A 113,459-nucleotide genomic window follows, 5' to 3' on the forward strand; every position below is an offset into this window, starting at 1 on the left:
ACCTTTACTGCAGCTTCAGAGTGGCATTAGGAAGGAACTGTGTAGCATAGGTGGGAGGCTTTGAAGCGACGGCGCCAGCTGTCGTGGAGCCATAGGTGAAATACCACCCTGTTGTTTTCTGATGTCTAACCCAGATCCATGAAACTGGATCGGGGACCCTCTGTGGCGGGTAGTTTGACTGGGGCGGTCGCCTCCTAAAGAGTAACGGAGGCGCGCGATGGTGGGCTCAGGCCGGTTGGAAACCGGCTGCAAGAGTGCAATGGCATAAGCCCGCCTGACTGCGAGACTGACAAGTCGAGCAGAGACGAAAGTCGGTCATAGTGATCCGGTGGTCCCTCGTGGAAGGGCCATCGCTCAACGGATAAAAGGTACGCCGGGGATAACAGGCTGATAACCCCCAAGAGCTCATATCGACGGGGTTGTTTGGCACCTCGATGTCGGCTCATCACATCCTGGGGCTGGAGCAGGTCCCAAGGGTTTGGCTGTTCGCCAATTAAAGTGGTACGTGAGCTGGGTTCAGAACGTCGCGAGACAGTTTGGTCCCTATCTGCCGTGGGCGTCGAAATTTGAGAGGAGTTGACCCTAGTACGAGAGGACCGGGTTGAACGTACCTCTGGTGTACCTGTCGTCGTGCCAACGGCGCAGCAGGGTAGCTATGTACGGACGGGATAACCGCTGAAAGCATCTAAGCGGGAAGCCTCCCTCGAGATAAGATTTCTCAGAGCGGTCGAAGACCACGACCTTGATAGATCGGATGTGGAAGCGCGGTGACGCGTGAAGCTAACCGATACTAATCGCTCTATTCGCGCCTGAAGAGTCCACACCCCCAACATCAGCGCTGCTGATGCCCCCAACGGGGACAAGGGTGGGATGAATGATCCCAACCAGTGCACGCATCGATTTTAACCCATCTGTCCCTGACCCATGCGCACCGGCTCCATTGCCTGGTGACCATAGCGTCGGTGTCCCACCCGATCCCATCCCGAACTCGGCCGTGAAACCCGACTGCGCCAATGGTACTACTGCTCAAGCAGTGGAAGAGTAGGTCGTCGCCAGGCATTGAAGCCCGTGCGCATGACACGGACAGAAGAACCCATCCACATGTCTCCCCTCCCCCAAGGAGGGGCAAGCCGCTGCCGCCCCCACGCCGCAGCAACAATGTCGCGGGGTGGAGCAGCCCGGTAGCTCGTCAGGCTCATAACCTGAAGGTCACAGGTTCAAATCCTGTCCCCGCAACCACCGCCTTAGAACTACAAACGCCGCCCCTCGGGGCGGCGTTGTCGTTTGTGGCCCAGCCGAGCAGATCGGCTACCCTAGCGACGATCTCCGCTTCAGGGCCTCGCTCGCCCTCCGGGTAGATCGTCACACTCTCGATGAGTGTCGACAGGATCTCGGCCGCTTCACCGCGGACAGCCGCGTCGTCCAGCGTCTCGCGCAGGCGGGCTACCTTCTCCCTGAACAGGCGGCGCAGTTCCGGATGCGGGATAATGGTAGCCATAGGCCGGCTGGTTGCCTGGGCGCTCAGCCTCTGTTCGAGACGTGCTTTCTCCGCTTCCCGGTCGGCGAGGAGCCTCAGCAATGTCGGACTCGCAACCCCGGTGAGCATGTTGGCGGCGAGATTATCGATTTCGCGGGTCACCGTGGCCAGTCGCTCGGTGGATTGCTGATCCCGACTGGCTGCCGTGTTGCTCAGGCGCATCGTCTCGCGGCGAAACTCGTCGGCGAACAGCCGGGCATGCTCCTCGGTCAACAGCTGGTGCTGCAGGACCGTGAGCGTCGCTGTCTCCAGCGGCCCTTTGCGGACCGAGAGGGTGTTTGTGCAGGTTCCGCGCTCCTTCTGCCCGGCGCACCGGTAATAGTCCTTGCCCGAGATGGTATAGTTGGAGCCGCAGGTGCTGCACCGGATAAGACCCGACAGCAGGTGCTTCCTGCGGTGCTGCCGGGCGGGCGAGACCTGCGCCTGACTGCACTGCCGCCGTGCAATCTGCGCCTGCACCGCGCGCCACTGGTCGTCGGCGATGATGCGCAGATCCGGCACCGCGACCTCGACCCACTCGGAGGGGTCACGCAGCCGGTAGCGGCGCTCGCGCCTCTCGCTGTCGGGGTTGCGCCGCCACTGGCGTCTTCCCCAGACCAACCGGCCGACATAGAGCGGATTGTTGAGGATACCCGTCGCCTTTTTCGGGTCGCCGCGGATCGTCGAGGCGTTCCACTGGCCGCCACGCGGGCCGGGGATGCCATCGGCGTTGAGGCGGGTGGCGATCTGGATGGAAGAAGCGCCCGCGGCGAACTCGGCGAAGATGCGCCTGACGATGTCGGCCTGACCCGCGTCGATCTCGAGGAGCCCGCGGATGGGCTCGCCTCGTATGTCCAGCCGCACGACGCGCTTATAGCCATAGGCGCGTCCGCCTGCGAACCGCCCGGCCAGCACCGCCGCTTCCATGCCGCGCACCGTCTTGTCGACCAGGTGCTTCAGGAAGATTGCCCCCAGCAGCCCGGCGACGGCGAACTTGATCTCGTCGACATGGCCCTCCGACACCGTGTGGAGTGCTACCCGGTGGTACATCAGCTTCTTGCCGAGGAACGCGACGTCCTCGGCGTCGCGCGCCAGCCGGTCGAGTGCCTCGCACACGACGATGTCGACCATCCCGGTCTCGACATCGCGGAGCAACTGCTTCAGCCCCGGCCGGTCGCGGCGATAGCCCGACTGTTCTGGGTCGTGATAGGTCGCGATGACCGTACCGCCCAGATAGTCGACCAGCTTCATGCATGCCGCGGTCTGGTCACTGCTCGAGGTGGCGCTCTGCATTGCCGTCGAGTGACGGCCATAGAGCGCGATGCGAGGGGCAGGGCGCATCAGCATGGCTGACGATGCCTCCGCATCCTCACCTGTCCCGAGTCTTGCGGGTCGCTACCTGGTGGTGTTCGGCCGCGGCCTGTCGCGCGAGCAGCCGAACAAGCGCCGTCAGACCCTCGGCAGAGGCCGGGTTGGCGGCTTGTCGGGCATGCGCATGAAGGGGCTGGGCTGCGGGTGTCATCCATGCCGGAATGACGCCTGCTGGCCAGTGCGCACAGGGTAGCTAGAATTTGCTTCACAGCGACCACTCCGGCGGCAACAGCCGCAGCAGCGCGAGGCCGTGCGGTGGCATCGGCGCGGTCAGGCGGCGCTTGACCCGGCGCAGCAGAATGCGTCCGGCCTTGTTGTCCGGGTCGGTGCTCGTATCGCCGACGTGGCGGTCGCAGCCGCTGATAGCCTTCAGCGCATTGGCGGTACGGCGCACCTTCCCGCCGACGCCGGCGGGGAGGGGAGGCACGCGCGGGTAGGCCAGCGGGACGTGGCCGGCGTCGAGCGCCGCGAGTGCCTCGTTGGCCTGGCGGTCGAGGGCGACCAGGTTGATGGCGAGCACGGCTACCGCCTCGGGTACGGACAGGCCGAGCCGTGCGTCGGCGAAGCTCTCGCGACCGAGGCCATCGTCGCGCAGCATTGCCGGGGTGATGGCGGTCAGCGGTGCGAGTGCGGCGCGCATGGCGCGGCTGGCCGTGGCGATGGTGCTGGCCGCCCGTTCGGTAGCGCCGACCTGCTGGTAGATCCGCCGGGCCATTGGCAGCAGTCGTGGGTCATAGGCCAGACCTCCCGATGCCACCGCCTGCCCCAGGGTCTCCCGGACCGAGCTCCTGCCGGGCATGGACAGCAGCCGGTCGATGCTCCGGGCGGGTCTGGCGAGCCGGTCGACGAACAGCGCCCCGCGCTTCGCCCAAAGCGGATCGTCCACATCGAAGCGCGGCCCCATCGGCTCGGTCGCCAGCCGGCGCAGATACTCGGCCAGCATCCGGGCGCGGACGACCCCAGTGAGGATGATCTGGTCGTGCACGACGGCCCGGATGAGGCCTGCCAGCTCCGGCGTCGTACCCGCCACCCGGTAGAGGGCGAGCAGCTCCGCGCGCACCAGCAGCCGCCATCCTTGCGGGCAGGAGCCCCGCAGCGCATGCAGATTGGCGGCATGGCGGGCAAGATCCAGGCCGAGGTCCTTCTGCAGCTGCTCAGGCTCGGCGATGGTGCGGCCGCCGAGCAGCAGCCGGGTCACCCACCGCTCCAGGCTGCCACGCGGGCGATAAGGGCGCGGTACCGTCAGCGGTGCCAGGAGCGTGTCGAGCGCGACGCGGCGCAGGTCGGTCTGCAGACCATCCCATACCAGGCTGGGGGTGAGTTTCGGTGGGGGCGGCAGGATGGGCGGAGGAGCGGGTCTCGGCTCATCGGCATCGCCGGCCAGGACCGAGCGGATATAGCCGACCGCCAGCTCCTCGACCTGCGTTGGCGCAACGCCGGAGTGGAAGACGGCATGCGTTGCCAGGTGCGAAGCGCGCAGTTGGCGCGACCGGGGCGGCGTCGGCAGGACGATGTTCGGCATGGTGCGTACTCAGGTCAGCGGTACGGCTCCCGGCACCGTACAAACCGGACCTCTCGGTCCTTGCTGACCCGCACTCGCAGCGGCGGGGAACGGAAAGGCGGGGTTGCGTGCGCGCCCCGGCGACCTGCGTGCAACCGCTCCGAGCAGCGGCCGATTACCTGTACCCCGTCCGCGCATCTCAACACGAGGCGTTCTCTATATACCCTTCGAGGTGGGGCGCGTCTACCTTGCGATCAATGCCAAGGTTGCGCAGAGCTGGCGTATCACCGTCTTCGAGGTCACCCCGCAGAGCAGGCGGTCGCTCCTGGCTGCAAGAGCAGGCGGGCGTTTGCGGTGATCAGCGGCTGTTGGGTAACGCGCGACGAACTAGGAACCTCACCATGGTCTGACTGGCCAAAAACGTGATGGGTGTGACTAGCGCAAGATTAAGGAAGGCGCTCGCCAAGATTCTTTCAGTGGCGATGTCGTCTGCCTGGCCCACTGCAAGCCAGTAGCCAACTGCGCCGCAGATCAGAAGTGGTAAGGCGAGCGTTCCGGACGCCAACGACAAAGCATCGTTCTTGGTAATAGCGCGGATAACGGCGGTCATCACGCCGGCGGTCAGTACGACACCCGTAGCACTAGCAACGACTATCAGGAGAACGGTCAGCATCCTTTTGTTGTGCACGGGCGGCATGGTCGCCGCAAGTAGGCGTTAACCGCACATCGCCTTCTGCAGTCTCGCAAGCCAATCGAACGGCCACTTCTGGTGGGAGCACGAACCCGCTGCGCGGGAGGGGCGTGCGGGGCGCGGTTGAGGTGATGTAACGGGTGCCGTGCGGCAGTTGAGCGCTGCGGGAGGCAGGCAGAGCATTCAAGCTCCACGAAAGGAGCTCTGCCATGACCACCCTCATTCCAGTCGCCGTCAGCCCGTTACGCCAGCGTCTCATCGACGAGATGGACATACGCCGGTTCGGCCCCGAGACGCAGCGGAACTACATCCGAGACGTCGGGCGGTTCGCGACGTTTTTGAGGCGTCCGCCTGACACGGCAACGGCGGAGGACGTGCGGCGCTTCCAAATCGAGCAGTGTGAACTGGCCGTGCCGGCACCGACCATGAACGCCATCGTGTCGGCCCTGCGGTTCTTCTTCATCCAGACGCTCGACCGGCCGGATCTGGCGCGCAAGCTGGTCCGGATGCGGTACGAGCGCAAGCTGCCGGTGGTGCTGAGCCAGGACGAGGTGGCACGGCTGCTGGAGGCGACCACGTGCCTGAAGCATCAGGCGGCGCTGTCGGTCGCCTATGGTGCGGGTCTGCGCGCGGCTGAGGTCGCCGCCCTCAAGGTGCGCGACATCGACAGCGAGCGCATGCTGCTGCGGGTCGAGCGAGGCAAGGGCGGGCGATATCGCAACGCGATGCTCCCGGTCGGGCTGCTGGCGCTGCTGCGGGAATGGTGGCGGGTCGGCCGGCGGGAGGGCGTGCTGCACGTCGATGGCTGGCTGTTCCCCGGCCAGCACTACCTCAAGCCGCTCAGCACGCGGCAGATCTACCGGGTAGTGGTCGAGGCGGGGCAAGCGGCGGGCATCGGCAAGCGGGTCGGACCCCACACGCTGCGACACTGTTTCGCCACCCATCTGCTTGAGGACGGGATCGACGTCCGCATCATCCAGGCGCTGCTGGGGCATGCCAAGCTGGAGACCACCGCCTATTACACCCAGGTCGCCACCCGGGTGCTGCGCAACGTCACCAGCCCGTTCGACCGGCTCGCCACGGCCGCCAGAGAAGCGAGGACGTCCAGCGGTTGAGCGAGGATGCGCGCCTCCATCGAGGTCGCCGACATCTTCAGCGCTGCCGGTCCTGCATACCGGGCCGCCCATGCGGGACATCTGAGCCTCGACCAGCTCAAGGTCATGTCGGCGATAGAAACCTGCCGCACCGCCGTCATGGGCGGGCACGTTGAGGCCTGCACCGACTGCGGGCACTGGCGGGTCGCCTATAACAGTTGCCGCAACCGGCACTGCCCGCGGTGCCAGGGCGCGGCCGCGCGTACATGGCTGGCCGAGCGCGAGGCCGACCTCCTGCCGGTCGGCTACTTCCACGTCGTCTTCACGCTGCCCGCTGAGGTGGCCGACGTCGCGTTCCAGAACAAGGCGGCGGTGTACGGCTTGCTGTTCCAGACGGCGTGGGAGACGATGACGACCATCGCCGCCGACCCGAAGCATCTCGGCGCCCGCATCGGCATCACCGCGGTGCTGCACACATGGGGCTCGGCGATGACCCACCATCCGCACATTCACATGATCGTGCCGGGCGGCGGAATGTCGCCGGACGGCAAGCGCTGGGTGTCGTCGCGCCCGGCGTTCCTGCTGCCCGTGCGCGTCCTCGGCAAGCTGTTCCGCCGCCTGTTCCTGACGCGGCTGGTGGCGCTGCACGATGCCGGGCGGCTAGCCTTCTATGGCAGCCTCGGCCATCTCATCGACCGCCGCGCCCTCCTGCGGCACCTGGCCCCGGTCCGGAAGAAACGCTGGGTGGTCTATGCCAAACCGCCGTTTGCCGGATCCAGGACGGTGCTCGCCTATCTGTCGCGCTACACGCACCGCGTTGCCATCTCGAACAGCCGCCTCCTGCGCTTCGACCAGACCGGCGTCACCTTCCGTTATAAGGACTATCGCCGGGGTAACGCCGACCGCCAGCAGGTCATGACGCTGGCCGCCGACGAGTTCATCCGCCGCTTCCTGCTCCACGTCCTGCCGAAGGGCTTTCACCGCATCCGCCACTATGGCCTGCTCGCCGGCGCCACCCGCAAGGCGCATCTCGAACGCGCCCGCGAACTGCTCCGCGTCGCACCGCCCGCTGCGCCCGATGCATCTGTTGAACCGGACGACATCAGGCCGCCATGCCCATGCTGCGGCGGCCGCATGGTCGTCGTCGAAACCTTCGAGCGCCAGTGCCAGCCGCGCGCACCACCGGCTCGTGCACCACTATCCGGGATGCAGACGTCGTGACCCGGCACGGCCAGAGGGCAACATACCCCGCAGCGCCGGTGCGTGCGGAGACGATGTCGTTTGCGCTGACCGGCGCCAGAGGGGCAATCACAACAAGGAGAGCCGAGCTACCCGCGCTGGCGAACCCATCACGCCCACCTGAAACCGGCCAGTCCGCATTCAGGCTCGTGCCCGCATCCGCCGTGTTGCTGCGCACCCCAGCAAGCCGGAAACCGAAAACCCCATAGCGCACCGACTGCGGCCCGCGGGTTCGGGCTTCCAAGACTTTCGTACGCCTGCCGGCATGCGAAACTCTTCAGGATAGCTGCCTGTCCGCTTTTGAGCGTTGAGCGGTTGTTTACGACCGTTTGTTCATCCGAGACGATCAAACTTGCCGCTGTTTCGTTAGATGCGAGACGACACGTCCACCCAATGGCATGTGAACTCGCCTGGGCCGAGGATGCGACCGTCTGCAAAGATGAGCTGGTCTAGGGTTGAGCTGAGCAAGCCCGGCTGCGATGTTGCGGCATTAAAAGCGCGTCAGCGGAGAGGAAGATGCCCGATCCTGCCCAGGACCAAGGTCAACAACGCCCCGCGAGCGTGTTCATCCGCGAAGTACTGTACGAAAACCGTAGTCCAGCATGACTGTCCCCCACTTCGAGCGCGAGTTTGGCCGGTTCAGCGAGATCGTCTACCGACGGTTCAACGACGGGCCGTTCACCAGCTTCCGCAGCGGAGCGGCCAAGGGGTGGGAAGGCTACAAGCCGCTACTGCGGGAGAGCGCGCTCGCCACCCTCGGGCCGCAGTCGTGGACCGAAGCGGACGTGGGCACCGGGGCGATCCTGGAGCGCGCGATCCATGCCGTCGAGATCCCGGGCAACGACCAGACCCGCAACAACCTTGTCTCCTGGGAGGGACGCTACGGGCCCGGAAGCGCAGGGCACGCCACACTGCTGGCGGCTCGGAACGATCCCGCGCGGCGACGCGCCCTCGAGCGCTGGATGATGGACGCGTTCCGCGGGGAGCACGACCATGGCCAGCTGTTCGAGAGGCTGCGGGGCCTCGCGGGTGACGGCTACCCGCTCGCAGCGTACCTCTTTTTCCTGGTGGACGTCGACCGCTTCGCGCCGATCGCGCCGCGCACGTTTGACGAGGCGTTCCGCCGCCTCGGGATCGGCCTCGGGACCAGCGGACGCTGCTCGTGGGACAACTACGCCGCGTTCAACGACGCACTCGACGACGTGCGAGAGCGACTGGCGTCCAAGCCGGGACTCGCCGACGCGCGTCACATCGACGCGCACTCGTTCTGCTGGATGCTGGTGCGGATGGAGGACGAGCGGCCAGGCGGCGAGAAGGCGCCTGGGGCCGTACGATACGCGAGCGCGAAGCGGCGCTCGATCGTGGACATGGCGGTCAACGCCGCCTCGGCCGCGGCGCAGTCGGGCCGGCAGTCCACGACGACGCGCAAGGATAAGGAGATGCACCATCACCAGCGCGAGCTGGAGGCAATCATCGAGCGGCTCATCGCCGAGCAGGACGGCATCTGCGCACTCACCTCGCTGCCGCTCCAATGGCACGGCGAGTCCGAGGATCCGGCAATGCTGGCGTCGCTCGACAGGATCGACAGCGCCGGCCACTACTCGGACGGCAACCTCCAGGTCGTGTGCCGGTTCGCCAACATGTGGAAGGGTGCGGCACCCGACGGCGAGTTCCGGCGACTCCTCGATACGGTGCGTTCAACGGTCGGGTAGCTCGCGCCACCGCGTTCGCTACGCCCGGGCCGACGGGAGGATCCTACACTCGTGTCAGCGGCTCGATAAGGAGCCGTTCCGGAAAGCGTTCGCGCGAGCCGCGCGATTCGTGAGGTATGTCCGATAGCCGGCGAGCAGCGGCAGCGACGCCGCGTCCGCCTGCAACACTAAGCGGTCGATCTCATCGATGGCGGCGCCGATCGTCAGGGGACCCCCTTCTACGCGATCCAGCAGACGGTCCGCCAGAGCCCAGTCGGCGCGGGCGAGCTGATCCCCGGAGAGCGCCGCGCGGTTTTCGGAGTAGATGAGTCGCTCCGCCAGCGACCGGAGTCTTGGGTCCCGGAGCCGGGAGGCGATCCCCGCCCGCTCCGCCCACGTAGCGTCATGAAATTCCTCGCAGACGTAGAGGTCGTCGTCGTTCACGAAACCGCCCGAATAGAGACACGCCTCCGGGAGCGGGGACACCTCCGGAATCCCCCAACTTGCCGTGTAGATGGTGACCAGACGAGAACAGACGTCCGTGGCCGCCCGGTAGCGTCGTGCGCGGTCACGCAACCTCGCCTCATCGAGGCCCGGCATCAGGTCGTCAGCCTCCTCGAGCGGGGTGAGTGTCGGGGCGCCGTTGACCCTCACGCGTCTGACCGGTGTTCCCTTGCGGGCGACCTCGGCGTGAACCTGGCCATCTGACATCAGGCGCCAATCGTCAGGATCGCGCTCGAGGTCTATGCAGAAGCGACCGTTCCGGTCGCCCGGGATCTGCCCGATGCAGACCACCGCCCGGTGAAAAGCCTCCGCTCCGAAGAACTCGGTGAGGACGAAACCCTCCTGCTCGTCGACCATCTCCGCCACGGCGACCCTGTTCGAGAGACGGACAAACCGTTCCCACGCCGCGGGCGAGCGCTCCCTGACCAACCGGCACAGGTCCAGCGTGCCTGCGACGTCGGACATCGCGTCATGGGCGCCGCCCGTCCCAAGGCCGTTGGCCACCAGCAGCGACGCGAGCCTGAAGTCACGGCGACCATCCGGCTTCAGCGGAACGACAATGCATCCAGGCGAGAGCGCGCAGGCCGCCTGGACCAAGCCATAGGCATCGGCGCGTCCGCACCCGTTGCCGCTAGTCAGATACGGAGGGAATAATGTCTGGAACAGGGCGTTGCGCAGCATGTGCTCGTCGAAGCGAATCGAGTTGAAGCCCGCGAAGATCGCAGGCGACCACGCCAGCAGTCTGGCCCGCAGCTCCGATACCATCGCCGCGTGGGTCATCAGGGCACGGTCGACCAACCGTTCGATCGGCAGCCGGTTGGTGAGCATGGCGGCGGGATGCGGAACGACGTGGGGCTGCAGTCGCGACCTCAGCTCGAAACTATCGATCACCTTGAGCTCATGGTCGGCGTGAATCGCGGCGAAGTGCAGAATCTGGTCGAATGCCGGTGAGAGGCCGGTGGTCTCTGTGTCGAAGAAGACGTAGCCCACCCCGACGCCGCTACCAGGAGTAGCTGAGCCGGTTGCGCATCGCCGACGCGCTAACCCTGAACCTTCGGGCGAGCGCCTCGACGGCCTCGTCGTCGTCCAGGTCAAGCCCGGCGTCGCCCACCGCCTCGGCCAGGAACGTTTCAGGCATCAGGAGCTCGGAGGCGAACGCGTTGGCCTCCACCTCCAAGGGATCGATCCCCTCCGCCGAGACCTTGTCCCGGTGCAGCACGCGGAATCCGCGATCGACGTGCACGGCCTCGGTGATCTCGCGGACGTGCAAAACGTGGTGCGCGAACTCGTGCGCTACCGAGAACCGCTGGCGGTTGGGATGGTGCAGCGCGTTGACGCCGATGATCTTCAGGCCGTCCTTGATGTAGGCCATACCGGAAAGCTCGTCCCCGAGGGGCGCGAACTGGAGGGTGATACCTCTCGACTTGACGAGCCGCTCGACCGGGACAGGTGCCGACCGCACTCCCGCATCAGAGAGAAGCTGTAACGCGGCCTGCCTCGCCCCCGCCGTGTCGGGCTTTCTCACGAGCGGATTTCCGCGTCGTCCGTGCGGACGAAGCGCCCGATGAGCTCCAGGACGTCGGCGGCTTCACGATCCGAGATCGCCCCTCGCGTGACCCTCACCTCAACCTCCCTACGTTGCGCGGGAGGCCGGGCAGGCAGGAGGTCACCGACGTGACGGAAGCGAAGTGCCTGGGCGAGGTCGTAGACGTGATGCAGCAACACGTTCTGACGACCCTTCTCAATGCTCGCGATGGACGCCCGCGACAGACCAGTGAGGCCCGAAAGTTCGGCTTGGGTCATCTTCAACTCTTCGCGCCGCTTGGCCACGGCAGCGCCGAAGGCAGCGTTGATGGGATTTGGCTGAACCACGTTACCCGTTTGTTCCAGACACGCGCCTTTGTCAACGTCACACACACAATGTGATCATCAGTAACACTGTATTGTGACTATTGACATCATTCGTCGTCGTCGGCATATCGTGGCTGTGCCGAGAATCGACTCGGCGGAAAGGTCGAGGAGAAGGCCATGTCGAAGAGGATCCATGTCGTACCGCACGGAGATGGCTGGGCGACCAGGCGTGAGGGCGCGAGCCGCGTCGGCTCGACGCACCCCACGCAGTCGTGTGCCAACGACGCCGCCCGCAGCACCGCGATCCGCGAGCGCGGCGAGGTGATCATCCACCGCCCGGACGGCCGCATCCGGAACTCGAACTCTTACGGCAACGACCCCTTCCCGCCGAAGGGCTGATCAACCGCCGCGCGGCGCCCGCCGCCGCCCGGCCAACGGAGAACCGGAATGACCGACAAGGCCGAGGACAAGAAGGACAAGGGGCCGAAGCCGGTCACCATCGTCGTCAACGGGACCGAATACGACGTCCCTAAGGAAAGCATCTCCTACGAGGAGCTGCTGGAGCTGATCGGCGCGCCGACGCTGCCCGAGGGCCAGCGCTACTCGGTGCAGTACAGCAAGGGGCAGGGGAAGAAGCCGACCGGCACGCTCATCGAGGGCGAGACCGTGCAGGCGAAGAAGGGGATGGAGTTCGATGTCACACCGGCTAATCGCTCATAGCCCCGACCTGCGGGCGCTCCGCGACGACGGCCTCCATCTCGAGGTCCGCGGCGGACACCTGGTCGTGAGGGACGTGCCCTACGTCACCGCCAGCCGCCAGGTGCGCACCGACGGCGTGCTGATCTCGACGCTCGACACCCAGGTGGTCGACGGGGTCGAGGTTAGCGCTAGGCCGGTGCAGCACCAGGTCCATTGGATCGGCGAGCACCCCTGCCACGCGGACGGATCCAAGATCCGGAGCTTCGAGCACCCGGGCACCTCCCAGGACCTCGGGCAGGGTCTCGTCACCAACCACCTGTTCTCCGCCAAGGCCGACTACCGCGACTACGGGCACAAGATGCGCGCATACCTCGGCTGGATTGTGGGCGAGGCGCAGAAGCTCGATCCCAATGCGACGGCCGAGACCCACCCGGTCTACGCGACCGACGAGCACGACGACGACCCGTTCCACTACATCGACACCGCGTCGAGCCGGGTCGGGATCGGCGGAGACAACGACAAGCTCCAGGCGGAGCGGCTGGGCATCATCGGCCTCGGCGGCACCGGGTCCTACGTCCTCGACCTCGTGGTCAAGACGCACGTCGCGGAGATCCGGGCGTTCGACGCCGACGGCTTCGACACCCACAACGCCTTCCGCGCACCCGGCGCTTGGTCGCTGCAGGAGCTGCAGACCAAGCGTTCGAAGGTCCAGACGTACGCCGATCTTTACGGCAAGCTGCGGCGCCACGGCCTCTCCATGCACGAGACCAAGGTCACCTCGGCCAACCTCGAACTCCTCGAGGGTCTAACGTTCGTGTTCCTCTGTCTGGACGAGGGGCGAGAGAAGCGCGCGATCATCGACTGGCTGAAAGAACGCAGTATCCCGTTCACCGACGTCGGCATGGGGGTCACGCGCGGACCGCAGGGCCTGCAGGGGATCGTCCGGGTCGTCACGGGGGCGCCGGGCCACTACGCCGACGCGGAGCCGCACCTGTCGTGCGGCGACGCCGACGAAGCGGAGAACATCTACGCCACGAACATCCAGATCGCCGAACTCAACGCCCTGAACGCTGCCATGGCGGTCATTCGCTGGAAGCGGCTGCTCGGCTTCTACCGCGACGCCGGACGCGAGCATTACTCGGGATACCAGATCGCGACCGGTGAGATGGTGGTCGAGGCTGCGGAGGCGGCGTGACGCGGCGCCGCACCATCGCGCACCGGCGCGTCGAGTTCATCCCGAAGGAGCTGGAGGAGGGCGTCCTCTACGTGTCGGAACGCTTCCGCACGGCGTCGCACCTCTGCTGCTGCGGATGCGGCGGCCGCGTGGTGACGCCGCTCAACGCGGCCAAGTGGCGCCTGACCGACCATGGCGACAGCGTCACACTCTCCCCTTCCGTCGGGCTCGGCACCTTCGCCTGCCGCTCGCACTACTGGATCAAGCGCGGCGTCGTCGAATGGTGCCCGGACATGACGCCCGCCCAGACGCAGCGCGCGCGACGGCTCGACGAACGCGCTAGCCGGCTGCACGCCGGCGAGCGCATCACCGCGCTCGGTAGATGGTGGACACGGCTGCTGTCTTGGCTGGGGCTGACCGACAGGTAGCCGCGCGTTCAGGACGCTTAGACCGCGCCGGGAGATCGGCTACACCATCGCCAGACGTGCGCCGCACGGGGGAGGAACAGTGCCCGACTTCAAGTTCATCCATGCAGCGGACCTGCACCTCGACAGTCCGCTGCTGGGCCTGGCCGGCAAGTCGGCGGACTTCGCCTCACGTATCGAGGCGGCCTCTCGCGAGGCGTTCGACAACCTCGTCGAGCTTGCGATCGCGGAGGGCTGCCGCTTCGTGCTGCTGGCCGGAGACATATTCGACGGCGACCTGCGCAACTTCCAAACCGGCCTCTACTTCGTCGAGGGCATGCGGCGCCTCGGCGATGCCGGTATCGACGTCCTGATGATCCTCGGCAACCATGACTCGCAGAACCGGTTCGCCGACAAGCTGTCGATGACGCAGAACGTGCACGTGTTCCCCAAGGCGGCCGCCACCTCGCGGTCGCTGGACGACGTTGCGGTCACGGTACACGGGCGCAGCTACCCCCGCTGGGACCTTTCCGAGGACATAGCGCGCGACTACCCGCCAGCCACCGCCGGGACGCTGAACATCGGCGTGCTGCACACCGCCTGCGCCGGATCGGAAGGGGACCACGCGCGGTATGCGCCGTGCACGCCCGAGCAGCTCGCCAATCACGGGTACGACTATTGGGCGCTCGGCCACGTCCACGAGCGCGCGATCCTGTCCGAGCACCCCCACATCGTCTATCCAGGCAATCTCCAGGGCAGGCATGCGCGCGAGACCGGGCCCAAAGGGGCGATGCTGGTCGCGGTGGAGGACGGCCGCATCGCGACGGTCGAGCACCGCGCGCTCGACGTGGTGCGCTGGCACGCGGCCTCATTCGACGCCTGCGCGCACGACGACCAGACGGAGATGCTCACGGCGCTCCGCGACGACCTCGCGCAGGTGGCGGACACCGCCGACGGCCGCCCAGTCGCGCTGCGCCTCACGATCCGCGGGGCAACCCCGCTCCATCCCCACCTGACGCTGAACCGGGCCGCGCTGCGCGAGGACATCGAGACCCTCCTCGCCACTCTCTCCGGGGACCATTGGCTGGAGAAGCTAGTGCTCGCGACGACCCTGCCGCCGGCCGCGGACACCTTCGACCCCAGCATCGGGGGGCGGCTTGCGGCCGAGATCGACAGGCTGGTGGGCGAAGGGGTCGAGGGAACCCTGGAGGCGCGGCTCGCTGAGATCCGCGCCAAGCTGCCGGCCGGCGCGCACGCGGACGCCTTCATCGAGCAGATGCGCTCCGACATCCCGACCCGCGCCGCCGAGCTGGCGCGGTCGCTGGTCAGCGAGGTGGGCCATGCGGCTGACTGAGCTCAGGATCGACAACTACGGCGGATACGCCGCCCGCAGCCTCGCCATTCCCGAAGGAGCGGGGCTGTCGGTGATCTACGGACCCAACGAGGCCGGCAAGAGCACCTGCCTGGAGGCGATCAGCGACTTCCTCTTCTCGATTCCCCCAAACACCGCCCGGGGCAGCCTCTTCGGCTACGACGGAATGCGGATCAGCGCCTCAATGCGCATGGCGGACGACCGGCTGATCTCCCTGAAACGCCGCAAGGGCAGAGGCAGGACGCTCTCGGACGCCGACGGAACGGCTTTGGACGAGGCGGCGCTCGCGCCAGTCTTGGGTGCGATCACGCGCGACCGGTTCGGGACGCTGTTCGGCCTGAACCACGACACCCTGCGCGCGGGCGGCGAGCGGCTCCTGCAGGCCGACGGCGACATCGGCCGTCTCATCGTCGAGGCTGGCGGTGGGCTGCGCACCCTCCTCGCGCGACTCGACGCTATCGACGACGAGGCCGGTCGCCTCTTCGACGGCCGCCGCTCGTCGGCACGGGCGTTCTACCAGCACCTCGACGCGTTCGACGCGGCGGACCGGGCGGTCCGCGAGGGCCAGTTCACGCGCGAGACCTTTGAGCAATCCCGCAAGCAGGCCGATGTCGCAACGGCAAAGCTGAAGGGCCTGCGCGACGAGAGGCTGACGCTCGCGGCGCGCATCGCCCGCACCGACAGGACCATCCGCGTCGCACCGCGCCTGCGCGAACTTGACGAACAGACGAGCTCCCTCGACGCGTTCGCCGACGTCGCCGACCTGCCCCCCGACTTCGCCGCGCGGGTGCGTGCAGCAGCAACCGCGCTGACCGTTGCGGAAGGCGGGCTCCAGTCCGCCACCGACCGGCGCGACCGCCTGCAGGTGCGCATCGACGGGCTCGCTGTCTCGCCCGAGCTGTCCGCGGCGGAGACCAGGATCCGCGACGCGGCCGAGCTCTCGATCCATGTCTCGAAGGCCCGGGGGGATCGGCCGAACAGGCAGATCGAGATCGACCAGGGGGAGGGGCAGCTCGTCGCCCTGCGCAGGATGCTCGGCATCCCGACTGACGCCGACCTCGCCGGCATCCTTCCCGCGAGGGATGCGATCGACAACGTCCGGGCGCTGCTGACCGCAGCGAACGAACGCCGACCGGCCCACTCCGCCGCGCGCACGCGAGCGGCTGAACTTGCCGACACGATCGAGACGACGCAAGCGCGCCTCACGGAGCTCGAGGGTGGCGGCTTCCACAGAGCCCTGGAGACCACGTCCTCGCAGTTCAGCGGGGCCGCGGCGCAGCAGGCGGGCGTCGACGCGCGCCGCAGGAGCCTCGACGGCGATCTCCGCAGGATCGCGGAGGGCGCGACCGCCCTCGGGTTCGCCACGATGGACGCGCTGGAGGCGCTCGCCTGCCCCACGCCCAACCTCGTGCGCGCCGAACAGGCCGCCCGGGACGCGCTCGAGAACCAGCGCGTCGAACAGGAGAGGCTAAAGCGACAGGCCGCGCGCGACCTCGCGACAGGTCAGACCGACATCGAGGCGCTGGAAGCGTCGGGCACCGTCGCGAGCGACGAGGCCGTGCGCGAGGCGCGGGCGTCGCGGACCCTCCACTGGTCTCCCATCCGAGCCGCCTTCGTGGCGGGAACGGCGCCGGGGACCGAGCCGGACAGGATCCGGTCAGCGGAGGCCTACGAGGCGACGCTCGCCGGAGCCGACGGGCTGGCCGACCGCAGGGCCGACGAGGCGGAGCGTGCCGCCTCCCTCGTCCAGGCCCGACGACGGATCACGGAGGCGACGCGCACGCTGCACGCCGCCGAGGAGGAGCTGGCTACCCTGTCGCTCGCCCTGGAGAACAGGGTCGCCACGTTCCGTGAGGCCTTTCCCGACGCGGACGCGTGCCATCCTACACTTGCGGCGCTGCTCGCGTTCGCCGAGCGGCGTACACAGCTTATGGAGCAGACGGCGACGGCCCGATCGCAGGACGCCGCCCTGGCACGGGACGCCGCCCTGCTGGAGCCGACCGTCGAGCTAGCCGGCGCGGCGGAGCGCCGGCTCGGCATCGAGCCCGCGCCGGCGTTCGCGACAAGGATGCAGGCTCTTGTAGCGGCACACGGTCGGCACGAACTGCTCCACGCCGAGCACCAGCGAAACGTCGGCGAACTGAAGGCGCTGAGGTCGCACGCTGCGAACATCCAGACCGCACTCGACCGCATGGACGCCGAGGAGGCCGCGTTCGAGACCCAGTGGGCTCCCGCGCTCGTCCTCCTGGGGTCGACAGGTCCGGTCAGCCTAGTGCAGGCGGACGAGCTGCTCGGCGAGTGGGCGAGCGCCCGCGGCGTCCTGTCGGCGATCGCCCAGACACGCCAGCGCGTCCGCCGCATGGACGAGGACGAGGCCCGCCTCGCCGCCAACGTGGCGGCGCTTCTCAGCGAGCTCGGCATCGAGGCGGGCGTGGACTGCGTCGCGGGGGCGCAGCTGCTGAAGGCCAGGTGGGACGCCAACGCGACGCTCAGGACGCAACGCGACGGACTCCTTCCGGATGTCGAGGAAGCGAAGCTCGCGGTCGAGCAGGCTGCCGCGGCGGTCGAGCGCGCGGTCGCCGGTCGCACCGCCCTGGCCCATCTGGCGGCCTGTCCGGACACAGGAGATGAGCTTTCGGGCAAGGCCACACGCCACGATGAGCGCAACGCCCTGGTGGTCGAGATGGCCCGGGTCGGACGGAGCCTCGCCGACCTTGGCGGCGGCGTCAGCGTCGAGGCGCTGCGCGCGGAGTGGGGAGATGCCGACCTGGACGACCTGCGGGCCACGCTGACGGAGGACCGTTCCCGGGCAGCAGCGCTGGAGACCGAGGTCGAGGAGGCAGTGCTCGCGGAGAAGAAGGCCCGCGACACGCTCGCCGGCTTCGTCGCCGAGAGTGGAGTCGCCGGCGCGGTCGTGAGGCGAGAGGGCGCCGCCACCCAGATGCACCAGGCGCTGGAGCGATATCTAGAGCTGAAGATGGCGCGAGACCTCGTCACGGCGGCGATGGCGACGATCCGCGCCGAGCAGCAGGATCCCCTCATCCGGCGCGCCAGCGCACTCTTCGCGGGCTCGACGCGCGGCGAGTTCCTCGGCGTGGAAACAGATATCGACGATAGGGGCAACCCGGTTGTCGTTGGGCGTCGGGCCGGCGGCGGCACCGCGTCGGTCGGCACGATGAGCGACGGCACCCGGGACCAGCTCTTCCTGGCGTTCCGCCTGGCCAGTCTCGAGAACTACGGCGGTGCGACCGAACCGCTGCCCTTCATCGCAGACGACGTCCTCGTCCACTTCGATGACGACCGCAGCGCCGCGACCCTCGAGCTGCTCGCCGAGTTCGGCCGGCGCAACCAGGTGCTGCTGTTCACGCACCACCGGAGCGTGCGCGATCTCGCAGCGCCGCTGGCGGCGCGGGGTCTAGCGAACATCGTGTCGTTCGAGGCGGCAGGAACGGCGGTGGCTGAGGGCTAGGCCGCCTAGGCAGCGCCTTCCGCGCCGCTCAGATGTCCGCCTCTTCGTCGATCCGCCTGCGAAGCGAGGCGATGACGTTGTCGAGGCGGCGCAGAAGGTCGTCATAGGACATGATGTCCATCACGTTCGCGTACTTCCGCCTGACCACCTCGAGATCTACCGCCTGCTCGCCACCGACCCCACCCGTCGGATCCCGCCCGAGGATCACGATGGCCTTCGGGTTCGTGACCCGTATCGACATCCCGAGAGGCAGCTTCGCGGCGTACCGCTCCGTCAGCGCACGCTCGCCGTCCAGCCCCCACTTGGACAAGTGGAACAGGTACTTCTCCGCCTGCATGATCGTCCCGGAGAGCTCCCGGCTCGGAAAGCCGTTCTCGCGGTAATCGCCACCCGCCAGCAGGCCCCCGCGAGGCCGCTTGATCTCGATGACGTCTAGGTTCCCGGCGGCGTCCACCAGCGCAATGTCGATGAAGCGCCTGCGCGCTCGACCCGATGTGGAGTACACGTCGGCGATCTGCACGTTCTCGAGTATCGCGACGTACTTCGGGAAGATCAGCAGCAGGAACTTCATCAGGAGCTGCTGCCAGTCGCGCTCCACCCTGACCTCGGCGGCGGCGAGCCAGCCGCGCAGCGTGCCGCGGATCAACTCATACTTCGCGAGCTCCGCCTCGAGCAGCTCCTCGGTGTCGAACGAGCCGGTCGCGCCGATCGCCTTGTGGCGGTTCATGTACTCTTCGTAGTGCCGCCGGGCATCAGCCATGCCGTCAACGTACTGGCCGACCACGTCCGCGACGCGCGCTCGGGCGTAACGGTTCAACTCGGTCGTCGTCGGAAACTTGCTGAGCAGCCGCTCGAACTCGACGATCGGAATGGAGCCATCCTCGTCACCGCCGATCACGATCTCGCCACCGTTCGGCATGACCGCGGCGAGGCCGCGGAAGATGGACATGTCGCGGTGGGCGACGAAAAGCCGCCGCTCCAGCGGCAGAGCGTCCGCTACGCGCACGGCATGGTTGATCCCGAGGCGCCTACCCTCGATGAGGCGGAACCCGGCGCGCCGCGAGCCGAAGCGGAATCGGTAAACGAAGCCGTCGACGTTCTCGAAATCGTCATCGTTGGGCAGCTCGCCGAGGAGATCGGCCCTTTCGAAATGGAAGACCTTCGCGATCCTAACCCGACCCTCGGTCCGCAGCTTCGTCCAAACCCACCGAGCGTCCCAGCTCTCGGGCTCATATTCCAGGATCACGCCCCGCCCGGGGCGATCCTCGAACCTGATCGCCATCGCCTCAGGACCTCGTCAGCAGGCCGGACCGCTCGCCGAGGTCCCCGGCCGCTACCAGTCGGTCAATGCCAGACCCCAGCACCGCTGCCGGCTCTAGGATCACCGGCTTGGTCGACACCGCGCCGGCGCTCGTCGCCTGCTCGAGCAGATAATCGACTGTGCGTTGCTGCGTTGCCATACCCATAAGCTAACAGACGAGCGTCGCCGCAGGCAACGAATCGCCTCCCGTCTGCGTCGCCGACTGCAATGAACGAGTGTCCGGTTCTGGAATGCCGCTCAGCTGCGCTGAACGTCCGCTGTTGGGTCGAAAGCGCTGCTCCATGTCAAGACGCCTTTCGCGTAGTTAGGCCGTCTCCGACACTCGCGCATAGCGCATGGGCGGCATGCCGACATGTCGGGTGAAGGCTGTGCTGAACGTGCTGGCCGATCCATAGCCGACCTCGGCGGCGACGTGACCGATCGCGAGACCGCGCGTTCGCAACAGGCGCTTCGCCAACGCCATCCGCCAGGTGAGCAGATACTCGATTGGCGGAATACCGACGGTGCTGGTGAAGCGTGCGAAGAAGGCAGAGCGCGACATGGCCGCTTCGGCTGCCAAGTCCGTGACCGTCCACGGATGCGCGGGGCGCGCGTGCATAGCCCGCAACGCGGCAACCAGTCGTTCGTCGGACATGCCCCGGGCGAGGCTCGGCATCGCGGCGGGACTGGAGCTGCAGCGCAACGCCTCGATCAGGAGAACCTCGAGCAAGCGCTCCAGCACCAATTCACGCCCGGGCCTTGCCTTACGGGTCTCGTCCCCGACCAGGTCCATTAACGTGGCCAGCCTCGGCTCGCCACGTGCCACCACCATCGCCGGTAGCAACGACACGAGCAGAGCGGCGTCCGGCGAAGCGAAACTGCAAATTCCGACCTGCATGCGCAGGTTGATGGATTGATCGACCTGTCCGATGCGAAACCGGCCCTCGCCGATCTCGGTCGGGGTCATGACGGCGCCGGGGGGCGGTGGGTCCATGCTCTCGATGCCGTCTATGGCCCGATCGCCCGTAGCCGGCAGCAGCACGAAGTCGCCGGCCCGAATGACGATCGAGGCTTGTCCGGCGTTCACCACTCGGCATTCGCCTTCCAGTACCGCGAAATAGACAGGCTTGCCTTCGACGTCGCGGCGGATGCGCCAACGCCCGGCATATTCGACCAGTTTCGAGAAGCTGGCGGAGGGCCGCAGCAGGGTCACAACCTCGGCAAGCGGATCGATGGTCATATCAGGACGATCGCCAATGAAGTCAGGATTGCCGACCATAGGCAGTCTTGATCGCGGAAACCATCTTCGGCGCTCCCGTACTCGTCAATGGAGCAAGACATGCCCAACGTCCTCATCACCGGCTGTTCCTCGGGCTTCGGTCTCGAAACCGCGCAACTGTTCCTCGACCGCGGGTGGCGTGTCGTCGCGACGATGCGCACGCCTGACCCGGGCCTCCTGCCGTCGTCTGACCGGCTCACCATCCTGCCGCTCGACGTCACGGATCGCGATAGCATCGCCAGCGCGGTCGCGCAGGCGGGGCCCGTGGACGTGCTGGTCAACAATGCCGGTTTCGGCGCCGCGGTCCCGATCGAACTCATTGAGTTCGAGACTGCGCGCCAACTCTTCGAGACCAATACGCTCGGCACGCTGGCGATGATGCAGGCGTTCCTGCCGGCTTTTCGCGAGCGGCGATCCGGCGTCATCATCAACGTGACCTCGACCGTCACGCTGAAGCCGCTGCCGCTAGTCAGCACCTATCGCGCCAGCAAGGCCGCGGTGAATGCCCTCACCGAAAGCCTGGCGGTCGAGATGCAGCCGTTCGGCGTACGCGTCCACATTGTGCTGCCCGGCCGTTCCCCGACGACGCAATTCGGCGCAAATGCGATGCCGCACCTGCGCGGTCTCGACGATCCCGATTACAAGCCGCTGATTGAGGGCATGATCAAACAGTTCCAGGAGGACACGGGACCGATCACTCATGCTCAGGACGTTGCAGCTGCCGTGTTCGAGGCCGCGACCAACCCGTCCGCACCGCTCAAGATACCCGCCGGCGCAGATGCGATCGCCTGGATGGCGGACGCGGCCTGACGCGCGAATCCGGCGGCCAGCGGGTGCCCCACCCCGCCGGCCGCCGGGCCGCAGCCCGAAGGTCAGGCGGAAGCGAGCCGGACTGCCGTCTCGCGATAGTCGTGCAGGGGCCGGCCGAGCAGGCTCGCTAGGCGCTCGCGGTCGCCTGCCTCCGGGATCATCCCGTCGCTGACGTAGCGCTCGGCCATCAGCCGCATCTCATAAGCCATCCAGCGCGGCATGAACGTCGCCATGTTCTGTTCGAAACCGCTGGGATCGTCGCCGCCATAGGCGACGGGGCGCCGGAGGACGTCGGACCATATCGCTGCCACATCCTCGCCGGTCAGGGCCTCTGGACCAACCACGTTGATCGTCTCGATCGGAAGCTTGTCGGGCGCCCGGTCACGCCGGATCAATTCGATCGCCGCGACCTCGGCGATGTCGCGCGCATCGACCATGGCCACGCCCTTGCCACCGATCGGCATCGGATAGACACCGTGCTGAAGGATCACGTCCTTCACCATCGCCTCGTTGTCGATGAAATAGGTCGGGCGCAGAATGGTGGCGCCGAAGCCCATCGCCTCGAGCATCCGCTCGGCCCCCGATTTCACCGCAAAGTGAGGTACGTTGACGGCGCGGTCGGCATCGAACACCGACAGGTAGACGACGCGATCGACACCCGCCTCTCGGGCGACGTTCAGCGCGACGATCGCCTGGGTGAATTCGTCACCCGTCACCGCATTGAGCAGGAACAGCGTCCGTACGCCGACAAAGGCCGCGCGCAGGGCGTCGATATCGAGAAGATCACCTTTGGCGACCTCGACGCCGGTCGGAAAAGCCGCCTTGGCAGGGTCACGGGTGAGGACGCGGACAGAGGCGTCGCGAGCGACGAGCTGTTCGACGACATGGCGGCCGACACGTCCGGTGGCGCCGATTACGAGGATGGTCATGAGGCTTCTCCTTAGGTCTTGCTGACCCGAGCAAGATGCGTGATCCATGGTACGACAACTAGACGCGTAATCTGGACGCGCCGTCTCATGGGTGGAACGACATGGACCTACTCGCGCTTGCGGACTTCACGCTCGTCGCTCGCCATGGCGGCTTCGGCAAAGCCGCGCGCGCCGCACGCAGGCCGAAGGCGACGCTGTCGCGCCGCGTCTCGGAGCTGGAGGCCGCACTCGGCCTGCGCCTGTTCGAGCGCAGCCAGCGCGACCTCAAGCTGACCGAGGAGGGGCGGGCGCTGGCCGAAAGAGCCGGCGCTCTGCTCGCCGAGCTTGAGGAGACGACGATCGAGATCGCATCAGGCAGCGCGGCGGTGCGTGGACGCCTGCGGATCAGCGCGCCGCTACTCTTCTCCCAGACCGCGATGGGGCGGCTGGCGGCCGTATTCGCGCAGTGCCATCCCGATGTCCGGCTGGAGGTCACGACCGACGATCGTGCGGTTGATATGATCGAGGAAGGCTATGATCTGGTCATCCGCGTGAACCCGGCGGCGGACGATGCGCTGGTGGGAAGACCCTTTCTCCACGACCGACTGGTCGTTGTTGCTGCACCTGACATGGCTCCGCTTGCGAGCCGCATCTTTCCTGCCGTGGTGCGCGACCGCGACGTCGAGAGCAGCTGGACGATCGACACCGCCGATGGGCAACGCGCGATCGCGATCGATCCGGTGCTCCGCTTGTCTTCGCTGGTGATGATCCGGGATGCGGCGCGTCTTGGTGCCGGCGTCGCACGCCTGCCCCTCTCGCTGGTCAGCGGAGACGTCGCAAGAGGGCGGCTGATCGCGTGGGGTGATGTCCCGACCTCACCGATCGCGCTATGGGCGCTATACCCCTCGCGGCGCATGTTGAACGCTCGGGTGTCGGCGTTTTTGGATTACCTGCGGCAGTCCTTTCCGAACGGGACGGCCGAGGAACTCGCCGCCTATCTGGAGGATCGGTGCTGACCTTCGGCAACTCGACGACCATTGCGCGCTATATGAAAGGACGACGTCTTTCGGGCAGCACCTGCCTTGCCGCGAATGGCGGGATGTAGGTCAAGAGATCGACGAGGCCCGCGCTTCGTCGTACGCAATCACTGCCTCCGCCATCGCCTGCTCCTGATCCAGGGCCCACAAGCAGAGCGCTTCGAAGGGTTCGCGAAGCGAGTGACCTAGCGACGTAATCGTATAGACGACGCTGATCGGAGTGGTCGGGATCACCGTGCGCGTTATCAGTCCATGACGCTCGAGGCGCTTCAGGGCATCGGCGAGCGACTTGTGTGTGATGCCGTCTAGCCGTCGCTTGATCTCGTTGAACCGCGCCGGCTGAGGACACAGCACGGTCAGGATCATGATCGTCCATTTGTCGGCGATCTTTTCCAGCACGGGACGGATGCGAGGCACGTCCATCATCGCCTTGCACGACAGGGCGTGCAGGTCGGTATCGCTCGCCATATCTACGCTACTCCAGGTGCGTTCTTGATAGCAGATATGCTTCGTATATCTGGTTTGCCATCTCGAACGAAAGGGCTGACGATGGCAAGGATGGCAGGCAAGGTCGCGCTGGTGGTGGGTGGAGCGAAGGGAATCGGTCTCGCGACCGCCCGCGGGCTCGCGAAGGAAGGGGCTACGGTCCTTCTGACCGGACGTCGGTCACACGAGGTTGCAGCTGCGGCTGAGAGCATCGGTCCCTCGGCGCACGGCATCGAAGCCGATGCGGCCTCCCAAGGCGATCTTGAGCAGGTCGTGGCGGAGGCCAAGCGCCTGCATGGTCGCATCGACGCGCTGGTGCTCAACGCCGGATTGTCGGAACCGGCAACGATCGTCGAGGAGACCGGCGAGCATTTCGACCGGCACTTCGCCGTCAATGTGCGCGGCGCGCTGTTTGGGATCCAGGCGGCGCTGCCGGTGCTGAGCGACGGAGCGTCGGTGGTGCTGGTCGGCTCAATCGCCGACGTGATGGGCGTGACGCCCTTCAGTACGTATGGAGCGACCAAGGCGGCACTGCGCTCCTACGCGCGCAGCTGGGCGGCCGAGCTCGCGCCGCGTCGCATCCGCGTCAATGTCGTCGCGCCGGGACCGACCGATACGGACATGATGGCTGCGGTATCCGAGGAGATGCGGCACATGCTCATCGCGCCGATTCCGCTCGGCCGCATGGCGCGCGCCGACGAGGTTGCGGCAGCTGCCATCTTCCTGCTCAGTGCCGAAGCCAGCTTTATCACCGGCGCCGAACTCTGCGTCGATGGAGGTATGCGACAGGTGTAGGCAGATGAACGGGCGGCGCCTGACGCGTGGATCGGCTAGACCGCGCGATCAGCGTCGCCCGTCTTCAATGCCGCGAGATCGGCCGGTCCTGCGAAAACGCTGGTGGGAGCACGTCTCGCTCTCCTGAACGAATGACCGGATTTGGGGCGCGGGAATGAGGGCGCGAACGACCGCAATTGGGTCAACGACGACCCCTTGCCAGATCCTATCGGTGACAGTTCAATCAGCGCTTCTTCAGCAGATCTCGGAAGCGTCGTGGTTGCGAGCGTAGATATTGATTGGGAGCGGTGACCTGAGCGCCGAGCCCTGCCGCAGCGTGCCACGGCCAACGGGGATCGTACAGGATGGCGCGAGCCAGCGCGACGAGATCAGCGTCGCCGGTGCTGACGATCGCCTCGGCATGCTCAGGCTCGGTGATGAGACCGACAGCGACCACGGACATCGTCGTGGCCTGCTTCACCGCGCGTGCCAGCGGTACCTGGTAACCAGGGCCGACAGGGATCTGCTGACGCGGATCGAGGCCGCCGCTCGAAACGTGGATCGCTGCACAGCCGCGCTCTTCAAGGGCCTGCGCGAAGGCGATCGTCTGCTCGGCGTCCCAGCCGCCGTCGACCCAATCGGTGCCGGAGACGCGCATGGTTACGGGTCGGTCCGCCGGGAACGCCCGCCGCACGGCGTCGAACACGGCCAGCGGAAAGCGCATCCGGTTTTCCAAACTGCCGCCATATTCGTCGTCGCGACGATTCGAGAGCGGCGACAGGAATTGGTGGAGCAGGTAGCCGTGGGCGCCGTGGATCTGCACGGCATCGAGACCCAGACGCGCCGCTCGTCGTGCCGCCGCCGCAAACGCCTCGACCAGGCCGTCGAGTGCCGCGGCATCCAGCGCCATCGGGGCATGATCGCCGTCGGCGAAGGGCCATGGGGAAGGAGCTACGGTCTGCCAGCCGTTCTCGGCGTCAGGCGCGATCTGCTTGCCGCCAAGCCACGGCAGATCGGTCGATGCCTTACGCCCGGCGTGGCTGAGCTGGATTGCGATGGGCATGTCCGCATGAGCTCGCACGCCGGTCAGGACCCGTTCCATCGCCGCCTCGGACGCATCGTCGAACAGCCCCACGTCGCCGAAGGAGATCCGCCCTTCAGGGATCACAGCCGTTGCCTCGATCGTCAGAAGCCCGGCGCCTGACAGAGCCAGGTGACCGAGATGGATCAGGTGCCAATCGGTCATGCATCCGTCGACCGCCGAATATTGGCACATGGGTGCAATGACGATGCGGTTGGCGAGCGTCAGGCCACCGATGGAGAATGGCTGGAAAAGCTGGGGTCCGGACATCGGGTTCGTCCTGTTCAGTAATAGCGCGGCATCGGCCCCTGCTGAGGCGTCTGGTCGGGCAGATCGATGAATGCCTCATCGACGTAGCACCAGCCCCATTCCTCTGACGGATCGTACCCTTCGACGATCGGGTGCTGGGTCGCACGGAAATGGGTGGTGGCATGGCGATGCGGCGACTGGTCGCAGCAACCGACGTGCCCGCACGTGCGACATAGGCGAAGGTGCAGCCACTCGCTGCCGATCTTAAGGCACTCCTCACATCCGCGCGCGCTCGGCGTCACCTCGCGGATCGCGTCGGCGTGGCTGCAGGTCGTCATTCGTCCTCCTGTCTGCCGCACCATGATCATCGCCATGGCGCTGACGTCGTTTAGCTGCGGCCAAATTGCAGACCAAGCCGAAAGCTGTCGCCAATGATCCCTGCCTTCATCAAGCCGCACGCGCGCCGCCACGAACGAGCGGCGGGTTTGGGGACCGGCGGGGCATAGGCTGAATGACCGCAGCTGGTTCTGATTGTCAGTAGGGCGGATCGACCCTCGCGCGCTGCTCGCGCGCAGCCTCGCTCCACCATGCGAGATCGTCGGCAAATCTGGGGAACGCGCGCGCGAGCGCCGCGCCGCCGTCACCGGTCGGCTCTGCCGCTTCATTGAGCGCGTTGCCGATCCCGCCGACGGTCAGCGTGCTCGAGATAACCACCATACCCATCTCGCTCAGCGTGCCGTGCCAAGCAACGCTGGCATGGGCGCCGGCGAGGCGGCCGGCCGAGTAGCTGGCGATCGCGGCAGGGCGCCAGTACCATTCCTCGAGGAAATGGTCGGTGAGATTCTTCAGCCCCGGCTGCTGTCCCCAATTATACTCACCCGTGACAAAGACGAACGCGTCCGCAGTGCGGATCTTGCCCGCGAGTTCCTCCATCGCTGCAGGCGCCTCGCCGGCCGGATATTCCTTGTACATGCGGTCGAGCATCGGCAGCCCGATCGCCCTGGCGTCGATCAGTTCGGCGTTGGTGCCCCGCCCCCTCAGCGAGCGAACCAGGAAGTCGGCCAGCCGGATGCCCAGCCGGTCCGACCGGTAGGAACCGTAGAAGACGAGGATGCGGTCGGCCACAGGCGATCTCCCAAGAGGTTGGGCACGGCGGCAATCGTCCGCCGTGCCCCGTCGTAGCGCTTATCCGGCCACGAAGGCGAGCAGGTCGGCGTTGATGACATCGGCATGGGTGGTCGGCATCCCGTGCGGATAGCCCGGGTAGGATTTGAGCACCGCGCCCTTAACGATGTCCGCCGACACCTTGCCCGTCGTCGGGAACGGCACGACCTGATCGTCCTCACCGTGCATCACCAGCGTCGGCACAGCGATCGCCTTCAGATCCGCGGTAAAGTCGGTCTCGGAGAATGCCTTGATGCCGAGCGTGTGCGCCAGCACGCTGCCCTGCATGCCCTGACGCCACCAGTTGCGGCGCACGCCCTCCTTCACCTCGGCGCCCTCGCGGTTGTAGCCGAAGAAGGGCAAGGTGAAGTCGTAGTAGAATTGCGCCCGGTTGGTCGCGGTCTGCTCACGCACCATGTCGAACACGTCGATCGGCACGCCGTTGGGGTTGGTGTCGTTCCTGACCATGATGGGCGCGACTGCGCTGACCAGCACCGCCTTGGCGACGCGGCTGGGCTTGGCGCGGGCAACGTAGCGCGCCACCTCGCCGCCGCCGGTCGAGTGGCCGACATGGATCGCGTCCTTGTGATAGAGGTGATCGGTCAGCGCGATCACGTCGGCGACATAGGTATCCATGTCATGACCGTCCGCCGACTGGCTGGAGCGGCCGTGCCCGCGGCGGTCATGCGCCACGACGCGGTAGCCCTTCTGCAAAAAGTACATCATCTGCGCGTCCCAGTCGTCCGAGCTGAGCGGCCAGCCATGATGGAAGTGGATGACCTGCGCGGTGCGCGGCCCCCAGTCCTTGTAGAAGATCTCGGTCCCGTCGGCGGTGGTGATGAACGGCATGTTCTGTCTCCGTGGTTCGAGTGGTACGCGGGTACAAGCAGGGAAGGATGGTTAGGCAGCGTCGACGAGGACGATCTCGGCGTCCTCGATCGCCGTGACGCGCAGAACCGCCTCGTTGGTGATGGCGGCCCCGTCGCGGGCCTCTAGCCGGGTGCCGTTGACCTCGACGGTGCCGATCGCGGGCACGAGATAGCCGTGGCGGTCAGGCCCAAGCGGGTATTCCGCCGTCTCGCCGGCCTTCAGCGTCGCGGCGACGACGCGAGCGTCGGTGCGGATCGGGAGCGCATCGTCGTCATTGGCGAAGCCGCTCGCAAGCGTCACGAACCGGCCGGAGCGATCGCCCTTGGGGAAGGGCTTGGCACCCCAGGACGGCGCTTGCCCACGCGTCTTCGGCTCGATCCAGATCTGGAAGATGCGGGTGGTGCCGGGTTCGCGATTATACTCGGAATGGCGGACGCCCGATCCGGCGCTCATTACCTGCACGTCGCCCGCCTCGGTGCGGCCGGCGTTGCCGAGCGAGTCCTGGTGGGTGATCGCGCCTTCGCGGACATAGGTGATGATCTCCATGTCGTTGTGCGGATGCGGCGGGAAGCCGGTGCCGGCGGCAATCGTGTCGTCGTTCCAGACGCGCAGGTCGCCCCAACCCATGCGGGTCTGGTCATGATAGCCGGCGAACGAAAAATGGTGCTTGGCATCGAGCCAGCCATGGTTGGCGCCACCGAGGCTGGCGAAGGGGCGACGATCGATCATGTCGGGTCTCCTGGGGAGCGGCGTTGCTCCAATGACCCTAAATTGCAACGGCTCGCATCTTGACGAAACGGCAAGGTTGGCATCTCATCCTTTCCTGAAATGGTGAAGCGGCTTCCCGATCTCGAAGCTTGGGCGATCTTCGCCAAGGTCGCTGAACACGGCTCCTTCTCGCGCGCCGCGCGTGAGCTCGGCCTATCCGATCCCACCGTGTCCAAGGCGATCGCGCGGCTGGAAGCGCGGCTCGGCCTGACGCTGATCGCGCGCACGTCGCGCCGGATCGCGCTCACCGATGCCGGCCGCGCCACGCTCGCACGCGCCTCGCGCATCCTGCGCGAAGGCGAGGCGGTCGAGGAGGAGGCGGGCGAGCAGTCCAAGGTGCCGCGCGGACGCGTGCGGATCAGCGCGCCCTTGTCGTTCGGCATCGCCTATCTTGGCGCCACGCTGCCGACGTTCCTCGATGACTATCCGGAGATCACGGTCGACTTTGCGCTGAGCGACCGCAAGGTCGACTTGGTGGCGGAAGGGTTCGACCTCGCACTGCGGATCACGAGCCTAGACGACTCGTCGCTGCGGTCGCGCCGGCTGTGCACGGTGCGGCTGCTGCTGGTCGGATCGCCAGACTATTTCGCCCGGCATGGCGCGCCGACGCACCCCGCCGAGCTCGCCCGCCATTGCGCGCTGGCCTATACCGGCGGCGCGTCGCGCGGCATGTGGCGCTTCACGCACCCGACCTTTGGAGAGGAGACGGTGGAGCCGCCGGTGCGCGTCTGGACCGACAATGCCGACCTCCTGAATCCGGCGCTGATCGTCGGACAGGGCCTCGCCATCCAGCCCGAGTTCCTGGTCTGGCAGGAGTTGCGCGACGGCAGGCTGACGATCCCGATGCCGGACTGGACGGTGACGCCGCTCGGGCTCTACCTCGTTATGCCGCCAAGCCCCTTGAGGCCGCTGCGGGTGCAGATGCTGATCGACTATCTCGCGCGCGAACTGGCGAGCGCTCCGTGGGGAAGCGGCTGAGCGCCTTTCCCACAACGCGGCCGCCCGTTCAGATATGCACCTAGCCGCCATCTGCGAATAGCTCCACGCAGTTGACCAAGCTTGCCTGGTCGGACACGAGGAACCGCACCGCGCGCGCGATCTCCTCGGGCTGCCCGACGCGGCCGAGCAGGATTTGCGCGGGGACATAAGCGTCAGCGGCGGTTTGCCGGTTATCGCCCCGCTTAACGCCAGTGCGACTTCTCGTTCAGTCGAGATGAACGGATGTCCGAAGCTCGGGATCGCAAAAGCCGGATTGAACGGCATCTTGTGGGTCTTCTACGCCGGCGACTAAGCGCCATCGACCCCTCCATTGCGCGAAGGGGCCGATCGCTGTCGCTTAGGCAGCCGCGCCCCCATCAATGTTGAGGGTAGTGCCCGTGATGTAGCTCGCATCCGGCCCGGCGAGGAACGAGACCGCGCCCGCGATCTCCTCGACTTTGCCGTAGCGGCCGAGCGGGATGAAACCGATCATCTGCTGAGCGAACTCGCCGTTGGCGGGGTTCATGTCGGTATCGATCGGCCCTGGCTGCACGGTGTTGACCAAAATATTGCGCGAAGCGAGGTCTTTTGCCCAACCACGGGCCAGTGCCGCAACCGCCGCCTTGGTCGCGCTGTAGACCGCAGTCGCTGGGAAGGCGAGTTCGCCCGACACACTACCTATGAGGATGATCCGCCCGCCATCGCTCAGGTGAGGCAGCGCCGCGCGCGTGCCGACATGCAGGCCCTTCACGTTGACGCCGAATTGGCGATCGAAGGTCTCGTCGGTATCGTCGGCGACAGCGGAGAATTCGGCCACGCCGGCATTGTGGACCAGGATGTCGACCGCGCCCAGCGCCGCAGCGGCCTGTTCGACGCCCGCGCGTTGTGACGCTGGATCGGAAGCGTCCGCTTGAAACGCAAAGGCGGTGCCGCCTGCGCTCTCGATCGCCGACACAGTAGCGTCAGCAGCGGCCTTGTTGCCGGCATAGGTGATCGCAACGGCGGCACCATCAGCCGCCAGCCGCTTGGCTATCGCTGCGCCGATGCCGCGCGATCCACCGGTGACGAGCGCCTTCTTGCCCTTAAGTGACATAAGAGTTCTCCGAGATGTGGCCCGCGATCACGGCATCGTGCGCTGTCGGCAGATCGCGAGATGGGGCTTTCGCCTTACAGTTCAACATTCCCGAACTATTAAATTTACGTGAGTCGTCTTACATCTGGCGGATGCCCCGTTTCACCCATCCTAGGCTGGAGGACGTTCCGCTCGATTTAGCGCTCCATGCGCTGGCCGATCCCAATCGTCTGGGCATGGTGGCGCGCCTGGCCGCGACCGAGCGGCTCAGCTGCACCGACGCGGCACCCTGCGAGTCGATCCCCAAGAGCACGCTATCTAACCACCTCAAGGTGCTGCGCGCTGCGGGGTTAATCGAGACGACCCAGGCTGGGCGCGAAATGATAAATACGCTGCGCCGCTCCGATTTTGACCGGCGCTTTCCTGGCTTGCTTGACGTGGTGCTCGCCAATCAGCCTGCCTGACGCGTACCACAGCCTCATCGCGATGTTTGCCGTAAGTACTCGAATGTCGCGGTGTCGGTACCGCGGGGCAGGGCGGATGACCGACGAGCGAGGGCCGACCGGTCGGAGCCAAAGCCAACCCGCATCCTAAGATCCGAAACTGAACGGATGTCCGCTCTCGGGCAGCGCTCACGTTGTTCTGAATGACCGCATGTGTGAAGGAAATCGGGCGCCGGCAGGCGTACGATATCCTCCAAAGCATGAAGCCGCGGGCCACGGGCGTTGACCTATGGGGAAAGCGGTTTTCGGGTGGTTGGCCGGTCGGTGCGACGACGAGCAGGGTATCGTAGCGGGCTGCGACGCGGCACTTGGAAAGAACCTTGGCGATGGATGTCGGGCAAGACCGGCGATCTGGGCGAGCGTCGATGTAGTTGACGGTGTTGCCGGCGCGAGCGGCTTGAACGCCGGAAGCGCGGTAACCGCGTGGCGGGACTGGAACGGGCCATGCCGGGTCATGGCGTCGTGGTCCCGGTCGCGCTGGTGCCATGCGGCGGTGCGCGGGGTTGTCGCCAGCGTTCGAAGGTTTCGATGACGAGCATGTGGCCGCCGCAGCATGGGCATGGCGGACGGCTGTTATCCGCCTCGATCTGCGCGTCGGTGGTGGCGGGCGGCGCCACCCCGAGCAGCTGGCGGACATGGTCGAGACGGGCCTTGCGGGTGGCGCCGGCAAGCAGGCCGTAGTGACGGATGCGGTGGAAGCCCTTGGGCAGGACGTGGAGCAGGAAGCGACGGATGAACTCGCCGGCGGTGAGGGTCATGACCTGCTGCCGGTCGGCGCCGCCCCGGCGATAATCCTTGTAGCGGAACGTCACCCCCGCCTCGTCGAACCGGAGGAGGCGGCTGTTCGAGATGGCGACGCGGTGGGTGTAACGTGACAGGTAGGCCAGCACCGTCTCGGGGCCTGCGAACGGCGGCTTGGCGTAGACCACCCAGCGCTTCTTCCGGACCCGCGCCAGGTGGCGCAGGAAGGCACGGCGGTCGGCAAGGTGCGCCATGCTGCCGAAGAAGCCGAGCCGCCCGGCATCATGGAGTGCCATCAGCCGGGTCAGGAACAGCCGACGGAACAGCTTGCCGAGCACGCGCACCGGCAGCAGGAACGCGGGGCGTGACGACATCCAGCGTTGCCCGTCTGACGACAGTCCGCCGCCCGGCACGATCATGTGGATGTGCGGATGGTGGGTCATCGCCGAGCCCCAGGTGTGCAGGACCGCGGTGATGCCGATGCGGGCACCAAGATGCTTCGGGTCGGCGGCGATGGTGGTCATCGTCTCGGACGCCGCCTGGAACAGCAGGCCGTACGCCGCGGCCTTGTTCTGGAAGGCGATGTCGGCAACCTCGGCGGGCAGCGTGAACACGACGTGGAAGTAGCCCACCGGGAGCAGGTCGGCCTCGCGCTCGGCGAGCCAGGCGCGTGCCGCAGCGCCCTGGCACCGCGGGCAGTGCCGGTTGCGACAGCTGTTATAGGCGACCCGCCAGTGCCCGCAGTCGGTGCAGGCCTCGACGTGCCCGCCCATGATGGCGGTGCGGCAATGCTCGATTGCCGACATGACCTTCAACTGGTGCAGGCTCAGGTGTCCGGCATGGGCGGTCCGGTATGCAGGGCCTGCGGCGCGGAAGATGTCGGCGACCTCGATGGAGGTGCGCACGCCCGCTCAACCGGCAGGCGTCTTGCCCTCCATCAGCGCCATCAACCGGTCGAGCGGACCGGTGACCGCGCGGATCGTGCGTGTCGCCACCTTGGTGTAGAGCGCGGTGGTCTCCAGCTTGCTGTGCCCGAGCAGCACCTGGATCACGCGGATGTCGACGTCCTGTTCGAGCAGGTGCGTCGCGAAGCTGTGACGCAGCGTGTGCGGGCTGACGCGCTTGCGGATGCCGGCAGCGTCGGCGGCCTCGTGGACGGCACGGTGGAGCTGCCGGGTCGAGACGGGGTCGGTGTAGCTGCGACCGGGGAACAGCCAGCCATGGGGCAGCAGGACGCTGCGCCGCTTGCCCTCACGCCACCACAGCCGCAGCAGCTCGAGCAGCTGCGGCGACAGCATCGCGTTGCGGTCCTTGCGTCCCTTGCCCTCCTCGATGCGGATGAGCATGCGCTTGCTGTCGATGTCGTCGGCCTTGAGGTGTGCGACCTCCGACACCCGCAGACCGGCGCCATACGCCACGCCCAGCGCCGCCCGGTACTTGATGCCCGGTGCCGCCTCGAGCAGCTTGGCCACCTCGTCGACGCTGAGCACGTCGGGCAGCTTCCTGGGGCGAGGCGCCAGCACCAGCTTGCGTGACAGGTCCGGCCGGTCGAGCGTCACCGTGAACAGGAAGCGCAGCGCCGACACCGTGGTGCCGATGACGGACTCGCTGATGCCGTGCTCGCGCTGGCGGACCTGGAAGCGCCGGACGTCCTCGGCGGTCGCCGTATCGGGCGAACGGCCCAGGAACGCTGCGAAGGCACGGACGTGGCGGACATAGTCGTGCCGGGTTCGCGCACCCATCGAGCGCATCGCCATGTCGTCAAGCATCCGCTGGCGCAGCGGGGTAACGGGACGTTGGGTCGGTAGAGTTGCCATGACAGAGTTCCTCTCGTTGAAGGAACTCCATCGTCCGCCTCCGCTGCCGCGGGACCAAACCTCAGCGGATGCGCGCTACCTCACCGCTAACACCACTGCCGCGCAGCGGCTTCGTGCATTGGGTCAGGGGGGCGGTGCCGAGTCGCCGCTCAGGGCAGCGCGTTAAACTGGCGCTGGTGCCCTTTCACCAATTCGCGCAGCCCCGCGGGCTGTAGCACCTCTACCGACGTTCCCCATGCATAAAGGTGCCAGCACATCTCGAGGTGCCCGGAGGCGCGGAAGCGGATGAGCAGCGACCCGTTCGCCTCCTCCTCAACGGTCTGGCTGGGATGAAAGATGAAACGCCGTGCGTGCGGCGCCGCCGCGGGCGAAAAGCGCCATACCACGTCGCCGTGCTCGGCCGCACTCTCAAACGACCCGAAGCCCTTCTCGGCATGGCGGCGGATGTCGAAGCCCGCGTCGAGACTAAAGCTCTCGGGCAACACCTCGGCACGCTCAATCTCCTCCACGCGGAAGTGCTGAAGCGGTGCCGAGACCGGCTTGGCCGTATCCCGCGCGACGAGGTAGCGGCGGGTGCCAAGTAGTAGCCCGTGCGGCTTCACGGTGCGCTCCTTCGGCTTCGCCTGACCGCGCGCCCGATATGGGAAGCGCAGGAGGAAGGGCCCCTTCAATGCCTCGTAAAGCGCAGCGTCGACTTCCCCGTTCACCGCCGGACGCGGCCCCGGGCGGGCGGCGTGGCCCAGCGCTTCGGCGAGCGCCTCTTCGTCGACAGCCAGCTTTCTGCCGGCGGCGGGCGGCACAAGCGCACGCACCTTCTGTCGGAGCCCTCGCACCTGCAACGCCTCGGCCCGCGAGCCTGCGGCGTCCAGGACGTCGATCGCCGCGCCCAACGCCGCCATCTCCTCCGCCGTTGGGGTGAGCAGCGGCGCGATGTGCTTCGCTTCGATACGCCAGCGGCGTCGTCGGTCGTCGCCATGGTCGGCACGGGTCTGCGGGAACGCGGCCTCGAGCGCGACCGTCATTCGCTGCGCCGACCGGTGGACGCAGCCGAACTCCTCGACGATCTCGTCGAGCGTCACCCCGCCGCTGCGCGTCGCCATCATTGCGAGCTTCAGCAGCTCCTGCGCTTTCGCGAACGACATCGGTCCACTCCCACGACAGCTTTTGTCGTCCTTGACTGCTATAGGCAAGGAAAGGGGAATGCGCATGCGGATGATGGACGGCGCCCTGCGCCTCTCGGCCTCGGACCTGATGCGGTTCAAGGGCTGCCGCCACGCCACCACGCTCGACCTGCGCATGACGGAGGTCGGCGACCTCGCGCCCACTGACGACGGCGCCGAGGCCGAACTGCTCCAGCGCCAAGGGGACGCGCACGAACTCGCGTTCCTGCATGAGCTGAAGGGGAAGGGCCGATCGGTTATCGAGATTCCCAAGGACGGCCTGCCGCTTCAGGTTTCGGTCGAACTAACCCATGAGGCGATGGCAGCGGGCCCCGACGTCGTGTTCCAGGGCGCGCTGCTCGGCGGCGCGTGGGGCGGCTACTCGGACTTCCTCGAGCGCGTCGAGCTGCCGTCGTCGCTCGGCGACTGGTCCTACGAGGTGGTCGACACCAAGCTGAAGCGGAAGCCCGACCCCAAGCACGTCCTCCAGTTGTGCCTCTACTCCGACCTGCTGGCCGAGGTGCAGGGCGTCGCGCCCGAAGCGGCGCACCTCCAGTTAGGCGATGGCAGCCGGTTCACTGTGCGGCTCGCCGACGTTTCGGCCTACGCCCGCCACGCGCGCCGCATGCTTGAGGCGTTCCTGGTCGAACGACCCGAGACGCGACCCGAGCCGGTCGCCGCCTGCCCGCTGTGCCGCTGGCGCGATCGCTGCGGCGCACAGTGGGAGCGCGAGGACAGCCTGTCGCTCGTCGCCGGCATCAGCCGGTCGCAGCGGCAGAAGCTCGAGGCAGCGGGCGTCGCTACAATGGCGGGGCTCGCGTCGCGGGCCGACCGGGTGCCGCGGATGGCGGCCGAGACCCAGACCCGGCTCACCGCCCAGGCGCGGCTGCAGACTGCTCGCCGCGCAGGCGGGCCGCCCGCGTTCGAGATACGCGATGCCGAGCCTGGCAAAGGGTTTGGCATGCTGCCTGCCGCGGACGACGGCGACGTGTTCTACGACATCGAGGGCGATCCCTACTATCCGGGCGGTCTTGAATATTTGCATGGGCTCTGGCTTAGGCAGGACGACGAATGGACGTTTTGTGCCTTCTGGGCGCACGACCGGGACGCCGAGGGGCGCGCTGTCGCCGATCTGCTGAGGTTCCTCGTCGACCACCTGCGCCGCCACCCGCGCGCGCACGTCTACCACTACGCCAATTACGAGATCGCGGCGCTGCGACGCCTGACCGCCTACCACCGCGTCGCGGAAGCGGCGATGGACCAGCTGCAGCGCGAGCGCCGCTTCGTCGACCTGTTTAAGGTCGTCTCGGGCGCCATGATTGCGTCTGAGAGGGGCTATTCGATCAAGGATCTCGAAGCCTTCTACATGGACAAGCGCGACGGTGACGTCGCCACCGCCGGCGCGAGCGTGGTCTTTTACGAGAAGTGGCGCGAGACCGCTGATGCAACGCTGCTCGACCGCATCCACGACTACAACCGGACTGACTGCGTCTCGACCCAGCTGCTGCGCGACTGGCTGGTCACTGGCGTGCGGCCGGAAGGCATGCCGTGGCCCGTGCTCGGCCAGATACCCGACGCCGGCACGCTGTCGAACATCGACGAGGAGGACGCCGAGCTCGAGGTGCTCCGGACCCGGCTCGCACCTGTTCGCGCTCGCCTCGGCGAGCGCGTCGCCGACCTGCTCGTCGACCTCAGTGGGTTCTTTAAGCGGGAGGACAAGCCAACCTACTGGGGCATCTTTGACCGTCTTGCCCAGGAGAGCGCCGAGCTAGTCGACGACCTCGAGTGCGTCGCGCTGTGCGAGGCGGTCGGCCCGCCGGTGAAGGTCACCGCCCAATCTTGGGAGCGAACCTACCGCTACCCGCCGCAGGAGACAAAGCTGCGCGCCGGTAAGACACCCAGCATCAAACCTGCGGCAGGTCTCGAGGACGCCTCGCTGCGCGAGATCGACCACCCGACGTTCATGCTTACGCTCAGGCGATCCACGAAGAAGGGGCCACTGCCCGACCGGCTCGACCTGCTGCCGCCGCAGCCGATCAACAAGAAGGCGCTGCGCGAGGCGGTCGCGGCCGTCACGGAGGCGATCATCGCGGGCGGCGGCGGCGTCCAGGCGGTTGAGCATCTGCTCGCGCGCGCCGCGCCCACCTTCACCGACGGCCAGCGCCACTGCGTCGTCGATGCCGACGGCGACCTGCCCGCCGAGACGAGCCGCGCCATCGCGGCGATGGCCGACACCACTCTCGCCATCCAAGGGCCGCCCGGCACCGGCAAGACCTACGTCAGCGCGCTCGCGATTGTTGATCTCGTCCGCTCGGGTCGCCGCGTCGCGGTCTCGTCCAACAGCCACAAGGCGATCGGCAACCTGCTCGCCGCCGTCGCGACGCGGGCAGGCGCCGAGGGGGTCGAGTGCAGTGTCGTCCAGAAGACCTCCGAGGACGACGACAACGACGAGCGCGCTGGCGTCATCCTGGTGGCCGATAACGACGCTCCTGAGATCGCCGACGCCGACGTCGTCGGCGCGACCGCTTGGCACTTCGCCCGCTACGCTGCGCCCGCGTTCGATCACCTCGTCGTCGACGAGGCGGGTCAGGTGTCGCTCGCCAACATCCTCGCGATGGCACGGGCGGCGCGCAACATTGTCCTCGTCGGCGATCCGATGCAGCTACCGCAGCCGATTCAGGGAACGCACCCCGGTGACAGCGGCCGCTCATGCCTCGAATACCTCGTCGACGGCGAGCGCGTCGTCGCGTCCGATCGAGGAGTGTTCATGCCGATCAGCCGGCGAATGCATCCGGGTGTCTGCCGCTACGTCTCGACGGCGGTGTACGAGGGAAGGCTCGATAGTGACGAGGCGGCTGGGTCGCAGACGTTGACAGCTCCCGACGGCACCGACCTGGTTGGCGCCGGCATGCGCGCGGTCGAGCACTACGGGCGCTCCCAGACTAGCCCCGAGGAGATCGCCGCTATCCGCGCCCGCATCGACCAAGTGGTCGGCGCCACCTACCGCGACCGCGCCGGGATCGAGCGAGTCGTGGGTCTCGGGGACGTGCTCGTCGTCGCTCCCTACAACGCGCAGGTGAACGCCCTAAGGGCGGCGCTGCCGCCCGCGGTACGGGTCGGCACCGTCGACCGGTTCCAGGGTCAGGAGGCGCCCGTCTGCCTCGTCTCGATGACGACCTCAAGCGTCGAGGAGCTGCCGCGCGACATCGCGTTCTTGTTCTCGATCAACCGCATCAACGTGGCCGTCTCGCGAGCGCAGGCAGCGGCGATGGTGTTCGCTAGCCCCCTCCTGCTCGAGACGCCGTGTCGAACCGTCGAGGAGATGGCGCTCGTCAACGCGCTCTGCATGTTGCGCGAACATGGGGGTGACCAGTTCTGACACCCACGTGCGCGAAAGTGCCTCCATCAATGGAGGAGCCACGGACATGAACATCTCGAACATTGAACTGCGCCACATCGTTGACGTCGACGGCCAGCTGCTCGGCATTGATGCGGAGGTGGTCGACCCCGCAACGCTGCTCGCCAGCGCCAAGCGTCCGGCCGGAAGCCAGTTGTGGCTCGTGCGCGCCGGGGAGCGGATCGCGATCGGGGCTCGGCAGGCGATCCGCCTCTCTGAAGACGCCGTGCTGTTCTTCGAGACGGCATCGGCGGACACGCGCCGCTGGACCGAGCCGCAGCTGCTGGCGGCGTGAAGGGAGCAAGGTGACAGCTTTTGTCGCGGTCGAGGGGCAGCATGGACGTGCGGGCGGCGACTCGACCCGCTGAACGGAAAGGAACGGATGATGGCGAAGGGTGGCGGATATCGCAGCGCGGGCACCGGCCGCTACGTCAGCGGCGCGAGCGGTCGCTCAAACCCCGGGACGACGGTGAAAGAGGCGGCCGGCAAAAGCGGCAGCTCGGGTGGGCACTACCGAAGCGCCAGCAGCGGGCGCTACGTAACGACGAAGCACGGCAAGGCGAGTCCCGGTACGACCGTGTTCGAGAAGTGAGACTGGCGGGCCGTCTCTTGCGGCGGCCCGCCACCTGAAGAGGGAGCCTATCGGTGGAGTTAGCAGTCTACGCATGCCTCGTCCTGCTGGTCGCGATTGCGATCATGACGGCGCTCTTGTTGATGAGGACTGGCAGGCCCGCCGCCCTGCCGCCCGAACTCTCCACCCGCATCGCGGTTCTTGAACAGGTGGCTGCTGGCCTGGCTGCTGCGTTCCGAGACGAGGCGCGCATCTCTCGCGAGGACGTGCGATCCGCGGTATCGGGTCAGGGTGAGACAATCGACCAGCGCCTCGCTGGCCTGGAAACGAGGCTCGGCGAAGCCGGCAAGGCGCAAGCCGACCAACTCGCCGAGATGCGGCGGGAGGCAGCCGACGGACGCGACAAGCTCGAGAAGTCGCTGGTCGACCGGCTCGACGCGATGCGCATCGAGGCCGCCGACGGGAGGGACAAGCTGGAGAAAGGCCAAGCCGACCGACTCGACGCGATGCGCGCCGAGGCCGCCGACGGACGGGACAGGCTCGAGAAGGCGGTGCAGCGCAACGCAGACGGCTTTACGGCCGCGCAGGCCGAACGGCTGAAGGAGACCAACGACGCCGTGACGAGCCTCTCGGACCGGCTCCTCGCGGCGCAGCGGGACGGTCGCGACGAGCAGCGCCTTGCGCTCGAGGGCGTCACCCTCAAGGTGGGTCAGCTCATCGAGAGCAACGAGACTAAACAGGAGGCACTGCGCGGCACCGTCGCGGACGGGCTCGAGAAGCTGCGGGTCGATAATGCCGACAAGCTCGAGCGGATGCGCGCCACCGTTGAGGAGAAGTTGCAGGGCACGCTGGACAAGCGCCTCGGCGAATCCTTCCAGCTTGTCAGCGACCGGCTAGAGCAGGTCCACAAGGGCTTGGGCGAGATGCAGACCCTCGCGACCGGCGTCGGCGATCTCAAGCGCGTGCTCAGCAACGTCAAGTCGCGTGGCGGCTGGGGCGAGATGCAGCTCGGTATGCTGTTGGGCGACATGCTAACGGCCGACCAGTTCGCCAGCAACGTCCGCATCCGACCTGACTCGGGCGAGATCGTCGAGTTCGCCGTCCGGTTGCCTGGACACGGGGACGCGCCACTCTGGCTGCCGATCGACGCCAAGTTCCCGCACGAGGACTACGACCGGCTGTTGGTCGCTCAGGACGGCGGCTCCGCGGACGAGATCGAGAAGGCCGGCGCTGCGCTCGAACGCGCCATCCGGGTTCAAGCCAAGCTGATTTGCGAAAAATACGTCCATCCGCCGCACTCGACTGATTTCGGCATCATGTATCTGCCGACCGAGGGCCTGTTCGCCGAGGTGATCCGCCGCCCTGGCCTCGCCAGCGAGCTCCAGGCCAAGCACCGGGTTATGATCCAAGGACCGACAACACTCGCCGCCCTCCTTACCAGCCTGCAGATGGGCTTTCGCACCCTCGCCATCGAGAAGCGGTCGAGCGAGGTTTGGCAGGTGCTCGGCCTCGCGAAGGCCGAGTTCGTCAAGTACGGTGATGTATGGGATAAGCTGGGCAAGCAACTAGATACGGCCAAGCGCACTGTCGATGAGGCTGGGCGGCGCACGCGAGCGGTCACAAGAAGTCTTCGCGAGGTCGAGACGCTGGACGCACCAGACGCGCCGGCACTGTTCGAGTTGGTGGCCGGTGACCTTGAAACCGCGGAGGCAGCAGCCGAGTAGTGAGTTGAATCGCCAGGATTACCGGGATTGGACGTACCAAGCGACGATCAACGCCGTACGAGCGAGCTTGCGGCCGCTACTCAAGTCGAACAGGGCAGCGCCCGCGAGCGATCGTCGTAACATCAAGTGGGAAGAGGGGAATAATGAGCGACGAGTTGCAGCGCTACCTGGACGTGTTCGTAGCGAAGGCGTCGGCGGCCGGGCTTCCGGTGAGGAAGCCCGGTGGCAATTGGGCGCCGCTCCAGCCCCTCGTTCGGGGGTCGCACGTCAGCCTGAGCGTCGCGAGGAACCAGATCCAGGTGAACCTCAACAATGAGGACGATGCCGATCGTGCGAAGTTCGACCGGCTTCATGCCGACCGCGCAGCGGTCGAGGGCGAGGTCCGCGAGGGGCTGACCTGGGAGAAGAAGGACAGACGTCAGAAGACGGCGTTGCGCGCGACCATGGCCAGCGGCTACGACGACCCGGATTGGGACGCCCAGCACGGCTGGGCGATCGCCATGATGAAGTCGTTCCAGCGGAGTTTCGGGGCGCGGCTCGGCTGATGCGGGCGGATGGATTCAAGGCATGGCTGTCGGCGCAGGGTCAGGCTCGATCGAGTGTCTCGACGCGCGTGTCGGACGCCCGGCGGGTCGAGACCCACTATGGCGACCTCGATGCGGCGTTCGAGCAGGATGGCCTTGAGGCGATATTGGCGACGCTGGCCTATGGGGCGGCGGACCGCGCGGCTGGCCGCCCGAACCCGAGCCGACTGCCGATAGACGGCGATCTTTACGACAGCCTGGCGAGCTACCGGGCCGCGCTGAAGGCGTACGGCCTCTTCGCCGGCGAGGGGCCGGCGGACCCGTCGCAGGCCGACCGCATCCGGCGGTTCGCGCTCGACACGGTCGTCGTGCCCGCGCGGCAGCGGGGCGATGCCGAGGTCGAGCTAGTTTCCGGCGAGATCCACCGCGCCATGGGGCTGGAGAACGCCATGCCGGCGGTCTGCTCGGCCTTGGGCGGAGAGCGGTTCGAGCGGTTGGCCAACGTCCGGATCGTCGACCGGCAGGGCCCGGCCAACGGCGCGACGGTCAGACTGCGCTATGCCCTCGACACACCGGCAGGCGCGGACTGGGCCGAGACCGAGCTCCGCCGCAGGTACGGCACCCCGATCGTCGACACCGCGAAGATGCTGGGATTCGCGCTGACCGACGCGCGGCAGGTGGCGCTGCAGCGCGACGGCCGCGCCGTGCAGATCTGGCTGGAGGATGATCCGGCGCGCCCTTCGCTACCCGCCGACCAGGTCCGTCACTATCTGGCGGACCAGGCCAGGCACTCCAACCTGCCGCCGAGGCTCCGCCACCAACCACCGGGTGGAACCCCGGCGCGTCGCGTCTCGCTGGTCACGCTGCCGGACCTGCCCGCCCTGCGCGTGGTGCTCGACTGGTATGAGGCGGGGGTGGGTGGCCTGGATGTCGCGGCGCTGGAGCGGTACCGCGCACTGTTCGTCGCCCGCTACCCCGACTTCGAGGATTTCGGGCGGACGGATGGTGGCTACTTCGAGGAGGAGCGGGCCTACAAGGACCGGCTGATCGCCGCCGCGTCCGAGGCTGTGCGCGACCTTGACGGAGAGGCGCTCGGCGGCCGCCTGCTCGACATCCTCGCGGGGCGTGCCGGCATGCCGAGCGGACTGCTCGGCTGGCGGACGGATGGCAGGCTCGCCCAGCTGCGCGCGGAGCAGCCCGGCGTCCTGGAGCGCGCCGCCGCCGCGCTGGCGGCGGCGGGCGGGGCCGATGCCGCGGTCGCCGCCTTCGTGGACGAGGCGTGGCCGGTCCTCGCCGAGGGGCAGAAGAGCAAGCCCTACAGCGAGAGCCGCAACCTCCCGACGATGCTCGCGGCGCTCGTCCGGCCGGACGGGGCCTACGGCATCAACACCGATCCCGTGCAGCAGACGGCGCAGGCGCTGCTCGGCCGCAAGCTGCTGGGCTGGAACGCGATGACGCCGGACGAATACGCGTCCGTGCTCGCGCTGACCGGGGAGATTGACCGGATCATGCGCGACGACTGGGGATGGGCGCCGCGCGACCTGTGGGACGTGCAGGGGTTTGTCTGGGCGGTGAACCGCGCCGACCAGCCCGAGCTGCCGGGGGATGGAAAACTGATCGAGGCCGGACGGCCGGAGGAAACGCCAATGCCGACCAACCTGATACTCTACGGCCCGCCGGGCACCGGCAAGACCTTCGCGACGGCCCGCGAGGCCGTCGGGCTGTGCGACGGCCAGGTGCCCGCGGACGAGCTCGGTGTGCGGATCCGCTACGCCGAGCTCGTGGCGGCGGGGCAGGTGCGCTTCGTCACGTTCCACCAGTCCTACTCCTACGAGGACTTCGTGGAGGGGTTGCGGCCCACGACCGGCGAGGCGGGCTCGGATGGATCGTCCGGCGGTTTCCGGCTGGAGCCGGTGCCCGGGGTCTTCCGCGAGATCGCGAGCATCGCGGAGCAGGCTCTGCGCTCCGGCGGTTCGGGCGCGCCGTTCGACATGGCCGGCCGCAAGGTGTTCAAGATGTCGCTTGGCCGTGCGGGATCCGAGGACCACATCTTCGATGCCGCGATCGAGGGTGACTACGTCGTGCTGGGGTGGGGCGGCGACATCGACTGGACGCCGTACGAGACCTACGAGGCGATCCACGCCAAGTGGAACGATCTCAATCCCGGCATCAACGGCAATGACGCGAACATCGTGCAGACGGCCCGCTTTCGTGCGGACATGCGCGAGGGTGACATTGTCGTGGTGTCTTACGGCAACAGCAGGTTCCGGGCCATCGGGGAGGTGATCGGTCCCTACGAGTTCGACACGACCGGCGAGCAGGACTACAACCATCGGCGGGCGGTGAGGTGGCTCTTCGTGCCGGACGAGCCGCTGCCGATCACCTTCTACGACAAGCCGTTCACGATGCGCTCGTGCTACCTGCTGCGCGACGACCAGCTCAACCGCGAGGCGCTATCGCTGCTGCTGCCCGGCAGCGGCGGCGGCCGGTCGGCGGCGGGGCCCGCGCAGTTCGTGCTGATCTGCGACGAGATCAACCGGGCCAACATCTCCAAGGTCTTCGGGGAGCTGATTACCCTGATCGAGCCGGACAAGCGGATCGGCGGGAACTACGAGCTCAGGCTCACGCTGCCCTATTCGAAGCACTCGTTCGGCGTGCCGTCCAACCTCCACATCGTCGGCACCATGAACACGGCCGACCGGTCGATCGCGCTGCTGGACACCGCGCTGCGGCGCCGATTCACCTTCAAGGAGGTGATGCCGCGCCCCGACCTGCTCGGCAGCGCCGGAGGGATCGACCTGGGGAAGCTCTTGACGAGGCTGAACGACCGCATCGAGTACCTGTTCGACCGCGAGCACCAGATCGGCCACGCCTACCTCATGGGCTGCACGGACCGGGCCGGCCTCGACGAGGTCATGCGGCACCGGGTCATCCCGCTGCTGGCCGAGTACTTCCACGAGGACTGGGGCAAGATCGCGGCGGTGCTGGGCGATGCCGGTGGCGACCGGTTCCTGAGCCGTGAGGCGCTGGTGGCGCCTCCCGGGTTCGAGAGCGAGTATGGCGGCGAGCGGTACCGCTGGCATGTCCGGGAGGAGTTCGGCGAGGACGCCTACGCGGGTCTGCAGTGATCCACCGCAGCGTCAGCGAGTGGGGCTACCTACCCGTCGAGCCGGAGGGGCGGGGCGCCTTCACGCGCGCGCATGCCGACCGCGTCATCGCGGTGGCGCGGGCGACCTCCCTTGGTGGCGAGGATGGCGCCGGCGTGCTGACCGACCACCACCGGCGGCTCCGCGCCCAGCAGGTGGTGGGGGTGGTCGCTGCTCCCGGCTGCACTCTGGAGATCCTGCCCAAGATCGAGGGGCTGGGCGACGGGGACGACGAGGCCAGCCGCACGCGGATACGGGGACGCCTGGTGCACATGCTCGCGGTGGCCCACGATCTCGACCTGGCCGTCGGCGAGCAGACGCAGCTGGATACCCAGCGCAGCACGCTGCTCGAGATCCTGATCGGCATCTTCTGCACGCGGCTGACGAACGTGCTGAGGCACGGCATCCCGCGCCGCTACGTCGACCGCGAGGACGATCTCCCGGCGCTGCGCGGGCGGCTGGACGGGCATCGGCAGTTCACGGTGCTCGCCGCCAGCCCGCAGCGGCTCGCGTGCCGTTACGAGTCCTTCTCCGAGGACATCGCGCTGAATCAGGTGATGCGGGCGACGGTGGCCAGGCTCTCGCAGCTGAGCGTGTCGCCCGCGAACCAGCGCAGGCTGCGCGAGCTGATGCATCTCTACGCCGACGTTGCCGCGGTGCCGGTGGAAGCCCTGCGCTGGGACGCGATCGTCCTCGACCGCACGAACCACCGCTGGCGCGCGCTGCGCGATCTCGCTCGGCTCCTGCTGCGCGGCGACTACCAGACGACCTCGCACGGGCGGGCGCCGGGCTTCTCGCTGCTGTTCGCCATGAACGACCTGTTCGAGGCGTATGTCGCGCGTGTGCTGGCGAGGGAGCTGCGCGGCAGCGAGCTCCAGGTGGTCGCGCAGGACCGGCGCCTCTACTGCCTGACGGACCCTGCCGGCGCCCGCCGGCTTCAGGTCCGTCCCGACATCGTCGTCCGCCGGGGGGCGGAGGCGGTGATGGTGATCGACACCAAGTGGAAGCGCATCGCTGCGCGCATCGACGATCCGAAGCAGGGCGTGAGCCAGGCTGACGTTTATCAGATGATGGCCTACGGCAGGCTCTACGGATGCCCGAGCCTGATGCTGCTCTACCCCCATCATGGCCGGCTATCGGAGGCGGGCGAGACTGGTCGATACCGCGTGGTTGGCAGCGACGACGAGCTGATCACGGCGACCCTCGACCTGGCGAGGCCGGACACCCGTGCGCAGGCGGCTGGGCTCGTCCATTCCGCGATCGGCGGCCTGGCGGTCGGGTGGAGCGACGGCGTCCGCTAGGGCGACGCCGATTTTGGGCGAAAGCACCCACGTCGCCCGTCATGCGGCAAAAAGATGTCGGCAGCCACGACCGTAGCTTGAGCCGTCAATGAACGAAGGACCGCTTTCGGGGAGCGCAGATGCTTCGCTGAGCGTCCGGGTCTGGGTCTTCCCGTGCAAACGTGGTCAGCCTTGTGTTGTCCCCGCGCGGCATCACGGGCACTGGTCCTAAATGACCTTACTTCAGAAGCTCGGTGTGAGTCTGCCAATCGTGCAAGCACCGATGGCAGGCGTGTCGACGCCGGAGTTGGCTGTCGCCGTATCGGAGGCGGGCGGCCTCGGCTCGATCGGGATCGGAGCGACGGATGCCGCCGGGGGCCGTGCAATGATCGACGCGGTACGCGCCCGGACCTCGCGCCCCTTCAACGTGAACCTTTTCGTTCATTCGACGGCGCAGGCGGACGCCGCGCGAGAGGAGCGATGGCTCAAGGCGCTTGAACCAGTGTTCCAGCGGTTCAATGCCGAGCCACCTGCCACGTTGAGGACGATCTACACTAGCTTTGCTAACGACGATGACATGCTTGCGATGCTGGTGGAAAAGGCCCCGCCAGTCGTCAGCTTCCACTTCGGCGTTCCGTCGGCTGAGCGGATCGCTGCGCTCAAGCAAGCCGGCTGCGCGCTGCTCGCATCCGCGACCAGCGTTGGCGAGGCGAAGCTGGTCGCCGACGCCGGGATCGACATGGTGGTGGCTCAGGGCTGGGAGGCAGGCGGCCACCGAGGCGTGTTCGACCCCGCCGCGCCTGACGACCAACTCGGCACCATGGCGCTGACGCGGTTGCTGGTCCTCAGGGCCGGTCTGCCGGTAATTTCGGCGGGCGGGATCATGGACGGTGCTGGCATCCGCGCAGCGCTGGCGTTAGGCGCCACCGCCGCACAGCTTGGCACCGCTTTCGTCTCCTGTCCGGAGAGCGGGGCTGATGCGGCCTACCGCGCGGCCCTGGCCGGCGAAGATGCGAACCACACTGTCATGACCCGAGCCATCTCCGGCAGGCCAGCGCGGTGCCTGGCAAACCTGTTCACTCGTTGGAGCGCTGGGGTGCCGTATGAGCCACCAGACTACCCCATCGCATACGATGCCGGAAAGGCCCTGAACGCGATCGCGAAGGCCGCCGGAGAGGGCGGGTTCGGAGCGCAGTGGGCTGGTCAGGGGGCGCCGCTCCAGCGGCCCATGCAAGCCGGGCCGTTGGTTGAGCTACTCTGGCGAGAGGCACTCGAAGCGGCTTAACTCTGCCAGCTTGCGATGAACGAACGGCCGCTCTCAGGAAGGCGAACATATCTCCTGAACGGCCGAATGTGGGTCCAACCGGTCGCCGGTCGCCAATCCGAGATCCTCAGGTTAGAAGAATGCTGCGATCGGAGCGATAAGGGCACCACCGTCATAAGCGAGCATTTTTCTCCTGACGCCTATGGCCTCCTCATCCTGGCACCCGAGATAGCCCTTGGCAGTGGATGGCTCGGAGGTGACAAGGTCGTCGGTCGCGCAGCCATTCGTGACCTGCTGATCAAGGCCGCTCGTTTCAACGAAAATGAACGACAGAGGCTAACTATCCATCTGCCTAGCAGGGCGATCACGCTCCGGTTGGACGAAATTGAATGGCATTGTGGAGCGTAAGGCCGCCCGCATGAGCCGGTGAACAATGAGCTGCTGCCGGTTCGATGGACACGAAGTTAAGCTACCTGCGCCTTCCGCTCAAAGTCCTTGGGACTGAGATAGCTCAGGGTCGAGTGGCGTCGTGTCGGATTGTAGAAGCGCTCCATGTAGTCGAACACGTCTGCCTTTCCGTGATTACGCGTAGGGTAGGTTCTACGTCCGATCGGCTCGGTTTGCAGTGAAGAGAAGAAGCTCTCTAGCGCCAACTGGTCGCACGCCGGATGGCACCGTCAACCGGTACATCGTGCAGTCGCCGATAGCGGGACTCCACCAAGCTGAAGAGACCGAATGCCAGCAGCCCCGCGCCGACGATCACATCGAAAGGATCGGTCAGCCAGGAAAGCACGCGCACCATGCCGCCTGCTTCGCTCGCTTGCTCTTCGATCCCGGCCCTGGCGAGAAGGTAGCTGCTGACGAGGAACACCACACCACGGGCCGCGTAGCCCAGGCGCCCGCTCCACTGCACCCAGGGCTGCTTCGCCACCGTCGGGTCCAGGTAGCGAAGGAAACTGCCCTTCGCCGCCTTCGCGAGCTGGACCGCACCGAGCACTACCAAAACCGCTGCGCCAGCCAGGACCAGCGCCCATCCGCCGGGCAGTTGCAGGGCCGTCCGTGCTCCTTCCCGGGTGCCGTCTCCGGACAATGCCGCGCCACGCATCAACTGGATCGATTGCCACGCCAGCAGGAGGTGGATGGCGCCGCTGAAGCCCGCACCCACTCGCTCCATCATACCTTTGCGATCGGAACCGTGACGTTCGATGTCGAGTGTCGCATCGGTCAGGCGCCAGATGCCGTAGGCCGTCAATCCGGCGGCCATCACGCCAAGAAGGAACTGGCCGCCGCCCCGGCCGAGATACTCGATCGCTCCACCTGGATCTTCCGCTCTGCCCGTGCGAAGGATGAGCAGCGCGATGACGATGTAGAGCAGGCCGCGCGTCGCGAACCCGATCCGGGTCAGGGCAGTCAGGCGCGAACTGGCGTTCATGTGTTCTCCCTTGCCCTTGCGAAACAAGATCGAGGCGTTCTCGTTCCACCAATGGAACGGCTGCCGGTGGTCGACGCCATTGCGGGCACTCGATCGCCCGCATTGGCGAGGAGCCGGTCGCCCAAGGGGAGTTCGTCGAGGTGGACAACATGGGGGAGCTGCTCAGGAGTCGAACGGCGCCGCACCAGCGCACCCTGTTCGTGATGGCGACGGACCACGAGTATCGGGAGCATCTGCGCGCGCGCATACGACCGCTGATCACCGGCGTCGGCCCGATAGAGGCGGCGATCGGTACAGCGGTCCGGCTCGAGCAGCTGCTGGTTATGGACGAGTTGCCCGACCTCGTGGTCTCCCTCGGTTCCGCTGGCTCGCGCCGCTGCGAGGTCGGTGGTGTGTATCAGATCGAATCCGTGTCCTGGCGTGACATGGACGCATCGCCGATCGGGTTTCCGCCCGGCATCACGCCGTTCGCCGGCCATCCCGCGCTCATGGTTCTGCCGACGCCGCTGGCCGGCATACCGAGAGCCAGCCTCTCCACCGGCAGCGATATCGTCGTCGGCGACAGATACGCAGCGATCGATGCCGATCTGGTCGACATGGAGACCTTTGCGGTGCTGCGCGCGTGCCAGCGCTTCGGCGTGCGGATGATCGGTCTGCGTGGCGTTTCGGACGGTCCGGGCGAGCTTGATGGCGTGGGCGGCTGGACGGACCTCCTGCCGCTGCTCGACGAGCGTCTGGCGGCGGCCGTAGACCGCCTGATACTTCCGGAGGCGCCGCAATGACGGTTGCGGCCCAGATGGCGAAACGGTCAGCTGAACGGGCGGCCTATGGGTGATGCGGCAACACTCCGACCCCCGGCCGGTTTACAGCATGACGCATAAAGGTGGTGGCTTCAGACACGGCCTGATCGCCACCACCTCTCCTGCCTGGTTATGCCGCCTTGTCGAGCGAGGCCATGTCGATGACGAAGCGATATTTGACGTCACTTCTCGCCATCCGGTCGTAACCGGTCTCGATATCGGCGATGTCGATGAGCTCTACATCCGCGGTCAGACCATGCTCCTTGCAGAAGTCGAGCATCTCCTGCGTCTCGGCGATCCCGCCGATCAGAGAGCCGGCGATCGCGCGGCGCTTGAAGATCAGCGCGCCGACCGACGGCGAGGGATGCGGATGTTCCGGCACACCGACCAGCGTCATGGTTCCGTCCCGCTTCAGCAGGGCGGTAAAGCTGTCGAGATCGTGGCTCGCGGCGACGGTGTTGAGGATGAAGTCGAAGCTGTTGGCGTGCGCCGCCATGGCTTCCTCGTCCCTCGACACGATCAGATCGGTAGCGCCCAGGCGGATCGCGTCGTCTCGCTTGTTGGGCGACGTGGAGAAGACATACACCTCCGCCCCCAGCGCCGCGGCGATCTTGACGCCCATATGGCCAAGCCCGCCCAGGCCGACGATGCCGACCTTCTGCCCGGGGCCGACCTTCCAATGCTTTAGGGGCGAGTACGTGGTGATTCCGGCACAGAGCAGCGGGGCGACCGCGGCCAGATCCTTCTCGTCGTGGCCGACCCGCAGCACGAAGCCCTCGTCGACGACGATATGGTCCGAATAGCCGCCGAAGGTATGACCGCCAAGAACGGGATCGGGGCCGTTGTACGTGCCGACGAACCCGGTCGTCTCGCAATATTGCTCTTCGCCGTCGGTGCACGAGGGGCAATGGCCGCAGCTGTCGACCATGCAGCCGACGCCGACGACATCGCCGACTGCGAACTTCGTCACCGCATCGCCGATCGCAGTGACGCGGCCGACGATCTCGTGGCCGGGAACGCAGGGATACAGGGTTCCTGCCCACTCGCCGCGGGCGGTGTGCAGGTCGGAATGGCAGACGCCGCAGAACAGGATGTCGATCGCGACATCGCTGGCCTGAGGGTCACGCCGCTCGAATGCAAACGGGACGAGCGGCGTGTCGGCCGACTGAGCGGCGTAGCCACTGGCTGGGGTAGTCATGGAGAACCTCATGTGAAATCGGCTACATGGACGATGTGCCGTGACCTGAACGGCTAAAGTCGCACGAGGTATCCAGCGCAACATTGGCAATGTTCCGGAACTGTCAATCGGGCCTTTAGCTGGCCTCAAATACCGATCCTCCAACGATTAATCGACGGCTAGAGGGTCTTGCTTCGGCGCAAGGCTAAGCTCTTGCGGATACAGGCGGGCTTTTAGCTGTCTCTCGCCTCGTCAAACGCCGACCGGTTGCTTTCGATTTCCACGATGTGCGCGCCAGCCCAGTATCCTAGTTCGCGGATCGGATCGGCTAGCGACCGGCCAAGAGCGGTGAGGGCGTACTCCACCTGAGGCGGCACGGTTGGGTGAACAGTTCGGTCCACCATGCCATCGCGTTCAAGCGCACGCAGCGTTCGGGCGAGCATTTGTTGGCTAATGCCGCCGATGGTGCGCTTTATGTCGTTGAAACGCCGTGGCCGCTCCGCGAGCGTCATCACGATCATGACAGTCCATTTGTCGCCGATTAGACTGAGAATACCGCTGAACCGCTTGCATTCGACGTGGACTGGCTCGGGGGTGGTCAGCTCCATGTGACTAGGTCCTGCAAAAATGCCTTCTTGGCGGGGCGCTGACGGTCACATAGCTGGGCCAGGTCACTTTTCCAGACCGGAGCTGACCTATGAACATCCTGCACATCGATGCCAGTGCAAGCGACAGCGCTGCCTCGCATACACGTCGCCTCTCCAGCGAACTCGTTGAGCGGCTCAAAACCGACAATCCCGGTGCGACGATCGTGTACCGCGATCTCGTCGCCAACCCGCTTCCTCACGTGGACATGACAATCCGGCATGCCTGGACGGCCGAGAACACCGGCGACATCAAGCTTGCCGAGACCATGAGCCGTTCCAAGGTTCTGGTTGACGAGCTCAAGGCGGCGGACGTCGTGGTGGTCGGCTCACCCATGTACAACTTTACGGTGCCCTCGACATTAAAGGCGTGGATCGACCATGTAGCGATTGCCGGGCAAACCTTCAGCTACACGGCCGAGGGGCCACGCGGATTGCTGAGCGGCAAGGTGTACCTCGTCCTCTCATCGGGCGGAATCTACTCGGAGGGGGCATTTGCTGCGTACGATCATCTATCGACCTACCTTGAGGCCATCTTTAACTTCCTCGGCATCCTGGACATCGAGGTGATCCGGGCGGAAGGCATCGCTTACGGACCGGAGCAGGATAAGGCCGCGATGGCGAGCGCCGCTCAGAAAATCAAGGCGATCGCCGCCTGAGCAGGTCCACAGCAAAGCCAGCCACGGAGACCTGGCCGTGGCTGGCCATCTGACTAAATACTTCGGCACTGACCTGAACAGACAGCTTGTTCTGGAGCACAGCGAGCCCCGTCTGAGTGACCGGGATTGGGTCTAAGAATCGCTCGAGAGTAGGAGGGGCTGGGGACCCCTCCTACAAGGTCGTCAGAAGTTGATGGCTGCGCGTGCGTAGAGGAAGCGGCCATTGAATCCGAACGGCGAGAAGTTGCTATATGGAAGGAACTGGTAGGTCGCCGGATAGCTGCCGCCGACCCCTGCCGGGCGCAAGCCAAACGGACGCCGGTCGGGATAGATGTCGAACACGTTGTCCGCACCCACCGTCAACTGCACCCCGCGCAATTCGTAGCTGAGCGACAGGTCGGTGATCCATTTGGGCCGCAGAACCTGATCGTCCGGTCCGAGAGCGGTGAGGCTGCTCGCGTTGGCGCCGAGCGGGGCGGTCGTCTCCGGTGAAATCACCGATCCATACCGCGTGGTGCGAGCCGCGATGCCGATGCCGGCGATCTTCCCGTCGGTCGCCAGCACGACTTTGCTGCGAGGCTGCCCCCGTTCGAACCGGATACCCTCTACACGGCCAAACAGGACGAGGCCCGGGATCTGCGCCAGCGGACCCAGATTGTTGAGCCGCTCGTCGATCTGGTTGCGGGTGTAGTTGTACGCGGCCGACAGGTTCCACGTACCCAGTCCGCCCAGGTTGGCGCGATAGGTAGCGACCGCATCGACACCTTGCGTCGTGGTATCGAGACCGTTGATGAAGAACCGCGCCGCGCCGACGTTGCTGAAGCCGTTGGCGGCGAGAATCGTCTGCACCGCACTGTTCTGTGCCGCCGTGCCGACGCCGGCCGCGCCGAGGTTCTCGGACAGCACGATGCGGTCCTTGATCTTGATGTAGAAGTAATCGACCGTGACGTTGAAGCTGCGGAACGGGTTGAGGGTAATACCACCCGACAGGTTCAGCGACCGCTCGGGATCGAGCGGCTGCGAACCGAGGGCGCGTGCGACGGGACTGCTGACGGGCACCGTCGACACATCGACCGGCACGCCGGCGAGGAAGTTAGTCGAGGTGGTGGTGAAGAACTGCTGGTGCAGCGACGGCGCGCGGAAGCCGTTCGATACCGACCCGCGTATCGCGAACCCTTCGGTGAATTCGTACCGCAGCGCCAGCTTGCCGTTCAGCGTGTCCCCGAAGTCGCTGTAGTGCTCGTACCGGCCTGCTGCCGTGGCGGTCAGGCCGGTGAACAGGTCGGCGTCGAACTCGATATAGCCGGCGAAGCTGTCGCGGTCGACGTTCGTCCGTGCCGATGCCGGCAGGCCGCCGAACCCTTGCGCACCGGCGGCGGCCGCGCGGCCCGGGAAAGAGCAGATGCCGGTCGCGGTCGTGTAGAAGCCGCCCAGAACGGTGCAATTGGCAGCCGTCGTCGGCCGGGATGGGGTGAATAGCGGGCCGGTCTGGTAGGACTGGGGATCGCCGGGGCGGATCTGATAGATTTCATGTCGGTATTCGCCACCGAACGCGAACGACAGCGGCCCGGCAAGGCCGACGTCGAACTGACGGGCGAGGTCGGCATTGGCGAGGATCTGAGAAAAGGTGAGTCCGCCTGCGTCGAAGGAACGTTGGCTCTGCGGGCCGAACGACACGTTGACGCTGTCTTCCGTCCGGTAGTTCAGCTCGTTGCGGCCGAAGCCAAGGGAGAAGTCGCCCTTGAACCCGGCAATGTCGGCGCGCAGGCCGCCGGTAGCCGACACGTCGTCGATGTTCGACTGGATCTTGGGCAGATAGCCGTTGGCGGTCAGCCCGACGAAATTGGCCGAGGTTGGTGTGGCGCCCGGCGCGATAGCCGAGAAGTCGCGATTGGTCGCGGCCGATTGCTGCCGGAAGTTCGCGGCCGACAGGCCGTCGCGATGGCCATACGTGAAGAAGCCGTAGAACTCGGCCGATCCGAGCGGCACGGCCGTGTTGACGAGGAAGTTGAAATCCTCCGTCTTGGCGTCGCCGTAGCGGAAGTTCAGCCGATCGAAGGTCGACTCGCGCGGGTCGAAGCTGGTCGAACTCGGCCTGATATAGTTGGGGCGCAGGTCGAAGCCCTGACGGTTGGTGAAGTTGCGGTCGCGGTATTCGCCCGTGAAGTTGAAATAGCCGCCGTCGCCGACGGGCAGGCCGACATTGACGCCAAAGGTGGTGAAGATGCCGTCCCGGGCCCTGCGCTCACCATCGCCGTTCGCCTGCAAGTAGCGCGGATCGGCGGAATCCAGCACCGGCTGCCCGCCGGTGGTGACAAGACCGCCGAAGTTGGACACGCCATCCAGCGTCGTGACGTACTTGCCATAGCTGACCTGCGCACGGCCGCCCGACGAGGCAGTCTTCAGCTGGACGTTGATGACGCCGGCGATCGCATCCGATCCGTACTGCGACGACGCGCCGTCGCGCAAAACCTCGATCCGCTGGATCGCGAGTGCCGGGATCATGTTCATGTCGACCGCCGCAGCGCCTCGACCGACGGTGCCGTTGATGTTGAGGAGCGCCGAGACATGGCGGCGCTTGCCATTGACGAGTACCAGCGTCTGATCGGGATTGAGGCCGCGTAGCGTAGCCGGACGAGTAACGTCGGAGCCGTCAGCGATGGACGGCTGCGGGAAGTTGAACGACGGGACCAGCTGATTGAGCGTCTTGTTGATCTCGCCGCTGCCGGAGGCTTGCAGCGCACTGTCGGTAATGACGTCGATCGGTACGGGGCTGTCCGACACGGTGCGATTGGCAACGCGGCTACCGATGACGACGATCTGATTGCCTGCTTCGTCTTCGGACGCGGTTGCCGTGTCGACGGCCGTTTCCTGGCTGGGCGCAGACTGTACCGTCTGTGCCTCAACCGGCGCGACCTGCGCCATTGTCGATACCGTTAGCGCCACACCGGCGAGCAGACTGCTCCGAGTCATAGATGTCCCCTGATCCGAGTGGCTCCCCTGCCACTCTCGCGTTGATCTTATGGGGATGATCAAACCCGGCAAGGATTGTGTTGCTGGTACATCGACTTAGCGGTTCGATGTGACCTCAGGGACACAGTGCGACCGGGTCGCAGCGCTCTTGATCAGCTGTAAATGTCGCGGGTGTCTGACGCATCTTCATGGACACGTGTTTGAACGCGGAAGGTACAGATCCAGGCAGATTATCGCCTAAATAGCCATAGTCTGCACCGAGCCGGAATCCACGCGGAGTGCCGCGCCATTGATGAAGCTTGCCCGCTCGGAACAGAGAAAGGCGACCGCTGCGGCAACCTCATCGGCGCGGCCGCGGCGCTTAAGGGTCATGCCCGGACGTTCTTCTTCCAGAAAGCTGTCGATGGCCTCGTCGACGCTGACGTCCAAATCGTTTGCGCGCTTCTCCATCATCTTGTCAGTCATTGGCGTTGCGATGAAAGCGGGCATGACGACATTCACCAGCACGTTGTCGCACCCGTATGCCTTGGACAGCCCCTTGGTCAGGTTCTGGATCGCGGCTTTGGACGCGCAGTAGGCAAGCTCGTCGACATAAGGCTGAACCGCATCTTCGGAGGAAAACAGGACGATGCGACCCCATTGGCGTGACCGCATCGCCGGAATCGCGGCGCGGCACATCCGGACTGCGCCCAGCAGATTGATGTCGAGCGTCTCCAACCAGCCCTTGTCGTCCACATCCAGGAAGTCGCCGGTGGCGCCAGTGACACCTGCGCCATTTACCAGAATGTCGGGCGCGCCGAGCTGCTGGGTCACATCGGCGAACAGAGCGCTGATGCTGCCCGGCTGTGTCACATCCGCTTCGATCGCGATCACCTCACCAGACGATTTCAGGTCATCCAAGCTTTCCGCCAGCGATCCGCCCGGCTGATCGGTGATGGCGACGCGGACACCAGCCTCCAGCAGCATGCGCGCGCTTTCCCGTCCCATGCCGCTGTCGCCGCCGCTAACCAGCGCCACGCGTCCCGTGATGCCCAGATCCATTTGCCATTCTCCGCTGACCGTGCCCGCATAAACGCCGCAGGGCTCGGGTGTTCCGCGTTGGGCCAAATTGGCGCATGCCGCGTTGCCCGGTCATGCGATCCGACTCCACGATTAAACCGATGCTCTTCTTCCTCCATGCTCTGGGAGCTAGTGGAAGATCCTGGGCAGACGTGAGTGACCGATTGGGGGACCGCTTCAGGTGTGTGGCACCGGATCTTCCCGGTTTCGGCGAGCATGATGCGGTCGATACAAGCATTGTCGCGACACTCGACAGGTTGACAACGGAGATCGCCCACAGATCGCCCGCCCCCTACATGTTGGTAGGCCACAGCATGGGCGGCAAGTTCGCAACGTTACTGGCCGCCCGCGCGGCTGCCGGGCAGCCGGGCCTCGCTGGCCTGTCCGGTATCATGCTCCTTGCCGCCTCGCCTCCAGCACCCGAACCGATGGACGAGGCCCGGCGCAAGGAAATGATCAGCTGGTTCAAGGATGGCACGCCCGGCGAGGCAGATGCACGCCGGTTCATCGAGAACAACATCGCCGCGCCATTGCCGCCTGAACTTATGGAACAGGCAGTGGCCGATGTGCGGCGATCTTCGCCGCATGCTTGGATCGATTGGTTGGAGCGAGGAGCGCACGAGGATTGGAGTGATCGCGTCGGCGTGTTGGATGTCCCTTGCATGATCGTAGCCGGCCAAGAGGACGGCGATCTGGGGGAGAGCAATCAGCGGCTCTTCAACCTGCCGCATTACTCCCGCGCGAGCGTTTCAGTCGTGACCGCCGCGGCACATCTGCTGCCCTATGAACAACCTGATGTTGTAGCTCACCGGATCGCGGAGGCTGTTCATTCCTTTTCACAACCGTTTAGCTGATGAAGCTGTTGTCAGGTAGGTGTAAGTCCAGGGCTCCTCGGACAAGCAGCGCGGCTAATTAGTATAGTGGGTTAACAATATTCGTATTAATGCTGTGCAGTCAGGTCGAGCATTGCAAGGCCGCCGCTTCCTTCTGTTGGCTAGCCATAACGCGGTCACACGACTGCCGCGTAAGATGAGCAGAGCGACCGAGTTCATGATTGCACGTACGCACAGTCAAATGACTGGGCCTGGGTCAAGCAAGAAGGCGTGACCTCTTTCTGGTGAATTGATGCGCCTTCTGCACCGTTCACTTACGCTAAGCCACCCCCGGCGGGTTCTCCTTCATCGACGTCCGCTTCGACCTCCGCATCAACTCCGTGCTCCAGCCTTGCTTCGTCGGCGGCCAAGGCACCAGCATCCTGATCCGTGATACCGAACCTGGCTGCGACATCAGGCGCAAAGCGTAGCAAATCCGGCCGCAGGCGCAGCAGGCTGAGGTCCTTGGATTTGCCTTCCATCATCACGTCGAACACCAATCCGTCGGCCATGCGCATGAAAGTCGCGAACTCGAACGGGTTGGTGAAGTCGGCATGTCCCGTCCAAATCGGCGGACGCAGAACAGTCTTCACGCGGGCAGTGGCCTTGACCGGCGCCTTCAGCAGTTCGTCCTTCTTGGTCTTTGCCGCGCCCGCCTTTGCCGCGGCCCGCGCCTTTGGCGTGATCTTCTGCTTGATCTCGCGCAACTCCGTGCGCGGCGAGGAAAAGTGGATCTTCGGTCGTACCCCGGTGGGCCAGGTCGCCAGGAAACGCTCCAGCGTCTCACGCATGTCCAGCCGCTCGGGATTGAGGCACCACATGTGCTGGTAATCGAAGATCAGCCGCACGCCGGTGCGTTCGTGGATCCACAGAACGTCAGCAGCCGAGAAGCGGATGTCGTCATTTTCTAGAACTAGGCGGCGCCGAACGTGCTCGGGACATTGCTCCCACCCTTCGATCCAGCGGGCGCGGCTCGCCACGTGATCGTCATACACGCCCCCGACATGGGTGATCATCACCGCTTCGTCATCCAGCTCCATCCGGTCGAGCATCTCGGCCTGGCTTGACAGATCCCAGATGCTCTTCTTCGTCAACTCCGGATTCGGCGAGTTCAGCAGAACGTATTGGGACGGATGGAACGACAGGCGGATGTCGTACTCCTTCGCCTTGACGCCGAAGGCGTGCAGTTCAGAGTCGCTGTCCGCGACCATCGAGTGGAACTGCGGCATGTCCGGATGGGTGGCGTAGGGCGCGATGTCCGACGAAAGCCGGTACATGTCCAGCTTCTTGGATTTGAGATAGTCGAGCACCTTGTCGAGCAACTCGAGCGAGCATTTTAGATGCGGGTCCTTCTGCCAACGCCGGGTGTCCTGGCTTTTGAGGTCGGGCCTGCCCATCACTTTGACGGGGAAGCCAAGACGGAGTGGTCGGTCGGTACTGGTCATGCTTCTACCTGTGCCTGAGGCAGGCCGAGACCCGCGATGAACTCGTTCCACCCCGCTGCCGAAAGCGCGCCACCCGTGGCTTGAGCATGGCCGTTGCCGTATCGGCCGTCCGCACCGGCGGGCCGGTGCGCTGAGAGGAAGGCGATGAGGTCGCGGCCGCTTGCGGACCGGGCGGCGAAATGCACCCAGCCCGGCCGGTACCCGCGATTGGCGGCGATCACGATCTTGTCCTTGAGACGGCCGCGCCACTGCTGCGCGATCAACGGGTGTATCTGGCACCCGGAGTCCAATTGGATCAGCGCCACGTCGCCTACCATTAGGGGCGGCGCGCGCTTGGCTTCGTCCATCGCGATGCGCACTTCCGCCTTCGCCGCGTGCAAGGCCTTCGCGTCGGCACTGTCACCTTTAGTGATCCGCTTGGGGCCATCCGCGTCGAGCAGCATGCGCAGAGCCGGCCCTGCGTCAGCGGCGGCAGTCCGGCGAGGCGCATTGATCAGCGAGGTTGCGTCCCGCAATGCCGTCTTACCCCAGCGGGCCTGTGCCTGCTCCAGTTCCGGAAAGCCGAGCCCGTCCGCCATGTCCCCGATGAGGCCTATCGCCGCGAGCCATAACAGGTCGGCCTGGTCGCCGAGTGCTCCTGCCGCCCACCAAGCCAGCAGCGACGTTGTCGGCTCGGGATCAAGACCGTTGCCGCTGACCGAGACGGCGCCTCGCGGTTCACCCGTCGGCACGTGATGATCGATGACGAGCGTCGGGCAGCCCGGCATGACGGGCTCGGCCCGGGTGCCCAGATCGGCAACAATGAGCCCCGCCGGTTCCATTGAAGCGATACGGCTGCGCGTGTCAGCCTCCCAGGGCGACCCGGTCTTTCCGACGACTACTGGTTCAACGCGCCACCCAGCCAGACGAAGTGCACGGACGAGGATTGCGGCGGCGCTGAGACCGTCGGCATCGAAATGGCTAAGTACGACGATCATACCGTTGCGATCGAAGGTGGCGAGCGCGTCAGCCATGGCGGTTCGCGCCGCCGCGCGCATGTCGCTTCGACCATGAAGTCTGCCGATCTTCACAGGTTGGCCTGCTCCTCTGTCGTCAGGTTGGCATCCGGGCGATAGTAGAGGACGGCGCATCCCTTGCGCAAACAACCACCCTCGATCGTGATGTCGTCGCGGTAGGCGTCGGCGATGAAGGACAAGGTGTCGACGTGCCTTGCCTCGAAGTACATCGGGTGTACGTCCTCCCGCCTGGCGCCGTAGACCACGCGACCGACTTTCGACCAGATCGAAGCCATTGTGCACATGCCGCACGGCTGCAATGTCGAGTAGAGCGTCGCGCCACGGAGTTCCTGCTCGCCGGTGCTCTCACAGGCTCGGCGGATTGCCATCATCTCCGCATGGGCGGTGGCATCGGGCAGCTCTTGCGTCTGGTTGCGCTCCGCGGCGATGACCTGGCCATCCCTGACGATGACGCAGCCGAGCGGCGACGTAGAAGGATCGGAGCCCTTCGAACGGGCGATCTCGATGGCCATCCGCATCCACTTTTCGTCATCGTCTGCGCGCATATGCATCCCTCGCGTTTCGCACCGTCCAACGCCGCTAACCGCGGAAAAGCGCCGGGCCGACGATCGGCTTTGCGCGGCAACCTACCGAGATTGCCCCGGATGCAATCTGCGTTACCGGCAGATTCGGACAGATTGAGTCCACGATCGTTCTGCCTGCTCGGCTACGAACAGGCAGGGCATGGATCAGAAGAGCGCACCACTCGCGGAGGCTCTGGCGGCAATCGAGAAGAGACCGGTGATCGGCTTCGGCGCGCCGGGGCACAATCAGGGGACGGCTATCCCCTCCGGTATGAAGGCGCTGCTCGGCAAACGGGTATTCCAGGCCGATGTGCTCACGCCCAAGGGGCTCGACGATCGTACGGAGGGCAAGCTGGCCTTGCAGCGAGCCCATGAGATCGCCGCGGAGGCGTGGAACGCGGACTTCTGCCGGTTCGTGACGGGCGGCTCTACCCAGAGCCTGCACACGGTCATGGCGGCCGTAGCCGCACCGGGCGACACGATCCTGATCGCCGCCAACGCACACAAGGCGGAGCGCACTTATGCACTGGCAGCTGGCCTGAACGCCGTCGTCGTGCCGGTCGCAGTGGATCCGGCATGGGATATCGAACACGGCGTCACGCCAAACACGCTGCGTTCCGTGCTGGCCGACCATCCCGCGGCAAGGGCGTTCATCCTCATTAGCCCTACCTATTACGGGGTCACCAGCGATGTCGCCGCGCTGGCGGACATCTGTCATGCGCACGGCATCCCCTTGATCGTCGATGCCGCATGGGGCGGAGCGTACGCCTTCTGCGAGGCGTTACCCGACGACCCCCTGACCAAGGGTGCCGATGTCGCTGTCTATAGCGCCCACAAGACAATGGGTGCGCTCGCACAAGCATCGGTGATCGTCGCGAAAGGCAATCTGATCGATCGCCAGCGGCTGTGGATGGCATACGAACTCTTCGAGACGACCAGCCCTTCCGTTCCGATCCTGGCGACCCTGGATGCCACCCGGCGCGACCATGCGCTCGGTGGCGAGCAGATGTGGAGCAAGGTCGTAGCGGAAGCAGCCTGGCTGCGTGGCCAGCTGTCCGGCATGACGCCGCTCCGCATCTTTGATCGCAATGATCTGCCGTCCGGTTGCGATCTGGATGCGACCAAGGTGTTGATCGACGTGTCAGGTCTGGGTGTCTCAGGGTTCGCCATCGACGACTGGCTCTATGCCCACCACCGGATCAGCGTCGGCCTGTCGGACGGCCGACATTTGTTGGTCGTCCTGTCGCTGGGCACGAGACGTTCCGACCTGCGGCGCCTCGTGCGCGCCCTTGGCGACCTGATCCGCCAACTCGCGGCGGACTCGTCCGTGCTGCCGCGAGCGCCTGTCATGCCGCGCATCGATACATTGTCGGTCGAGATGGTCATGGCGGGCCCGACCGCGCTCAACGGGCCGGCGACGATGGTTCGCTACGAAGACGCCGCAGGCCGCGTCGCCGCGGAGATGATCGCGCCCGCTCCGCCCGGAGTGCCGCGCCTCGTACCGGGTCAACGCATTACCCCGGCACACGTGGCATGGCTGATCGGCCAGCGCGACGCAGGTAGCTTCATCATGGATCCAGTTGATCCGTCGGCAGCTACGGTACGGGTTGTAAACGAAAATAGCCTCGGGTGATCGGTATGAGCGTGAAGACAGGGCAGCTCGGCGTTCCCCGGAACTGGCATCTAAGGCGTGCAACCCAGGAACGTCGTTTAGCCACCTTGACTGCCGACGCCACCGCCAAAGCAGTGCATCAAAGCCTGGCCGATCTACACCAGAAGGCGGCTACAGATGGCTACCGCCTGCAGGTCGTCGAGGATCGTTGAGGACCCGGCGAAGGGCTGCAACCGCTTGCTCTCTCACAGTTATTCAAAAGCCTGTCAGGCTGACGGAATAAGCGGTTCAAATTTAAATAAACAGGTGGCCAGTTTTGGGCAATGACGAAGAGGCGTGATCCGGCAGGTTGTGAGTCTAGTTGCGTTAGAGACGTGTCAGGTAGCGCTCCGGCGTTCGACCTGCCGAACGATCCCGTTGAACGCCGCGGTGCAACCCTGCGAGCGTCCGATGTCGCGGTCGGTAGCGGCCGAACTCCAGAACATGTCGAGTGGCCACCGTTCCGGGCAGTGTGTAAGCAGGCAGCGAAGAGCGAGCCGCACTTCGATCGTGTCAACCTTCGCCTTCCCCGACCGCGCAACTGCCGCCCGCAGGATGTGCAATGACAGGTCGATAATGATCTGCTGGTGCCGAGACATGCGACTAGTGGAAGTCGCGGGACTTCACGCGCACGACGTCCTCGGGATCCATCCCGGCGCTGTGCGGCGGCCAATAGCTGTCGCGCGGATTTGGCTTCCAATCGACATCGCCTCGATCGGGCGAGCCGCCATGCCGCGCGCCGTCGCCGCGCCCCGTCGCGTGCGGGAAGTCCATCTGCCCGACCTCTGCGAGCAGCGGTCCGTGATCGACGATGCGGTCGCAGATGACGTGGATCACCTGACCCTCCTTCTGCACACGCCCCTTCATCCCAATCATCGCCGCGGACATGACCGTGCGCCGCTGCGCCTCGAAGCGGTCGGGCCACAGGATGCCGTTAGCGATGCCGCTCTCGTCCTCGATGGTGATGAACAGGACGCCCTTGGCCGAACCGGGCTTCTGTCGGACCAGGATGATGCCTGCGACTTCCACATGGCGACCATCCTTGATGTGCTCGAGGTCGGCGCAGCGCACTATGCCGCGACGCGTGAGGTCCTGACGTAGGAAGGCGAGCGGATGCGCGCGCAGCGAGAGTTGCAATGCCCGGTAGTCTTCGACGACCTCTCGGCCGTCCGACAGCGGCCGCAAGCCGACTTCCGGCTCCAGCCCCTCCGGGCTGAACAGCGACTCCCGCTCGTCGGCGGCGGCGAACAGAGGAAGAGGTGCGTCGCTTAGACCCTTCACCTTCCAAAGCCCCTGGCGCCGGTCCTCGCCTAGACCATGGAACGCGTCCGCCTCGGCCAACCGCTCGATTGCGGCGCGGGGCACCCCGGCACGACGCCATACCTCCTCCACCGAGCCGAACGGCACATCCCCGCGCGCGGCGACGATCGCCGCGCCATGCGCGTTGGCGAGGCCTCGCACCTGTCGCAATCCGAGCCGCACCGCGAGATGCCGCCCTCGCGTCGGCTCGAGCGTGCAGTCCCAGCGGCTGGCGTTGATGCAGGCGGGCCGCACCTTCACGCCGTGATCGCGCGCATCCCGCACAACCTGTGCCGGTGCGTAGAACCCCATCGGTTGCGCATTGAGCAGGGCAGCGCAGAATACGTCGGGATGATGGTGCTTCATCCAGCAGCTGGCGTAGGCGATCTTGGCGAAACTGGCGGCATGGCTCTCGGGAAAGCCGTATGACCCGAACCCCTCGATCTGCTTGAAGGTGCGCTCGGCGAACTCGCGCGGATAGCCGCGCTCGACCATGCCGCCGACCAGCTTGTCGAAGAAATGGCTGACGCCACCGGTGAACTTGAACGTCGCCATGGCACGGCGCAGCTGGTCCGCTTCGGCGGGAGTGAAGCCCGCACCGACGATAGCGACCTTCATCGCCTGTTCCTGAAACAGCGGCACGCCTAGCGTCTTCTCCAACACCGCGCGTAGTTCTGGCCGGGGATAGTCCGGCTTCTCACGCCCCTCGCGGCGGCGGAGATAGGGGTGGACCATGTCGCCCTGGATCGGCCCCGGCCGCACGATCGCCACCTCGATGACGAGGTCGTAGAACTCGCGCGGTTTCATCCGCGGCAGCATCGACATCTGCGCGCGGGACTCGATCTGGAAGGTGCCGAGCGTGTCGGCCTTCTGGATCATCGCGTAGACGTTGGGATCGTCGTCCTGCAGGTCGGCCATACCGACGCGGATGCCCTTGGCCTCCTCCAGCATGTTGAAGGCGCGGTTCATGCAGCCGAGCATGCCGAGGCCTAGCACGTCGACCTTCATGAACTTCAGCGCGTCGATGTCGTCCTTGTCCCATTCGATCACCTGCCGGTCGACCATGGCGGCGGGTTCGATCGGGACGAGGTCGTCGAGCCGGTCGTGGGTCAGCACGAAGCCGCCGGGATGCTGCGACAGGTGGCGCGGCGTGCCGATCAGCCGCCTCGCGAGATCAAGCGCCAGCCGCAGCCGGCGGTCCTCCATGTTGAGGTTGAGCTGGGCGACCTGCTTCTCGCCAACGCCCTCCTGGCTCCAGCCCCATACCAGTCCCGCGAGTGCCTTGGTGAGATCCTCGGGCAGGCCCAGAGCCTTGCCGACCTCACGGACGGCACCGCGGGCACGATAGCGGGTGACGACCGCCGTCAGCGCGGCATGGTTGCGGCCGTAGGTGTCGTAGATCCACTGGATGATCTCTTCCCGCCGCTCGTGTTCGAAGTCGACGTCGATGTCCGGTGGTTCGCGGCGCTCGCCAGAGATGAAGCGTTCGAACAGGAGCTCGTGCTTGATGGGGTCTATCGAGGTGATCCCGAGCATGAAGCAGACGCAGCTGTTCGCCGCCGAGCCGCGCCCCTGGCACAGGATGCCGCGGCGCCGACTTTCGGCCACGATGCTGTTCACGGTCAGGAAGTAGGGGGCATATTCCAGCTCGGCGATCAGCCGCAGCTCGTGATCGATCTGGGTCCGATACTGCTGCGGCAGGCCGTCGGGGAAGCGGCGCTTAACGGCAGCCTGCGTGAGCTGCTCCAGCGCTTGTTGCGCGCTTAGCCCTTCAACGACGCGTTCATCCGGGTACTGGTAGCTGAGCTCACCGAGATCGAACGTGCAGCGGCGGGCGATCTCAGCAGTCGCCTGGATCGCGTCGGGGAAGGCTGCGAAGCGGCGCTCCATCTCTTGCGGAGACTTCAGATGCCGATCGGCATGCCGTTCCCGGCGGTAGCCCAGGGTGTCGACGGTGCACTTCTCACGAATCGCGGTGACCACGTCCTGCAGCAGCCGTGCTTCGGGTGCATGGTAGAGGATGTCGCCAACCGCTACGGTCGCCACGCCAGCGCTTGCAGCCTGCTGGGCGAGGTCGTGCAGACGGATGGCGTCGCCGGGACGACGATGGAACGCGAGAGCGCAATAGCCACGATTGCCAAATACCTCATGCAGGTCGCCGAGATCGCTGCGGGTAAGGTCTCCCGGCAGGTCGGGGATGAGGATGGCGATGAGGCCTATATTCCAGGCTACGACATCCTCCCATGCCAAGGCGCAGCCCCCTTTGCCGGCACGGGACTTGCCGAGCGTAAGCAGCCGGGTGAGGCGGGACCAGGCAGGCTTGTCGGTCGGGTAGAGTAGCAGCATGCGGCCGTCGTCGAGACGCACGCGCGCGCCAGCGATCATGCGCACGCCTGTTGCTTTCTGCCCCTCCCAGCCACGTACCACCCCGGCGACGCTGCCGAGATCGGTTAGGCCGAGCGCGGCATGGCCCAGCAGCGCAGCCGCCGAGAAGAGCTCCTCCGGACTGGAGGCGCCGCGCAGGAAGGAGAAGTGGCTGGTGACCTGAAGCTCGACATAGGTCGTCTGCACCGCCATCAGCCGAACAGCCCGTGCAGATACCAGCTGAGGTCACCGGTTGCGCCATCGACGCCGTCGCCGCGGCGGAACAGCCAGAACCGCGCACCGGTGTCGTCCTCGACGAGAAAATAGTCACGCACGGCCCAGACCTCGCCATCGCGGCGCCACCACTCGCCGTGGATGCGCTCGGGGCCATCGCCGGCGACCACGGCATGAACCTGCCCGCGCCAGGTAAAGCGGCGGGGTGGCGCATCGGGTAGCAGTGCCAGCACGCCCACCAGTGGTTCCGGACGGCGAAGCAGACGCACGGGGCGGCGCCACGCCGGCCATCCCGTTGGCGCGGCGAGCGGCGAGGCGCGGCGGACGGCGCGCTCGGGCACGTCGCTCTCGACCGGTGCGGCCGTGAACAGCGCATCGTCGCCGACCCGGCCGGCGAGCTGATCGACGAGGGTCGCAACGTCCGGCGGCGCGTCATCGCCCGCGAGGCTTGCTGCGAACGTGGTGGCCCCGAGCGGATCGGTGCGGGTGGCGGCAAGGCGCATCGCCTCGATGCCGTCACCGGGATCGATCTTCTCGATCCTGAGGTGGAAGAGCCGCGCGAAATGTGCGGCGTCGCGTGTCGGACGCGAGGTGCCGATGGCCAAGCGCTGCTCGCTGCCGTCGATCCGCTCCATGATCAGCAGCAGCGCGCGTGCGCCCACTCCCCTCTCCTGCAGAAGCAGGATCATGTCGGCCAGGAGATCGTGGATGACATGCTCGATGGCCTCGGCGGTGCCGATCGGCTCCAACAGGCGCCGCCGTGCCATCGGCGTCTCTTCGGGTACCACCGGTACGATCGGCTCTGGAACGCGCCCTAGCGCCTCGTCGAGGCGGCGCACGCTGGCGAGGCCGAGCCGCCGTGCGAGGGGCCCGCGGGGTAGGGGCAGGAGGTCGGCGATGCGATCGAGCCCGAAGCGACCGGCAGCGGTCAGCGCCTCCGGCGTCAGGCGCAACGCAGCTGGAGGTAAGCCGGCGAGCGCCTGCGCCTCTCCGCCGCTCGGAACCACGCTGATGCCGTCTCGGCCGAACCGCGCCAGCGCATGCGCAGCGCCTGGCGTTCCGGCGACCGCGACACTCGCGGAATAACCGCAGCGTCGGCAGAAGCGGATCAGGCGGCGGCAGAACCGCTCCTCGCCACCGTGGAGATGCGCCGCGCCGGTCAGCTCGATCCATAGACCGTCCGCGCCGCTTGGCGACGCCGTGGGTGTCCAGTGTCGCACCGCATGAAGCGCGAGGCCATCGAGGACCGACCGGTCGGCCGATGGATCGGCAGGTCGGACATCGAGGTCGGGCACCAGGGCGCGGGCCTGCGTCACCGCCATGCCCGGTGACAGGCCGAGCGACAACGCGGCAGGGCAGGCGGCCGTGATCACGTGCCGCTGGCCAGCCTGCTCCGCAAGGATCATCGGAACCATGTGCGCGGTGGGCACGGGCATCGGGTGGGGTGCAGCTACGCGACCTCCCGCGATCGACGGCGAGCGCTTGAACGGGTGCTCCGCCGCCTCCGAACGCCGGCCGAGTTCCCGCATGGTCGGCTGCTGGTGGAGCGGCAACGCCGCCGCCTGCTCCTCGATCACAGCGCGTGCGCCGTCGTCACGGGCCCAGCGCGCACCGGGACGCCAGCCGCCGCCCCGCGGCACCGAGCAGGCGCCGGGGTCGTCGTCGACCGGAAGCTCTGGTGCGCGCTGCGGTTCAGGCAGCGCGCGCGGTCGCTCTAGCCGGCGCAGTCGCTCGATGGCGAGGTGCGGCAGGTAGAGCGAGGCGACCCGTGTCATCGCACGCCTCCAATTCCAGGGTGAAGGGGGGACCGCCGCGCTGGCGGGCAAGCTCGACGGTCCAGCGCGCCCGGCCGACACCCGGTGCGGGCAGGCGTTCGGACGGCGCGCAGGCGATGCGCCACCGCGTCATCGCAGCGGACAACTCGGAGAGTGGACTGATGCCCGCCTTGCGCCAGCGGCGTGCCAGCAGGGCAGGCGTGCCGCCGCTCATCGCGGCGAGCTGCAGTCGGCGGGTGGCGACCATGTCGGCGCGCTTCACCTCGCCGACCACGGCGGCGAGACCGCCATGACGCAGCCCGTCCTCCATGACCGCGAGTACGTCCTTGTCCTCCTTGGCCTCGACGAAGAGCAGTGTCGCGGGATCGAGGCCTGCCTGCTCCAATCCCGGCGCGTAGAGGTCGAATCGGGTAAGCGCCCACAGCACACGGCGTCCGCTGCCCGCCGCCGCCCGAGCGGCAATGCCGACAGAGAAGAGAGTAGCCGCGGCATCATCGCTTAGCGTCGGTGTCGCAGCTGACACCTCGTGCAGGCCACCGAGTACCAGTCCACCCTCGGCGAGTCGATCGTCCAGCGCGTCGATCCCGAACGGTAGAACGGCCGTGTCAGCTCCACGCACCTCACCCATGCTTTCGCGAAGGAGGGCCAGGGCATCATGGCGTTGGGGGTTGATGGACATAGTTGCGGCGACTCATGTGTTCGCTATATGTTCCAGAATTGTTGACGAAGGGTCAAGGCGTTGTGGAGCGGAGTCGATGAACCGAACCGGGATCGAAGCCGCGAACGACACGGGTCCAGCAATGCCGGCAAGCGCCGAGTTCGACCATGTCGGGCGTCGGCTCCGTACGCTCGAACACTGCGCGCTGCACAAGCGGACGCTGCGGCTGACCTGCCCGCGATGCGGTCATGTTCGGGTGCTCGACGCCGTGTGCCTATGGTGGATGTTTACGCGACGAGGCTGGGACGGGGGCCTGCCTTCAGCTGTTTCCCGTCTGTGCTGCACCGCCTGCAAGGCGCAGGGCGCCACGGTCCGCCCGCGCATCACGGTCGGTCGTGAAGCGCCCACGGGCGAGCCGCTACCATACCCGGATGAGGCGACGTGGAAGAGGCTTGTCTCCCGCTATCGCTCGTGATCGAAGACGGCATGTGCAACCTCTACAACATTAAGGTCGATCCGCGCAGCTACTTTGACGCGCTCGCCGCGGTTGACGATGCCGCCAACGTGCTCGGCGTCGAGAAGGACTACGCCGCCCCCGGCAAGCCCGGCTACGTCGTGCGCCTCGAGGAGGGTCAGCGGCTGCTCAGCACGATGCGCTGGGGCTTCCCGACGCGCAAACCCCGCAAGCGGCCGGCGCGTGAGGGCGAACTGCCGTTTCTCTACGACTGGTGGACCAACGCGCGGAACATGCAGAGCAACATGTGGAAGCCGTGGCTGCTGCGCACCGAGCACCGCTGCCTGGTGCCCTTCACCCGCTTTTCCGAACCGAGAGCGGTGGCGGACAGGCAGGAGCCGGGCGACACAAACTGGTGGTTCACCGTCGAGAACCAGCCTGTGCCGTGCTTCGCCGGCCTTTGGAAGATCGATGCCGACCACGACCGGGTCTACGCCTTCTGCACCACCGAGCCCAACCCGCTGGTCGCGCCCAAGCACCCCAAGGCCATGCCGGTGATCCTGCTGGCCGAGGATCAGGAACGCTGGCTGACCGCCCCGGTCGACGAGGCGGTGACACTGCTCACCGCCTACCCGTCACAGCTGATGAGCGTCGCCTGATCATGGCCTCGAACCGCTATTACGATGGCCCGCCGAGCGACCATTACGACGGCACTCGCTTCTTCAATCCCGGGCAGGAGAGCACCGATCGGGGCCTCGGCGCCATGCTGCGCTGGAAGCTGGCAGGGGCGGCAGCCAAATGGCCGAAGTCTGTGCCGGTCTTGCCGGCCAAGCCAGAGGCGCGGGTCGAGGGGCTCTGCGTCACCATGATCGGCCATGCCTCGCTGCTGATCCAGGTCGCGGGCGTCAACATCCTCACCGATCCTGTCTGGTCGGAGCGGGCAAGTCCCTTCCGGCGCTTTGGACCGAAGCGGGTGACCGCGCCGGGCGTCGCGTTCACCGACCTGCCGCCGATTGATGTCGTGCTGATGAGCCACGGACACTATGACCACCTCGATATCGATACGCTGAGCCGACTGCATGCCATCCACGACCCGCTCATGGCGATGCCGCTCGGCAACGATGTCATCGTCCGTGCCGTCGTGCCTCAGGCACGCTGCGTGAGCGGAGACTGGTGGGATCGACTGCCACTCGGACCGCACATCGCGACGACGCTGACGCCAGCCAATCATTGGTCAAACCGCTGGCCGAGCGACACTCGCATGATGCTGTGGAGCGGTCACTACCTCGACACGCCAGCAGGCTCGGTCTGGTTCGTCGGCGACACCGGCTATGGCGACGGCCGGATCTTCGCCGACGTGCGGAGCCGCCTGGGAGCGCCGAAAGTCGCGTTGATCCCCATAGGGGCCTATGAACCCCGCTGGTTCATGGCCGCGCAGCACGTCGACCCGGCGGAGGCGGTACGCATCTTCACCGACGTCGACGCAACGAGTGCGCTCGGTATCCACTGGGGCACGTTCCAGCTGACCGATGAGGCGCGCGATGCCCCGGCGGAAGGGCTTGGCGCGGCATTGCAGTCGGCCGGCATCGCACCTAACCGCTTCGTCGCCGCGGAAGCGGGCGGCGTCTACGGTTTCGGCTAGGGCAACTCGAGCGGAACGCGACCGCCCGGACGTCGGTACAATGGTTCAAGCAGTGCGAGTGTGTCTGGAGGGAGTACCACCTCGGCAGCGACACGATTGTCCTGGACGTGTGCGCTGCGGCCCGCATTAACTTTGTCCTGCGCGAGCAGCCACGCCAACGCGACCCGCGCTGATCGGCAGCAAGCGAGTTCAGTTTTGCATCTGCGACTAGCCGTCCTTGTTCGACCGGGCTGTACGCCATCACCGATATTGCGCGCGTGGCTAGCCAGGGCAGCACGTCGTGCTCGGGTCCGCGCCGCGTGAGGTTGTAAGGTTGCGGCAGAAACCAGACACTACTTTTTGAACACCACGACAGCGGAGTGCTCCATGCGCTACGCTGTCCTCGAGTAAGCATGTGCGATCTGTCAGCTCGTTCAAAGCATGGGGCCGAACCGCAGATCCTCTGGAAGATTGGTCACAGATACCTGGTCCGCTGTAGCCCGCTCGACGATAGCTGCGACCTCGTCAGCGGCGCAATGAGCGTCTGGGACGATGAAGGCTCTAAAATGACCGTTGCTGTGCAGGTGAAGGACCCCGTCGGCTACGCGGGATGGACATGCTAGACACCGTTAGCCTTGTCTTCGAGTAAGGGCTTCATAGCGCATACGCTGAGGTCAGCTATTTCGGAGGGACACCATGACCGACACTGCCGCCGAAACTCACCCTACACCATGGGCCGAGCTGTGGCGGAAGGAAGACTGGTGGGCGATCTGGATCGGCGTTGCAGTGGTAGCAATGGCGATCGCGCTGTTCTCCGGTGGGGCAAGTCTGCGCTGGCTGGCGGTCACACCACCGAAATGGGCAAGCTTCGTACAAATTCGCTCCGATATGGCGACCAGTTGGCATCGTTATCTGGCGCAGTTTGGATTTTGGCTGCTAGCGTTCTCTATTCCTCTTAAGGCGCTGGGCTTTAAGTTACAAAACTTCGTTCTTGCCTTTGCGCTGCTCTATGCAACTGCATGGGCCGTTTTCGTTGCCGGGCAATGGGAGCAGGCCACGGCTTATAATCTCGAGCCCCCGCTGCTTGCTCTCTTCATCGGCTTGGTTGCAGCCAATCTGCTGCGAATACCACGTTGGCTCGATGCAGGTTTCCGGGGCGAGCTCTACGTCAAGACAGGCATCGTGCTGCTAGGTGCCACCGTGCCGCTGTCGCTCATTGCTCTGGCTGGACCGATCGCCGTCGTTCAGGCGTCAATCGTCTCGGTAGTTACTTTCAGTGTTATCTTCGTCGTTGCGAGGCGGCTCGGTCTTGAGCGTCCCTTTGCCGCAACGCTGGGGGTTGGCGGTGCAGTCTGCGGGGTCTCCGCTGCCATTGCGGTAGCAGCCGCTGTGGGAGCGAAAAAGGAAGAAACAGCTGTCACCATCTCGACAGTGGTGCTCTGGGCCATCGTGATGATCTTCGTATTGCCCTTCGTGTCGCGCGCACTGGGCCTGCCGACTGGGGTTGCGGGAGCCTGGATCGGAACCTCGGAATTCGCCGATGCAGCCGGTATTGCCGCGGCCCAGGCATATGGCGGCTTTGCGGGCAAATTCCCTGGCATCGCCGGCACGGCAGATCAGGCGGTTCAGGCTTTCACGTTGGTGAAGGTAGTCGGCCGTGACGTGTGGATTGGGATTTGGGCTGTCGCGCTCGCTATCGTGTCGACGACACGCTGGGAGAGGCAGTCAGTTGGCAGCGCACCGGATGCACGGGAGATCTGGCGGCGCTTCCCCAAGTTCGTGCTGGGTTTCTTCGTCACCTCCGCACTCGTCACCGCAGCGACCGCAAGCTACTCGCTTGCACAGTATAATACGGTGGCATCGCCCGGGTTCATCGCACCGGTCAAGGATCTGCGCACCTGGTGCTTTATCTTTTGCTTCCTTTCGATCGGACTCACCACACGCTTCCGCGACCTGGCGGCGGCAGGGCGCAAACCGCTGATCGCCTTTACGGCGGGAGTGGCAGTAAACGTTCTGCTCGGATATGTCTTATCCGTTCACGTCTTTGGATGGCACTGGGCGACGCTTGGCCAGTGACGCTCTTGTCCAAATGGTCAGCCGTTCGTGCAGCCTTCGCAACCGGTAAAGGAGGCTGTGGAACATGTCGACATTATTGCCGAGACCCAGCGCAGATAGAGGCGGCGCTGCCCGGTCTTGCAGTTCTTGCGTCGGCGCATTCGTCGACTTGGGGGAGCAGCGGACTGTGCCTTTACCACCGACGCCTGACTAATGGGGTACGTCGGTGTTCGGCCTTTGCCGTTTCTACGGGAGACAGCCCAGCGCGTATGTTGAAGTAGTAGCTTGGAAGAAGCGGCGTTGTCCGTGTTGTAAGACCGATAGCTATCGCAATTGCGGTAACAATCTCGCCACTTGCTCCGTCCAAAGCGGCTCAACGGTGCCTCGCAGCGTCAGCATGCCAACATCCACTTCGGGGCGGACCTTGCCGGCGAGGATCGCCTCGGTGACCGCAGGTGCGAGGAAGGCAAGCCGCAGCACCCGGGTGAGGTAAGCCGGCTGAACGCCTTCGCGTGCTGCCAGCGTTGAGATGTCGAGCTCACCCTCACGTAGCGTCGCCCACCAGCCGCGTGCCTTGAGTAGCAGCCGAGTGAGGGCAGCACTGGCGCTCGGCGTCACACCTGCCCCGCTTGCCTGCACCAGCCGCATGACCCGTCCCGAGCGGGTCAGCCTTACCTCGGCGGTGAGGGTAATGGTTTCGAGCGTTGCCGCGTCGCGGGTGAGCTGGAGCGCTGCTGCAAGCGCGGTCGTGGCGCAGTCGATCTCGACCCGGCTTTCCTGGATGCGCACGGTGGTGACGATGGCCTGCACGGCTCGCTTCAGACCTGAACCGGCACCGAGCTCGGCTGCGCGTGCAACCACCGCAGCATAGGCGTCAGATGGCAACGGGAGGCCCGCTGTGGCCATCAGGGTGAGCGGGTCAGCGAGCTGCTGCGCCACTGCCTGGCTGACCGCTGCCTCCAGCTCGCCTGCGGGCACGCGCATCCCGCTGTTGTGGGTACCGTGATGCAAGGACCGGCTGACATAGTAGCGGTAGCGTGCTGGTCCCTTGGACGCGTGTGTTGCAATCAGCGGCTCACCCGCACTGTCGACGACCTTGCCCGCCAGGAGGCTGGTCGTGGCCCTGCTGCCGCGTCGCTGCTCTCCCTGGCGGTTATGGGCAAGGAGCGCCTGTACCGCGTCCCAACTTGCCCGGTCGATGATGGCGGTGTGGAGGCCGGCATGGACACGACCCTGATGATGGATCTCGCCCACATAGGTCGGACAGCGCAGGAAGGTGTAGAGCTGCCCACGCGAGAAGGCACCACCACCGAAGCTCTTGCCCTTGCCAGTGGTACGCACCGGTGCTCGGACGCCGTCACGCTCCAGCTCATCAGCGAGCAGGCGGACGCAGCCAAGCGCCAGGTAGCGCTGGAAGATGCGGGTGATGACCGCGGCATGGTCAGGAACGATGCTGAGGCTGCGACCCTCGGGCGCATAGCCCAAGGGCGGGGTACCACCCATCCACATGCCGCGTGCCTTGGAGGCGGCGATCTTGTCGCGGATGCGCTCGGCGGTGACCTCGCGTTCGAACTGGGCAAAGGACAGCAGCATGTTGAGGGTGAGCCGGCCCATGCTGGTGGTGGTGTTGAACGACTGGGTGACCGAGACAAAGCTGGTGTTGCTCGCATCGAATGCCTCGACCAGCCTGGAGAAGTCGAGGAGCGAGCGGGTGAGCCGGTCGACCTTGTAGACGACGATGGTGTCGATCTTGCCCGCCTTCACATCCGCCAGCAGCCGCTGCAGGGCAGGGCGGGCCAGCGTGCCACCGGAGATGCCACCATCGTCGTAGCGCTCCGGCAGCAGCGTCCAGCCCTCACTGGCCTGGCTGAGGATGTAGGCGGCACACGCCTCGGCTTGCGCATCGAGCGAGTTGAAGTCCTGCTCCAGCCCCTCCTCGCTCGACTTGCGCGTGTAGATCGCACAGCGAACCACCGCCGGCTTCACGCTGCCACCTTCTTCTTCAGCCCAAAGAACGCCGGCCCCGACCAGCGGGTGCCGGTGATCGCGCGGGCGACCTCGCTCAAGGAGCGCCACTCGCGCTCGTCCCAGCGGATCACCTGGTCCTCGCCGACGGTGACCACATGCACCCGGCCCTGCCACTCGCGCACCAGCCGCATGCCTGGCCGCGCGCGGGCGGTCCGCGTCGTGCCCGCTGCCAGCTGATCGAGCGTGCGGGTGGTCGCCCGCGACAGCCCGCCATGCGCGCGTGCCTGGATCTCCCAGGCAAGCGCCAGGCGGAGCAGCTTGGGGCTGATCCGCGGCACCGGGCTGCCGACCAGCGCCGACCAGCGCTCCCGCAGTGCTGCTGACGACATCGCCTCCAGCGCGGCGACCGCGTCAGCGACGCTCATGCTGCGACCTCGATCCGGTAGCAGGTCACACCCTCGCGGGTACACCGCACGATGGCGTGGCCCTTCTTGCGCAAGCCGGTCAGTGCCGCTCGGGTGGTGTGCGGCAGCCAGCCGGTTGCCTCGATCAGCTCGGGCAGCGTCGCACCACCCGCACGCGTGAGCAGCGTCACCACCGTGCTGGCCTTGGTGGTGCGAGCTGGTGTTGCCGCAGGCGGAGCTGCCAGAGCGGCGGATGCAGCGCCAGCCTCACCGGCACCGTCGTTCACCCCGATGGCGGCAAGCCCGGCAGCGGTGATGAACAGGCCGTAGCGCAGATCACCATCGCTGCGCTGGACCGCGCTCCCGTCGCTGGTCTCGCGCTCTTCGGCAAAGGCTGCATTAACCAGAGCGGTGAGCGCCTTGGCGGTGCCACCGCCGCGGCGGAGTGTCTCTGGCAGCGGGTAGAGGCTGCCGCTGTCCCGCTGGGCGGCGTGAACGAGGATGACGCCTTGCGTGTCGCTGAGTTTGGCCATGGGGTGGTCTCCGATGGCAGCCAGCGTCATTGACGCTGCCACCACCCACAGCCCTGTCGGTCACACCGAGCAGGGCTGACCCGGCCAGCCCGCTGGCCCTCGAGTCGTGCTGCTGTCGCTCTGGTGCGAGGGGAAGTCGAGCAAAGATCGACGTTTAACGATGTACCTGCCTGCAAGCCTGATCCGGTAACCAAGTTCGTGACCTAAAGCAGCCACTCAGCGAAAGATCGGAAGAGCTGCCTGTTCAGTCCGCGAGCTTCAGCACTGGAGAGTAGTCTGTCATTGACATGAATGTGCTATCAACCTTGGCTACCAGCTTGCCACCCGCTTCGCTCTGCGTGACGACCTTGCGCCATTCTGGGTCTTGCGCGAACATCTTCCAGGACTCCTCTCGTGCGGCACGGCTGGGATAAGCCAGCACGTAGATCACGCGTCCATCAGGAGCAGTCGCCGTCGGTTGCTCGTTCCAATACGCGACGTTGCGCATGCCGTGTTTGGTGAAGAGCCTAACGGTGTTGTTGCGAAACCGAGCATTCAGCGCCGCGAGTTTACCAGGAGCGGGGTAGTAAATGCGCAGTTCGTACGTTGCCTGTCGCTGATCGAGCATGGCCTCGCGCGCAGTCGCGCCGGAGGCGATCGCCATGAGCGTCATGCAGGCAAAAACAGATAATCGCATCAGCTCGCTCCGATAGGGGATGGTATAATTTCGACGGCAGTGCCGTTCGCGCGCTTAGAAGCCGACGGTCGGCGCTGTCAAAGCAAGTGCGCAGATCATCACCGGGGCGGGTATCACCACGACATGCTCCGTCCGGCAGCCACTCGACGCGGCGCGACTACCGCTTGTGCCCCCCCGGATCGCGGGCATGATCGTCGCCGTTCGGTGTTGCGCCGGGTCGAACGGCCGGCCTTGCCTCCCCCGTGCCAGCGGGCGCACCGTTCCACACTGCCGTTCATCGGAGCCGTTCGGGCGTTTGCAACGTTTGCTGGTCTTGAAGAGACGAGGAGGAGCGGAGATGGACACGACGGGCATGTCGCGACGGCGTTTCATCGAAATGGGACGCGATGCCGCAACCGTCAGCCTCGCCTCCGTAGCCGTTTCAACTCCGCTGCTGGCACAACCTGGCGGACGCCCGAGCGCGCGTGGTCGGCCGATGCCCGACGATGTCAGCCTGCCGTCTTCTCCGGCAAGTGCGCGGCGGCCCGACAGCGTCGGCTACGCGATCGTCGGATTGGGCAGCTATGCGCTCAAGCAGATGATGCCGCGATTCCCGCGTTCCGCGCGGTCGCACATCGCGGCGCTGGTGTCGGGCAACCCCGACAAGCTGCGCCGCGTCGGCGACGCTTACGGCGTCCCGGCAGATGCCCGCTATTCATACGAGCAATGGGATCGCATCGGCGCCGACCGGCGCATCGACGCGGTGTACATCGCGCTGCCGAGTGGTCTCCACGCCGAATACGCCGTTCGCGCCTTCGCGGCGGGCAAGCACGTCCTGTGCGAGAAGCCGATGGCGCTTACGAGTGCTGACTGCGATCGGATGATTGCCGCCGGACGCCGGGCCGACCGGCGACTGATGGTCGCCTATCGCGTGCACTTCGAGCCGCACAACATGGAAGCGATGGCACTGATGCGGCGCCGAGCCGTGGGCGACATCCGCTTTATCCGGACCGAGCAGCTGTCGCGTACCGACCCATCATCGACGGCAGACAGGAACTGGCGGCTTGACCGCTCACTGGCTGGCGGGGGACCGCTGGAGGACTACGGGATATACGGTTTGCAGGCTGCGCTCTATCTCACGAATGAAATGCCTGAAACCATCACCGCCTCGACCTTCCGCCCTGCAAACGACCGGCGTTTCGAGCAGGTATTTGCCTCGGTCGCGTCGCAGCTGCGCTTTCCCTCGGGCGCGATGGCGCAGCTGATGACGTCGTACGACTCCAGCGGTTCGAACATCGCGCACGTCCGCGGCAGCACCGGCACGCTGCTCATGGATCCGGCGACTGGCTATGACGGGCACAGAATGCGGATCGAGGGTCGCGAGCCCCGCGATATCTCCCTCGGTGATCCAACGGTGCAGTTCGCGCGGCAGCTCGACAACTTCTCGGATGCGGTTCGCGAGGGCACGGCCATCCGGACGCCCGGCGAAATGGGTCGGCGCGACATCCGGCTGATTGAGGCCATCTATGCCGCGGCGGAAACCGGACGCGCCGTTCGATTGAGCCCTGACGCGCAGATGCTGCGCTAGGCCGCCGGGCTGCCACCTGCATGGCGCGGCTCATGGCCGTGTCCAGCCCGTCAGCGGTAACCGGCCAGCGAGAACCGTGCCGGAGAGACACTTGCAACGACGATCCGGGCGGCATTGGTCCGGACAGGCGAGACAGGCGACCTGCGAACCATTGCTGCCGATCATCGACGGACCAAACGCTCTGGTGTCCCAGCCGATGCGTGGCTAGCCTGAACCTCCAGATGGGGGTGGCGGCGATGACAATGTCCTTGATCGTGTCGACGATGGCGCAGACGGCACCTGCATCGCAGGCGTTTGATCCGGTAGCGGCGACCAACGCCTATCTCGCCAGCGTAAGCGGCGCGGCGCGGGCACGCTCGGACGCCTATTTCGAGGGCGGATACTGGCTGATCCTGTGGAATGCGCTGGCCGGGATTGGGGTGGCCTGGGTCTTGCTGCAGCTGGGCGTGGTGGCTCGCCTGTCGGCAAAGGCGAGTGCATGGGCACGTGGGCGTAAGGCCGGGCGTGCCTTTCTGTTCGCGGCCTTCTATCTCGTCGTGACCAGCATCGTGACGCTGCCTTGGTCAATCTATGTCGGCTGGTTACGCGAACAACAGTACGGCATGTCGAACCAGGCGCTGCCGGCGTGGCTGGCCGAGTGGTTCACCGGCACCGCCGTCGGCACGATCCTGGGCGGGCTGGCGCTGCTCGCGCTGTTGACCCTGTATCGCAAGCTGCCGCGCAGCTGGTGGGCTTGGGGGACGCTGGCGAGCGGGGTCTTCCTGCTCGTCGGGCTGCTGATCGGCCCGGTTTTCCTAGAGCCGTTGTTCAACCGCTACACGCCGATGCCAGTCTCGTCTCTACGCACGCAGATCCTGCAGATGGCGCAGGCGAACGGCGTGCCGACCGACAATGTGCTGGTGGTCGACGCCTCGCGTCAGACCAAGCGGATCTCCGCCAACGTCGCCGGGGTCGGACCGACGGTGCGGGTGGCGCTAAACGACAATCTGCTGAACCGCACCTCGCCGGCGGAGGTGCGGGCGGTGATGGGACATGAGCTGGGCCATTACGTGCTGGGCCATACCGTATCGCTGCTGATCGGCTTCACCCTGATCGCCGGGCTGTTCCTGCTGGTTCTGGACCGCGCGACGCCGTGGCTGGTGCGGCGCCATGGCGTGAGGTGGGGCATCGGGGAGCGGGATGATCCGGCGATCCTGGCACCGGCGACGATCGTGGCGAGCGTATTGGCGGTCCTGCTGACTCCCGTGACCAACAGCCTGATCCGCTTCCACGAAACGCAGGCAGACTACTTCGGGATCAACACGTCGCGGGCACCGGACGGCTGGGCAAGGGTGGCGCTGAAGCTGGGCGAGTACCGCAAGCTGGAGCCCGGCGCGCTAGAGGAGATCGTGTTCTTCGATCACCCGTCGGGCCGAACGCGCATCCTGATGGGCATGCGGTGGAAGGCGCATCATCATGGCGAGACCGATGTGCAGTAAGGGCGCCATGCGGCCGCCGATAGTTGGCGGGAGGGTAAGACATGACGGGCGGTGGTGATCTGCGCGGCCTCGTCTGCAATGGGGCTGGCAGAGCAGGGTGTCGAGCTCGCCCTCACCATATAGCGTCGTCCACCAGCTGCGTGCCTTGATGAGCAGGTGAGTTAGCATGGCACTGGCAATCGGCGTCATGCCTGTACCAGCCGCAGCACTTCCCCGAGCGGGTCAGCCGTACCTCGGCGGTGAGGGTAATGGTCGCAGGCGTGTCGGCGTCGGTTTGAGCGGGAGCGCTGCTGCGAGCGCAGCAGTGGCGCACTCAATCTCGATCCGGCTCTCCTGGCTCCGCACGGTAGTGAAGAGCGCCTGGACGGCACGCTTGAGACCGGAAACAGCGCCGAGTTCGGTTGCGCGTGCCAGCACGGCGGCATCGGCGTTAGGGAGCAGGTCGAGGCCTGCTGTTGCCGCCGGTGTGAGTGGGTCGGCAAGCTGCTGCGCGGAGCTAGAGCGCCGCTGTTCATTCGAGCGACGTACTCCACGCCTGGTTGTAGGTTGTTTACCGGAAGTGACGTGCTCCCCTGAAACTCTGCCAGTTTGAGCTAGAGTCCGCCTTCGTGAGGAGACGGACGTGAAGAAGACCAGGTTCAGCGAGGAGCAGATCATCGCGGTGCTGCGCGAGCAGGAAGGTGGGATGAAGACCGCCGATGTGTGTCGCAAGCACGGGATCAGCAGCGCGACGCTGTACGCGTGGAAGGCCAAGTATGGCGGCATGGACGTGTCGCAGGCGCGCAAGCTGAAGGTGCTCGAGGAGGAGAACGGCCGGCTCAAACGGCTGCTGGCCGACGCCATGCTCGACAATGCCGTGCTGAAGGAAGTCGCGGCAAAAAACTGGTAAAGCCCGCCGCTCAACGGAAGGCTGTCGAGCATGCTCGGCAGTTGTTCGGCATCAGCGAGCGTCGGGCGTGTACCATCTTCAGCGTGGACAGGACGTCGGTGCGCTACGCGCCCCGGCGTAGTGATGATGGCGACCTTCGGTCGCGGCTGCGCGAGATCGCGGCGGAACGTCGGCGCTTCGGCTACCGGCGGCTGGGGATCATGCTGGCTCGCGAGGGTCTGGTCATGAACCACAAGAAGCTGCTGCGGCTTTACCGCGAGGAGAACCTGCGGGTCAGGCGTCGGCGTGGCCGCAAGCGAGCGATAGGCACCCGAGCACCCATGACGCTGCCACAGGGACCGAACCAGCGCTGGAGCCTCGACTTCGTCAGCGACACGCTGATCAGCGGCCGGCGCATCCGTATCCTGGCGGTGGTCGACGACTTCACGCGCGAGTGCCTCGCGCTGGTGGCGGACACCTCGCTGTCAGGCGCGCGTGTCGCTCGTGAGCTCGACGCCATCATCGCGCTCAGGGGCGTACCGCCGCTGATGATTGTCAGCGATAACGGCACCGAGCTGACCAGCCTGGCGATCCTGAGATGGACGCAGGAACGGCCTCTCGAGTGGCACTACATCGCGCCGGGCAAGCCGCAGCAGAACGGCTACGTCGAGAGCTTCAACGGTCGTCTGCGCGACGAATGCCTCAACGAGACGCTGTTCGTATCGCTCGGCCATGCCCGCTCGGTGCTGCGGCTCTGGCGCGACGACTACAACCATGTGCGGCCGCATAGTGGTGTTGGCGGGCTGACGCCCGCCGATGCTGCCAGGCGGGTTGTGCAACACCGCCCCGAGGGGCACCATACCAACCCCGGACTCCAGTTATGACTGGTAGGGCTTTGGGGAGCACGTCAGGGCCTGCCTTACTGCGTGCGGCACGTGGACATGTTGGCCACGGAGAAGGATCCGGCTTGGCTCGAAGTCAATCCGGGCGACTTCCTGCCCGCGATCCAGGACGGAGACGTCACCATGGTCGAGTCCGTGGCGATCATGGAATATCTGATGGGTCGCTACGGGCCGACGCCGCTGCACCCCTTTCCCAACGACCCTGCCTTTCCGACCTATCAGCAGTTCTCCACATGGGCGAAGCTGGCCTGGCGACGTTAATCATGGTTCCGCTGGTGAGCGGCTTCATCGTGCCACAGGCGGAACGGGGTAACTGGGGGGCGCGAGTGCGTTGAGCGACGGCTGCTGCTCGTGAGGCGGCAACTCGCTGGCGCGCTCTACATGGTCGGGGACAGGTTCACGGCCGCCGACATTTCGGTGACCTATGCGCTGAACCTTGGCGCCAACCACGCCGGGTTCGTCCTCAGCGACGCCGAACAGGCCTACCTCGCCCGCACCACGGGCCGCGATGCCTACAAGCGCGCCTTCGACCACTCCCATGAGGGCGTGGCAGCCTAGACTGGTGACCAATCCAGGCCGTCTGCGCCGTCTCGGGTTGCACCATCCGCGTCGTTTTGACGAACGGCACACTTAGGTGAACAGATGTCCGAGTCCGGCAGGCGCCCGGCATCGCTCAATGACCGCCTCTGGGTCCTCGCGACCTCAAATGCTGATCCGGCAGCTGCCTCATCAGACGTGACCTTGATCGTTCGATCGCACGGCCGTCACGTTCATCATGTCGTGGAGGAGGTCGCCGGTCGCGCCGCTTGCCTCCCAAGCGTAGATCGAGAGCGATAGCGGCACCTCGGGTCCGAACATCGTGCTGACGCTGACGGCGTGCGCTCCAGTTGTGCTGACCGGCAACACCGCGAGCCCGAGCCCCGCCTCGACTGCCGACAGGACGCTGCCGAGGCTGCTGCCAGTAAAGGCGATGTACCATCGGCGACGTTCGCGCTCCATGCGGGCGATCATTACGTCACGATACAACCCGCCCGGCGGGAACGTCACGAGCGGGACGGGGTCTCGCAGGACTTCGCTCCCGGCTGGTCCGAACCAGGCCAGCGGCTCGGGAAAACTGTTCCGGGCATCACCGTCTGTCACCGCCTCCTTGACGATGGCGATGTCAAATTCCCCGGCACGGAACCGCTTCTTCAAATCACGGCTGAGGCCGGTCGTGACGTCTAGTCGGATTTCACGATGTCGCGCGGCGAACCGCGCGAAGCACTGGCTCATCGCCGATGTCACGACATCGTCAGGTACGCCGATGCGGATCGTGCTCGTGCCCCAAGGGTCGGCCAGCAGGGCCTGCGCCTCGTCCTGCAGCGACAGCAGCCTGCGAGCATAGCCGAGCAGGCGCTCGCCCGACGCTGTCGTCGCGATCGGTCGTGACGATCGGTCGATCAGCGATTGACCCAGCCCAGCCTCCAGTCGGCCGAGATGCTGGCTGACGGTCGACTGGGTGGAATTGAGCCGCTTCGCGGCACGCGTGAAGCTCGCAGTGTCGGCGATCGCGACAAACGTGCGGAGCAGCCTGGGATCGAGCATCTAACATTCCGATTCTGGATGATGTTCATCGAGATATATCATTCGCAAATACCTGCAGCGACAGTCATCTAGGGTTTCCACGATCTCGAGGTTCCCCGTGTTTGCTCCTGCCCGACGCCTTTTTCGCAACGTGCGATGCCGAGACGGCAGGACGCGGGATCTGGCGGTCCTTGAGGGTCGTTTCGTCGACCCCGGCGAACTCGGCGACGATGCCGAGATCATCGAGCTGGGCGGCCTGCTAGCGCTCCCCGCCCTCGTCGAGGGGCATATCCATCTCGACAAGAGCTTCGTGGGCGATGTCTGGCGACCCCATCACCCCGCGGACAGCCTTCCCGAGCGATTGGCCATCGAGAAGCGGCTGCTGGCGGAGGCATTGCCGGTGCGAGCACGAGCGGATGCCCTGCTTGCGCAGGCGCATCGCCTTGCCACCGTCGCGATGCGCAGCCACGTCGACATTGATGCCTCGCTGGGTCTCGACCACTTCCACGCCGTCATGGCCGCCTGCGAGCCGTGGCGCGGCCGGGTGGACGTCGAGCTCGTCGCCTTCCCTCAAGCCGGCATTCTCGCCTCGCCCGGCACCGCCGATCTTATGGATGCCGCAATCCGGGAAGGGGCCAACGTGGTGGGCGGTCTCGACCCCTCGGCGTTCGATGGCGACGCCGACGCTCACCTTGACGTCGTCTTCGGCACGGCCGAGCGACACGGCGTTGGCATCGACATCCATCTTCACGAACCCGGACCGCAGGGGATCGAGCAACTCCGTCGCATCGCGTCCCGCGCCGCCGGTACGTCGATGCAGGGAAAGGTCGTGGTCAGCCACGCCTATGCGCTGGGCGACGTCGACCACAACGAGGCGCGTCGCACCGCCGATGTTCTGGCGGAGGCGGGTGTCGCCATCATGACCAACGCCCCCGGCAACCGAGCCTTCCCGCCGGTCAGGCTGCTGCGCGAGGCAGGCGTGCGGGTGTTCGCCGGCAACGACAACATCCGCGACGCCTGGTGGCCCTACGGCGATGCCGACATGCTCGGCCGCGCGATGATGATCGGCTACCGGTCGGGCTTTTTCACCGACGACGATCTCGCGATCGCGCTCGCCATGGCGACGACGGATGCCGCGGCCGTGCTCGGCCTCGAGCGTTATGGCATGGAGCCCGGTGACGATGCGACCTTCGTCATCGTCGATGCGGACAATGCCTCAGCCGCCGTCGCCGCGCCACCCCGCGAGCGACACCTCGTTCAGCGTGGTGAGATCGTCGCGGCGCCCGCATCCCGATTGCAAACCACTCTCTCCTCCTTCGACACGTCAGGACATCGCCCATGAAGACCATCGCGCTCGCCCTTGCATTGTCCGTCGGCACCATCGCCACGCCCGCCATGGCGGCCGACATCTCGACCCACGTCCTCGATCTCGCGCGGGGCGTTGGCGGCAAGGGCGTGCCCGTGACGCTCTCGAAGCGCAGCGCCGACGGGAACTGGCGGACGGTCGCGTCGGCCACCACGGACGGCGACGGTCGCGTTCGCGTCTTCGGAAACGCCAACTCGTTCGATACAGGCATCTACCGGCTTCAGTTCGACATGTCGGGCTATCCCGACGCATCGGCGTCACCGTTCTTCCCCGAGATCACGCTGACGTTCCGCGTCGCGGACAAGGCGGGTCACTATCATGTACCGGTGGTCGTCAGCCCCTTCGGCTATTCGACCTATCGAGGAAACTGAGCATGGCCCCCGTCACTCTTCCCATCACGCTGGCCTCCGCCGCCGCGCTGGGCGCCATCAACCTGTGGCTCGCCCAGCGGATCGTCCGCATGCGGTTGCGGGACGAGGTGCTGATCGGCGACGGCGGCGACGATCTGCTCGCCGGGCGGATGCGGGCCCATGCCAATCTCGTCGAGTATGCGCCGTTCGTACTAGTGCTGCTGGCTCTGATCGAGCTTGCGCGGGGCGGCGGTGTGGTCCTGGCCACGACGGCGTCGTTGTTCGTGATCGCGCGGATCGCGCACCCAATGGGGATGGACCTGCGCCGTTCAAACCTGCCCCGGGCGGGCGGCGCGATCCTGACGTGGCTGGTCCTCGCGTTTCTCGTCGGCTGGGCCACGCTGATCGCGGCAGGCCTCGCGTGATCGACCGCCACTGCTCCCTGAAAAGTCACGTTACCATGCTGAGCATCCTCTCCCTCCTGCCGATAGCTGCGAGCGCCTCCATGTCGGCGGTACCGCTGGAACGCAGGACGGTATCGCTCGCGATGGCCGACAAGCTGGCAGGCGCGGCGATCGCCTCTTGCCGCGCCATCGGCCGGGAGGCGGTGGTCGCCGTCGTGGACCGTGGCGGCAACCTCGTCGCGCTCCAGCGGGGTGACGACGTCGGCCCCCACAACACGATCGCGGCGCAGCGCAAGGCGTTCACGGCACTGTCGACCAAGTCGAGCACGGCCGTGCTGGCGCAGCGGGCGTCGACCGATGCGACCTCCCGTAACCTCGTGACGATGCCGGAGCTGCTTCTGCTGGGCGGTGGGATGCCGCTGACCGTGGGCAGCGATGTGATCGGCGGCATCGGCGTCGCCGGATCGGGTGGCGCGGCCAACGATGAGCGCTGCGCGACGCAGGCGATCGCACAGGTTCTCGGATCAGGAGACGCGCCACGATGAGCGAGCTGCCGCACCATGGGCGCTATGACTATCTGCCAATCGTGGGACGTGACGACTATTCATGGCCCGGGGATCGTCGTATGGCGATCTATCTCGGGGTCAACCACGAAGTGTTCGCCTTCGGCGACGGCATGGGCGCCACCTTGGCCCCGGCCAAGACCAAACCGGACGTCATGAACTTCGCGTGGCGCGATTATGGCAATCGGGTCGGTGCGTGGCGATTCATGGAAATGTTCGACCGGCTCGAACTCACGACGACGGCGCTGGTCAACAGCGCCATCATCACGCACTGTCCGGGGCTCGCCCAAGCCTGCCGCGATCGAGGCGATGAGATCGCCGCGCACGGTCGTACCAACGCGCAGGCGCAGAGCGAGGACGAAGAGCGCGCAATGATCGCGCGAACGCTCGACGAGTTCGCGGCAATCGGCGTCCGTCCTCAGGGTTGGCTCGGCCCGTGGATATCGGAGAGCCGCCGGACACCGGACCTGCTGGAGGAGGCCGGCTTTGACTATGTGCTCGACTGGGCGAACGATGATCAGCCAACCCGGCTGAACACGCGCAGTGGCAAGGGGATCCTGTCGATCCCCTACTCGCAGGAGGTCAACGACATCCCGGCGATCATCGCCCGCCATCAGGAAGCGGCGACCTTCGCCGGCATGATCGAGGACACGGTCGAGCAGCTGCTGAGCGAGAGCGATCGTCGCCCGTCCGTGTTGGGGATCGCGCTCCATCCCTACATCATGGGACAGCCCCATCGGGCGCTGCATCTCGAACGGGTGCTAATGCGCCTGCGTGAAGCGAATGATCGTCGTATCTGGTGGACGACTGCCGGTGCGATCGCGGACCATGTCGCTGCAACAAGAGGTGCTGGAGCATGAGGATCGTCAAGCGGGCTTGCTGCACGGGCGTCATCATGATCACGGCCATCGGCACGGTCACGGCTGCTCCGATTGCGGCGTCCGACCTCGCCGACGGGATCGTCCGGCACGTTACGGTGGTCGACGTTGAACGTGGGCGTGACAAGGCCGATCAGGCCGTGGCGTGGCGCGACGGAACCATCGTCGCCGTCGGTGCCGATGCCGCGATCGCCCGGCGCTGGCAGACGGCGAAGGTCGTCGAGGGCAGAGGCCGCTACCTCATCCCGGGTCTGTGGGACATGCACGTTCACTTCGGTGGAGGGCCCGATCTCGTCCAAGAGAACGAGGCCCTGCTCCCGCTCTACGTCGCAAACGGCATCACCACGATCCGCGACTGCTCTGGCGACCTGCCGGAACAGGTGCTGGCGTGGCGCGACGCGATCGCGCGCGGCACCCTGTTCGGTCCCCGGCTGCTGACCTCGGGCGCCAAGCTGGAGGGCCTGAGGCCGATCTGGAAGGGTACGATCGAGGTCGGCACGAAGGCCGACGTCGACGCCGCCATTGCGCACGAGAAGCGGGTCGGCGTCGACTTCGTTAAGATTACCGACAGCACGCTGGATCCGGAGCTCTTTCTGTATGCGGTCTCCCGTGCCCGTGCCGCCGACCTGCGCGTGTCCGGCCACATTCCAATGCAGCTCACAGTCGGCCAGGCGGTCGACGCCGGCATCAGTTCGATCGAGCATCTCGACTATGCGTACAAGGCGGGCGTCAAGGACGAGGCGGCGATCGCCGCCGACTTCGCTGCGGGACGCATCGACAGGACAGAGGCCAATCGCAGGATCGACGTCGGCTTCGATCCAGCGACGGCGATGAGGGCGTACCGACGCCTGGCGGCCAGCAACGTCTTCGTCACGCCGACGCTCAACATTAGCGAGATTACCGCCCATCTCGACGAGAAGAGGCACGAGGACGACCCGTATCTCGCCTATATCGGGCCCGGTCTGCGCAGAACCTACGACTGGCGCGTGAAGCGCGCCGCCGGTGCAACGCCGGGTGAGATCGACCGCCGCCATGCCCGCTTCGATCGCGTCGCCGCGATCTTGCCGATGCTGCGCAGGGCCGGGGTGACGATCATGGCCGGCACCGATGCCGGCTTTCTCAACAGCTTCGACTATCCCGGCGTCGGTCTCCACGACGAGCTGGCGCTGTACGTCAAGTACGGCCTGACGCCGGCGCAGGCGTTGGCATCGGCGACACGCGCCGGTCCTGCGTGGTTCGGCGAATTGGGTCGCTATGGAGCCATCGCGCCAGGTAAGGCCGCGGACTTGGTGCTTCTCGACGGGAACCCGTTACGGTCGATCTCCGCCACGAGGCAAATCCAGACCGTAGTGCTGCGAGGGCGGATGTACGACCGCGCTGGGCTCGATGCCATGCTTTCCTCGACTCGTGCGAAGGTTGCAGGATGGAACAAAGCGGACCAAATACGGCGTCGGTAGCTCGATGGCGCGACCCACGACGCCGGAAAGTGCTGTCAAGCCAAGCGCAAAAGACGCCGGGGTGACCGGTTTCGAGTGCCTTGTAGTTCAGTAGCTACACTGGAAGGACTGTCAGTGCGACGAAACTTCTCGGCATGTTGCCCGCTCTCTGCCGTTTGAGTGCTGCAGGCTGAGTGAATGTATGAGTTGCTCGTCTGGACTGCCGCTGGCGCGATTGGTTCGATGACCCCTGGTTGCGAAATCTTATGCAGCGGCGGCGGCGCCGTCAGACTGTCTGCTTGACGCTACATCGATCGACCAAGCGAAAATGGTCGATCCGCGTCACTCTTTGCGACGGGGCGGGCGGACGAAAACAGTCGAGCAACAAACCTTCGAAGGCATCGTGCGCGGATGGCCTAGGGTCATGCCGCGATTTGAGTATCCGCCATCCGGTTGCCGTCATCGGCCGCCACACGTGTTTGCAAGCTGGAAAGGGATCTCAAGCATCGACGTGAACGAATGGCGGAAGTCGGGAGAGTGGCAGAGCGCTCTGAATGGCCGGGATTGTGAAGGAAATCGGGCGCCGGCAGGCGTACGATATCCTCCAAAGCATGAAGCCGCGGGCCACGGGCGTTGACCTATGGGGAAAGCGGTTTTCGGGTGGTTGGCCGGTCGGTGCGACGACGAGCAGGGTATCGTAGCGGGCTGCGACGCGGCACTTGGAAAGAACCTTGGCGATGGATGTCGGGCAAGACCGGCGATCTGGGCGAGCGTCGATGTAGTTGACGGTGTTGCCGGCGCGAGCGGCTTGAACGCCGGAAGCGCGGTAACCGCGTGGCGGGACTGGAACGGGCCATGCCGGGTCATGGCGTCGTGGTCCCGGTCGCGCTGGTGCCATGCGGCGGTGCGCGGGGTTGTCGCCAGCGTTCGAAGGTTTCGATGACGAGCATGTGGCCGCCGCAGCATGGGCATGGCGGACGGCTGTTATCCGCCTCGATCTGCGCGTCGGTGGTGGCGGGCGGCGCCACCCCGAGCAGCTGGCGGACATGGTCGAGACGGGCCTTGCGGGTGGCGCCGGCAAGCAGGCCGTAGTGACGGATGCGGTGGAAGCCCTTGGGCAGGACGTGGAGCAGGAAGCGACGGATGAACTCGCCGGCGGTGAGGGTCATGACCTGCTGCCGGTCGGCGCCGCCCCGGCGATAATCCTTGTAGCGGAACGTCACCCCCGCCTCGTCGAACCGGAGGAGGCGGCTGTTCGAGATGGCGACGCGGTGGGTGTAACGTGACAGGTAGGCCAGCACCGTCTCGGGGCCTGCGAACGGCGGCTTGGCGTAGACCACCCAGCGCTTCTTCCGGACCCGCGCCAGGTGGCGCAGGAAGGCACGGCGGTCGGCAAGGTGCGCCATGCTGCCGAAGAAGCCGAGCCGCCCGGCATCATGGAGTGCCATCAGCCGGGTCAGGAACAGCCGACGGAACAGCTTGCCGAGCACGCGCACCGGCAGCAGGAACGCGGGGCGTGACGACATCCAGCGTTGCCCGTCTGACGACAGTCCGCCGCCCGGCACGATCATGTGGATGTGCGGATGGTGGGTCATCGCCGAGCCCCAGGTGTGCAGGACCGCGGTGATGCCGATGCGGGCACCAAGATGCTTCGGGTCGGCGGCGATGGTGGTCATCGTCTCGGACGCCGCCTGGAACAGCAGGCCGTACGCCGCGGCCTTGTTCTGGAAGGCGATGTCGGCAACCTCGGCGGGCAGCGTGAACACGACGTGGAAGTAGCCCACCGGGAGCAGGTCGGCCTCGCGCTCGGCGAGCCAGGCGCGTGCCGCAGCGCCCTGGCACCGCGGGCAGTGCCGGTTGCGACAGCTGTTATAGGCGACCCGCCAGTGCCCGCAGTCGGTGCAGGCCTCGACGTGCCCGCCCATGATGGCGGTGCGGCAATGCTCGATTGCCGACATGACCTTCAACTGGTGCAGGCTCAGGTGTCCGGCATGGGCGGTCCGGTATGCAGGGCCTGCGGCGCGGAAGATGTCGGCGACCTCGATGGAGGTGCGCACGCCCGCTCAACCGGCAGGCGTCTTGCCCTCCATCAGCGCCATCAACCGGTCGAGCGGACCGGTGACCGCGCGGATCGTGCGTGTCGCCACCTTGGTGTAGAGCGCGGTGGTCTCCAGCTTGCTGTGCCCGAGCAGCACCTGGATCACGCGGATGTCGACGTCCTGTTCGAGCAGGTGCGTCGCGAAGCTGTGACGCAGCGTGTGCGGGCTGACGCGCTTGCGGATGCCGGCAGCGTCGGCGGCCTCGTGGACGGCACGGTGGAGCTGCCGGGTCGAGACGGGGTCGGTGTAGCTGCGACCGGGGAACAGCCAGCCATGGGGCAGCAGGACGCTGCGCCGCTTGCCCTCACGCCACCACAGCCGCAGCAGCTCGAGCAGCTGCGGCGACAGCATCGCGTTGCGGTCCTTGCGTCCCTTGCCCTCCTCGATGCGGATGAGCATGCGCTTGCTGTCGATGTCGTCGGCCTTGAGGTGTGCGACCTCCGACACCCGCAGACCGGCGCCATACGCCACGCCCAGCGCCGCCCGGTACTTGATGCCCGGTGCCGCCTCGAGCAGCTTGGCCACCTCGTCGACGCTGAGCACGTCGGGCAGCTTCCTGGGGCGAGGCGCCAGCACCAGCTTGCGTGACAGGTCCGGCCGGTCGAGCGTCACCGTGAACAGGAAGCGCAGCGCCGACACCGTGGTGCCGATGACGGACTCGCTGATGCCGTGCTCGCGCTGGCGGACCTGGAAGCGCCGGACGTCCTCGGCGGTCGCCGTATCGGGCGAACGGCCCAGGAACGCTGCGAAGGCACGGACGTGGCGGACATAGTCGTGCCGGGTTCGCGCACCCATCGAGCGCATCGCCATGTCGTCAAGCATCCGCTGGCGCAGCGGGGTAACGGGACGTTGGGTCGGTAGAGTTGCCATGACAGAGTTCCTCTCGTTGAAGGAACTCCATCGTCCGCCTCCGCTGCCGCGGGACCAAACCTCAGCGGATGCGCGCTACCTCACCGCTAACACCACTGCCGCGCAGCGGCTTCGTGCTTTGGGTCGTAACAACTAGTGGCGGTTACCGGGCGGGCCTCATGTCAGCCGAAGCGCACCATCCCGTCCAATCCTGCAACCTTGCCCGCAAGGCCGGGCACCTCCTCCAGCTGCCGCAGTTCGTCGAAGCGGCCACGCTCTTTGCGGTAGCAGACGATCTCAAAGCCGTGCCCCTTCAGCGCGGGGAGTGCGTCGATTTCGTCCGCGGTGGCGACGTTGACGTCGATGCTGTCGGCCGCGCTCACAGGTTCGCCTGCTCGTCGTGCGGCAAGTCGGCGTCCGGCGGGTAGTAGAGCGTCGCGCATTCCCCACGCAGGCAACCGCCCTCGATCGTTATGTCGTCGCGGTAGGCGTCAGCGATGAACGACAGCGTGTCGACGTGCCGTGCCTCAAAACACATTGGATGCACGTCGTCGCGCCCCGCGCCGTAAACCACGCGCCCTACCTTGGACCAGATCGAGGCCATGGTGCACATGCCGCACGGCTGGAGCGTCGAGTAGAGCGTCGCGCCGCGCAGTTCCATCTCGCTGGTGCCCTCACACGTCCGGCGGATCGCCATCATCTCCGCATGTGCGGTGGCGTCCGGTAATTCCTGGGTCTGGTTTGCGCTCAGCCACGATCTCGCGCCCGTTGAGCACGATCACGCAGCCTAGCGGGGAAGTCGACGGATCGGAGCCCCTGGATCGCGCGACCTCGATCGCGCGGCGCATCCAGTGCTCGTCCGTCGATGCAAAGGCGTTGCTCTCCATTTAGGCCTCGCTCACATCGTCGGCATGGAACTCGGCGAAGGCTTCGCGGACCTTGGCGGCCTTCGCGTCGTCCTCGATGTCGACCGATACGCTAACGGCTCCGTTCAGCGGTGCGTCGCTGCGCGGCTCGGGACTGGGCTCACCTGCCTCCGCGTCGGAGCCCGCCAGTTCCTCGCCTGCGCTGTTTTCGCTGCCGTCTGCGGCGACAAACATGTCCGTTCGCTCGACACCGTGCTCCTGCACCGGACGCTCAACCGTCATCTCGGCCTCGCGCCGCGTCTCGAAGGTGGCGGTCAGAGTCGTGCCCATGATCGTTCTCCCGTGCCGCCGACAGGGGCCGGCGTCGGGGGCATAACGATTGGCGAGGCACCGGATCCGCACATCGCGCGTTAGCCGTCGATGAAAACCGTTCGCTTGCCTGATGGCACCGATGTGCCCGCGCTGGGTCAGGGTACCTGGATGATGGCTGAAGACCCGCAGCGTCGGGGCGACGAGATCGCGGCCCTGCGTGCCGGGATCGACCTCGGCATGACGCTGATCGACACCGCAGAGATGTATGCGGATGGCGAGTCCGAGCGGCTGGTCGGCGAGGCAGTGGCTGGCCGTCGCGACGATGTCTTTCTGGTCAGCAAGGCCTATCCCCAGAACGCCTCCCGCAGTGGACTGCCGCATGCGTGCGAGGCGAGTCTGGAACGGCTCGGTACCGATCGGCTCGACCTGTATCTCCTCCATTGGCGCAGCAGGGTGCCACTCGGCGAGACGGTGGAGGCGATGGAGCGGCTGGTGGACGCCGGCAAGATCCTGCGCTGGGGCGTCAGCAATCTCGATACCGGCGACATGGAAGAACTCGTAGCGGCGGGCGGCAAGGCATGCGCAACCGACCAGATCCTCTACAACCTGACACGCCGCGGCCCCGAGCACGACCTGCTACCCTGGTTGGCGGCGCGGGGGATGCCGGTGATGGCGTATAGCCCGGTCGAACAGGGCCGGCTCGTCGCGGATGAAGGGCTGTGCTCTCTGGCGAGCGAGCTTGGCGTCAGGCCGACACAGGTGGCGCTCGCCTGGCTGCTGGCGCGCGATGGCGCGATCGCGATCCCCAAAGCCGGTACTGTCGAGCATGTACGGGAAAACCGCGCCGCCGCCGACCTCGCGCTGTCGCCAGAAATTACGGCCCGGCTCAACGCCATGTTTCCACTGCCGAGCGGTCGCGTGCCGCTTGCTATGCTGTAGATCCGCCGGCTGCTGTACGAACGTCTGGTGCCGGATGAAGGAGCGACGAGGCTGAACGACCGGAAGTAAATCCAATCAGCCTTAGCAGAGCGGCAGCAGACATGGTGCCTGTCTGTCCAACCGGAGCACCGGGAGGGCTAAGTCGAGGGTGGCCGCTGACGCTGACGCAAGCCACGGCTGACCAGCCGCCCATTTCCATGATCGCCTCCGCTCCCCATCTGATAAGGCATGCATGAAGAACTCAACCACCTCGGGCTGATCGACGAGGAGGATATCGCGTTGGACGAAGCCGCTCTATCGCTGGCGGCACTAGACCATCCCGGTACCGACCTCGCAGCCTACCAAGATCTGCTCGACATGATCGAGACGCGTTTGAAGGTGGTCGGTGGCGATGCCGGGACGCCGGCGGAGCGTGCTGGCGCCCTCGGCGGGGTCCTTGCCGGCGAATTCGGCTTCGCGGGTGACGCCGACACCTATGACGATCCCGCCAACGCCGATCTCCTCAGCGTCCTCGATCGCCGTCGTGGTCTGCCGGTCAGCCTTTCGATCATCTGGGTGGCAATCGCGCGGCGGCTCGGCTGGAGCGCCGACGTGCTCGACGTACCCGGCCACGTCCTCGTCCTGATCGGCGCCGAGGCGACACCGGTGATCGTCGACCCGTTCATGGGCGGTGTTCGCGTCGGAGCCGAGCGGCTGGCGGCGCTGGTCGAAGCGGTCACCGGGCTTGGGAAAGCCGAGACACACCTCGCGGCGATGCCGAACCGTGCTGTGCTCATCCGGCTCCTCCAGAACCAGGCATCGCGCGCCGAGCTGGCCGGGAGGGGGCGCCGCGCACTTGAGCTTTACGTCCGCATGACGACGATGGCGCCGGCCTACCCTCACGCGTGGTGGGAACGGGCCCGACTCGAACTCGTCGACCATGAGTTCGCTGCGGCGCGGGCCAGTCTGGGTGCGATGCTGGAGATCACGCGCGACCCGAGGCTGCGTCGGCGCGTGACAGAAACGCTCGACGCGCTGCCCGCGGCGTAAGGCGACGGGTGCGGGGATCAGGCAGGCGCTACCCCGTCGGCAGCGACGATGGCAGATGCCACCAGCGTGCCGACAAGCCGCACACGCTTCTCCACCAGATCAATCGGCGTGCGCTGGAGCTCCAGCTCGTAGCGGCCGCCAAGGTCGCGGCGAAGGTAGAAGGCTCCGCTGTCGCGGATCAGCGTTCCGGTTTCATCGATCCGCGTGCCAATCGCAGTCATTCCTGCCTCGTTGATTACTTGTCGCGCTCGGCGCGCTTGCGATCGGCTTTGCGGGCGCGGCTGACCGCAGCGGCGTGCTCGCGGGCACGGCGCTCCGACGGCTTCTCATAGTGGCGGCGGAGCTTCATCTCACGATAGACGCCCTCGCGCTGCAGCTTCTTCTTGAGCGCACGGAGAGCCTGGTCGACGTTGTTGTCGCGAACGATAATCTGCATGGCGTGTGATCTTCCAATGATGGAGATGCTGAGAACGATGGGTTGTTAAAGACTGATGCCTCGGCGAGCCATTTCCGCGAACGCTGTCTCCGCTAACGGTGTGTGTGGCTCGGCTTTGAAGATGTCGGCGATATCGAGCAGGTCCTCGTTCGCCAGCGACGTGATAGAGGCTTCGATTGTGGCCAGGCGCTGTATCGCCGCGTCGATCCGCTGGTCGAAGCGCCTTCTTCGTGTCTTGAGCATGACGCCTTAATAGCATCCGATACGCGACAGCGGCAGATGCAATCCTGGCCGTCAAGCAGGGTCTCGCCCCGCACTCGCCAGCAAGTAGCGTCGGTGCAAGGGGTGTCTCACCGAGCCTCAACTCGCAGGCACGCGATGCCAGCATTTTATTGAGATGAACGGACGACCGGGGTCGGGGAGTCGATAGCCTGCCTCTAACGGCCAGGACTCGATCAACCCGACGACAAGGCTGGTGCGTGAGCGATCCTGCGACTGTGGGATGTGTCCCGCAATCGAACAGGATCACCGATAAGCGGTGTGACACAATGCATCCGCGAGGCGGCAGAAGCCGTATGTATTGCCGTGTCCTTACAGGGCGACTCTGCGTCCCGGCGGCTCTAACCGCTTGTCGACCGGGACGCAGTTAATCCTCACCTCAAGGCACGCACGACAATGCAGAACTGGCAGCCGATCTCAACAGCACCCGAGCATGTAATGGTGCGCACACGCATCGGCGGCGGAAAGGGCCGCCTTCGCGAGCTGCGCCTGCTACGGCGGGGACAGCTGTGGTTCACGTCCGGACCGCGGCCTACCTTTGTACGCCTGACTCCTACCGAGTGGCGCGCCGACTAGGTGATAGTGCCCGGGCGACGTTACCCAGCGAGACCGGGCAGTACGCTCCCATCGGCTATGCCCAGAACGGCGGAACCGTCCCACGAAGCGTCACAGTTAGCGTCGTTGCCGCTGCTGCCATCTACACGCCGTCCGCTGATCGCGTCGCCGATGAGCCGCTCGAACTTCCCGTCCGCATACATCCCCGCCGTGTCGATCAGGGTCATGCCGAATCGATCCCGACGCGCAGCGCAGTGATCTCGTTCCTTCAGGCGGCGGGGTCCTCTGCCATCCAGGTTCCTTGGCCGAGCGCGGCAACCGTCGTGCCGTCGGGCAGAGCTACAGTCTTCATGGTGCTGCAACGCGCAGCTGAGCCGGGTCGTGGTCTGGGGGGCGATGTTCCCGATAGCGCAACGACCTGCGACGAGGCTTACGCAGGAGCGGGTACGGAAGGCAACGTGATGGCCGCAGACGAGACACTGATGCCGCTCGCAAACAGTGCAGGGCAGCGGTCGACGCGCTTTTCGCCCGCCTGCCTCTTACAGCGATGAACCTGGGCTACAGATTGTAGAAGGGCAACAGGTCTAGCGCAGGTTCCTGCACCGGCGCTGCTGCACCTCACCGCTGTGGGTAAAGCCTTTCAGAAGCAGCGTGCCATGTCACGTTGGACGTCCGCCGTCGCTGATCGACGCCGTAGAGATTGATGAGATCGGAGGTGGTTGCGGTACAATCAGGGAGATGAAAAGTGGATATGAAGGTTATGGATGGTCCGGCCGCGTACATGGTCCATGATCTGGGTCCGCGCCGGTTCGAAGGCGGCGGGCGGCTGCGGGATGAATGGACCCGGACGACGCTCGGCTGCGAGCTCCTGTCGATCCTCGCGGGGTACGGTCTCGATCAGCGCGACGCTTCGATCGGCGAAGGACCCAGCGGGCTGCAGGTGTGGACCGACCGAGGCTCCGTCCAGATCATCGATGACGAGCTCGGGTCATGCCGGGACGAGCTGGACATCGTCTTCTCGTCCGTTGCCGCCGGCGTGGCGCAGGAGCGGATGCTGCGTCTCGACCGCTGGCTGCCGGGCGAAGAGCTGCCGCAGTGGGCGGTGACCGCCAGTGACGTTCTCGCAAAGCGGGTTTGCGAGCACCACGTCTCGCCTGCCCGCATCTGGAACTCGGGCGTGAACATCGACGAGGACGGCTGGATCGATCGTCCGTCGTTCAGCACATGCGAGGCAGGCCGGCGCGCCAGCGATCCACGCAACGCTCTTCCCGACGATTGTGTCGTGCAACGCCACGGTACCGGCATGTACATGAGCTGGCATGAGGGCGAGCTGTTCTATTACGAGTACCTGCAAGGCGCTACGCTGCAGCTTCCCCTGTCGCTGTTGCCGGCGGCGGACCCTGGGGAACTCGTCGGCCAGACGCTCGGCTCGGTCTGCGAGGCGGACGGCGAACTTGCCCGCGCTCTGGCCCGTTACCCCATCGCGAAATTGCACATCCTGGCCCCGCATCCGCTGTCGCTCGAGAACGATCCGGTCACGCATGTCGATCTGACGCTCGGCGTGCCGATGCGGACGCTCGGCCCCGTCCCGGATCGTGCGCTGGAACGCGCGGGCATCGCTCTACCAGGGGAGGTCGACCGCGATCGGCCGCTTTGGGTGCTGACGCCGCCTGAGGCGCTCCTGCGCTACAAGCCGCGCCTTCCCCGGGCCGGCTGAAGGCTGCGGGGCAGGCAAGGTACAGGCGGCGTCGTCGGGGTTCTCGGACTGCCGCTGCATCCCCGCGTTGCCATAGCTAACCGCGTGATCGAGAGGCGTAGCCCTAAGCAATCGTGAGACGCTCCCGTCGTAGGAGCGGGCACAGGAACGATCACTCACCGACGCGCCGGATCGGAGGCTTCAGGTTCGTCGGCCGACCCTGCCTCGAAGCCTGGAAAGGCGTTGAAGACGTCGACGACGTCGGCGCACGGCGCGGCGGGGTGGACACTGCGCTGCTGCGCCTCGATGGAGCGGCGCACGGCCTGCTGCTTCCTCGTCCCGGGAAGCCGGCGACCAGCCTTGCGGGCGGCGGCGTTCTCCACCTCTCGCTCGTCGTGAAAGGCCCTGATCACCTTCAGCATGGCACGGTGAAGCTTCAACTCGAGCCCGGGTTCGCCCGCATAGCGGTCGAGCCGGTCGAGCATCTCGCGGCTGTCCTCCTCGCGGCTCGCGCGGCGCTCGCCCAGCCGCGCGCGACCCTCATCGTCGAGGCCGTTCTCGAACGCGATGTCGTGCTGCAGATAGGGTGAGATCGCGCGGGCGACCGCGTAGAGCGGACCCAGCGCGATTCCGGATGCCTGGCGTCCGATCTCGACCATGAGCCGGTACGCGACGACGGTGCGGACCTGATCACCGGCACGCTGAAGGTCGGCCTCGGCAAGCGCGAGCTCCTGCCTGGCTTGGGTCAGCTGCGCTTCCAGCCGGGCGACCTTGGCCGCTACCGCCTGGTGTCGGGCCGAGGCCGCCTGCATCGCGCCGCGCGCGGACGGGCGGTCACCCTTGTCGGGGTCCTGCAGCCTGACCGGAAGTGGCGGCTGGCCACCCTGAACCCAGGCGACCCACTGCTCGCCGTCGAGGGTCGCCGGCATGATCCCGCAGAGCAGATCGGTCACGAGATCACGCCGCGCGGGCGCATCGACCAGCGCTGCGATGCGGTCCATGTCCCATGGCTCGCGCCGGGCCGTCATCCCCAGTTCGGCGGCGAGATGCGCCATCACGCTGCTGGTGGCGGGGTCGATCCTGTCGGTCATCGTTCGGGCTCCCTGCATCGGCACATCATGTCACCGGACAGGAGTTAAGGGGGCCGACGGGTGCCCTACAGGGTAGCTAGATCTTCAGCGCTCGCGCAGGCGCGGATGTGCCCGCCTCCACGCATGACGTGCCCCTCGGGCACATGCGTGCTCGCGTGCACATGTACGCGAGGAGGAGGAAACAGGAGAGGGGACAGGTTTTTGTGCAAAGCTGCAAACAACGGCGAGAGCCGTCCTTTGCGCGGAGCCTGGCCGCCCGGACCAGGCTCGCCGAAGAAGAACGGGAACAGGCTGGGCCCACCTGGTGCACAGGCGGGGGGTCCTCCGGCGTAGCCTTCCGGAAGGCTGGGGCAGCGCGAGGGGTTTCCGCGAGATCTTTAGGTACCCACGACCGCGCCAGGATCATGCGCCATGCTGATGGCCGCCCCGATCCTGGATGCCTGCCATGCCCGTGCCTGCCGATGTGACCTGCATGACCGAAGCGCTGCGCCGGCGTATCGACTGGCAGGAGCGTGAGGCGCTGGTCGGCACGATCCGACCCGGTCGCCAGCGGGGAGGAGAGGGGGTGTCGAGCCGGAAGTCGCGCTGGCTCGGCACGATCAACCTGCAACGCCCAGCGCCCGGTGCGCGGCCGATGACGGCCGATGGGCGGACCGGCTTCCACACCCGGCTCTCGACCATCGGCAAGAGCGGCAGCGCAAGCGGATCGCGCAGCGACAGCGCGGGCAATCCGGCGGTCGGGCAGGAGCGCTACCTCACCGACAACTGGGCGCGCGAGTTGTCGCGGGCTGCCGGCGCCGAGCGCTATGTCGCCGACAGCGGCACCGGCGAGGATGCGGTCGGCGACCCGAACTCGCGGGTAGTCTTCATCCACTCCAACATCGCCGACGACGGTGCCGAACGTATCGCGTTCTGGGAGAGGGCATGGGCACTCGACCGCAGGGCCGGTGCACCACGCCTGCGGCTCAACCTGACCACGATGAGCGAGAAGGACTGGAACGCGCTGCTCGCCGATCCGCATGCTCCTTCGACGGTCAGGAGCGTGGCGGCATCGCTGCGGTCCGGCGGGCAATCGACAGATGGTCGACGCTTTGTCCGCAAGGGTGCCCGCTTCCTCGAGCTCGAACTCGGTGACGCGGATCTCGGCTGGGCACGGCAGATCGGTACGCGCTTCGGCAGCGACCCGGCGACGCGCGGCGTGCACTTCGTCGCCCCCCGGTTGGGACAGGTGCAAAAGCAGTTCGTCGCGGCGCTCCCAGCCGAACTGGATGCGGCCGCTCACCGGGACATCGTCACAGCCTTCTGCGCCGAACTCGACGCTTTGGGCATCCCCTTCACCGCGGCGCTTCACGCACCCGACGGGTACAACCACCACGCCAATCACCACCCTCATATCATCTTCTATCCGGCGGTCTGCGAGCGTGATGCCCATGGGCGGTTCGACCTTGCCTCGGGACGCAAGCTCAGGCCGGGGGAGCTGGCCGGCTGGACACGGGAGAGACGCGAGAACACCCATCACCGGGCTTGCGCCAGCGCGGATGCCACTGCTCTGCGGACACGCGTCGCCCAGATCTGCAACGTCCATCTCGAGCAAGCGCGTTCCCGGCGCCGGTATGATCCACGGAGGTACGAGGAGATGGGCCTGGCGGCAGCGCCGACCGTGCCGCTCGGCAAAGCGGCATCCGCTCTGGTGAAGGCTGGCATCGACGTGGCCATGGACCGCGACAATGCGCAGACCTACTGGTCCGCCCGCAAGCTCGACCAGGCGAACCGCGCCCGTGAGCGGCGGGACCATCACCTCGAACTCCTCGGCCGCTTCCGCACGACTCAGGCGAGCGGGGGCGACCGGCGGTCGGCGGCGCTGATCGAGGCACTCGCCAGCACGTTTCGGCGCATCGAGGAGGGCCGCGATGCGCTCGATGAATTGATGCTCCAGCAGGCGATGGCACGCTCGGCGGCAGAGCGGCTGGCCGACAATTGCGCGCGGCTGCTCGAGCATATCGATGCCGGGCGAGCCAGGGCAGCCGATGTTCGCGAGCGGGACCGGATCGCCGCCCGGCATCAGCTCGCGCTGGCGCACCTGCGCGAGATCGAGCGCGCCGTCGCGCCGTACCAAATGAGCGTGCAGCATTACGAGAAGGAGATCGAGCGATGGGAGGCAGAGGCCTCGAGCCTGCGCGGGCAGATCGCGCTGCAGCAGGCGTGGCATACCGGCTCGGTCCTGGCGCGGCAGCAGGCAGCGCGACCCTCGCCGGAGCAGCACTTCGACCAGCTCGTCGGCTACATCTACGAGCAGCAACGGACCGCCGGTGGCACCGCGCTGCATGTCCAGCTCTGGCGTGATGACGGGATCATTCGCATCCGGGGCCTCGGCGATCTGGACCTCGCCCTCATCGCCGACCCACGCTTTGCATCCCGCGCCCAGCGTGCCCTCTCCAGAGCAGCCGACACTCAGGCTTACGGTGTCGGCCGGCTTCTTCGCTTCGTTGAACGACATGGTCTGGAGGGGCTCGACGCCCGCCTTGGCGAGGAAGGTAGAGCAGCCGATGCGGTGCGGACGCTGGCCGAACGATACAGCTCCCACCCATTGTTCGTGCGCGGACGCTACGACGCCGAGGTGGCGTTCGCCAGCCGGGCAGGGTGGGGTGAGGAGGATCGAGCTGGGCAGCCAGGCGAGACGCAGGCGATTGGCTCCCCTGCGGCCGAACCACCCACTCCCGCCAGCGCGGTCGAGGCTGTCATTGGTCTTATCGCTGCTGGCTCGGCGACGGCCGGCGGCCCTCCGCTGGCCAACTGGACCGATCTCGACGATGATGCCGATGCCGTGCTCGGCGCTGCGGGCTTCTACCCGCGCCTGGATGGTGAGGACGACGGATCGCTCGGCTCGATCGCGCCGTCGCGCCACACCGATGCTGATCTAGGTCCACCGCCATCGCAGCCGGCTGCCGTGGAGGCGTCTGCCGAGTTCGAGCATGCCCAGCCGGAGTATGCCGATCCAGTGTATGTGACCCCGCCTGTGAGTGATCTGATGCCAATAGCCGATCCTCAAGACGAGGCTGTCGGTCGCCCAAGCTTGGAGCTGCCCGATGACGAGGCCGGTATGGTCTCCGCATTCTTGTCGAGCGAACGCCCGATGATCAACGACAGGCCAGAGTTCAGGGGGGCAGACGCCACGAGCAAGGATGATGGAGCAACGCCGGCTCCATCAGCGGCAGGCAAGGTCGAGAGACCTATCGAAAGCAAGCCGCTACGTGTTGGCGCCCCTGATGTGGCTTCGTCCGCTGGCAGAGAGTCCAACGGTGGCAAGACGGCAGAAGTCTCGAACGAGGCCGTGGCTGCACGGGAGGAAGAGAAACCTGCGCGCGATAATCGTCGGTCCGCACCCGCAACCGGGAAAAATGCTCGGACAAGGTCATCTACGGACGTCGCCCGCCGCGCCGCTGCTGCCCGGCGAGTGACGCCAGTCAGCATAAAACCAGCAACGACGTCGCACGCCGGCGGCGAGTGGGTCGCGGCATCACGTGCAGAGCCGGCGTCGAAGGGACCAGCAGCCACCCAGGCACAGGCTGCGCCCGGCAGTTCCAGTCTGCTGCAGGCGTTCAGGCGGAGCGAGGAGTACCTGACCCTGCCGCCTACAGATCGCCTGCGCCTGGAAGAGGCGGCCGGCATGCCGCTCCGCTACCTCGAAGCCGGACTGGCCACGGTCATCTGCGACGGCGAGCGCCTGCAGCTTGGCTTCAGCTCGGAAGCGGTCTGCGACAGCGTCCGCTCGCTGCGCGATCTGTCCGGTGGCTGGAACCTGCTGCGTGCGGTCGCTTATTCCTCGCCCGACGAAACCAGGCATGATCCTGCACATGGCTGGATCATGCTGGAGCGTCCGGAAGGCGGTGCGTCGGCTGCCGCCGATCTCGGTATGCATCGACGTGGTTCCCACGAGCGCTGATCCAATGCTTCGAGGTCGATCGACTGCGGGTAGCCACCGCTGTCGCGAGTGAGGAGGTGAACAGGCCATGGTCGCAGACGACCATGGTGGAGGGGAGGGGAGCGCCGTTCGGCTGAGCCGAAAGGTGAAAAGATCCCGGCAGGTGACGCGACAGCCCGCGTCCTGCCCGACCCCAGAGTACATCATGACGACTTCACGACAGACCCGGGAAGCGGCCGCGATTGCGGCCGCGCTGATGGTGGCCCGCCTCGCTCGACTGCGGTTCGACCGCCAGCCGGACGGACCGACCCTGCCGCTGGGCAATTACCTCCTCGCCGACGATGCCCGGCTCCTGCTGGTCCCCTCGGTAGGCGAGAGCAACACCGACGCCGACGCGGTTCGCGCCGCCATGCACCAGCTCGGCCACGATGCGCTGATGGTGCGCGCGGGCGGTCGCCGACCACAGGATATCCGCTTCCAGGTCGGGCTCTCCCAACCGACGACCTTCTGGTCGGCGCCGCTGCGGCTGTGGATCGGTGGTGATGCGCCGGCGCACTTCATCGCCGACGAGCGGGAGGACACCGCGTTTGCGCTGCTGCGTGCCGGTCTGCGCGGGTGCGAGGTCGCGCCCTGGTCCAGCGAGGCGGATAGAGCCGCCGGGCTGCTGCTGGGCAACTGCCTGCTCGCCGACGTGCTCGGGAGCGCCTGACATGGCGTCCGGGATCTGGGTCGGTCCGGGCGACGCGGCCAACATGGTTTTCGACGTACGCAGCGACGGCGTGACGGCCGCGGGCTTCGCGCTGCTGCGACCGCGCCGGAACGACCGGGCCAACAGCGTGGCGACGCTCGCCTATGCCAAGCTGAACCCCGTCGAACCGACCTCGTCCAGTCCACGCACGCGCTGCGGCTGGCCGGCGACCGCGCGCGATCACCGGCTGGTGCTCGCCGGCGGGGTCGCTGATCCGGCCACGATGGCGGGAGTGTTCTCCGACTATGACGCAGCAGTGGTCGAGCACCAGCGGGTGCTGGCGGCGGTGCTGACGGTGACGTTCGACCGTGACCGGCCGCTCAACGGCCAGTTCGACGCGCTCGTCGCCTTTGCGATGACCCATGTCGCCCGCAGCCTGCGATTGACCAGCCTCGCTGTCCTGCACGCGCCGGGCGACCAGCTGAGCCACGAGGCGCCGCACGGGCACCTCCTGGTACTCGCCCGCACGCACGTTGCCGGCGGCACCTGGGGGCCGGTTCACCCGCTCATCGAGGAGCATGCCCACCGGCGCTGGGCGGAGGACTGGTCACGGTTCAACGAGGGATGGCGTGACCTCGATACCGGTTGAAGGGCGAACCGGTCGGCTTCGGCCGACCGGCGGGGAGGGGATGGACGCCGGCTGGCAACAAGCCTGCTGAAGAAAGATGATCCGTTCCAAACCGCCACTCGTGCTGCGCCTGGCGGCGACCCTGATGCTGAGCGCTGTCCTCATCGGCCAGTACTGGCAACGCCGCCCCCTCGGCGCGGCCGGCGCAGGCATGCTGACCGCCATCGCTCAGAGCTGCCCGGCGGCGGCACCTCTCACCCACGAGCCGACCGTCGCCGACACCGCTCGCGCCCTCGACCGGGTGGGTTATGCCGCAATCGCCGCCATCGTCTTTCGCGATGGTCGCGACCGCTGCCACGAAGACCTGCGCCGCGGTGCCGCGCGCGCTGGCAGGAGGGCTGGGCGATGAGCCGGCGTCACCGCTTGCTGGCACTGCCGCCCGGCTGGACGACAATCCGCGGGCTGCGCCTCACCTCCGACGGTCTGCAGGGAGCCGTGTTCGACGTGACGACGTCGCGGATCACGCTGTTCGCAGGCGTCCACGTGATCACCGCCGAGATGGCCGGCTGGAGCGCGGGTGCGATTATCGCCGCCCTTAAGACGTGTGACACGCCGCCCGGCGTTGAGCCGTCGCTGTCGTACCTGACAGCGGCCGATCTGGCGCCGCTGCTCGCCTGCGGCGCGCTGAGCCGCGTCGATCAGCTGCGGCTGCTGGCTCACGTGCCCGGCTGGCGACCCTGACGCTCGCCGACCGCGGCAAGAGAAGGGCGAGCAAGCCGGCAGGGCCGGGAGCTCGGGGCAGGGATGGATGGGGAAGGCGAGGCGGACGCGAAGCCCTCGAGTGAGATGAAAAACGAAGGGGCTGATCCGGACCGGCCGGTCCGGGGAAAACGACCGCAGGAAAATTCCATGTCCCAGATGCTCTCTGAACCGCTGCCCTCGTCGCTGGCGCTCCTCGATCTGCTGCTCGGCGGCCTCGACGCCCCCGATCCGCTGCCGCTTGGCGGCAACAACGGCCTGCCCGCCCACGCCGTCGACTGCCTCGAGCACAACCTCGTGTTCGCCACGACCCCGATCACCGGCCGCGTCTTCGATGCCGCTCTCACCCGCTACGCCGAGGCACATCGCCGCGACGTGGTGCTGGTGCGCTCGGGCCTGCACCCGGAGACGCTCGATCCGGTGCGGATCGACGTGGCGCTGCGCGCCTCCTTCGGTGGCGCCATCCTCGTGCCCGACCTCAGCCTCTGGCGGGGCGCCGATGGCACGCTGCATCTCGTGCCCGAACGGCGCGACCTGTTCGTGACGTTGGCCGGACACGGCCTCGACGTGCTGCTGGTCGCGCCCTGGGACACGTTCGACGAACGCAGCGAAGGTCTGGAGCGCGCGGCGGCACAGGTGGTGCGTGCCTGTGCTCGCGCCCGTTCGGGCTGGTAGGGACGCCAGCAGGCGAGCTCCCGTCCGGCACCGACCTTGCCGGAGCCGGGCGGGAGCTCGTCTTGCCGCAAGGGGAGGGTGCATGACCGTGCCCTGTTCTGGCAGACCACGTCGGGATGCTGGATCCACGGCGACGGTCGCATCGACCGGGCGGATCGGCTAGCATCGCACAGATGCTGCGCACCGACCTCGATCATCTGCCCTTGGCCAAGCGCCATGAACTGGCTGAGATCGTGCGGATCCTGTTCGCCGAGTTCGAGGATGCGCTTGCCGGGCGCAATGCCCCGCACCGGAAGGCAGGCCGGATCCTCAAAGTCGTGTTGTTCGGCTCGTACGCGCGGGGCGACTGGGTGGTGGACGCGGTCGGCGGCTACTTCTCCGACTATGACATCCTCGTCGTGGTCAACCATGACGAGCTCGCCGACCTGTCCGAGTACTGGACGGCGGCGGAGGATCATCTGCTGCGGGAGCAGGCGGTAGCAGGGCGTATCCGCACGCCGGTGAACCTGATCGTCCACAGCTTGGCCGACATCAATCGGCAGCTCCGGCGTGGCCGGCCTTTCTTCACCGACATCGCTCGCGACGGGATCGCGCTCTACGAGGCGCCCGACCATCCGCTTGACCCGGCGACGCCACTCTCGCCTGCGGCCGCACGCGAGGAAGCGCGCGAGTTCTGGGAAACTTGGGCGCCCAGCGCAGCTAATTTCCTGACCTTGGCCCAGCAGGCCCATGCGGCTTCAATGCCGAGGGAAGCAGCCTTCTTACTCCACCAGGCAACCGAGCGGCTATACCATTGCACGCTGCTGGTCCTGACACTGTACAGCCCCAAGAGCCACAAGCTGAACTTCCTGCGTTCGCAGGCCGAGCGGCTTGCGCCTGCGCTGATCGAGGCTTGGCCGCGTGACACGCGGTTTGCGCAGCGCTCGTTCGAGCTCTTGCGTCGTGCCTATGTCGACGCACGCTACTCACCGCATTACCGGATCAGCGATGAGGAGATCAGGTGGCTGACGGAACGTATTAGGCTCCTGCAGTTGATTGTAGATGAGGTATGCAGGAGGTGGCTCGAATTGCGGTAAGCGGCAGTTATGATAAACGAGATCATCACATATCCGCTGTTATGAAACAACGTCATTCGATGATGGACTTAGCATCGTTAGCTATTGTGCATAGAGGTTGATTGTAGCGCATTGCGACACACCGCCAAGCCTTTAGGCAGCTAATCATGATTTCGGTGCGATTGTGACGTCGGGAGCAGGACTTATCGCATTTAACTGACTCGTTAAGCGATCTGCAATTAAGGATGCTTTTAATGCTCTTGCGGCCGAAGAATCTCTTAATAGGGATAACATAGTCGCGATCATAAACGAGCGACTGCGCCTTGAATAAGTCGTCGAGCGGGGCTGTCGCGTAGATATAAGTGATGACCTGCCCGACGATTATAAAAGCTTGAAACTCAACTCGTTGGTATCGCTGACGACTTGCAGCTTGATGTTAATACCACCTTTGATGCAGCCGATAAGCCGTGTGTTTTCCTTTTTCTCGAACCTTGATGCCGTGCGGCGTACGTTTGAGACGTCACATTGATTATAACTTCTCCGTGCGGCGACCGGAGACAAGATGCCAGGAAGTCATGGCAAGCCCTCTTCGTGACGCGCTATCCACTACTCTTCTCTTAGCGGTTCTCCTGCAGTCTCCTCCGCGGCGAGCCACCACAGCAGCGTTGCGGCCGTCCCGCAGGCTGCAAGCACAAGGAAAACCGCGACCGGCGAGCGCTGGAAGGACAGGATCGCGCCGACCACGATCGGCGTCATCATCGATGCAGCCCGGCCAAGGCTGCTCGCAACACCTAGACCGAGAGCCCGAACACGGGTGGGAAAGGCTTCGGCCGAGTAGGGCCACAAGATCACCGATCCGACCGCCGACGAAAGCTTGCCGAGAATCAGCATGGCAATGACCAGCGGCAGGTACTGGGCATCTAGGAAGGCGAGCGTGACGAGCGCGCCAACCGACAGGAGGGCTGCGACGATCGCAGGTGGACGCCGCCCGTAGCGGTCGATCACCAGCGCCGCCATCGGTGCTGCAATCAGGAACAGGACGCTGTTAGCGGCGCCCACGGCGAGTGCGTCCTGAAGGCGCATCCCGAAGACGGTGGTGAGCAGCGTCGGCACCCACGTTACGAGGCCGAAGCTCACGAACGACACGAGGAACCACAGGCTCATCACCGTCAAGGTTCTTCCCCTAACCTCGGCCGTGAAGAGCGCTGAGATCCGCGGTCCTGCGAAGGACCGACCCTCTTCGATCTCCGAAGTTGCAGACGAAGGCGGCAACGTACGGGCACCGAGCTTCATCAATGCGCGGTCCACGTCCTGGAAGCGCCCTTTGCGCGCGAGCCAGCGAGGCGACTCGGGCAGTCTTGCCCACACGAGCGGGAGACCCAGCAGGGGAAGCCCGCCGATGATGAACATCCAGCGCCATCCCAGATGGGGAATGATCAGAACACTGAACAACGCCGCCCACACGTAGCCCGACATCGTGATCGACTGGAAAAGTGAGAAGTAGCGCCCGCGCTGCTCGGATGGAGCGATTTCGTTGATGTACGACACGGCAACCGGGAGCGCGCCGCCGATCGCTATGCCCTGAAGAAAGCGAAGAGCGATCATCGCCTCGGCGTTATGCAAAGATGAGCATATAAGACTGAGCACCGACATCGTGATTATGGCAACGTAGAGCACGGGGATCCTTCCCCACCGCTCCGCAAGTGCGCCGCAAAGCAGGGCGCCAACGAACTGGCCTGCATAGCCCGCCGAGAGCACCGTCCCCAGAAAGAACGAACCCAGGTGCCACTCCTTGGCGAGAACCGGCGCGACGTACGATACCAGTCCGATGTCCCAGGAATCGAACAGCAGCAGGGTTCCCAGCAGGATCGGTGGGAGCGATCGACTTCGCCACGTGAAGTCGGCATCGAGCGAATTCGAGATCGCCTCGCCCGAGGCGGTTCGGAGCCCCTCCGCAGCGGGTGCCATGCCACTCATGACCGACATACCGTGGCTGCGTCGATCCGACGCAAGAGCGACGGAGAAGGAGGGGTTCGGTCCGTGATGCTGCCATGGCTGGCATCCGGGTTGGCAACTGCGGCCGGTCCCCGCCGGATCAGCAGATCATTGTCGATGCTCATGTTCGCCATGCTGTCATCCTCTTTCTGTCACGTTACTGCTCGTACTTCGGTCGAGATCTCTGGCGGCAGGCACGACACCATGAGGCGTTCGAGAAGGAGTGATCGACCGCAGAAGCCTTTCCCAGCTCGATCATGCTGCTGGCGAAACGTTCTGTGTTCCCGACGATGTGGGTGGTCGTTCGTGAGGCTTTCTGCACTCTTCCTGATGAGCAGCGACCTGTCGGCCAAGGAGGTGTGGCGCGTCGACCCGACGGAGGCTGCAGGATCCTGGGTCAGGCGACTCCTGCCGCCTACCCCCAACGCTCGTTCGGCGAGCCAGTCGGTTGATCGCATGAAATGTAATCAGCACAGGCTCGATCAGCGCCATGCCAGTGAAAACCGCGACCAGCCGCTGCCAACCCGGCACGATGCTGGCTTCCATGAAGCTGTCCGGAACTAGCGTGATCAGCACGGCGAAGGTGAACTGCGTCCCTGCATAGCGATGCGCGTGATCTCCCGTCTCCCAGTGACGACCGACGATCACGCCGAGCGCCGTTCCCACCATCAGGATCGCCGCTGAGCCACTGGCGACGAAGACGAAGAGACCCGCGAAAGCTCCTCCGGCGGCGCAGCCGATGAGACGATAGAATAGCCGGATGGTCACAGGGGAGAGAGTCGACTTACGCAGTTCGGACGCGGGTACCAACATGACCGCGACGATTGCGATGGCACCCTGCGCGAGCGCAGGCACCGGCAGCCGGTAGGCGAGTAGGACCAGAAGTGCGAGGGCTATGCCGCCCTGAAGGGCGTGCCTGAAGGCGTCGCGATGCCAGCCGAGCGGCGTCGGAGCCGGCGTTCGGATCGCTGGCCACCAGCGGCGTAGCGTCAGCGTCGAGGCAACGCTGACCAACATGCACACGCCCGTACCGGTCACGTTCTCCAGAAGCCTCGTCTGGACGAAGTCGGCAAGCTCGGCTTGCGGATGTTCGATCTTGTCGAGCATGACCATCAGGAAGGTCAGGCCGGAGATCAGCCATGCATACGCGTGGCGCACCGTCAGCGCCGTGTAGATGGTCAGTGTTCCGACCACGAGCAAGCCCGTCGCACCGAGCGCCGCGCCGCCGGTCAACACCGGCACCAGAAGAAAGGCCGTCGCGCCACCCGCAACCGTGCCCACCATCCGCAACAGGCCGCGTTGCAGCGTGTCAGCGGCGTGACCGCGCATGACCAGTAGGCCGGCGAACGCTGCCCATGCCACGTTGTTCGCGCCGACCAGATGGGCGACGGTGATCGAGAGGAGGACCGAGGCGACGCACTCCGCTTCGTCAAGAATGCGGCTATTCACTCGGAACGCAGTTTCGCTGGTGCGCCGAAACCCGCTTGGCACAGATTCAACCCAGCGGATGTGGTCGCGTGCGGATAGCAGACAAGCCGCCCATGCGCTTGGGGAAATGATGCCGGTCCTCTGTCAGAATCTGCGTCGGACCTCATGGCGCTCCCTCTCTGCCGCGTTCCTCGCCTTCAATATGTGGACGAAGCAGAAGGCGGCTGATCCGCGTGGTAGTCTCCTGCAAGTCGACGCCGATCGCCGCCTCCTGCTCCTCAGAGCATCGCGCGGTCAGCGTCACGACGGAGAAGGCGAACATGGGTCGCCCCGAGGGTTCCACGATGCAGCTCGACAGCGATGTAAGCCCACGCCAGAGGCGGTCCCTGTCGACGCCATAGCCGCGGCGCTTTGCTTCGACTGCCTCGGCCATGAACTCGTCAAAGGGCAGTGGATCGTCGCTTCGCGTGGACGAGTAGAGTTCCGCCATCTCGTCCTTGCCGAATCCGCCGTATCCAGCGAGGCACCGACCCAATGCTCCCGCCAGAGCGGACATGCGCTGACCGACTTGCATCTCGACCCGCACCATTGAGTTTGGCTGCACTCTGTCAACCAGGAACACCTGTGACTGGCTCACCCGGAGCCACAAGGCGGTGGTAACCTCCCAGCGCTGCGTCAGGCGCTCGAGTTCCGGATGGATCAAGCGCACGTGACCGATCTGGTCGAGAGCGCTGTTGGCCAGTTCGAGGAGCGCGTAGCCGAGCGTATACGCCTTCGCCGCCGGATCGAATGTCACGAGGCTCTCGCTGGCAAGCGTACGCAGGATGTTGAAGCTCGTGCTGATGTTGAGGTTCAGGCTGCGCGCAATCTGGATGTTGGTCACCGGCCCGGACTGCTCTCCCAGATGCCGCAGGATCTGGATCGCGGACATGACCGCGCCCACCGGCTTGCCGGCAGCGATCTCGGCTCTTTGTTCGTGTGCGAGCAGCATATATTCTCCATAGCGAATATCATTCTTGACAGCAATCCCGTTGCGTTCATAATGAGCACAACAGGAGGATGAGTCATGTACGACGTTAATGATCCTCGATCCACTCTGAGTTCGGCTGCGACGGATGAGGCCAAGGCTCCCGTTCTCGATTATGCCGACGCCGAGTTGATTGAGTTCCACAAGGTTCCACCGTCGGAGGTGGGGCTAGGATATCGGACCTGGTACGGCCGTGGTCAGAATTTTGTTCTCTCGTACACCGAAGCTGAACCTGGCACTGTCTTGCGACGCGAGAATCATCCCGACGAGTACATGGTCTTCTTTCCCGACAAGGAAGTCATAGCGGACATCGAGAGCGAAGCCGGCAGCGCCGCTGACGTAAACTACAAGCTCGCGATCGTACCACCCGGCACCAGCAGCATCGTCGTCAAGGCGGGAGGAAGAGTGCTGCGTCTGTTCAGCGCGGCTTCCAATGATCTTTGCACGAAGTCCTACAACGCGGGGAGCTACGAGCAGCCGCATCCAAACATTCCACCGTTCCAGTCCTGGCCCGATCCGCCTGCAGGCTTCAGACTCCGGCTCTACCCAATGGATCCGCCCGACGAGCCCGGACGGTTCGGCCGCCTCTACCGATCGACGAACCTGATGATAAATCTTCTCGCCGTGACAATGGTGCCGCGTGACCCGAACAAGATGTCGCCGCATTACCATGACGACTTCGAGCAGTGCTCGTTGACCCTGCATGGCGATTACATGCACTACATTCGTTGGCCTTGGACGAGCAACAAGTCGATCTGGCGCGACGATGCCAAGATCCGGTGCTCGGCGCCGTCGATGACCGTGATCCCGCCGCCAGCGATCCATACCTCGCAGGCGCTGCCTGATCCTCCCTGTCAGCTGATCGACATCTTCAGCCCGCCGCGCGCCGACTTCTCGCTGAAGCCTGGGTGGGTCTTGAACGCGCAAGATTATCCGATGCCTTGAACAAGGCGACGCCCCGCCGAGGCTCACAATCCTCGGCCGGATGCGATTTGTCCGCGAAGGATTGATCGTCGGACGCGGTCGGGCACCTAAAGGCGGCCCGACCGCGGCGGGTGACGCGTGCCGGAGGCGGGCGCCTCGCAGACGATTACATTGTCCCGCCGGCCCGTGCCGCGCCGGCTTACGGGCCATGCCATCCGACTACAGGGCGCACGCACCAAGACGACCCAACGGTCGCAGAGAAGCTATTCGGAAAGGAGCTGAGGGTCCGTGCACAACAAGATCGTTGCGACCGCCGCCGAGGCGCTCTCGGACGTGAAGAACGGCGCCCAGGTCATGATCGGCGGCTTCGGCCTTGTCGGACAACCTGACATGCTGGTCGAGGCACTCATCGAACTCGGCGTTCGGGATCTCACGCTCGTGATGAACGGCGCGGGCACGACGCCGGGGCGCACCGTCTCGCGACTGCTCGAACGGGGGCAGGTCCGCAAGATGATCTGCAGCTTTCCGCGCAGTTCCGACTGCAACCTCTTCAGCGAGCTCTATGCGAACAGCAGGATCGAACTGGAGCTGGTTCCACAGGGGACGCTTGCAGAGCGCATACGTGCCGCAGGTGCGGGGATCGGCGCCTTCTTCACGCCGACGGGCGCCGGCACGCGGCTCGGCGAAGGCAAGGAAACCCGGGAATACAACGGCGTCAGCCAAGTGCTCGAGCTGCCGTTGTTCGCCGACGTCGCCTTGGTGCAGGCGTGGACGGCCGATGCGGTCGGCAACCTCACCTATCGGGGCACCGGCCGGAACTTCAATCCGGTGATGGCGACCGCGGCCGAGCTCACCGTCGCCCAGACGAGCGATCTGGTGGCAGCCGGCGAGATCGATCCCGAAACCGTCGTCACTCCCAGCATCTACGTCGACCGTATCGTCCACGTTCCTGTCGCCGCTCCGACCTTCTGAGGGAAGCTCATGTCGCATCCTCCTGACAATTATAAGCCGTTCAGCCGCACCGAGCTGGCCCGTCGCGTCGCCGAGGACATACGGGACGGCTGGTACGTCAATCTCGGGATCGGCATCCCGCTTCTGGTCTCCGACTACATTCCCGCCGGGCGGCAGGTCATGTTCCACTCTGAGAACGGCCTGATCGGGATGGGGCCCAAGCCCGTTCCAAAATCACTTGATCCCTGGATCGTGAACGCGGGCAAGCAGCACGTCACCATCCAGCCAGGCGGCGCGCTGGTGCATCACGCCGACAGCTTCGCTCTCATCCGCGGAGGGCATCTCGATCTGTGCGTGCTCGGTGCGTATCAAGTGTCGGGCAGAGGTGATCTCGCCAACTGGGCAACCGACGACATCGGAGTCGCTCCCGGGGTTGGTGGCGCGATGGATCTCGTGGTTGGCGCCAAGCGCGTCTGGATCATCACCGAACACACCACGAAGTCGGGCGAGCCGAAGCTGGTGGAGGAGTGCACCTATCCGTTGACTGCGCTCGGCGCCGTGACGCGGGTCTATACCAGCCTCGCCATCATCGACGTCGACAGGCGGATGGGCATGACGGTGCTCGAAATTGCCCCCGGACTCAGCTTCGAGGAACTGCAGGCGAAGACCGGGGTGGAGCTGCATCGCGGCTCCTCGTCGGCCCAACTATCCCCGCGAATACAACGAGAGGCAGTGCGATGAGCATCAACGGCAAGGCGCAGATCGTCGGCATCTACGAACATCCCGATCGGAAGATCGTGAACAGGACGCTCGCACAGCTGCATGCCGAGGTCGCACGCGGCGCGCTGGCCGATGCCGGGCTCAGCAGCGGCGACGTCGATGGCTACATCACCGACAGCGTGGCGCCGGGGCTCGGCCCGCTGTCGATGATCGACTATCTCGGGCTGGACGTACGCTACGCCGAAACGACTGACACGGGCGGTTCCTCCTACGTCAACCACGTGGCGCACGCGACACAGGCCATCATGGCAGGCAAGTGCGATGTCGTGCTCATAACGTTCGCGGGCATGCCGCGATCGGGGCTGGGCGGTTCTCCACCGACCATGGGATCGACGCCCGAAAGCGCGTTCGAGCTGCCGTATCGGCCCATCACGCCCGCGCAATATGCACTCTGCGCACGACGGCACATGCATGAATACGGCACCACCAGCGAGCAGCTTGCGTGGATCAAGGTCGCAGCCTCGCACCATGCCCAGCATAATCCGAATGCGGTGCTGCGCGACGTCGTCACTGTCGAAGACGTGATCGCCTCCCGCATGGTCGCCGATCCGCTTCATCTGCTCGACTGCTGCGTCGTAAGCGACGGTGCCGGTGCCATCATCGTCGCGCGGCCCGAAATCGCCCGCTCACTCTCCCGCCCCGGCGTGCTCGTTCGAGGTGCAGGCGAATCCGTCAAGACCAACAAGGGCGGGCGGGTCGACATCACCAACACGGCAGCCGCCCAGTCGGGTAAAGTCGCCTTCGCAGACGCGGGGGTGACCCATGCCGACGTCAAATACGCGTCGATCTACGACAGCTTCACCATCACCGTGCTGCTCCAGCTCGAGGATCTGGGCTTCTGCCCTAAGGGCGAAGGGGGCCGGTTCGTCTCTGACGGCAACCTCATCGCCGGCGTGGGCAGGCTGCCGTTCAACACCGATGGCGGCGGTCTGTGCAACAACCATCCCAACAATCGCGGCGGCGCAACCAAGGTGTTCGAGGCCGTCCGCCAGCTGCGCCGTGAAGCTCATCCCGCGGTGCAGGTTCCGAACTGCGACATTGCCCTGGTGCAGGGCATGGGTGCCCAACTCGCGACCCGCCACAGCAGTGGCACGATGATCTTGGAGGCAATCTGACATGGGCGACACCTTCAAGCATGCTTCGCCGGTCCGCGATGCCGATAACGCGCCCTTCTTCGATGCAGCCCTTGAGGGCAGGCTGCTCATCAAGAAATGCGACGTCTGCGAGGAAGCGTTCTTCCAGCCGCGCGACCTCTGCCCGTTCTGTCTTTCCGAGAGCTCTTGGATAGAA

At 66.0% G+C, this 113,459-nt stretch carries 104 protein-coding genes, 1 tRNA gene, 2 rRNA genes and 3 pseudogenes (2 of these 110 running past the window's edge); 59 read left to right on the forward strand and 51 right to left on the reverse strand.

Annotation, left to right across the window (positions count from 1 at the left end; translation table 11 throughout):
* The 3 genes from ABC319_RS12195 to ABC319_RS12205 form a co-directional block, all read left to right on the forward strand.
* A 23S ribosomal RNA gene (locus tag ABC319_RS12195) occupies positions 1-814 on the forward strand; it begins 2,011 nt to the left of the window's first position.
* 129 nt (positions 815-943) lie between these two features.
* Positions 944-1,058, forward strand: a 5S ribosomal RNA gene (gene rrf, locus ABC319_RS12200).
* 104 nt (positions 1,059-1,162) lie between these two features.
* Positions 1,163-1,239 (forward strand) — tRNA-Met (locus tag ABC319_RS12205).
* On the opposite strand, the gene ABC319_RS12210 is transcribed toward ABC319_RS12205, so the two are convergent.
* The 3 genes from ABC319_RS12210 to ABC319_RS12220 form a co-directional block, all read right to left on the reverse strand.
* Entirely contained in the window at positions 1,196-2,863 is a 1,668-nt protein-coding gene (locus ABC319_RS12210) for a recombinase family protein (RefSeq protein ID WP_413071687.1), read from the reverse strand. The genes ABC319_RS12205 and ABC319_RS12210 overlap by 44 nt on opposite strands.
* Positions 2,864-3,092: 229 nt before the next feature.
* Positions 3,093-4,409 carry a hypothetical protein gene (locus ABC319_RS12215; RefSeq protein WP_413070488.1) on the reverse strand — a complete coding sequence of 439 codons (1,317 nt, stop codon included), beginning with the start codon at positions 4,407-4,409 and terminating at the stop codon, positions 3,093-3,095.
* A gap of 337 nt (positions 4,410-4,746) precedes the next feature.
* Positions 4,747-5,061, reverse strand: coding sequence for a hypothetical protein (locus ABC319_RS12220; RefSeq protein WP_413070489.1), 315 nt, complete (start codon positions 5,059-5,061; stop codon positions 4,747-4,749).
* A gap of 227 nt (positions 5,062-5,288) precedes the next feature.
* Here ABC319_RS12220 and ABC319_RS12225 point away from each other — a divergent pair, with 227 nt between their 5' ends.
* From ABC319_RS12225 to ABC319_RS12235, 3 genes are all read left to right on the forward strand, one after another.
* Positions 5,289-6,194 carry a tyrosine-type recombinase/integrase gene (locus ABC319_RS12225; RefSeq protein WP_413070490.1) on the forward strand — a complete coding sequence of 302 codons (906 nt, stop codon included), beginning with the start codon at positions 5,289-5,291 and terminating at the stop codon, positions 6,192-6,194.
* Positions 6,195-6,200: 6 nt separating this feature from the next.
* Positions 6,201-7,394 (forward strand): IS91 family transposase, encoded by a 1,194-nt coding sequence (locus tag ABC319_RS12230; RefSeq protein WP_413070491.1) that lies wholly within the window; start codon positions 6,201-6,203, stop codon positions 7,392-7,394.
* Between the two features lie 620 nt (positions 7,395-8,014).
* Positions 8,015-9,124, forward strand: coding sequence for a hypothetical protein (locus ABC319_RS12235; protein ID WP_413070492.1), 1,110 nt, complete (start codon positions 8,015-8,017; stop codon positions 9,122-9,124).
* A 54-nt stretch (positions 9,125-9,178) separates the two neighbouring features.
* Here ABC319_RS12235 and ABC319_RS12240 read toward each other — a convergent pair whose 3' ends face one another.
* Genes ABC319_RS12240 through ABC319_RS12250 form a run of 3 tightly spaced genes read right to left on the reverse strand, consistent with a single transcriptional unit; the run spans position 9,179 to position 11,524 of the window.
* Entirely contained in the window at positions 9,179-10,597 is a 1,419-nt protein-coding gene (locus ABC319_RS12240; protein ID WP_413070493.1) for an exonuclease domain-containing protein, read from the reverse strand.
* Between the two features lie 10 nt (positions 10,598-10,607).
* Positions 10,608-11,132: an ImmA/IrrE family metallo-endopeptidase gene (locus ABC319_RS12245; protein WP_413070494.1), complete on the reverse strand. Its 525-nt coding sequence runs from the start codon at positions 11,130-11,132 to the stop codon at positions 10,608-10,610.
* A complete protein-coding gene (locus ABC319_RS12250) occupies positions 11,129-11,524 on the reverse strand; it encodes a helix-turn-helix transcriptional regulator (RefSeq protein WP_413070495.1) in 396 nt (131 codons plus the stop codon). Before ABC319_RS12250 ends, ABC319_RS12245 begins: the two co-directional genes overlap by 4 nt.
* Before the next feature lie 111 nt (positions 11,525-11,635).
* On the opposite strand from ABC319_RS12250, the gene ABC319_RS12255 reads away from it, so the two are divergent.
* The 6 genes from ABC319_RS12255 (at position 11,636) to ABC319_RS12280 (ending at position 18,576) form a co-directional block, all read left to right on the forward strand.
* The gene (locus ABC319_RS12255) at positions 11,636-11,857 is read left to right on the forward strand and encodes a DUF2188 domain-containing protein (protein WP_413070496.1); all 222 of its coding nucleotides are present in this window, start codon (positions 11,636-11,638) and stop codon (positions 11,855-11,857) included.
* 48 nt (positions 11,858-11,905) lie between these two features.
* A complete protein-coding gene (locus ABC319_RS12260) occupies positions 11,906-12,178 on the forward strand; it encodes a multiubiquitin domain-containing protein (RefSeq protein ID WP_413070497.1) in 273 nt (90 codons plus the stop codon).
* Complete coding sequence (locus ABC319_RS12265) at positions 12,153-13,352, forward strand: ThiF family adenylyltransferase (protein ID WP_413070498.1); 1,200 nt, start codon at positions 12,153-12,155, stop codon at positions 13,350-13,352. The genes ABC319_RS12260 and ABC319_RS12265 overlap by 26 nt, the downstream gene beginning before the upstream one ends.
* The gene (locus tag ABC319_RS12270; RefSeq protein ID WP_413070499.1) at positions 13,349-13,759 is read left to right on the forward strand and encodes a ubiquitination-like system serine protease family protein; all 411 of its coding nucleotides are present in this window, start codon (positions 13,349-13,351) and stop codon (positions 13,757-13,759) included. The genes ABC319_RS12265 and ABC319_RS12270 overlap by 4 nt, the downstream gene beginning before the upstream one ends.
* A gap of 79 nt (positions 13,760-13,838) precedes the next feature.
* A complete protein-coding gene (locus ABC319_RS12275) occupies positions 13,839-15,089 on the forward strand; it encodes a metallophosphoesterase family protein (protein ID WP_413070500.1) in 1,251 nt (416 codons plus the stop codon).
* Positions 15,076-18,576, forward strand: coding sequence for an AAA family ATPase (locus ABC319_RS12280; RefSeq protein ID WP_413070501.1), 3,501 nt, complete (start codon positions 15,076-15,078; stop codon positions 18,574-18,576). Before ABC319_RS12275 ends, ABC319_RS12280 begins: the two co-directional genes overlap by 14 nt.
* A 28-nt stretch (positions 18,577-18,604) precedes the next feature.
* Here ABC319_RS12280 and ABC319_RS12285 read toward each other — a convergent pair whose 3' ends face one another.
* From ABC319_RS12285 to ABC319_RS12295, 3 genes are all read right to left on the reverse strand, one after another.
* On the reverse strand, positions 18,605-19,582 hold the full coding sequence (locus ABC319_RS12285) for a Shedu immune nuclease family protein (protein WP_413070502.1): 978 nt from the start codon (positions 19,580-19,582) through the stop codon (positions 18,605-18,607).
* Positions 19,583-19,862: 280 nt separating this feature from the next.
* Positions 19,863-20,036, reverse strand: coding sequence for a hypothetical protein (locus ABC319_RS12290; RefSeq protein WP_413070503.1), 174 nt, complete (start codon positions 20,034-20,036; stop codon positions 19,863-19,865).
* 165 nt (positions 20,037-20,201) lie between these two features.
* On the reverse strand, positions 20,202-21,155 hold the full coding sequence (locus tag ABC319_RS12295) for an AraC family transcriptional regulator (protein WP_413070504.1): 954 nt from the start codon (positions 21,153-21,155) through the stop codon (positions 20,202-20,204).
* A 60-nt stretch (positions 21,156-21,215) separates the two neighbouring features.
* Here ABC319_RS12295 and ABC319_RS12300 point away from each other — a divergent pair, with 60 nt between their 5' ends.
* The gene (locus tag ABC319_RS12300) at positions 21,216-21,965 is read left to right on the forward strand and encodes an SDR family oxidoreductase (RefSeq protein WP_413070505.1); all 750 of its coding nucleotides are present in this window, start codon (positions 21,216-21,218) and stop codon (positions 21,963-21,965) included.
* Positions 21,966-22,027: 62 nt separating this feature from the next.
* Here the strand turns inward: ABC319_RS12300 and ABC319_RS12305 are convergent, their stop codons facing one another.
* On the reverse strand, positions 22,028-22,894 hold the full coding sequence (locus ABC319_RS12305) for an SDR family oxidoreductase (protein ID WP_413070506.1): 867 nt from the start codon (positions 22,892-22,894) through the stop codon (positions 22,028-22,030).
* Between the two features lie 101 nt (positions 22,895-22,995).
* Between ABC319_RS12305 and ABC319_RS12310 the strand changes: the two genes are divergently transcribed.
* The gene (locus tag ABC319_RS12310; protein ID WP_413070507.1) at positions 22,996-23,889 is read left to right on the forward strand and encodes a LysR family transcriptional regulator; all 894 of its coding nucleotides are present in this window, start codon (positions 22,996-22,998) and stop codon (positions 23,887-23,889) included.
* A 90-nt stretch (positions 23,890-23,979) separates the two neighbouring features.
* Here ABC319_RS12310 and ABC319_RS12315 read toward each other — a convergent pair whose 3' ends face one another.
* The gene (locus ABC319_RS12315; protein ID WP_413070508.1) at positions 23,980-24,378 is read right to left on the reverse strand and encodes a winged helix-turn-helix transcriptional regulator; all 399 of its coding nucleotides are present in this window, start codon (positions 24,376-24,378) and stop codon (positions 23,980-23,982) included.
* A 90-nt stretch (positions 24,379-24,468) separates the two neighbouring features.
* Here ABC319_RS12315 and ABC319_RS12320 point away from each other — a divergent pair, with 90 nt between their 5' ends.
* Positions 24,469-25,191, forward strand: coding sequence for an SDR family NAD(P)-dependent oxidoreductase (locus tag ABC319_RS12320; protein ID WP_413070509.1), 723 nt, complete (start codon positions 24,469-24,471; stop codon positions 25,189-25,191).
* Positions 25,192-25,414: 223 nt separating this feature from the next.
* On the opposite strand, the gene ABC319_RS12325 is transcribed toward ABC319_RS12320, so the two are convergent.
* The 5 genes from ABC319_RS12325 to ABC319_RS12345 form a co-directional block, all read right to left on the reverse strand.
* Positions 25,415-26,521: an NADH:flavin oxidoreductase/NADH oxidase gene (locus ABC319_RS12325; protein ID WP_413070510.1), complete on the reverse strand. Its 1,107-nt coding sequence runs from the start codon at positions 26,519-26,521 to the stop codon at positions 25,415-25,417.
* Between the two features lie 14 nt (positions 26,522-26,535).
* Complete coding sequence (locus tag ABC319_RS12330; RefSeq protein WP_413070511.1) at positions 26,536-26,838, reverse strand: UBP-type zinc finger domain-containing protein; 303 nt, start codon at positions 26,836-26,838, stop codon at positions 26,536-26,538.
* 196 nt (positions 26,839-27,034) lie between these two features.
* Positions 27,035-27,625 (reverse strand): NADPH-dependent FMN reductase, encoded by a 591-nt coding sequence (locus tag ABC319_RS12335; protein ID WP_413070512.1) that lies wholly within the window; start codon positions 27,623-27,625, stop codon positions 27,035-27,037.
* Positions 27,626-27,685: 60 nt separating this feature from the next.
* On the reverse strand, positions 27,686-28,513 hold the full coding sequence (locus ABC319_RS12340) for an alpha/beta fold hydrolase (RefSeq protein WP_413070513.1): 828 nt from the start codon (positions 28,511-28,513) through the stop codon (positions 27,686-27,688).
* Positions 28,514-28,564: 51 nt separating this feature from the next.
* Complete coding sequence (locus ABC319_RS12345) at positions 28,565-29,263, reverse strand: pirin family protein (RefSeq protein ID WP_413070514.1); 699 nt, start codon at positions 29,261-29,263, stop codon at positions 28,565-28,567.
* Between the two features lie 99 nt (positions 29,264-29,362).
* On the opposite strand from ABC319_RS12345, the gene ABC319_RS12350 reads away from it, so the two are divergent.
* The gene (locus tag ABC319_RS12350; protein ID WP_413070515.1) at positions 29,363-30,280 is read left to right on the forward strand and encodes a LysR family transcriptional regulator; all 918 of its coding nucleotides are present in this window, start codon (positions 29,363-29,365) and stop codon (positions 30,278-30,280) included.
* A gap of 40 nt (positions 30,281-30,320) precedes the next feature.
* Here ABC319_RS12350 and ABC319_RS12355 read toward each other — a convergent pair.
* Together ABC319_RS12355 and ABC319_RS12360 are read right to left on the reverse strand one after the other, a co-directional pair.
* Positions 30,321-30,482, reverse strand: a pseudogene (locus tag ABC319_RS12355) (SDR family oxidoreductase); the annotation flags it as partial.
* 156 nt (positions 30,483-30,638) lie between these two features.
* Entirely contained in the window at positions 30,639-31,373 is a 735-nt protein-coding gene (locus ABC319_RS12360; protein ID WP_413070516.1) for a 3-oxoacyl-ACP reductase family protein, read from the reverse strand.
* A gap of 131 nt (positions 31,374-31,504) precedes the next feature.
* Between ABC319_RS12360 and ABC319_RS12365 the strand changes: the two genes are divergently transcribed.
* Positions 31,505-31,816 (forward strand): ArsR/SmtB family transcription factor, encoded by a 312-nt coding sequence (locus ABC319_RS12365; RefSeq protein WP_413070517.1) that lies wholly within the window; start codon positions 31,505-31,507, stop codon positions 31,814-31,816.
* Between the two features lie 491 nt (positions 31,817-32,307).
* Here the strand turns inward: ABC319_RS12365 and ABC319_RS12370 are convergent, their stop codons facing one another.
* The 3 genes from ABC319_RS12370 to ABC319_RS12380 form a co-directional block, all read right to left on the reverse strand.
* Positions 32,308-33,501 (reverse strand): IS91 family transposase, encoded by a 1,194-nt coding sequence (locus ABC319_RS12370; RefSeq protein ID WP_413070518.1) that lies wholly within the window; start codon positions 33,499-33,501, stop codon positions 32,308-32,310.
* Positions 33,502-33,507: 6 nt separating this feature from the next.
* On the reverse strand, positions 33,508-34,413 hold the full coding sequence (locus ABC319_RS12375; RefSeq protein WP_413070519.1) for a tyrosine-type recombinase/integrase: 906 nt from the start codon (positions 34,411-34,413) through the stop codon (positions 33,508-33,510).
* A gap of 149 nt (positions 34,414-34,562) precedes the next feature.
* Positions 34,563-35,555 carry a helix-turn-helix transcriptional regulator gene (locus ABC319_RS12380; protein WP_413070520.1) on the reverse strand — a complete coding sequence of 331 codons (993 nt, stop codon included), beginning with the start codon at positions 35,553-35,555 and terminating at the stop codon, positions 34,563-34,565.
* A gap of 64 nt (positions 35,556-35,619) precedes the next feature.
* Between ABC319_RS12380 and ABC319_RS12385 the strand changes: the two genes are divergently transcribed.
* The 8 genes from ABC319_RS12385 (at position 35,620) to ABC319_RS12420 (ending at position 47,500) form a co-directional block, all read left to right on the forward strand.
* A complete protein-coding gene (locus tag ABC319_RS12385) occupies positions 35,620-38,952 on the forward strand; it encodes a TM0106 family RecB-like putative nuclease (protein WP_413070521.1) in 3,333 nt (1,110 codons plus the stop codon).
* Between the two features lie 46 nt (positions 38,953-38,998).
* Positions 38,999-39,265, forward strand: a complete 267-nt coding sequence (locus tag ABC319_RS12390; protein WP_413070522.1) for a hypothetical protein — start codon at positions 38,999-39,001, stop codon at positions 39,263-39,265.
* A gap of 90 nt (positions 39,266-39,355) precedes the next feature.
* On the forward strand, positions 39,356-39,562 hold the full coding sequence (locus ABC319_RS12395; RefSeq protein WP_413070523.1) for a hypothetical protein: 207 nt from the start codon (positions 39,356-39,358) through the stop codon (positions 39,560-39,562).
* Between the two features lie 53 nt (positions 39,563-39,615).
* A complete protein-coding gene (locus ABC319_RS12400; protein WP_413070524.1) occupies positions 39,616-41,265 on the forward strand; it encodes a DNA recombination protein RmuC in 1,650 nt (549 codons plus the stop codon).
* A 143-nt stretch (positions 41,266-41,408) separates the two neighbouring features.
* Positions 41,409-41,810, forward strand: a complete 402-nt coding sequence (locus tag ABC319_RS12405) for a DUF4268 domain-containing protein (protein WP_413070525.1) — start codon at positions 41,409-41,411, stop codon at positions 41,808-41,810.
* Positions 41,810-44,917 carry an AAA family ATPase gene (locus tag ABC319_RS12410; RefSeq protein ID WP_413070526.1) on the forward strand — a complete coding sequence of 1,036 codons (3,108 nt, stop codon included), beginning with the start codon at positions 41,810-41,812 and terminating at the stop codon, positions 44,915-44,917. Before ABC319_RS12405 ends, ABC319_RS12410 begins: the two co-directional genes overlap by 1 nt.
* Positions 44,914-46,236 (forward strand): McrC family protein, encoded by a 1,323-nt coding sequence (locus tag ABC319_RS12415; RefSeq protein WP_413070527.1) that lies wholly within the window; start codon positions 44,914-44,916, stop codon positions 46,234-46,236. Before ABC319_RS12410 ends, ABC319_RS12415 begins: the two co-directional genes overlap by 4 nt.
* 211 nt (positions 46,237-46,447) lie before the next feature.
* Positions 46,448-47,500, forward strand: coding sequence for an NAD(P)H-dependent flavin oxidoreductase (locus ABC319_RS12420; RefSeq protein ID WP_413070528.1), 1,053 nt, complete (start codon positions 46,448-46,450; stop codon positions 47,498-47,500).
* 443 nt (positions 47,501-47,943) lie between these two features.
* Here ABC319_RS12420 and ABC319_RS12425 read toward each other — a convergent pair.
* Together ABC319_RS12425 and ABC319_RS12430 are read right to left on the reverse strand one after the other, a co-directional pair.
* Positions 47,944-48,138: pseudogene (locus ABC319_RS12425) on the reverse strand (IS3 family transposase); the annotation flags it as partial.
* Positions 48,123-48,911, reverse strand: a complete 789-nt coding sequence (locus ABC319_RS12430) for a DUF1206 domain-containing protein (RefSeq protein ID WP_413070529.1) — start codon at positions 48,909-48,911, stop codon at positions 48,123-48,125. The pseudogene ABC319_RS12425 and the gene ABC319_RS12430, both read right to left, overlap by 16 nt.
* A gap of 149 nt (positions 48,912-49,060) precedes the next feature.
* Here ABC319_RS12430 and ABC319_RS12435 point away from each other — a divergent pair, with 149 nt between their 5' ends.
* The gene (locus ABC319_RS12435; protein ID WP_413071688.1) at positions 49,061-49,693 is read left to right on the forward strand and encodes a 5'-methylthioadenosine/S-adenosylhomocysteine nucleosidase; all 633 of its coding nucleotides are present in this window, start codon (positions 49,061-49,063) and stop codon (positions 49,691-49,693) included.
* Positions 49,694-49,841: 148 nt separating this feature from the next.
* Here the strand turns inward: ABC319_RS12435 and ABC319_RS12440 are convergent, their stop codons facing one another.
* Positions 49,842-50,909, reverse strand: a complete 1,068-nt coding sequence (locus ABC319_RS12440) for an NAD(P)-dependent alcohol dehydrogenase (RefSeq protein WP_413070530.1) — start codon at positions 50,907-50,909, stop codon at positions 49,842-49,844.
* Positions 50,910-51,121: 212 nt separating this feature from the next.
* Positions 51,122-51,496: a winged helix-turn-helix transcriptional regulator gene (locus ABC319_RS12445; protein ID WP_413070531.1), complete on the reverse strand. Its 375-nt coding sequence runs from the start codon at positions 51,494-51,496 to the stop codon at positions 51,122-51,124.
* Between the two features lie 89 nt (positions 51,497-51,585).
* Between ABC319_RS12445 and ABC319_RS12450 the strand changes: the two genes are divergently transcribed.
* Positions 51,586-52,191 (forward strand): FMN-dependent NADH-azoreductase, encoded by a 606-nt coding sequence (locus ABC319_RS12450; protein ID WP_413070532.1) that lies wholly within the window; start codon positions 51,586-51,588, stop codon positions 52,189-52,191.
* A 183-nt stretch (positions 52,192-52,374) separates the two neighbouring features.
* Here the strand turns inward: ABC319_RS12450 and ABC319_RS12455 are convergent, their stop codons facing one another.
* Positions 52,375-55,164, reverse strand: a complete 2,790-nt coding sequence (locus ABC319_RS12455; RefSeq protein WP_413070533.1) for a TonB-dependent receptor plug domain-containing protein — start codon at positions 55,162-55,164, stop codon at positions 52,375-52,377.
* Positions 55,165-55,401: 237 nt separating this feature from the next.
* Complete coding sequence (locus tag ABC319_RS12460; protein WP_413070534.1) at positions 55,402-56,205, reverse strand: SDR family NAD(P)-dependent oxidoreductase; 804 nt, start codon at positions 56,203-56,205, stop codon at positions 55,402-55,404.
* 119 nt (positions 56,206-56,324) lie between these two features.
* On the opposite strand from ABC319_RS12460, the gene ABC319_RS12465 reads away from it, so the two are divergent.
* Positions 56,325-57,077 (forward strand): alpha/beta fold hydrolase, encoded by a 753-nt coding sequence (locus ABC319_RS12465; protein WP_413070535.1) that lies wholly within the window; start codon positions 56,325-56,327, stop codon positions 57,075-57,077.
* A gap of 293 nt (positions 57,078-57,370) precedes the next feature.
* On the opposite strand, the gene uvsE is transcribed toward ABC319_RS12465, so the two are convergent.
* Genes uvsE through ABC319_RS12480 form a run of 3 tightly spaced genes read right to left on the reverse strand, consistent with a single transcriptional unit; the run spans position 57,371 to position 60,101 of the window.
* Positions 57,371-58,540 (reverse strand): UV DNA damage repair endonuclease UvsE, encoded by a 1,170-nt coding sequence (gene uvsE / locus ABC319_RS12470; RefSeq protein WP_413070536.1) that lies wholly within the window; start codon positions 58,538-58,540, stop codon positions 57,371-57,373.
* On the reverse strand, positions 58,537-59,553 hold the full coding sequence (locus ABC319_RS12475) for a single-stranded-DNA-specific exonuclease RecJ (RefSeq protein WP_413070537.1): 1,017 nt from the start codon (positions 59,551-59,553) through the stop codon (positions 58,537-58,539). Before ABC319_RS12475 ends, uvsE begins: the two co-directional genes overlap by 4 nt.
* Before the next feature lie 53 nt (positions 59,554-59,606).
* Positions 59,607-60,101 carry a nucleoside deaminase gene (locus tag ABC319_RS12480; RefSeq protein ID WP_413070538.1) on the reverse strand — a complete coding sequence of 165 codons (495 nt, stop codon included), beginning with the start codon at positions 60,099-60,101 and terminating at the stop codon, positions 59,607-59,609.
* Between the two features lie 178 nt (positions 60,102-60,279).
* Between ABC319_RS12480 and ABC319_RS12485 the strand changes: the two genes are divergently transcribed.
* Both ABC319_RS12485 and ABC319_RS12490 read left to right on the forward strand, forming a co-directional pair.
* Entirely contained in the window at positions 60,280-61,752 is a 1,473-nt protein-coding gene (locus ABC319_RS12485; protein ID WP_413070539.1) for an aminotransferase class I/II-fold pyridoxal phosphate-dependent enzyme, read from the forward strand.
* A 5-nt stretch (positions 61,753-61,757) separates the two neighbouring features.
* Positions 61,758-61,943: a hypothetical protein gene (locus tag ABC319_RS12490; protein WP_413070540.1), complete on the forward strand. Its 186-nt coding sequence runs from the start codon at positions 61,758-61,760 to the stop codon at positions 61,941-61,943.
* Between the two features lie 430 nt (positions 61,944-62,373).
* Here the strand turns inward: ABC319_RS12490 and ABC319_RS12495 are convergent, their stop codons facing one another.
* The 3 genes from ABC319_RS12495 to ABC319_RS12505 are packed head-to-tail and all read right to left on the reverse strand — an operon-like array spanning position 62,374 to position 68,070.
* Complete coding sequence (locus tag ABC319_RS12495; protein WP_413070541.1) at positions 62,374-65,646, reverse strand: error-prone DNA polymerase; 3,273 nt, start codon at positions 65,644-65,646, stop codon at positions 62,374-62,376.
* The gene (locus tag ABC319_RS12500; RefSeq protein WP_413070542.1) at positions 65,646-67,442 is read right to left on the reverse strand and encodes a Y-family DNA polymerase; all 1,797 of its coding nucleotides are present in this window, start codon (positions 67,440-67,442) and stop codon (positions 65,646-65,648) included. The genes ABC319_RS12495 and ABC319_RS12500 overlap by 1 nt, the downstream gene beginning before the upstream one ends.
* Positions 67,360-68,070: an ImuA family protein gene (locus tag ABC319_RS12505; protein ID WP_413071689.1), complete on the reverse strand. Its 711-nt coding sequence runs from the start codon at positions 68,068-68,070 to the stop codon at positions 67,360-67,362. The genes ABC319_RS12500 and ABC319_RS12505 overlap by 83 nt, the downstream gene beginning before the upstream one ends.
* A 516-nt stretch (positions 68,071-68,586) precedes the next feature.
* Here ABC319_RS12505 and ABC319_RS12510 point away from each other — a divergent pair.
* The 3 genes from ABC319_RS12510 to ABC319_RS12520 all read left to right on the forward strand — a co-directional run bounded on the left by ABC319_RS12510 (position 68,587) and on the right by ABC319_RS12520 (position 72,251).
* Positions 68,587-69,213, forward strand: coding sequence for an SOS response-associated peptidase family protein (locus tag ABC319_RS12510; protein WP_413070543.1), 627 nt, complete (start codon positions 68,587-68,589; stop codon positions 69,211-69,213).
* A gap of 2 nt (positions 69,214-69,215) precedes the next feature.
* Positions 69,216-70,196, forward strand: a complete 981-nt coding sequence (locus tag ABC319_RS12515; protein ID WP_413070544.1) for an MBL fold metallo-hydrolase — start codon at positions 69,216-69,218, stop codon at positions 70,194-70,196.
* A gap of 675 nt (positions 70,197-70,871) precedes the next feature.
* Positions 70,872-72,251: a YeiH family protein gene (locus ABC319_RS12520; RefSeq protein WP_413070545.1), complete on the forward strand. Its 1,380-nt coding sequence runs from the start codon at positions 70,872-70,874 to the stop codon at positions 72,249-72,251.
* Positions 72,252-72,554: 303 nt separating this feature from the next.
* Here ABC319_RS12520 and ABC319_RS12525 read toward each other — a convergent pair whose 3' ends face one another.
* From ABC319_RS12525 to ABC319_RS12540, 4 genes are all read right to left on the reverse strand, one after another.
* Positions 72,555-74,216 carry a recombinase family protein gene (locus tag ABC319_RS12525; RefSeq protein WP_413070546.1) on the reverse strand — a complete coding sequence of 554 codons (1,662 nt, stop codon included), beginning with the start codon at positions 74,214-74,216 and terminating at the stop codon, positions 72,555-72,557.
* Positions 74,213-74,623: a DUF2924 domain-containing protein gene (locus tag ABC319_RS12530; protein WP_413070547.1), complete on the reverse strand. Its 411-nt coding sequence runs from the start codon at positions 74,621-74,623 to the stop codon at positions 74,213-74,215. The genes ABC319_RS12525 and ABC319_RS12530 overlap by 4 nt, the downstream gene beginning before the upstream one ends.
* Positions 74,620-75,135, reverse strand: a complete 516-nt coding sequence (locus tag ABC319_RS12535) for a DUF3489 domain-containing protein (protein ID WP_413070548.1) — start codon at positions 75,133-75,135, stop codon at positions 74,620-74,622. Before ABC319_RS12535 ends, ABC319_RS12530 begins: the two co-directional genes overlap by 4 nt.
* 244 nt (positions 75,136-75,379) lie before the next feature.
* Positions 75,380-75,811 (reverse strand): NIPSNAP family protein, encoded by a 432-nt coding sequence (locus ABC319_RS12540; protein ID WP_413070549.1) that lies wholly within the window; start codon positions 75,809-75,811, stop codon positions 75,380-75,382.
* Between the two features lie 337 nt (positions 75,812-76,148).
* Between ABC319_RS12540 and ABC319_RS12545 the strand changes: the two genes are divergently transcribed.
* From ABC319_RS12545 to ABC319_RS12565, 5 genes are all read left to right on the forward strand, one after another.
* The gene (locus ABC319_RS12545) at positions 76,149-77,378 is read left to right on the forward strand and encodes a Gfo/Idh/MocA family protein (RefSeq protein WP_413070550.1); all 1,230 of its coding nucleotides are present in this window, start codon (positions 76,149-76,151) and stop codon (positions 77,376-77,378) included.
* A gap of 236 nt (positions 77,379-77,614) precedes the next feature.
* Positions 77,615-78,856, forward strand: a complete 1,242-nt coding sequence (locus ABC319_RS12550) for a M48 family metalloprotease (RefSeq protein ID WP_413070551.1) — start codon at positions 77,615-77,617, stop codon at positions 78,854-78,856.
* 622 nt (positions 78,857-79,478) lie between these two features.
* Positions 79,479-80,608, forward strand: a protein-coding gene (locus ABC319_RS12555; protein ID WP_413068384.1) for an IS3 family transposase whose coding sequence is annotated in 2 segments (ribosomal slippage) — positions 79,479-79,731 and positions 79,731-80,608 — 1,131 coding nt in all. Because the reading frame shifts where the segments join, the coding sequence is not laid out codon by codon here.
* A gap of 30 nt (positions 80,609-80,638) precedes the next feature.
* On the forward strand, positions 80,639-80,887 hold the full coding sequence (locus ABC319_RS12560; protein ID WP_413071690.1) for a glutathione S-transferase family protein: 249 nt from the start codon (positions 80,639-80,641) through the stop codon (positions 80,885-80,887).
* Between the two features lie 90 nt (positions 80,888-80,977).
* Positions 80,978-81,184: a glutathione S-transferase family protein gene (locus ABC319_RS12565; protein ID WP_413070552.1), complete on the forward strand. Its 207-nt coding sequence runs from the start codon at positions 80,978-80,980 to the stop codon at positions 81,182-81,184.
* 171 nt (positions 81,185-81,355) lie between these two features.
* Here ABC319_RS12565 and ABC319_RS12570 read toward each other — a convergent pair whose 3' ends face one another.
* The gene (locus ABC319_RS12570; protein ID WP_413070553.1) at positions 81,356-82,210 is read right to left on the reverse strand and encodes a LysR family transcriptional regulator; all 855 of its coding nucleotides are present in this window, start codon (positions 82,208-82,210) and stop codon (positions 81,356-81,358) included.
* A gap of 97 nt (positions 82,211-82,307) precedes the next feature.
* Between ABC319_RS12570 and ABC319_RS12575 the strand changes: the two genes are divergently transcribed.
* The 6 genes from ABC319_RS12575 (at position 82,308) to ABC319_RS12600 (ending at position 87,207) form a co-directional block, all read left to right on the forward strand.
* Positions 82,308-83,531 (forward strand): amidohydrolase, encoded by a 1,224-nt coding sequence (locus tag ABC319_RS12575; RefSeq protein WP_413070554.1) that lies wholly within the window; start codon positions 82,308-82,310, stop codon positions 83,529-83,531.
* Positions 83,528-83,926 (forward strand): hydroxyisourate hydrolase, encoded by a 399-nt coding sequence (uraH, locus tag ABC319_RS12580; protein WP_413070555.1) that lies wholly within the window; start codon positions 83,528-83,530, stop codon positions 83,924-83,926. Before ABC319_RS12575 ends, uraH begins: the two co-directional genes overlap by 4 nt.
* Before the next feature lie 2 nt (positions 83,927-83,928).
* Positions 83,929-84,330 (forward strand): MAPEG family protein, encoded by a 402-nt coding sequence (locus ABC319_RS12585; protein WP_413070556.1) that lies wholly within the window; start codon positions 83,929-83,931, stop codon positions 84,328-84,330.
* A 122-nt stretch (positions 84,331-84,452) separates the two neighbouring features.
* Entirely contained in the window at positions 84,453-84,854 is a 402-nt protein-coding gene (locus ABC319_RS12590) for a GlcG/HbpS family heme-binding protein (RefSeq protein WP_413070557.1), read from the forward strand.
* The gene (locus tag ABC319_RS12595; RefSeq protein WP_413070558.1) at positions 84,851-85,732 is read left to right on the forward strand and encodes a polysaccharide deacetylase family protein; all 882 of its coding nucleotides are present in this window, start codon (positions 84,851-84,853) and stop codon (positions 85,730-85,732) included. The genes ABC319_RS12590 and ABC319_RS12595 overlap by 4 nt, the downstream gene beginning before the upstream one ends.
* A 35-nt stretch (positions 85,733-85,767) precedes the next feature.
* Positions 85,768-87,207 (forward strand): amidohydrolase family protein, encoded by a 1,440-nt coding sequence (locus ABC319_RS12600; RefSeq protein ID WP_413070559.1) that lies wholly within the window; start codon positions 85,768-85,770, stop codon positions 87,205-87,207.
* Positions 87,208-88,049: 842 nt separating this feature from the next.
* Here ABC319_RS12600 and ABC319_RS12605 read toward each other — a convergent pair.
* The 5 genes and pseudogenes from ABC319_RS12605 to ABC319_RS12625 all read right to left on the reverse strand — a co-directional run bounded on the left by ABC319_RS12605 (position 88,050) and on the right by ABC319_RS12625 (position 91,330).
* Positions 88,050-89,243 carry an IS91 family transposase gene (locus ABC319_RS12605; protein WP_413070518.1) on the reverse strand — a complete coding sequence of 398 codons (1,194 nt, stop codon included), beginning with the start codon at positions 89,241-89,243 and terminating at the stop codon, positions 88,050-88,052.
* A gap of 6 nt (positions 89,244-89,249) precedes the next feature.
* Positions 89,250-90,155: a tyrosine-type recombinase/integrase gene (locus tag ABC319_RS12610; RefSeq protein ID WP_413070519.1), complete on the reverse strand. Its 906-nt coding sequence runs from the start codon at positions 90,153-90,155 to the stop codon at positions 89,250-89,252.
* Positions 90,156-90,316: 161 nt separating this feature from the next.
* Positions 90,317-90,517 carry a helix-hairpin-helix domain-containing protein gene (locus tag ABC319_RS12615; RefSeq protein WP_413070560.1) on the reverse strand — a complete coding sequence of 67 codons (201 nt, stop codon included), beginning with the start codon at positions 90,515-90,517 and terminating at the stop codon, positions 90,317-90,319.
* A pseudogene (locus ABC319_RS12620) lies at positions 90,514-91,021 on the reverse strand (nucleoside deaminase). The gene ABC319_RS12615 and the pseudogene ABC319_RS12620 overlap by 4 nt, the downstream one beginning before the upstream one ends.
* A complete protein-coding gene (locus ABC319_RS12625) occupies positions 91,022-91,330 on the reverse strand; it encodes a hypothetical protein (protein ID WP_413070561.1) in 309 nt (102 codons plus the stop codon). It abuts the pseudogene before it with no gap.
* Positions 91,331-91,420: 90 nt separating this feature from the next.
* Between ABC319_RS12625 and ABC319_RS12630 the strand changes: the two genes are divergently transcribed.
* Positions 91,421-92,251: an aldo/keto reductase gene (locus tag ABC319_RS12630; protein ID WP_413070562.1), complete on the forward strand. Its 831-nt coding sequence runs from the start codon at positions 91,421-91,423 to the stop codon at positions 92,249-92,251.
* Between the two features lie 228 nt (positions 92,252-92,479).
* Positions 92,480-93,280: a SirB1 family protein gene (locus ABC319_RS12635; RefSeq protein WP_413070563.1), complete on the forward strand. Its 801-nt coding sequence runs from the start codon at positions 92,480-92,482 to the stop codon at positions 93,278-93,280.
* A 17-nt stretch (positions 93,281-93,297) separates the two neighbouring features.
* On the opposite strand, the gene ABC319_RS12640 is transcribed toward ABC319_RS12635, so the two are convergent.
* The 4 genes from ABC319_RS12640 to ABC319_RS12655 form a co-directional block, all read right to left on the reverse strand.
* A complete protein-coding gene (locus ABC319_RS12640) occupies positions 93,298-93,501 on the reverse strand; it encodes a DUF5818 domain-containing protein (RefSeq protein WP_413070564.1) in 204 nt (67 codons plus the stop codon).
* Between the two features lie 14 nt (positions 93,502-93,515).
* Positions 93,516-93,716, reverse strand: coding sequence for a 30S ribosomal protein S21 (rpsU, locus tag ABC319_RS12645; RefSeq protein ID WP_413070565.1), 201 nt, complete (start codon positions 93,714-93,716; stop codon positions 93,516-93,518).
* A gap of 45 nt (positions 93,717-93,761) precedes the next feature.
* Positions 93,762-93,959, reverse strand: a complete 198-nt coding sequence (locus tag ABC319_RS12650) for a hypothetical protein (RefSeq protein ID WP_413070566.1) — start codon at positions 93,957-93,959, stop codon at positions 93,762-93,764.
* A gap of 632 nt (positions 93,960-94,591) precedes the next feature.
* Positions 94,592-94,777: a hypothetical protein gene (locus tag ABC319_RS12655; RefSeq protein WP_413070567.1), complete on the reverse strand. Its 186-nt coding sequence runs from the start codon at positions 94,775-94,777 to the stop codon at positions 94,592-94,594.
* A gap of 554 nt (positions 94,778-95,331) precedes the next feature.
* On the opposite strand from ABC319_RS12655, the gene ABC319_RS12660 reads away from it, so the two are divergent.
* Positions 95,332-96,267, forward strand: a complete 936-nt coding sequence (locus ABC319_RS12660) for a hypothetical protein (RefSeq protein WP_413070568.1) — start codon at positions 95,332-95,334, stop codon at positions 96,265-96,267.
* Between the two features lie 155 nt (positions 96,268-96,422).
* Here ABC319_RS12660 and ABC319_RS12665 read toward each other — a convergent pair whose 3' ends face one another.
* Complete coding sequence (locus ABC319_RS12665) at positions 96,423-97,337, reverse strand: hypothetical protein (protein ID WP_413070569.1); 915 nt, start codon at positions 97,335-97,337, stop codon at positions 96,423-96,425.
* A 472-nt stretch (positions 97,338-97,809) separates the two neighbouring features.
* On the opposite strand from ABC319_RS12665, the gene ABC319_RS12670 reads away from it, so the two are divergent.
* From ABC319_RS12670 to ABC319_RS12700, 7 genes are all read left to right on the forward strand, one after another.
* Positions 97,810-101,280 (forward strand): MobA/MobL family protein, encoded by a 3,471-nt coding sequence (locus tag ABC319_RS12670; protein ID WP_413070570.1) that lies wholly within the window; start codon positions 97,810-97,812, stop codon positions 101,278-101,280.
* A 184-nt stretch (positions 101,281-101,464) separates the two neighbouring features.
* The gene (locus tag ABC319_RS12675) at positions 101,465-101,968 is read left to right on the forward strand and encodes a hypothetical protein (protein ID WP_413070571.1); all 504 of its coding nucleotides are present in this window, start codon (positions 101,465-101,467) and stop codon (positions 101,966-101,968) included.
* A 1-nt stretch (position 101,969) separates the two neighbouring features.
* On the forward strand, positions 101,970-102,596 hold the full coding sequence (locus ABC319_RS12680) for a hypothetical protein (protein WP_413070572.1): 627 nt from the start codon (positions 101,970-101,972) through the stop codon (positions 102,594-102,596).
* A 76-nt stretch (positions 102,597-102,672) separates the two neighbouring features.
* The gene (locus ABC319_RS12685; RefSeq protein ID WP_413070573.1) at positions 102,673-102,984 is read left to right on the forward strand and encodes a hypothetical protein; all 312 of its coding nucleotides are present in this window, start codon (positions 102,673-102,675) and stop codon (positions 102,982-102,984) included.
* A complete protein-coding gene (locus tag ABC319_RS12690) occupies positions 102,981-103,316 on the forward strand; it encodes a hypothetical protein (RefSeq protein WP_413070574.1) in 336 nt (111 codons plus the stop codon). Before ABC319_RS12685 ends, ABC319_RS12690 begins: the two co-directional genes overlap by 4 nt.
* 168 nt (positions 103,317-103,484) lie before the next feature.
* On the forward strand, positions 103,485-104,009 hold the full coding sequence (locus ABC319_RS12695; protein WP_413070575.1) for a hypothetical protein: 525 nt from the start codon (positions 103,485-103,487) through the stop codon (positions 104,007-104,009).
* Between the two features lie 173 nt (positions 104,010-104,182).
* Complete coding sequence (locus ABC319_RS12700; RefSeq protein ID WP_413070576.1) at positions 104,183-105,085, forward strand: HEPN domain-containing protein; 903 nt, start codon at positions 104,183-104,185, stop codon at positions 105,083-105,085.
* Positions 105,086-105,670: 585 nt separating this feature from the next.
* Here ABC319_RS12700 and ABC319_RS12705 read toward each other — a convergent pair.
* The 3 genes from ABC319_RS12705 to ABC319_RS12715 all read right to left on the reverse strand — a co-directional run bounded on the left by ABC319_RS12705 (position 105,671) and on the right by ABC319_RS12715 (position 109,478).
* A complete protein-coding gene (locus ABC319_RS12705; protein WP_413070577.1) occupies positions 105,671-107,032 on the reverse strand; it encodes an MFS transporter in 1,362 nt (453 codons plus the stop codon).
* Positions 107,033-107,314: 282 nt separating this feature from the next.
* Entirely contained in the window at positions 107,315-108,508 is a 1,194-nt protein-coding gene (locus tag ABC319_RS12710; RefSeq protein ID WP_413070578.1) for an FUSC family protein, read from the reverse strand.
* Between the two features lie 142 nt (positions 108,509-108,650).
* Positions 108,651-109,478, reverse strand: coding sequence for an IclR family transcriptional regulator (locus ABC319_RS12715; protein ID WP_413070579.1), 828 nt, complete (start codon positions 109,476-109,478; stop codon positions 108,651-108,653).
* A 75-nt stretch (positions 109,479-109,553) separates the two neighbouring features.
* On the opposite strand from ABC319_RS12715, the gene ABC319_RS12720 reads away from it, so the two are divergent.
* The 5 genes from ABC319_RS12720 to ABC319_RS12740 all read left to right on the forward strand — a co-directional run.
* Positions 109,554-110,459: a cupin domain-containing protein gene (locus ABC319_RS12720; protein ID WP_413070580.1), complete on the forward strand. Its 906-nt coding sequence runs from the start codon at positions 109,554-109,556 to the stop codon at positions 110,457-110,459.
* A gap of 267 nt (positions 110,460-110,726) precedes the next feature.
* Positions 110,727-111,410, forward strand: coding sequence for a 3-oxoacid CoA-transferase subunit A (locus tag ABC319_RS12725; protein ID WP_413070581.1), 684 nt, complete (start codon positions 110,727-110,729; stop codon positions 111,408-111,410).
* 9 nt (positions 111,411-111,419) lie between these two features.
* A complete protein-coding gene (locus ABC319_RS12730; protein ID WP_413070582.1) occupies positions 111,420-112,130 on the forward strand; it encodes a 3-oxoacid CoA-transferase subunit B in 711 nt (236 codons plus the stop codon).
* Positions 112,127-113,284: a thiolase domain-containing protein gene (locus ABC319_RS12735; protein WP_413070583.1), complete on the forward strand. Its 1,158-nt coding sequence runs from the start codon at positions 112,127-112,129 to the stop codon at positions 113,282-113,284. Before ABC319_RS12730 ends, ABC319_RS12735 begins: the two co-directional genes overlap by 4 nt.
* Position 113,285: 1 nt before the next feature.
* Positions 113,286-113,459, forward strand: the 5' portion of a protein-coding gene (locus ABC319_RS12740) for a Zn-ribbon domain-containing OB-fold protein (protein WP_413070584.1). Its footprint extends 213 nt past the window's final position; 174 of the gene's 387 nt are visible here — the first part of the coding sequence; the start codon lies at positions 113,286-113,288; the stop codon falls past the right edge of the window.

Source organism: Sphingomonas phoenicis (assembly GCF_047238005.1).
GTDB lineage: Bacteria > Pseudomonadota > Alphaproteobacteria > Sphingomonadales > Sphingomonadaceae > Sphingomonas.

Excerpts from the sequence above, each read along its gene's own strand:
- ABC319_RS12445 (WP_413070531.1), bottom strand. The coding sequence starts at position 51,496 with ATGGAGCTGACCACCCCCGAGCCAGTCCACGTCGAATGCAAGCGGTTC.
- ABC319_RS12225 (WP_413070490.1), top strand. The coding sequence starts at position 5,289 with ATGACCACCCTCATTCCAGTCGCCGTCAGCCCGTTACGCCAGCGTCTC.
- ABC319_RS12685 (WP_413070573.1), top strand. The coding sequence starts at position 102,673 with ATGATCCGTTCCAAACCGCCACTCGTGCTGCGCCTGGCGGCGACCCTG.
- ABC319_RS12495 (WP_413070541.1), bottom strand. The coding sequence starts at position 65,646 with ATGGCGGTGCAGACGACCTATGTCGAGCTTCAGGTCACCAGCCACTTC.
- ABC319_RS12300 (WP_413070505.1), top strand. The coding sequence starts at position 21,216 with ATGCCCAACGTCCTCATCACCGGCTGTTCCTCGGGCTTCGGTCTCGAA.
- ABC319_RS12320 (WP_413070509.1), top strand. The coding sequence starts at position 24,469 with ATGGCAGGCAAGGTCGCGCTGGTGGTGGGTGGAGCGAAGGGAATCGGT.
- ABC319_RS12535 (WP_413070548.1), bottom strand. The coding sequence starts at position 75,135 with ATGGCCAAACTCAGCGACACGCAAGGCGTCATCCTCGTTCACGCCGCC.
- ABC319_RS12480 (WP_413070538.1), bottom strand. The coding sequence starts at position 60,101 with ATGCGCGCAGACGATGACGAAAAGTGGATGCGGATGGCCATCGAGATC.
- ABC319_RS12345 (WP_413070514.1), bottom strand. The coding sequence starts at position 29,263 with ATGATCGATCGTCGCCCCTTCGCCAGCCTCGGTGGCGCCAACCATGGC.
- ABC319_RS12465 (WP_413070535.1), top strand. The coding sequence starts at position 56,325 with ATGCTCTTCTTCCTCCATGCTCTGGGAGCTAGTGGAAGATCCTGGGCA.
- ABC319_RS12430 (WP_413070529.1), bottom strand. The coding sequence starts at position 48,911 with ATGAACGCCAGTTCGCGCCTGACTGCCCTGACCCGGATCGGGTTCGCG.
- ABC319_RS12385 (WP_413070521.1), top strand. The coding sequence starts at position 35,620 with ATGCGGATGATGGACGGCGCCCTGCGCCTCTCGGCCTCGGACCTGATG.
- ABC319_RS12650 (WP_413070566.1), bottom strand. The coding sequence starts at position 93,959 with ATGCTCAAGACACGAAGAAGGCGCTTCGACCAGCGGATCGACGCGGCG.
- ABC319_RS12460 (WP_413070534.1), bottom strand. The coding sequence starts at position 56,205 with ATGGATCTGGGCATCACGGGACGCGTGGCGCTGGTTAGCGGCGGCGAC.
- ABC319_RS12730 (WP_413070582.1), top strand. The coding sequence starts at position 111,420 with ATGTCGCATCCTCCTGACAATTATAAGCCGTTCAGCCGCACCGAGCTG.
- ABC319_RS12585 (WP_413070556.1), top strand. The coding sequence starts at position 83,929 with ATGGCCCCCGTCACTCTTCCCATCACGCTGGCCTCCGCCGCCGCGCTG.
- ABC319_RS12350 (WP_413070515.1), top strand. The coding sequence starts at position 29,363 with ATGGTGAAGCGGCTTCCCGATCTCGAAGCTTGGGCGATCTTCGCCAAG.
- ABC319_RS12405 (WP_413070525.1), top strand. The coding sequence starts at position 41,409 with ATGAGCGACGAGTTGCAGCGCTACCTGGACGTGTTCGTAGCGAAGGCG.
- ABC319_RS12310 (WP_413070507.1), top strand. The coding sequence starts at position 22,996 with ATGGACCTACTCGCGCTTGCGGACTTCACGCTCGTCGCTCGCCATGGC.
- ABC319_RS12485 (WP_413070539.1), top strand. The coding sequence starts at position 60,280 with ATGGATCAGAAGAGCGCACCACTCGCGGAGGCTCTGGCGGCAATCGAG.
- ABC319_RS12220 (WP_413070489.1), bottom strand. The coding sequence starts at position 5,061 with ATGCTGACCGTTCTCCTGATAGTCGTTGCTAGTGCTACGGGTGTCGTA.
- ABC319_RS12210 (WP_413071687.1), bottom strand. The coding sequence starts at position 2,863 with ATGCTGATGCGCCCTGCCCCTCGCATCGCGCTCTATGGCCGTCACTCG.
- ABC319_RS12520 (WP_413070545.1), top strand. The coding sequence starts at position 70,872 with ATGACCGACACTGCCGCCGAAACTCACCCTACACCATGGGCCGAGCTG.
- ABC319_RS12700 (WP_413070576.1), top strand. The coding sequence starts at position 104,183 with ATGCTGCGCACCGACCTCGATCATCTGCCCTTGGCCAAGCGCCATGAA.
- ABC319_RS12735 (WP_413070583.1), top strand. The coding sequence starts at position 112,127 with ATGAGCATCAACGGCAAGGCGCAGATCGTCGGCATCTACGAACATCCC.
- ABC319_RS12365 (WP_413070517.1), top strand. The coding sequence starts at position 31,505 with ATGCCCCGTTTCACCCATCCTAGGCTGGAGGACGTTCCGCTCGATTTA.
- ABC319_RS12440 (WP_413070530.1), bottom strand. The coding sequence starts at position 50,909 with ATGACTACCCCAGCCAGTGGCTACGCCGCTCAGTCGGCCGACACGCCG.
- ABC319_RS12455 (WP_413070533.1), bottom strand. The coding sequence starts at position 55,164 with ATGACTCGGAGCAGTCTGCTCGCCGGTGTGGCGCTAACGGTATCGACA.
- ABC319_RS12540 (WP_413070549.1), bottom strand. The coding sequence starts at position 75,811 with ATGCGATTATCTGTTTTTGCCTGCATGACGCTCATGGCGATCGCCTCC.
- ABC319_RS12630 (WP_413070562.1), top strand. The coding sequence starts at position 91,421 with ATGAAAACCGTTCGCTTGCCTGATGGCACCGATGTGCCCGCGCTGGGT.
- ABC319_RS12655 (WP_413070567.1), bottom strand. The coding sequence starts at position 94,777 with ATGACCCTGATCGACACGGCGGGGATGTATGCGGACGGGAAGTTCGAG.
- ABC319_RS12510 (WP_413070543.1), top strand. The coding sequence starts at position 68,587 with ATGTGCAACCTCTACAACATTAAGGTCGATCCGCGCAGCTACTTTGAC.
- ABC319_RS12610 (WP_413070519.1), bottom strand. The coding sequence starts at position 90,155 with ATGGCAACTCTACCGACCCAACGTCCCGTTACCCCGCTGCGCCAGCGG.
- ABC319_RS12660 (WP_413070568.1), top strand. The coding sequence starts at position 95,332 with ATGGTCCATGATCTGGGTCCGCGCCGGTTCGAAGGCGGCGGGCGGCTG.
- ABC319_RS12665 (WP_413070569.1), bottom strand. The coding sequence starts at position 97,337 with ATGACCGACAGGATCGACCCCGCCACCAGCAGCGTGATGGCGCATCTC.
- ABC319_RS12305 (WP_413070506.1), bottom strand. The coding sequence starts at position 22,894 with ATGACCATCCTCGTAATCGGCGCCACCGGACGTGTCGGCCGCCATGTC.
- ABC319_RS12500 (WP_413070542.1), bottom strand. The coding sequence starts at position 67,442 with ATGACACGGGTCGCCTCGCTCTACCTGCCGCACCTCGCCATCGAGCGA.
- ABC319_RS12325 (WP_413070510.1), bottom strand. The coding sequence starts at position 26,521 with ATGTCCGGACCCCAGCTTTTCCAGCCATTCTCCATCGGTGGCCTGACG.
- uvsE (WP_413070536.1), bottom strand. The coding sequence starts at position 58,540 with ATGACCAGTACCGACCGACCACTCCGTCTTGGCTTCCCCGTCAAAGTG.
- ABC319_RS12410 (WP_413070526.1), top strand. The coding sequence starts at position 41,810 with ATGCGGGCGGATGGATTCAAGGCATGGCTGTCGGCGCAGGGTCAGGCT.
- ABC319_RS12570 (WP_413070553.1), bottom strand. The coding sequence starts at position 82,210 with ATGCTCGATCCCAGGCTGCTCCGCACGTTTGTCGCGATCGCCGACACT.
- ABC319_RS12670 (WP_413070570.1), top strand. The coding sequence starts at position 97,810 with ATGACCGAAGCGCTGCGCCGGCGTATCGACTGGCAGGAGCGTGAGGCG.
- ABC319_RS12720 (WP_413070580.1), top strand. The coding sequence starts at position 109,554 with ATGTACGACGTTAATGATCCTCGATCCACTCTGAGTTCGGCTGCGACG.
- ABC319_RS12675 (WP_413070571.1), top strand. The coding sequence starts at position 101,465 with ATGACGACTTCACGACAGACCCGGGAAGCGGCCGCGATTGCGGCCGCG.
- rpsU (WP_413070565.1), bottom strand. The coding sequence starts at position 93,716 with ATGCAGATTATCGTTCGCGACAACAACGTCGACCAGGCTCTCCGTGCG.
- ABC319_RS12380 (WP_413070520.1), bottom strand. The coding sequence starts at position 35,555 with ATGTCGTTCGCGAAAGCGCAGGAGCTGCTGAAGCTCGCAATGATGGCG.
- ABC319_RS12295 (WP_413070504.1), bottom strand. The coding sequence starts at position 21,155 with ATGGTCGGCAATCCTGACTTCATTGGCGATCGTCCTGATATGACCATC.
- ABC319_RS12595 (WP_413070558.1), top strand. The coding sequence starts at position 84,851 with ATGAGCGAGCTGCCGCACCATGGGCGCTATGACTATCTGCCAATCGTG.
- ABC319_RS12680 (WP_413070572.1), top strand. The coding sequence starts at position 101,970 with ATGGCGTCCGGGATCTGGGTCGGTCCGGGCGACGCGGCCAACATGGTT.
- ABC319_RS12640 (WP_413070564.1), bottom strand. The coding sequence starts at position 93,501 with ATGACTGCGATTGGCACGCGGATCGATGAAACCGGAACGCTGATCCGC.
- ABC319_RS12390 (WP_413070522.1), top strand. The coding sequence starts at position 38,999 with ATGAACATCTCGAACATTGAACTGCGCCACATCGTTGACGTCGACGGC.
- ABC319_RS12215 (WP_413070488.1), bottom strand. The coding sequence starts at position 4,409 with ATGCCGAACATCGTCCTGCCGACGCCGCCCCGGTCGCGCCAACTGCGC.
- ABC319_RS12255 (WP_413070496.1), top strand. The coding sequence starts at position 11,636 with ATGTCGAAGAGGATCCATGTCGTACCGCACGGAGATGGCTGGGCGACC.
- ABC319_RS12600 (WP_413070559.1), top strand. The coding sequence starts at position 85,768 with ATGATCACGGCCATCGGCACGGTCACGGCTGCTCCGATTGCGGCGTCC.
- ABC319_RS12330 (WP_413070511.1), bottom strand. The coding sequence starts at position 26,838 with ATGACGACCTGCAGCCACGCCGACGCGATCCGCGAGGTGACGCCGAGC.
- ABC319_RS12590 (WP_413070557.1), top strand. The coding sequence starts at position 84,453 with ATGGCCGACAAGCTGGCAGGCGCGGCGATCGCCTCTTGCCGCGCCATC.
- ABC319_RS12505 (WP_413071689.1), bottom strand. The coding sequence starts at position 68,070 with ATGGGTGAGGTGCGTGGAGCTGACACGGCCGTTCTACCGTTCGGGATC.
- ABC319_RS12360 (WP_413070516.1), bottom strand. The coding sequence starts at position 31,373 with ATGTCACTTAAGGGCAAGAAGGCGCTCGTCACCGGTGGATCGCGCGGC.
- ABC319_RS12635 (WP_413070563.1), top strand. The coding sequence starts at position 92,480 with ATGCATGAAGAACTCAACCACCTCGGGCTGATCGACGAGGAGGATATC.
- ABC319_RS12235 (WP_413070492.1), top strand. The coding sequence starts at position 8,015 with ATGACTGTCCCCCACTTCGAGCGCGAGTTTGGCCGGTTCAGCGAGATC.
- ABC319_RS12490 (WP_413070540.1), top strand. The coding sequence starts at position 61,758 with ATGAGCGTGAAGACAGGGCAGCTCGGCGTTCCCCGGAACTGGCATCTA.
- ABC319_RS12530 (WP_413070547.1), bottom strand. The coding sequence starts at position 74,623 with ATGAGCGTCGCTGACGCGGTCGCCGCGCTGGAGGCGATGTCGTCAGCA.
- ABC319_RS12375 (WP_413070519.1), bottom strand. The coding sequence starts at position 34,413 with ATGGCAACTCTACCGACCCAACGTCCCGTTACCCCGCTGCGCCAGCGG.
- ABC319_RS12625 (WP_413070561.1), bottom strand. The coding sequence starts at position 91,330 with ATGGGCACGACTCTGACCGCCACCTTCGAGACGCGGCGCGAGGCCGAG.
- ABC319_RS12705 (WP_413070577.1), bottom strand. The coding sequence starts at position 107,032 with ATGGCACCCGCTGCGGAGGGGCTCCGAACCGCCTCGGGCGAGGCGATC.
- ABC319_RS12290 (WP_413070503.1), bottom strand. The coding sequence starts at position 20,036 with ATGGCAACGCAGCAACGCACAGTCGATTATCTGCTCGAGCAGGCGACG.
- ABC319_RS12230 (WP_413070491.1), top strand. The coding sequence starts at position 6,201 with ATGCGCGCCTCCATCGAGGTCGCCGACATCTTCAGCGCTGCCGGTCCT.
- ABC319_RS12265 (WP_413070498.1), top strand. The coding sequence starts at position 12,153 with ATGTCACACCGGCTAATCGCTCATAGCCCCGACCTGCGGGCGCTCCGC.
- ABC319_RS12450 (WP_413070532.1), top strand. The coding sequence starts at position 51,586 with ATGAACATCCTGCACATCGATGCCAGTGCAAGCGACAGCGCTGCCTCG.
- ABC319_RS12340 (WP_413070513.1), bottom strand. The coding sequence starts at position 28,513 with ATGCCGTTCATCACCACCGCCGACGGGACCGAGATCTTCTACAAGGAC.
- ABC319_RS12515 (WP_413070544.1), top strand. The coding sequence starts at position 69,216 with ATGGCCTCGAACCGCTATTACGATGGCCCGCCGAGCGACCATTACGAC.
- ABC319_RS12315 (WP_413070508.1), bottom strand. The coding sequence starts at position 24,378 with ATGGCGAGCGATACCGACCTGCACGCCCTGTCGTGCAAGGCGATGATG.
- ABC319_RS12715 (WP_413070579.1), bottom strand. The coding sequence starts at position 109,478 with ATGCTGCTCGCACACGAACAAAGAGCCGAGATCGCTGCCGGCAAGCCG.
- ABC319_RS12420 (WP_413070528.1), top strand. The coding sequence starts at position 46,448 with ATGACCTTACTTCAGAAGCTCGGTGTGAGTCTGCCAATCGTGCAAGCA.
- ABC319_RS12280 (WP_413070501.1), top strand. The coding sequence starts at position 15,076 with ATGCGGCTGACTGAGCTCAGGATCGACAACTACGGCGGATACGCCGCC.
- ABC319_RS12475 (WP_413070537.1), bottom strand. The coding sequence starts at position 59,553 with ATGGCTGACGCGCTCGCCACCTTCGATCGCAACGGTATGATCGTCGTA.
- ABC319_RS12260 (WP_413070497.1), top strand. The coding sequence starts at position 11,906 with ATGACCGACAAGGCCGAGGACAAGAAGGACAAGGGGCCGAAGCCGGTC.
- ABC319_RS12690 (WP_413070574.1), top strand. The coding sequence starts at position 102,981 with ATGAGCCGGCGTCACCGCTTGCTGGCACTGCCGCCCGGCTGGACGACA.
- ABC319_RS12545 (WP_413070550.1), top strand. The coding sequence starts at position 76,149 with ATGGACACGACGGGCATGTCGCGACGGCGTTTCATCGAAATGGGACGC.
- ABC319_RS12695 (WP_413070575.1), top strand. The coding sequence starts at position 103,485 with ATGTCCCAGATGCTCTCTGAACCGCTGCCCTCGTCGCTGGCGCTCCTC.
- ABC319_RS12395 (WP_413070523.1), top strand. The coding sequence starts at position 39,356 with ATGGCGAAGGGTGGCGGATATCGCAGCGCGGGCACCGGCCGCTACGTC.
- uraH (WP_413070555.1), top strand. The coding sequence starts at position 83,528 with ATGAAGACCATCGCGCTCGCCCTTGCATTGTCCGTCGGCACCATCGCC.
- ABC319_RS12550 (WP_413070551.1), top strand. The coding sequence starts at position 77,615 with ATGACAATGTCCTTGATCGTGTCGACGATGGCGCAGACGGCACCTGCA.
- ABC319_RS12435 (WP_413071688.1), top strand. The coding sequence starts at position 49,061 with ATGGGGGAGCTGCTCAGGAGTCGAACGGCGCCGCACCAGCGCACCCTG.